The sequence below is a fragment of the Lysinibacillus sp. GW823-FHT06C08 genome (assembly GCF_058795135.1).
This window is the reverse complement of the sequence record NZ_JBXAHN010000007.1, coordinates 115,344-230,686: the sequence shown is the minus strand read 5'-3', so window position 1 is coordinate 230,686 and position 115,343 is coordinate 115,344. Positions and strand designations below refer to the sequence as shown.

At 36.1% G+C, this 115,343-nt stretch carries 101 protein-coding genes, 1 other RNA gene, 2 pseudogenes and 1 riboswitch (2 of these 105 cut by a window edge); of the genes and pseudogenes, 31 read left to right on the top strand and 73 right to left on the bottom strand.

Annotation, left to right across the window (positions count from 1 at the left end):
* From sufB to sufC, 5 genes are all read right to left on the bottom strand, one after another.
* Window positions 1–156, bottom strand: partial view of a Fe-S cluster assembly protein SufB gene (gene sufB / locus AC1Q6O_RS16920; protein ID WP_008178036.1) — the beginning only. Its footprint begins 1,242 nt before the window's first position; the window shows 156 of its 1,398 coding nt (coding positions 1–156); it begins with the start codon at window positions 154–156; its stop codon lies beyond the left edge, outside the window.
* Window positions 157–255: 99 nt separating this feature from the next.
* Window positions 256–681 (bottom strand): Fe-S cluster assembly sulfur transfer protein SufU, encoded by a 426-nt coding sequence (sufU, locus tag AC1Q6O_RS16915; protein ID WP_008178033.1) that lies wholly within the window; start codon window positions 679–681, stop codon window positions 256–258.
* Window positions 671–1,900 carry a cysteine desulfurase gene (locus AC1Q6O_RS16910; protein WP_089986185.1) on the bottom strand — a complete coding sequence of 410 codons (1,230 nt, stop codon included), beginning with the start codon at window positions 1,898–1,900 and terminating at the stop codon, window positions 671–673. The genes sufU and AC1Q6O_RS16910 overlap by 11 nt, the downstream gene beginning before the upstream one ends.
* Window positions 1,900–3,207, bottom strand: a complete 1,308-nt coding sequence (gene sufD / locus AC1Q6O_RS16905) for a Fe-S cluster assembly protein SufD (protein WP_008178028.1) — start codon at window positions 3,205–3,207, stop codon at window positions 1,900–1,902. The genes AC1Q6O_RS16910 and sufD overlap by 1 nt, the downstream gene beginning before the upstream one ends.
* Window positions 3,208–3,225: 18 nt before the next feature.
* On the bottom strand, window positions 3,226–4,005 hold the full coding sequence (sufC, locus tag AC1Q6O_RS16900; protein ID WP_043990434.1) for a Fe-S cluster assembly ATPase SufC: 780 nt from the start codon (window positions 4,003–4,005) through the stop codon (window positions 3,226–3,228).
* Window positions 4,006–4,527: 522 nt separating this feature from the next.
* Between sufC and gltC the strand changes: the two genes are divergently transcribed.
* A complete protein-coding gene (gltC, locus tag AC1Q6O_RS16895) occupies window positions 4,528–5,430 on the top strand; it encodes a glutamate biosynthesis transcriptional regulator GltC (RefSeq protein WP_090003326.1) in 903 nt (300 codons plus the stop codon).
* Between the two features lie 103 nt (window positions 5,431–5,533).
* Here gltC and AC1Q6O_RS16890 read toward each other — a convergent pair whose 3' ends face one another.
* From AC1Q6O_RS16890 to AC1Q6O_RS16820, 15 genes are all read right to left on the bottom strand, one after another.
* Entirely contained in the window at window positions 5,534–6,595 is a 1,062-nt protein-coding gene (locus AC1Q6O_RS16890; RefSeq protein WP_346037642.1) for a glycosyl hydrolase family 18 protein, read from the bottom strand.
* A gap of 22 nt (window positions 6,596–6,617) precedes the next feature.
* Window positions 6,618–8,369, bottom strand: a complete 1,752-nt coding sequence (locus AC1Q6O_RS16885) for a polysaccharide deacetylase family protein (RefSeq protein ID WP_342550525.1) — start codon at window positions 8,367–8,369, stop codon at window positions 6,618–6,620.
* Window positions 8,366–10,237: a glycosyltransferase family 2 protein gene (locus AC1Q6O_RS16880; protein WP_008178018.1), complete on the bottom strand. Its 1,872-nt coding sequence runs from the start codon at window positions 10,235–10,237 to the stop codon at window positions 8,366–8,368. The genes AC1Q6O_RS16885 and AC1Q6O_RS16880 overlap by 4 nt, the downstream gene beginning before the upstream one ends.
* The gene (locus AC1Q6O_RS16875; protein WP_225316107.1) at window positions 10,234–11,664 is read right to left on the bottom strand and encodes a polysaccharide deacetylase family protein; all 1,431 of its coding nucleotides are present in this window, start codon (window positions 11,662–11,664) and stop codon (window positions 10,234–10,236) included. The genes AC1Q6O_RS16880 and AC1Q6O_RS16875 overlap by 4 nt, the downstream gene beginning before the upstream one ends.
* 16 nt (window positions 11,665–11,680) lie before the next feature.
* Entirely contained in the window at window positions 11,681–13,006 is a 1,326-nt protein-coding gene (locus AC1Q6O_RS16870) for a nucleotide sugar dehydrogenase (protein WP_427422398.1), read from the bottom strand.
* Between the two features lie 676 nt (window positions 13,007–13,682).
* Entirely contained in the window at window positions 13,683–14,534 is an 852-nt protein-coding gene (locus tag AC1Q6O_RS16865; RefSeq protein WP_427422399.1) for a MetQ/NlpA family ABC transporter substrate-binding protein, read from the bottom strand.
* A gap of 66 nt (window positions 14,535–14,600) precedes the next feature.
* Window positions 14,601–15,269 (bottom strand): methionine ABC transporter permease, encoded by a 669-nt coding sequence (locus AC1Q6O_RS16860; RefSeq protein ID WP_107922460.1) that lies wholly within the window; start codon window positions 15,267–15,269, stop codon window positions 14,601–14,603.
* Window positions 15,259–16,287 (bottom strand): methionine ABC transporter ATP-binding protein, encoded by a 1,029-nt coding sequence (locus AC1Q6O_RS16855; RefSeq protein ID WP_036120001.1) that lies wholly within the window; start codon window positions 16,285–16,287, stop codon window positions 15,259–15,261. The genes AC1Q6O_RS16860 and AC1Q6O_RS16855 overlap by 11 nt, the downstream gene beginning before the upstream one ends.
* An 83-nt stretch (window positions 16,288–16,370) precedes the next feature.
* Window positions 16,371–16,475: riboswitch (SAM riboswitch) on the bottom strand.
* Between the two features lie 56 nt (window positions 16,476–16,531).
* Window positions 16,532–16,843, bottom strand: coding sequence for a thioredoxin family protein (locus AC1Q6O_RS16850; RefSeq protein WP_346037639.1), 312 nt, complete (start codon window positions 16,841–16,843; stop codon window positions 16,532–16,534).
* Between the two features lie 15 nt (window positions 16,844–16,858).
* A complete protein-coding gene (locus AC1Q6O_RS16845; RefSeq protein WP_025116633.1) occupies window positions 16,859–17,200 on the bottom strand; it encodes a toprim domain-containing protein in 342 nt (113 codons plus the stop codon).
* A gap of 91 nt (window positions 17,201–17,291) precedes the next feature.
* Window positions 17,292–17,672 (bottom strand): glycine cleavage system protein GcvH, encoded by a 381-nt coding sequence (gene gcvH / locus AC1Q6O_RS16840; RefSeq protein ID WP_025116632.1) that lies wholly within the window; start codon window positions 17,670–17,672, stop codon window positions 17,292–17,294.
* Window positions 17,673–17,753: 81 nt separating this feature from the next.
* Window positions 17,754–18,110 carry an arsenate reductase family protein gene (locus tag AC1Q6O_RS16835; RefSeq protein WP_008179957.1) on the bottom strand — a complete coding sequence of 119 codons (357 nt, stop codon included), beginning with the start codon at window positions 18,108–18,110 and terminating at the stop codon, window positions 17,754–17,756.
* A 182-nt stretch (window positions 18,111–18,292) separates the two neighbouring features.
* The gene (locus AC1Q6O_RS16830; protein WP_427534810.1) at window positions 18,293–20,077 is read right to left on the bottom strand and encodes an acyl-CoA dehydrogenase FadE; all 1,785 of its coding nucleotides are present in this window, start codon (window positions 20,075–20,077) and stop codon (window positions 18,293–18,295) included.
* 242 nt (window positions 20,078–20,319) lie between these two features.
* A complete protein-coding gene (locus tag AC1Q6O_RS16825) occupies window positions 20,320–21,492 on the bottom strand; it encodes an acetyl-CoA C-acetyltransferase (RefSeq protein ID WP_492401786.1) in 1,173 nt (390 codons plus the stop codon).
* A gap of 52 nt (window positions 21,493–21,544) precedes the next feature.
* Entirely contained in the window at window positions 21,545–23,929 is a 2,385-nt protein-coding gene (locus AC1Q6O_RS16820; protein WP_492401785.1) for a 3-hydroxyacyl-CoA dehydrogenase/enoyl-CoA hydratase family protein, read from the bottom strand.
* Between the two features lie 348 nt (window positions 23,930–24,277).
* On the opposite strand from AC1Q6O_RS16820, the gene AC1Q6O_RS16815 reads away from it, so the two are divergent.
* Together AC1Q6O_RS16815 and AC1Q6O_RS16810 are read left to right on the top strand one after the other, a co-directional pair.
* Window positions 24,278–24,622, top strand: coding sequence for a thioredoxin family protein (locus AC1Q6O_RS16815; protein ID WP_083244814.1), 345 nt, complete (start codon window positions 24,278–24,280; stop codon window positions 24,620–24,622).
* A 59-nt stretch (window positions 24,623–24,681) separates the two neighbouring features.
* Window positions 24,682–25,185: a C39 family peptidase gene (locus AC1Q6O_RS16810; protein WP_090003085.1), complete on the top strand. Its 504-nt coding sequence runs from the start codon at window positions 24,682–24,684 to the stop codon at window positions 25,183–25,185.
* 89 nt (window positions 25,186–25,274) lie between these two features.
* Here AC1Q6O_RS16810 and AC1Q6O_RS16805 read toward each other — a convergent pair whose 3' ends face one another.
* The 8 genes from AC1Q6O_RS16805 to AC1Q6O_RS16770 form a co-directional block, all read right to left on the bottom strand.
* On the bottom strand, window positions 25,275–26,162 hold the full coding sequence (locus tag AC1Q6O_RS16805; protein ID WP_492401782.1) for a 5'-3' exonuclease: 888 nt from the start codon (window positions 26,160–26,162) through the stop codon (window positions 25,275–25,277).
* Between the two features lie 111 nt (window positions 26,163–26,273).
* The gene (locus AC1Q6O_RS16800) at window positions 26,274–27,266 is read right to left on the bottom strand and encodes an agmatinase family protein (protein WP_008179969.1); all 993 of its coding nucleotides are present in this window, start codon (window positions 27,264–27,266) and stop codon (window positions 26,274–26,276) included.
* 224 nt (window positions 27,267–27,490) lie between these two features.
* Window positions 27,491–28,483: a polysaccharide deacetylase family protein gene (locus AC1Q6O_RS16795; protein ID WP_090003084.1), complete on the bottom strand. Its 993-nt coding sequence runs from the start codon at window positions 28,481–28,483 to the stop codon at window positions 27,491–27,493.
* A 4-nt stretch (window positions 28,484–28,487) separates the two neighbouring features.
* Entirely contained in the window at window positions 28,488–29,234 is a 747-nt protein-coding gene (locus AC1Q6O_RS16790; protein WP_008179973.1) for a GNAT family N-acetyltransferase, read from the bottom strand.
* On the bottom strand, window positions 29,215–30,888 hold the full coding sequence (locus AC1Q6O_RS16785) for a GNAT family N-acetyltransferase (protein WP_492401779.1): 1,674 nt from the start codon (window positions 30,886–30,888) through the stop codon (window positions 29,215–29,217). Before AC1Q6O_RS16785 ends, AC1Q6O_RS16790 begins: the two co-directional genes overlap by 20 nt.
* Before the next feature lies 1 nt (window position 30,889).
* The gene (locus AC1Q6O_RS16780) at window positions 30,890–32,020 is read right to left on the bottom strand and encodes a glycosyltransferase family 4 protein (protein WP_089986195.1); all 1,131 of its coding nucleotides are present in this window, start codon (window positions 32,018–32,020) and stop codon (window positions 30,890–30,892) included.
* A 10-nt stretch (window positions 32,021–32,030) separates the two neighbouring features.
* The gene (locus AC1Q6O_RS16775) at window positions 32,031–32,666 is read right to left on the bottom strand and encodes a sugar transferase (protein ID WP_008179979.1); all 636 of its coding nucleotides are present in this window, start codon (window positions 32,664–32,666) and stop codon (window positions 32,031–32,033) included.
* Between the two features lie 141 nt (window positions 32,667–32,807).
* Window positions 32,808–33,257 carry an SACOL1771 family peroxiredoxin gene (locus tag AC1Q6O_RS16770; protein ID WP_008179981.1) on the bottom strand — a complete coding sequence of 150 codons (450 nt, stop codon included), beginning with the start codon at window positions 33,255–33,257 and terminating at the stop codon, window positions 32,808–32,810.
* Window positions 33,258–33,533: 276 nt separating this feature from the next.
* On the opposite strand from AC1Q6O_RS16770, the gene AC1Q6O_RS16765 reads away from it, so the two are divergent.
* Window positions 33,534–34,184, top strand: coding sequence for a 3-ketosteroid-delta-1-dehydrogenase (locus tag AC1Q6O_RS16765; RefSeq protein WP_446936301.1), 651 nt, complete (start codon window positions 33,534–33,536; stop codon window positions 34,182–34,184).
* A 60-nt stretch (window positions 34,185–34,244) separates the two neighbouring features.
* On the opposite strand, the gene AC1Q6O_RS16760 is transcribed toward AC1Q6O_RS16765, so the two are convergent.
* Window positions 34,245–35,858 (bottom strand): GNAT family N-acetyltransferase, encoded by a 1,614-nt coding sequence (locus tag AC1Q6O_RS16760; protein ID WP_096364911.1) that lies wholly within the window; start codon window positions 35,856–35,858, stop codon window positions 34,245–34,247.
* Between the two features lie 148 nt (window positions 35,859–36,006).
* Window positions 36,007–37,695 (bottom strand): FAD-dependent oxidoreductase, encoded by a 1,689-nt coding sequence (locus tag AC1Q6O_RS16755; RefSeq protein ID WP_492401777.1) that lies wholly within the window; start codon window positions 37,693–37,695, stop codon window positions 36,007–36,009.
* A 228-nt stretch (window positions 37,696–37,923) separates the two neighbouring features.
* Here AC1Q6O_RS16755 and AC1Q6O_RS16750 point away from each other — a divergent pair, with 228 nt between their 5' ends.
* Window positions 37,924–38,610, top strand: a complete 687-nt coding sequence (locus AC1Q6O_RS16750) for a ZIP family metal transporter (RefSeq protein WP_233301568.1) — start codon at window positions 37,924–37,926, stop codon at window positions 38,608–38,610.
* A 71-nt stretch (window positions 38,611–38,681) separates the two neighbouring features.
* Here the strand turns inward: AC1Q6O_RS16750 and AC1Q6O_RS16745 are convergent, their stop codons facing one another.
* Window positions 38,682–39,743 carry an S-layer homology domain-containing protein gene (locus tag AC1Q6O_RS16745; protein WP_089986199.1) on the bottom strand — a complete coding sequence of 354 codons (1,062 nt, stop codon included), beginning with the start codon at window positions 39,741–39,743 and terminating at the stop codon, window positions 38,682–38,684.
* 334 nt (window positions 39,744–40,077) lie between these two features.
* Here AC1Q6O_RS16745 and AC1Q6O_RS16740 point away from each other — a divergent pair, with 334 nt between their 5' ends.
* Both AC1Q6O_RS16740 and AC1Q6O_RS16735 read left to right on the top strand, forming a co-directional pair.
* Entirely contained in the window at window positions 40,078–40,974 is an 897-nt protein-coding gene (locus AC1Q6O_RS16740; protein WP_492401776.1) for a multicopper oxidase domain-containing protein, read from the top strand.
* Between the two features lie 227 nt (window positions 40,975–41,201).
* Window positions 41,202–42,101, top strand: a complete 900-nt coding sequence (locus AC1Q6O_RS16735; RefSeq protein ID WP_492401775.1) for a 3-hydroxyacyl-CoA dehydrogenase — start codon at window positions 41,202–41,204, stop codon at window positions 42,099–42,101.
* Window positions 42,102–42,152: 51 nt separating this feature from the next.
* Here the strand turns inward: AC1Q6O_RS16735 and AC1Q6O_RS16730 are convergent, their stop codons facing one another.
* Window positions 42,153–42,350 carry a hypothetical protein gene (locus tag AC1Q6O_RS16730; RefSeq protein ID WP_008179990.1) on the bottom strand — a complete coding sequence of 66 codons (198 nt, stop codon included), beginning with the start codon at window positions 42,348–42,350 and terminating at the stop codon, window positions 42,153–42,155.
* Between the two features lie 3 nt (window positions 42,351–42,353).
* Window positions 42,354–42,860, bottom strand: coding sequence for a sigma-70 family RNA polymerase sigma factor (locus AC1Q6O_RS16725; RefSeq protein WP_052301748.1), 507 nt, complete (start codon window positions 42,858–42,860; stop codon window positions 42,354–42,356).
* Window positions 42,861–43,077: 217 nt separating this feature from the next.
* On the opposite strand from AC1Q6O_RS16725, the gene AC1Q6O_RS16720 reads away from it, so the two are divergent.
* Both AC1Q6O_RS16720 and AC1Q6O_RS16715 read left to right on the top strand, forming a co-directional pair.
* Window positions 43,078–43,233: a YvrJ family protein gene (locus AC1Q6O_RS16720; protein ID WP_081936992.1), complete on the top strand. Its 156-nt coding sequence runs from the start codon at window positions 43,078–43,080 to the stop codon at window positions 43,231–43,233.
* A gap of 106 nt (window positions 43,234–43,339) precedes the next feature.
* Window positions 43,340–43,603: a hypothetical protein gene (locus tag AC1Q6O_RS16715; protein WP_139150975.1), complete on the top strand. Its 264-nt coding sequence runs from the start codon at window positions 43,340–43,342 to the stop codon at window positions 43,601–43,603.
* Window positions 43,604–43,632: 29 nt separating this feature from the next.
* Here the strand turns inward: AC1Q6O_RS16715 and AC1Q6O_RS16710 are convergent, their stop codons facing one another.
* Both AC1Q6O_RS16710 and AC1Q6O_RS16705 read right to left on the bottom strand, forming a co-directional pair.
* Window positions 43,633–44,142: a GNAT family N-acetyltransferase gene (locus AC1Q6O_RS16710; RefSeq protein ID WP_008179994.1), complete on the bottom strand. Its 510-nt coding sequence runs from the start codon at window positions 44,140–44,142 to the stop codon at window positions 43,633–43,635.
* A gap of 60 nt (window positions 44,143–44,202) precedes the next feature.
* On the bottom strand, window positions 44,203–45,051 hold the full coding sequence (locus AC1Q6O_RS16705; RefSeq protein ID WP_170844120.1) for a pyridoxamine kinase: 849 nt from the start codon (window positions 45,049–45,051) through the stop codon (window positions 44,203–44,205).
* 175 nt (window positions 45,052–45,226) lie between these two features.
* Between AC1Q6O_RS16705 and AC1Q6O_RS16700 the strand changes: the two genes are divergently transcribed.
* Together AC1Q6O_RS16700 and AC1Q6O_RS16695 are read left to right on the top strand one after the other, a co-directional pair.
* Window positions 45,227–45,778: an ECF transporter S component gene (locus AC1Q6O_RS16700; protein ID WP_089986204.1), complete on the top strand. Its 552-nt coding sequence runs from the start codon at window positions 45,227–45,229 to the stop codon at window positions 45,776–45,778.
* 140 nt (window positions 45,779–45,918) lie between these two features.
* A complete protein-coding gene (locus tag AC1Q6O_RS16695; protein ID WP_025116607.1) occupies window positions 45,919–46,359 on the top strand; it encodes a cell wall hydrolase in 441 nt (146 codons plus the stop codon).
* Between the two features lie 219 nt (window positions 46,360–46,578).
* Here AC1Q6O_RS16695 and AC1Q6O_RS16690 read toward each other — a convergent pair whose 3' ends face one another.
* From AC1Q6O_RS16690 to AC1Q6O_RS16680, 3 genes are all read right to left on the bottom strand, one after another.
* Complete coding sequence (locus tag AC1Q6O_RS16690; RefSeq protein ID WP_258954743.1) at window positions 46,579–48,825, bottom strand: 5'-nucleotidase C-terminal domain-containing protein; 2,247 nt, start codon at window positions 48,823–48,825, stop codon at window positions 46,579–46,581.
* 251 nt (window positions 48,826–49,076) lie between these two features.
* Window positions 49,077–50,336 carry an MFS transporter gene (locus tag AC1Q6O_RS16685; RefSeq protein WP_090003076.1) on the bottom strand — a complete coding sequence of 420 codons (1,260 nt, stop codon included), beginning with the start codon at window positions 50,334–50,336 and terminating at the stop codon, window positions 49,077–49,079.
* Between the two features lie 152 nt (window positions 50,337–50,488).
* A complete protein-coding gene (locus AC1Q6O_RS16680; RefSeq protein WP_258954748.1) occupies window positions 50,489–50,722 on the bottom strand; it encodes an amidase family protein in 234 nt (77 codons plus the stop codon).
* Between the two features lie 300 nt (window positions 50,723–51,022).
* Here AC1Q6O_RS16680 and deoC point away from each other — a divergent pair, with 300 nt between their 5' ends.
* Window positions 51,023–51,667 (top strand): deoxyribose-phosphate aldolase, encoded by a 645-nt coding sequence (gene deoC / locus AC1Q6O_RS16675; RefSeq protein ID WP_402796485.1) that lies wholly within the window; start codon window positions 51,023–51,025, stop codon window positions 51,665–51,667.
* 129 nt (window positions 51,668–51,796) lie between these two features.
* On the opposite strand, the gene AC1Q6O_RS16670 is transcribed toward deoC, so the two are convergent.
* Both AC1Q6O_RS16670 and AC1Q6O_RS16665 read right to left on the bottom strand, forming a co-directional pair.
* Window positions 51,797–52,738 carry an alpha/beta fold hydrolase gene (locus tag AC1Q6O_RS16670; RefSeq protein WP_492401772.1) on the bottom strand — a complete coding sequence of 314 codons (942 nt, stop codon included), beginning with the start codon at window positions 52,736–52,738 and terminating at the stop codon, window positions 51,797–51,799.
* A gap of 287 nt (window positions 52,739–53,025) precedes the next feature.
* The gene (locus AC1Q6O_RS16665) at window positions 53,026–53,175 is read right to left on the bottom strand and encodes a hypothetical protein (RefSeq protein WP_025116598.1); all 150 of its coding nucleotides are present in this window, start codon (window positions 53,173–53,175) and stop codon (window positions 53,026–53,028) included.
* Between the two features lie 365 nt (window positions 53,176–53,540).
* On the opposite strand from AC1Q6O_RS16665, the gene AC1Q6O_RS16660 reads away from it, so the two are divergent.
* Window positions 53,541–55,289: a methyl-accepting chemotaxis protein gene (locus AC1Q6O_RS16660; RefSeq protein WP_089986208.1), complete on the top strand. Its 1,749-nt coding sequence runs from the start codon at window positions 53,541–53,543 to the stop codon at window positions 55,287–55,289.
* Window positions 55,290–56,018: 729 nt separating this feature from the next.
* A complete protein-coding gene (locus AC1Q6O_RS16655) occupies window positions 56,019–56,597 on the top strand; it encodes a hypothetical protein (RefSeq protein ID WP_492401769.1) in 579 nt (192 codons plus the stop codon).
* 739 nt (window positions 56,598–57,336) lie between these two features.
* On the opposite strand, the gene AC1Q6O_RS16650 is transcribed toward AC1Q6O_RS16655, so the two are convergent.
* The 5 genes and pseudogenes from AC1Q6O_RS16650 to AC1Q6O_RS16630 form a co-directional block, all read right to left on the bottom strand.
* On the bottom strand, window positions 57,337–60,420 hold the full coding sequence (locus AC1Q6O_RS16650) for a type I restriction endonuclease subunit R (protein ID WP_492401767.1): 3,084 nt from the start codon (window positions 60,418–60,420) through the stop codon (window positions 57,337–57,339).
* A gap of 15 nt (window positions 60,421–60,435) precedes the next feature.
* Window positions 60,436–61,695 carry a restriction endonuclease subunit S gene (locus AC1Q6O_RS16645; protein ID WP_480206997.1) on the bottom strand — a complete coding sequence of 420 codons (1,260 nt, stop codon included), beginning with the start codon at window positions 61,693–61,695 and terminating at the stop codon, window positions 60,436–60,438.
* Entirely contained in the window at window positions 61,692–64,256 is a 2,565-nt protein-coding gene (locus AC1Q6O_RS16640) for a type I restriction-modification system subunit M (protein ID WP_492401764.1), read from the bottom strand. Before AC1Q6O_RS16640 ends, AC1Q6O_RS16645 begins: the two co-directional genes overlap by 4 nt.
* A gap of 109 nt (window positions 64,257–64,365) precedes the next feature.
* On the bottom strand, window positions 64,366–64,878 hold the full coding sequence (locus tag AC1Q6O_RS16635; protein WP_492401762.1) for a restriction endonuclease subunit S: 513 nt from the start codon (window positions 64,876–64,878) through the stop codon (window positions 64,366–64,368).
* A 337-nt stretch (window positions 64,879–65,215) separates the two neighbouring features.
* A pseudogene (locus tag AC1Q6O_RS16630) lies at window positions 65,216–65,776 on the bottom strand (IS110 family transposase); the annotation flags it as partial.
* A gap of 236 nt (window positions 65,777–66,012) precedes the next feature.
* Here AC1Q6O_RS16630 and AC1Q6O_RS16625 point away from each other — a divergent pair.
* Window positions 66,013–67,586 (top strand): IS3 family transposase gene (locus AC1Q6O_RS16625; protein WP_492401760.1). Its coding sequence is split into 2 segments (ribosomal slippage): window positions 66,013–66,655 and window positions 66,655–67,586, totalling 1,575 coding nucleotides; the frame shifts between segments, so codons are not numbered across the junction.
* Window positions 67,587–67,658: 72 nt separating this feature from the next.
* Here AC1Q6O_RS16625 and AC1Q6O_RS16620 read toward each other — a convergent pair.
* Window positions 67,659–67,949, bottom strand: a pseudogene (locus AC1Q6O_RS16620) (transposase); the annotation flags it as partial.
* Window positions 67,950–67,993: 44 nt separating this feature from the next.
* On the opposite strand from AC1Q6O_RS16620, the gene AC1Q6O_RS16615 reads away from it, so the two are divergent.
* Both AC1Q6O_RS16615 and AC1Q6O_RS16610 read left to right on the top strand, forming a co-directional pair.
* Window positions 67,994–68,158: a tyrosine-type recombinase/integrase gene (locus AC1Q6O_RS16615; RefSeq protein ID WP_492401758.1), complete on the top strand. Its 165-nt coding sequence runs from the start codon at window positions 67,994–67,996 to the stop codon at window positions 68,156–68,158.
* Window positions 68,155–68,970 (top strand): tyrosine-type recombinase/integrase, encoded by an 816-nt coding sequence (locus AC1Q6O_RS16610; RefSeq protein WP_492401756.1) that lies wholly within the window; start codon window positions 68,155–68,157, stop codon window positions 68,968–68,970. The genes AC1Q6O_RS16615 and AC1Q6O_RS16610 overlap by 4 nt, the downstream gene beginning before the upstream one ends.
* Window positions 68,971–69,672: 702 nt before the next feature.
* Here AC1Q6O_RS16610 and AC1Q6O_RS16605 read toward each other — a convergent pair.
* From AC1Q6O_RS16605 to AC1Q6O_RS16575, 7 genes are all read right to left on the bottom strand, one after another.
* Window positions 69,673–69,834 (bottom strand): hypothetical protein, encoded by a 162-nt coding sequence (locus AC1Q6O_RS16605; protein ID WP_492401754.1) that lies wholly within the window; start codon window positions 69,832–69,834, stop codon window positions 69,673–69,675.
* Between the two features lie 328 nt (window positions 69,835–70,162).
* Window positions 70,163–71,725: a DUF2357 domain-containing protein gene (locus AC1Q6O_RS16600; protein WP_492401753.1), complete on the bottom strand. Its 1,563-nt coding sequence runs from the start codon at window positions 71,723–71,725 to the stop codon at window positions 70,163–70,165.
* A gap of 8 nt (window positions 71,726–71,733) precedes the next feature.
* A complete protein-coding gene (locus AC1Q6O_RS16595; protein ID WP_492401751.1) occupies window positions 71,734–74,490 on the bottom strand; it encodes an McrB family protein in 2,757 nt (918 codons plus the stop codon).
* A gap of 60 nt (window positions 74,491–74,550) precedes the next feature.
* Window positions 74,551–74,670, bottom strand: a complete 120-nt coding sequence (locus tag AC1Q6O_RS16590) for an HTH-like domain-containing protein (RefSeq protein ID WP_492401798.1) — start codon at window positions 74,668–74,670, stop codon at window positions 74,551–74,553.
* 586 nt (window positions 74,671–75,256) lie between these two features.
* Window positions 75,257–76,267, bottom strand: coding sequence for an Abi family protein (locus AC1Q6O_RS16585; RefSeq protein ID WP_492401749.1), 1,011 nt, complete (start codon window positions 76,265–76,267; stop codon window positions 75,257–75,259).
* Between the two features lie 290 nt (window positions 76,268–76,557).
* On the bottom strand, window positions 76,558–77,325 hold the full coding sequence (locus AC1Q6O_RS16580; RefSeq protein WP_492401747.1) for an MAE_28990/MAE_18760 family HEPN-like nuclease: 768 nt from the start codon (window positions 77,323–77,325) through the stop codon (window positions 76,558–76,560).
* On the bottom strand, window positions 77,322–78,416 hold the full coding sequence (locus AC1Q6O_RS16575) for a GmrSD restriction endonuclease domain-containing protein (RefSeq protein ID WP_492401746.1): 1,095 nt from the start codon (window positions 78,414–78,416) through the stop codon (window positions 77,322–77,324). Before AC1Q6O_RS16575 ends, AC1Q6O_RS16580 begins: the two co-directional genes overlap by 4 nt.
* Before the next feature lie 823 nt (window positions 78,417–79,239).
* Between AC1Q6O_RS16575 and AC1Q6O_RS16570 the strand changes: the two genes are divergently transcribed.
* Window positions 79,240–80,745 (top strand): Eco57I restriction-modification methylase domain-containing protein, encoded by a 1,506-nt coding sequence (locus AC1Q6O_RS16570; protein WP_492401744.1) that lies wholly within the window; start codon window positions 79,240–79,242, stop codon window positions 80,743–80,745.
* A 235-nt stretch (window positions 80,746–80,980) separates the two neighbouring features.
* Here AC1Q6O_RS16570 and AC1Q6O_RS16565 read toward each other — a convergent pair whose 3' ends face one another.
* The gene (locus AC1Q6O_RS16565; RefSeq protein WP_492401742.1) at window positions 80,981–81,922 is read right to left on the bottom strand and encodes a BsuBI/PstI family type II restriction endonuclease; all 942 of its coding nucleotides are present in this window, start codon (window positions 81,920–81,922) and stop codon (window positions 80,981–80,983) included.
* A 267-nt stretch (window positions 81,923–82,189) separates the two neighbouring features.
* On the opposite strand from AC1Q6O_RS16565, the gene AC1Q6O_RS16560 reads away from it, so the two are divergent.
* Window positions 82,190–83,113 carry a DUF5655 domain-containing protein gene (locus AC1Q6O_RS16560; RefSeq protein WP_492401740.1) on the top strand — a complete coding sequence of 308 codons (924 nt, stop codon included), beginning with the start codon at window positions 82,190–82,192 and terminating at the stop codon, window positions 83,111–83,113.
* Between the two features lie 186 nt (window positions 83,114–83,299).
* Here AC1Q6O_RS16560 and AC1Q6O_RS16555 read toward each other — a convergent pair whose 3' ends face one another.
* Together AC1Q6O_RS16555 and AC1Q6O_RS16550 are read right to left on the bottom strand one after the other, a co-directional pair.
* On the bottom strand, window positions 83,300–84,187 hold the full coding sequence (locus AC1Q6O_RS16555; RefSeq protein WP_492401739.1) for an HNH endonuclease: 888 nt from the start codon (window positions 84,185–84,187) through the stop codon (window positions 83,300–83,302).
* Window positions 84,188–84,282: 95 nt separating this feature from the next.
* Window positions 84,283–84,924 (bottom strand): HNH endonuclease, encoded by a 642-nt coding sequence (locus tag AC1Q6O_RS16550; protein ID WP_492401737.1) that lies wholly within the window; start codon window positions 84,922–84,924, stop codon window positions 84,283–84,285.
* A gap of 251 nt (window positions 84,925–85,175) precedes the next feature.
* Between AC1Q6O_RS16550 and AC1Q6O_RS16545 the strand changes: the two genes are divergently transcribed.
* Window positions 85,176–85,637 carry a JAB domain-containing protein gene (locus tag AC1Q6O_RS16545; RefSeq protein WP_492401735.1) on the top strand — a complete coding sequence of 154 codons (462 nt, stop codon included), beginning with the start codon at window positions 85,176–85,178 and terminating at the stop codon, window positions 85,635–85,637.
* Window positions 85,638–85,837: 200 nt separating this feature from the next.
* Here AC1Q6O_RS16545 and AC1Q6O_RS16540 read toward each other — a convergent pair whose 3' ends face one another.
* Window positions 85,838–87,160: a hypothetical protein gene (locus AC1Q6O_RS16540; RefSeq protein WP_492401734.1), complete on the bottom strand. Its 1,323-nt coding sequence runs from the start codon at window positions 87,158–87,160 to the stop codon at window positions 85,838–85,840.
* Window positions 87,161–87,453: 293 nt separating this feature from the next.
* Here AC1Q6O_RS16540 and AC1Q6O_RS16535 point away from each other — a divergent pair, with 293 nt between their 5' ends.
* From AC1Q6O_RS16535 to AC1Q6O_RS16520, 4 genes are all read left to right on the top strand, one after another.
* Window positions 87,454–88,068 (top strand): hypothetical protein, encoded by a 615-nt coding sequence (locus AC1Q6O_RS16535; RefSeq protein ID WP_492401732.1) that lies wholly within the window; start codon window positions 87,454–87,456, stop codon window positions 88,066–88,068.
* On the top strand, window positions 88,061–89,620 hold the full coding sequence (locus AC1Q6O_RS16530; RefSeq protein ID WP_492401730.1) for a DNA primase family protein: 1,560 nt from the start codon (window positions 88,061–88,063) through the stop codon (window positions 89,618–89,620). The genes AC1Q6O_RS16535 and AC1Q6O_RS16530 overlap by 8 nt, the downstream gene beginning before the upstream one ends.
* Window positions 89,610–89,789, top strand: a complete 180-nt coding sequence (locus AC1Q6O_RS16525; protein WP_400908973.1) for a helix-turn-helix domain-containing protein — start codon at window positions 89,610–89,612, stop codon at window positions 89,787–89,789. Before AC1Q6O_RS16530 ends, AC1Q6O_RS16525 begins: the two co-directional genes overlap by 11 nt.
* A 101-nt stretch (window positions 89,790–89,890) precedes the next feature.
* Window positions 89,891–91,057: a site-specific integrase gene (locus AC1Q6O_RS16520; RefSeq protein ID WP_492401728.1), complete on the top strand. Its 1,167-nt coding sequence runs from the start codon at window positions 89,891–89,893 to the stop codon at window positions 91,055–91,057.
* Between the two features lie 133 nt (window positions 91,058–91,190).
* Here the strand turns inward: AC1Q6O_RS16520 and ssrA are convergent.
* The 5 genes from ssrA to secG form a co-directional block, all read right to left on the bottom strand.
* Window positions 91,191–91,546, bottom strand: a transfer-messenger RNA (tmRNA) gene (gene ssrA / locus AC1Q6O_RS16515).
* Between the two features lie 490 nt (window positions 91,547–92,036).
* Window positions 92,037–92,504: an SsrA-binding protein SmpB gene (gene smpB, locus AC1Q6O_RS16510; protein ID WP_025116583.1), complete on the bottom strand. Its 468-nt coding sequence runs from the start codon at window positions 92,502–92,504 to the stop codon at window positions 92,037–92,039.
* A gap of 70 nt (window positions 92,505–92,574) precedes the next feature.
* Entirely contained in the window at window positions 92,575–95,043 is a 2,469-nt protein-coding gene (gene rnr, locus AC1Q6O_RS16505; RefSeq protein ID WP_328038464.1) for a ribonuclease R, read from the bottom strand.
* A 39-nt stretch (window positions 95,044–95,082) separates the two neighbouring features.
* Window positions 95,083–95,829, bottom strand: a complete 747-nt coding sequence (locus tag AC1Q6O_RS16500; protein WP_090003059.1) for an alpha/beta hydrolase — start codon at window positions 95,827–95,829, stop codon at window positions 95,083–95,085.
* Window positions 95,830–96,018: 189 nt separating this feature from the next.
* A complete protein-coding gene (gene secG, locus AC1Q6O_RS16495; protein ID WP_008173196.1) occupies window positions 96,019–96,246 on the bottom strand; it encodes a preprotein translocase subunit SecG in 228 nt (75 codons plus the stop codon).
* 208 nt (window positions 96,247–96,454) lie between these two features.
* Here secG and AC1Q6O_RS16490 point away from each other — a divergent pair, with 208 nt between their 5' ends.
* The 7 genes from AC1Q6O_RS16490 (at window position 96,455) to dltD (ending at window position 104,072) form a co-directional block, all read left to right on the top strand.
* Entirely contained in the window at window positions 96,455–97,714 is a 1,260-nt protein-coding gene (locus AC1Q6O_RS16490) for a transglutaminase domain-containing protein (protein ID WP_239355247.1), read from the top strand.
* A 186-nt stretch (window positions 97,715–97,900) separates the two neighbouring features.
* On the top strand, window positions 97,901–99,547 hold the full coding sequence (locus AC1Q6O_RS16485) for an alkaline phosphatase (protein WP_008173199.1): 1,647 nt from the start codon (window positions 97,901–97,903) through the stop codon (window positions 99,545–99,547).
* Between the two features lie 280 nt (window positions 99,548–99,827).
* Window positions 99,828–99,965, top strand: a complete 138-nt coding sequence (locus tag AC1Q6O_RS16480; protein ID WP_025116578.1) for a teichoic acid D-Ala incorporation-associated protein DltX — start codon at window positions 99,828–99,830, stop codon at window positions 99,963–99,965.
* A gap of 17 nt (window positions 99,966–99,982) precedes the next feature.
* Window positions 99,983–101,458, top strand: coding sequence for a D-alanine--poly(phosphoribitol) ligase subunit DltA (gene dltA / locus AC1Q6O_RS16475; RefSeq protein ID WP_089986243.1), 1,476 nt, complete (start codon window positions 99,983–99,985; stop codon window positions 101,456–101,458).
* Window positions 101,455–102,618: a D-alanyl-lipoteichoic acid biosynthesis protein DltB gene (dltB, locus tag AC1Q6O_RS16470; protein ID WP_036221103.1), complete on the top strand. Its 1,164-nt coding sequence runs from the start codon at window positions 101,455–101,457 to the stop codon at window positions 102,616–102,618. The genes dltA and dltB overlap by 4 nt, the downstream gene beginning before the upstream one ends.
* A 48-nt stretch (window positions 102,619–102,666) precedes the next feature.
* Complete coding sequence (gene dltC / locus AC1Q6O_RS16465) at window positions 102,667–102,900, top strand: D-alanine--poly(phosphoribitol) ligase subunit 2 (protein WP_008173205.1); 234 nt, start codon at window positions 102,667–102,669, stop codon at window positions 102,898–102,900.
* Window positions 102,897–104,072 carry a D-alanyl-lipoteichoic acid biosynthesis protein DltD gene (dltD, locus tag AC1Q6O_RS16460; protein WP_492401722.1) on the top strand — a complete coding sequence of 392 codons (1,176 nt, stop codon included), beginning with the start codon at window positions 102,897–102,899 and terminating at the stop codon, window positions 104,070–104,072. Before dltC ends, dltD begins: the two co-directional genes overlap by 4 nt.
* A 65-nt stretch (window positions 104,073–104,137) precedes the next feature.
* Here dltD and AC1Q6O_RS16455 read toward each other — a convergent pair whose 3' ends face one another.
* From AC1Q6O_RS16455 to AC1Q6O_RS16405, 11 genes are all read right to left on the bottom strand, one after another.
* The gene (locus tag AC1Q6O_RS16455) at window positions 104,138–104,653 is read right to left on the bottom strand and encodes a GNAT family N-acetyltransferase (protein ID WP_008173208.1); all 516 of its coding nucleotides are present in this window, start codon (window positions 104,651–104,653) and stop codon (window positions 104,138–104,140) included.
* Complete coding sequence (locus tag AC1Q6O_RS16450) at window positions 104,640–105,251, bottom strand: GNAT family N-acetyltransferase (protein WP_492401721.1); 612 nt, start codon at window positions 105,249–105,251, stop codon at window positions 104,640–104,642. Before AC1Q6O_RS16450 ends, AC1Q6O_RS16455 begins: the two co-directional genes overlap by 14 nt.
* Before the next feature lie 147 nt (window positions 105,252–105,398).
* A complete protein-coding gene (gene eno / locus AC1Q6O_RS16445; protein ID WP_008173213.1) occupies window positions 105,399–106,691 on the bottom strand; it encodes a phosphopyruvate hydratase in 1,293 nt (430 codons plus the stop codon).
* Between the two features lie 2 nt (window positions 106,692–106,693).
* The gene (gpmI, locus tag AC1Q6O_RS16440) at window positions 106,694–108,235 is read right to left on the bottom strand and encodes a 2,3-bisphosphoglycerate-independent phosphoglycerate mutase (protein ID WP_171365696.1); all 1,542 of its coding nucleotides are present in this window, start codon (window positions 108,233–108,235) and stop codon (window positions 106,694–106,696) included.
* A complete protein-coding gene (gene tpiA / locus AC1Q6O_RS16435) occupies window positions 108,228–108,989 on the bottom strand; it encodes a triose-phosphate isomerase (RefSeq protein WP_036120195.1) in 762 nt (253 codons plus the stop codon). The genes gpmI and tpiA overlap by 8 nt, the downstream gene beginning before the upstream one ends.
* Window positions 108,990–109,016: 27 nt before the next feature.
* Complete coding sequence (locus AC1Q6O_RS16430; protein WP_342530688.1) at window positions 109,017–110,201, bottom strand: phosphoglycerate kinase; 1,185 nt, start codon at window positions 110,199–110,201, stop codon at window positions 109,017–109,019.
* A 511-nt stretch (window positions 110,202–110,712) separates the two neighbouring features.
* On the bottom strand, window positions 110,713–111,729 hold the full coding sequence (gene gap / locus AC1Q6O_RS16425) for a type I glyceraldehyde-3-phosphate dehydrogenase (protein ID WP_090003053.1): 1,017 nt from the start codon (window positions 111,727–111,729) through the stop codon (window positions 110,713–110,715).
* 128 nt (window positions 111,730–111,857) lie between these two features.
* The gene (locus tag AC1Q6O_RS16420; RefSeq protein ID WP_089986249.1) at window positions 111,858–112,904 is read right to left on the bottom strand and encodes a sugar-binding transcriptional regulator; all 1,047 of its coding nucleotides are present in this window, start codon (window positions 112,902–112,904) and stop codon (window positions 111,858–111,860) included.
* Between the two features lie 175 nt (window positions 112,905–113,079).
* Complete coding sequence (locus AC1Q6O_RS16415) at window positions 113,080–113,202, bottom strand: hypothetical protein (protein WP_255250346.1); 123 nt, start codon at window positions 113,200–113,202, stop codon at window positions 113,080–113,082.
* Window positions 113,203–113,458: 256 nt separating this feature from the next.
* Window positions 113,459–113,692 carry a glutaredoxin family protein gene (locus tag AC1Q6O_RS16410; RefSeq protein WP_008173221.1) on the bottom strand — a complete coding sequence of 78 codons (234 nt, stop codon included), beginning with the start codon at window positions 113,690–113,692 and terminating at the stop codon, window positions 113,459–113,461.
* A 161-nt stretch (window positions 113,693–113,853) separates the two neighbouring features.
* Window positions 113,854–115,343: the 3' portion of a S9 family peptidase gene (locus AC1Q6O_RS16405; protein WP_342530693.1), read on the bottom strand. Its footprint extends 781 nt past the window's final position; the window shows 1,490 of its 2,271 coding nt (coding positions 782–2,271); the start codon falls outside the window, past its right edge; its stop codon occupies window positions 113,854–113,856.

Below are 115,343 nucleotides of genomic sequence, written 5' to 3'. Positions count from 1 at the left end.
TAAGCGGTACTCTAGCATCCACTCTGGCTCTTGTTTCATATTTGAAATTTCACGGACGATTTCTTCAGTTAAACCACGTTTTGAACGGAAAATTGATACGTCCTTGTCATGGAAACCGTATTTGTAATCGCCGATATCAGGCATTTTTTTAGCCATCGTTTATCCTCCGTTCATTGAGATGTATTTTTCAAGGTATTCGACCCTTGCCTTGAGTGAAAGTATGTCACTTTCACCCAGCCGACAAGGCAGTATGATTTATTTCACACCTTTTTCCATTGCTTTCCAAGCTAATGTTGCACATTTAATACGAGCAGGGAATTGTGAGACACCTTGCAGTGCTTCAACATCCTCTAGGTCATATTTATCGCTATACTCTTCACCCATCATCATTTTAGAAAAAATATCAGCAAGCTCTAAAGCTTCATCTACCTTTTTCCCTTTAATCAGTTGAGTCATCATGGAAGCAGAGGACATAGAAATTGAACAGCCTTCACCATCAAATTTGGCATCCTCTACAATACCGTCAGTCACTTTTAATGTTAAGTGAATACGGTCTCCACATGTCGGATTGTTCATATCAATCGTTACAGCTTCACCTTCTAAAGCACCCTTATTACGAGGATTTTTATAGTGATCCATAATGACTGAACGATATAGTTGATCTAAATTATTAAAAGACATCGCCAAAATACTCCTTCGCAGAACGTAACCCTGCAACAAGACGGTCAATATCCTCCTCTGTATTGTACAGATAGAAGCTTGCACGCGCTGTCGCTACTTGCTGAAGACATTTCATTAGTGGTTGTGCACAGTGATGACCAGCACGAATAGCAATACCATTCATATCAAGCACTGTTGCCACATCATGTGGATGGACATCATCTAAGTTAAATGTCACAAGTCCACAACGTTTCATTGGGTCACGTGGGCCGAAAATTTTTAAACCGTCAATGGTTTCAAGCTGATCCATTGCGTAGCCAACAAGCTTATGCTCATGCTTTGCAATATTATCTAGCCCAATCTCAGTTAAGAAATCAATAGCGGCACCTAATCCTATTGCACCTGCAATAATAGGCGTTCCACCTTCAAATTTCCACGGTAATTCCTTCCACGTTGAATCATATAACCCAACAAAATCGATCATTTCGCCACCAAATTCAATTGGCTCCATCTTTTCAAGGTGTTCCTTTTTACCATATAGTACACCTATTCCAGTAGGACCGCACATTTTATGCCCAGAGAACCCTAAGAAATCTACATCCAAATCTTGGACATCAATTTTCATATGCGGAGCAGCTTGAGCTCCATCAGCCACCATAACAGCACCATTAGCATGTGCAATTTGCGCAATTTCTTTAATTGGATTAATAGTTCCAAGTACGTTTGATGCCATTGACACCGACACGATTTTTGTTTGCGGTGTAATCGTCTCACGTACTTTTTCTAAACTAATCGTTCCATCAGCTTCTAGCTCAATGTATTTTAATGTCGCCTTTTTTTCTTTGGCTAACTGCTGCCAAGGAATAATATTGGAGTGATGTTCCATTTGAGTAATGACAATTTCATCACCCTCAGCAACATTTGCACGTCCATAGCTGGCTGCTACTGTATTTAATGCTGTCGTTGTTCCACGAGTAAAAATAATTTCTTGTGTTGATTGAGCATTAATAAACTTACGAACCTTTTCACGCGCACCTTCATATTTATCTGTAGCACGGTTTCCTAATGTATGCACACCACGGTGAACATTGGAATTATCGAATTCATAATAAGCTTTAATTGCTTCAATTACTTGAACAGGTTTTTGAGACGTCGCTGCACTATCAAGATACGCAAGTCTATGACCATTTACATCCTGATTTAAAATTGGGAAATAGCTTTTAATGTCTTTTTTCATCATTAGCGAACTTTCCTTTCAATAACCTCCGTCAGTTGCTTTTGAACGCCCTCAATTGGTAATTGCGTAACAACTGGCGCAAGGAATCCATGGATAACAAGGCGCTCTGCTTCTGCTTTCGAGATACCACGGCTCATTAAATAGTAAAGCTGTAATGGATCTACTCGACCAACAGATGCTGCGTGTCCTGCTGTTACATCATCTTCATCAATTAATAAAATTGGGTTTGCATCCCCACGAGCTTTTTCAGAAAGCATTAATACACGTGATTCTTGTTGTGCATCTGCTTTCGTTGCACCATGTTCGATATAGCCAATACCATTAAAGATAGATTGAGCTGCATCTTTCATGACACCATGTTTTAAGATATGCCCGTTTGAGTTTTTACCCCAGTGACGAACCTCTGTAGTGAAGTTAAGTTTTTGTTCTCCACGACCAACAACTACTGTTTTTGTATCTGCATGAGAACCGTCACCAATTAGATGAGTAATATTTTCTGAGATTGTATCTGAGTCATTCATTAAACCAAGAGCCCAATCTACTTTTGCGTCACGCGCTAAGCGTGCACGACGGTTTACATATGTCGTAAAGCCTTTTGCAAGCACATCCACTGCTCCATATGTTACTTGCGCATTATCTTGGACAACTACTTCCGCAATAATATTTGCTTGGCCTTTTGCTTCTTCAACCGTTGAAATATATGTTTCCACGTATGTTACAGCAGAATTTGCTTCTGCCACTACTAGTACATGGTTGTATAATGATGCATCAGCATTATCGTTTAAGAAAACAACTTGAAGTGGTTGCTCAATGACTACATTTTTTGGTACGTAAACAAATACGCCACCGTTAACAAGTGCTGTATGAAGCGCTGTTAACTTATGCTCATCCACTTTAACAGCTTCAGTCATAAAGTATTTTTGAACAAGCTCACCATGTTCACGAACTGCTGTGAAAATATCTGTAAAAATAACACCCTTATCAGCAAGCTCTTGTGATGTTTTAATGTAAGCTGGTGTATTATTGCGTTGAATATAAAGGTTTCCTTGCGCTTCAAGGTCAATTAATCCTTTTGCTTCTTCAGGTAAAGCATCCAATGATGGATATGCCTCACTATGAACTGTAAATGCTGGGAAGTTCATGAAATCCCATTTCGTAATATTAGTTCTATCTGGTTTTGGCAAATCTAAACCAGTTACTTTGTCTAGTGCTGCCGCGCGAAGCTCAGTAAACCAAGTTGGTTCACCATTTGCTTCTGAGAACGAGCGCACGTCCTGTACTGTTACAGGCAAGTTAAGTTCCACTGTCATGCTAGTTCGTCCTCCCTCTTATGCTTCTTGTTCCTCTGTTTCTTCTTCAATACCTAATTCTTTTTTGATCCAGTCATAACCTTCTGCTTCTAAGCGTTGTGCAAGCTCTGCACCACCTGATTTCACAACACGTCCTTGCATCATTACGTGTACATGGTCTGGTGTAATGTAGTTAAGAAGTCGTTGATAGTGCGTAATCATTAAGCAGCCAAAGCCTTCACCGCGCATTGCGTTGATACCTTTAGATACTACTTTAAGTGCATCAATATCAAGACCAGAGTCAATTTCGTCTAAAATAGCGATCGTTGGTTTAATCATCATTAATTGAAGAATTTCATTACGTTTTTTCTCACCGCCAGAGAAACCTTCATTTAAATAACGTTGTGCCATATCTTCGTTCATTTCTAGGAATTCCATGCTTTTATCTAATTCACGGATAAATTTCATTAATGAAATTTCATCGCCCTCTTCACGGCGAGCATTGATAGCTGAGCGTAAGAAATCAGCATTTGTAACACCAGCAATTTCAGAAGGATATTGCATAGCTAGGAATAAACCAGCTTGAGCACGCTCGTCTACTTCCATCTCAAGTACATCTTCGCCATCAAGCTCAACAGTACCTGAAGTAACTTCATATTTAGGGTGACCCATAATAGCAGAAGCTAGTGTTGATTTACCAGTCCCGTTTGGTCCCATGATTGCGTGAATTTCGTTTGTATTAATTGTAAGATTTACGCCTTTTAAAATCTCTTTCCCGTCGATAGCAACGTGAAGATCTTTAATAACTAAAGTTGACATGAAAATACCTCCATAGTGTTCAGTGAATGGGTCGACCATTCCTTAATTATCATCATTCTAATCTTAACTGAAAATCGTTCTCTATGCAAACCATTTCAATTACTTTCCTTCTCCTCAAATAAAATCTTGAAAAATAAAGGCTTTGTAAGCATTTTCAGATTATTACTATTTGGAATAGATATTGAGAATAGACTTTCTTCATTTTCAATGAATTATCCCTAATTGAGAATTGATTTCATCTAGCTACATAGTGGAAACCTCGTGAAAAGGGTTAATTGTAGAGGTTTTGTGACAAATTTGCATAAACAACCATAACTATACTATAACCTATTTCATTAAAATGGAATCAATTAAAATGAAGATATTTTCAAGGTAATCTCTTTTACACTCAATAAAATTCTATCGTACGAGATTACTGAATACTTAAACTTTTTTCTGTATTTACAGTCACTTTTTATCTTCAATACTATATAATTGAGCTATAATCAATCTTATTTTTAGATTAATAGAGGTGAAATGTTAGTGGAGTTACGTCAATTACGCTATTTTGTGGAGGTTGCTGAACGCGAGCATATTTCAGAAGCCGCTGAGCATCTTCACGTAGCCCAATCAGCCATTAGTCGGCAAATCGCAAATCTTGAAGATGAATTAGGTACTCCGTTATTTGAACGAGTAGGTCGTAATGTGAAATTAACCCCTATTGGGAAGACATTTCTTGAACATACCATTACAGCATTGAAGGCCATTGATTTTGCTGCCAAACAAGTAGAAGAATATCTTGATCCTGCTAAGGGCTCTATTAAGATTGGCTTTCCAACAAGCTTGGCTAGCTATGTACTTCCAACCGTTATCTCAGCCTTTAAACGTGAGCATCCGAATTTACAATTTCATCTACGACAAGGTTCTTACCGATTTTTAATTGATGCTGTCAAAAATCGAGAGTTAAACCTTGCCTTTTTAGGTCCGCTTCCTCCTAAAGATGAGTCTATTGAGTCGACTATATTGTTTACAGAAAATATTGCAGCTCTTCTCCCTGCCAATCATCCATTGGCGAAAAGAGAGAGTATCCAGCTTGCAGAATTGAGAAATGATCTATTTGTGTTATTCCCAGATGGCTATATATTGCATAAAGTGGCTATGGATGCCTGTCGTGCTGCAGGATTTTTGCCTAATATTATTTCAGAGGGTGAAGATTTGGATGCACTTAAAGGCTTGGTAGCAGCTGGAATAGGTGTTAGTCTGTTACCAGAAAGCTCACTTTATGATTCTGCTGCTCGCTTTACTGTAAAGGTGCCCATCGAATCACCCTCCATCCCAAGGACAGTTGGCATTATTTCTCCAGTAAATCGAGAAATCGCTCCATCAGAAACCATTTTTCTAAATTTCGTCAAAGGTTTCTTTTCACGTCTGTCCCAATTTCAATAAAAAAATCGCCTTGATGGGCGATTCAAACTGTAGACAAAAGCCATCGAGATGTTTGATATAATCTCGATGGCTTTCGTTGAAATTCTCATTATTGGTGATTTTTTTAGGGCGACGAGCGCTCTCCAGTTTCTTGCTCATTAATCCACTGTAATGTTTTGACACCTAATCCACCTGCACGCCACAACACTACATCATGATAGCTCTTCCTTTGAACATATTTGACCCATTTTTCAAGTGTTTCCTGATCAGCATACCAAACCTCATGACTACGATTACTAGAATCTGTATACGTAAAATAAACCGCTCCACTTGCTTTATCGCGTTTTTTGTTTGCGTTTGTTTCAGCTAACACTTTTTCAGCCTCAAGCTCCGTTAATGCAACCGTATTCCCTTGAGCTACCCAATCGAAACCACCCGTGGCAAAGGCGATGGCTAATTTTTGATTGGATTTCTTGATTTTTTTTATTAAATCATTGAGGAAGGTAAAAGTAGCCTTTGCACCTGGTCCACTATGATAACCATGTACATTATAGGCCATTACCGTATAGCTAGGCCCATTTGGTAGCTTCATATCAAATGGAAAGCTAGGCTCTAGCACGACATGCAGTGTAACATTCCTTTTGGCAAGCTCTCGGTAAAGCTCCTTTAAAAATTGAACATATTTTGATAGGTCCTCTTTAGCTATCTTTTCATAATCAATTTCGATGCCATCCGGTTGGTATTGTTCAACTACCTGCAAAATATTATGGATATGCTTTTTCCTTGCTGCAGAATCCTGTAATAGCCTATGCAAAAGTGTGCTATCCTTTTGAACAGATGAAGCATTATCTGTCACATAATCATTAATAAGCGTTAGGATTACACGATGTGATTCATTGTATTGCTGCTGTGTCTGTTGCAACATATCGACTGCATTATCCGTTAGCAACAATTCATCTTGATCATTAAAATACGCACCGAAAACACGTATATCTTGTAATCCTTGTTGAGAATTTTGAACATCTTCTAAGGCTAATTGATTTTGCCATTCAGGTAACCACATAGATAAACGGAGCTTTGCTTTATCTTTTAATTCTTCCTTTGCTATAGCCGGTGGTTCTTTACTATTACTACAAGCAGTGATAAAAATCAGGGCTATACAGATAAATAATATAAAATTTTTCACTTGTTTTAAATTTCACCCCAACTTAGAAGGTTTCAATAAAGAAATCCACAACATGATTAAACAATGTTGTACTTTTATACTTCACCTTCTCGAAATTCGTATATTGGTTTGTAAAAATGGTTTGATCTTTTCTATCTGTAATTAAAATATCTTCAATTAATGTATCGTATATATCATCTGCATACTGTTCATGGGACGTATCTTTATGACTAAACATCGCCCCAAATCCTATTTGTGATCCATGAAGGCTAGGATTTATTTGAATAGTTTCAGATAATATATTATCTACATCTATGTTTATTTTATCCTTATTTACTGCAATGTTAAATACTCTATTTTTTGTTAAGTTTCTTGGGTATTCTTCTTCAACAATCCGCGATCCCTTTTGGGTATCCTGATACGTATAGACGGTCGCCTTATTAAATGCATACTCCTCTTCATTCCACTTAATCTCATTCAATGGAAAACGAGCCTTTTCCACAATGTCTGAAGCTGGTAATTTTTCACTTACTACAAGCTCATTATCGATTAAGGCAATGCGTAAATAGCTATTTGTTTTATCATCATAATTGACGTAGAACGCTTGTTCACCAACAACATTCCCTTTAAATGTAAAATTCGCATTATATTGTTGTGGCATTGTTTCCTTTAAAAGAATCCTACCTTCACTAGAAGGAGCTGATGTTAATATGACTTTATTCTGATCAAATTCTGCCGCCCCATTAACTGTATGCCATTTTTGAGCTACTGCAGGATCTCCTATTTTAAACTCTACATTTTGATTGCTAGCCTGTCTGATCTTCATCATTACATGATTGGTTGACCAATAGGGGGATACTTGTAATCGATTCAAGTTATATAGATCGCTATCTTTATCATTATAGGCACTCAATTCTAAATTAAAGTGCATAAGAAACTTGTCTTTAATTTCCTTGTCATTGGCACTCTGCACCAGTGGGTCCATATTGTTATACAATGAATTAGCATGCATAATGGCATACGCTTTTGGAACTTTCCCAAACTCTTGCTGATAGATATCCTGCATAAGCTTGTAATCTTTCTTAATTCGAATTTCCATCTCTTGTCGAGTTTCACTTGGAATCATATATTGATTACGAATAAAATCCATTAAATAGTGGTTATAATATTCGATTGTTGTTTTATTTGGTATATTATTTTCATCAATCATTCCTAAGGACTGCCCTTTATCATTAAAAATATTAATATAGGTTAGTCGGTACCCATTAGAGCCTAATTCCCAATAGCCGCTTTTCTCCATCAACTTCAAATCTTTTGGCTTTAAAAATTTATGATCACGGGTATCCATTTTATTGGCATACGTAAACATCGTAGCCTTGTAATTTAATTTCTCCATAATATTTTGTGCGAAAATACTAGAATCCGTACGTCCATCCTCAAATGATAAAAACAATGCTTTTTCAGGTAATGGCTTGTTCTTTTGATAAAAATCCAATATATCCTGTTGTGTAATCGTTTGATAGCCTTGTTTTTCAAGCAATGTTAATTGTTCTTCTAAATTCTTCTTTGACACATATTTAGGGGAGTCATTTCTACTCACCCCAAAATAGGAAAGTGCTATAAATCCTTCTTTATTGTTTAATGGTACCGCCTCAGCAAATCTCTTGTCTGTCAGAAAAACGGCTTTAATTAACACGACTGCTAAAAAGACAACAACGATTAATTGTAGGATCGAACGTAGAATTTTCCTTCGATTTTTTTTAGCTGGCTGTAAAATTACATTTTTCTCTTTCATTCCTTCTCACCCATTTTTCTAATTTTCAACATTGAAAATCGGGATTTTCGTAATTTTTGCTTTTCTATTTTCTTTTCTTTTGCCAAAACGTCTTGTGGTGTTTCCCTTGTTCCCCATGTTGATTTCCAAAATGTTACCCATGCAACTGGCATTTGCCAGAGTAAAATAAATTCATAATAAAGAACGAAGATAAACCCGAATAACCATAATTTACTTTTTCTAAAGAATAGATGAGCCAAACTCATTAGCATGGCCATTAAAAGTAAGCCTAATAAAAAGGTAGTCGGAAACACGCCATACATAATCGGCACATAGATTAAGTTGTAAACGACGACAATGGGTGCTGCAATTGGCACAATTAAACCTATGATGAAGAAAAGGAACATGAAGGGTTCTTTTTTCCACATAAATAAAAATGCTCGTAAAGATTCTCTTAACCAAGAACGTTTCCATCTCATTTGCTGAGATAAAAAAACCTTTGTGTCAGAGGGGACGATCGTCGAACAAATTGCATTATCCTGATAACCTGTTCGATGAGTTTTCAAAATATAGTTTGTCATACTACGATCATCACCAAATGTAGCAGGCTGCCCAAGAAATTTTTGATTGAGCCAGGCTGTTTCATTTTTTAAAATTAGTTCTTTTCGATAACAAGCTAAAGGTCCCGATAAGCATGTCACCGTATCAAACCAAGATTCAGCCGCTTTCATAATACGGAAGGCAATATAATAACGCACTGTCTGTAGTTTTGTCAGAGCATTTGTAAATTTATTTTCTACCTCTGTCCGACCAGCTACTCCACCCATTTTAGGATCTTGGAAAGGCTGTACTAAATTGCGGATTGCATGTGGCTCCAAAAAACTATCTGAGTCCACAAAAACCACTAAATCATGTTTTGCTTGATGAACACCGGCTACCAGTGCTTCACGTTTTCCACCATTTTGAGGGAGCTTAGAAAACTTTAAGCGATCAGTCGTTTTAAAACGCCCACCCTCAAAATGAATAAGATCAATCATTTCCTTAGCTTTTTCCTCCGTCCCATCCGTAGAGCAATCATCCACGACAATCACTTCTAACTTATCTACAGGATAGTACTGATTAATACAGCTTGAAATCGTTCGATGTATCCATTCTTCCTCGTTAAACACAGGGATAATTATGGATACACCGGGCTCATAGTGAGGATTGATTGGTACATTTTTATAGAAAATACCAAATAGGTATCTACTTAATAGAAACGTTGCCGCTATAATACTATAAAGGTATAAAAATTTATTAAACCTAAAATAAATAACACTTTCTGCTCTCATCAACATGACAATAAGAGTGACCACCAGTAAAAATAAACTCGCCATAAAAACAGAAATGCCCCACCGCTTTTTTACCATATATTCATTTAGAGGTTGGAGAAATTCACAAGCAAAGTAATACAGCGTTTGACCATCCACCTCTTTGGTAAAATGTCGTACCACCTTTGCCCTTAACTTTACTTTAGCCTCATAACCCTCGGGCATTGCGCCCCCTGGAATTGTAAAATTCATTTCTAAAATTTCATCTATTAATAATTGGTGAGGCTGTTGAGAATATACAAGGATTCCCGTAACTGAAATATCTTCCGCATAGTATTTGTCTGAACTGGTTTTACGTCTTGCTCTTCTCACCATTACCTCAAAATGAGTTTCATAGCGTAAGCTAAGCTGTTGGAGACGATATATTTCATTGACATCTGTCGCATCAATTTCTTCTTTCTGATAAGATGCACCTCGACGATTGACAAGGTTCCGGACATTTTCGGGATCAGGAATATTTGATAGAATCCGACGATCCGAGCGCGGTACTGTTAAAACCTCTTTTTTCGTTTTTATCATTTATTCACATCCCCATTTGCATCTTCTTCTATCCAAGTTGACATTTTACTAAAGCTATAACCATCCTGCTGCAACTTTTCAATAATTAATGGAAGTGCTTCGACTGTTTTCGTACCATCTAAGATGTGCATGACAATGACCTTACCTGGTGCCGCTCTAGATATAACCCGATCGTAAATATCCTGAGCACTGTAATCTAAATTCCAGTCAAAGGATGCAATATCATACATGGCAATGGTTTTAATTCCAGCAGCGGTAATCACTTTGGCAGTACGTTCATCCATAATTCCCTGTGCTGGTCTAAAATAAAGTATCGGTGGTTCCTGTAGCGCATAAGTAAGAGCTTTATGGGCCTTCACTAAATCATCCTGTATTTCCTCTGGCGTCATTTTAGTTACATCTAAATGGTAATAAGAGTGACTTGCTACTTCATGACCTTCCTCTAGTATTAACTTTGCCAATTGAGGATTTTTCTCCACTCCACTACCGATTAAGAAAAATGTACTTTTAATGTTATATTTTTTTAAAACTTCTAAAACATCCTTCACTTGCTGTTCATGTGCCCAGTCATCAAAGGTAATGGCCATTTCTTTTTTAGATGTCTCTTTTCGATAATATAAATGTGGTTCGATATTTTCATAATTTAAATTAGGTTTGATGGCATCATAACCTGCTATTTCTTCTAATGACTTTGTTAAATAACGGTTATCTAACACATCACTTAAAGTAGTAATTGTATAATCATGCTCTTCTGCTAATTGTGCTAGTAAAGGGATGGTATCTATAATGGCAGGATTAATATACGTATTGAGGTGAATAATAGAGCCTCTATCAATATATTTGCCTATATAATCGACCAATTCTTGGGCACCTTGCATTTTTCGATCCAGTGGATTAATAGATAATCCTATCACTGCATTCATGTCCAAAGCAGCAGCCGCTAAGCGCATATTATCTGTAATATCACCGGAACGGCTTCGAACATATTTAGGCTTATAACCTAAATGCTCTTCAAATATTTGATTCGTTAAATAAATCTCCTCATACGTTTGATCATAGTCTAAAGCTGTGACATCTGGAAATGACAATGTACCGTTTTGCACTTCATGACCTCTTTTTAAAATGTCTCGAACAAGCTCTGGCTCCTGTGCCACACGTAGCCCCTCTAAAAAGAAGGTAGCTTTCATATTAGATTCATCTAATTTCTTCAGCAGTAGCTCCATTGTTTGATTATCCGCAAAGCCATTAAATGTTAGAGCCACTTTTGGCTTAATAATATCGGCATGGCTGATTGAATCACTCATCGTACCATCCGATTCCTTAATCTCTATAGTAGAATCAATTGGTTGAATCGTTTTTTGAGGAGTGGATTGACATCCTGCTAAGAACATCAGGAGTAGAAGCCCACATATTTTTAGCTGTTTCATGTCCCATGAACTCTCCTTATAACTTGTAATAATTTTTATTCTTAAATAAAAAATGGGTATTACGTGTATCAAAAATTAATGACGCTTGTTGATCAATTAATGAATAATCAATGTTAGAATGGTTGGTTAAAATCAATACCGCATCTGCATCTTTAATAATTTGCTCTGTTAAAGGAACTGTATTGAATAGGGATTGTTCTACAGGGAATGTTTGAATAAAAGGGTCGATAATTTGTATTGAGCACTGATTATCTAGTAATTGTTTAATGACATGTAGTGCGGGAGATTCGCGTGAATCATTTATTTCCGGCTTATACGTGACACCAATAATAACAATTTTTGCTTGGCGTAGCTCGGTATTTTGCAGACGTAAGTACTGCTCGAGTCTCTCTACAACAAAGCTAGGCATCGAATCATTAATTTTATCTGCTGCTTCTATTAATGTTGCTGAGACACCATGCTGTTGACCCGCCCACAATAAATATTTAGGGTCCACAGGGATACAATGTCCACCGACTCCTGGGCCAGGTTTAAATGGCATGAATCCATATGGCTTTGTTGAGGCGGCATCGATGACTTCCCAAATATCAATATTCATTTTATAGCAAATTTGACTTAGTTCATTGACAAGAGCGATATTGATTTGGCGAAACGTATTTTCCAGCAATTTCTCCATTTCGGCAACTTTCGGACTTGTTACTGTATATACACTAGTATGAATGACTGTTTCATAAAAAAACTTTGAAACTTCCAAGCATGTGGAAGTAACACCGCCAACAACTTTGGGTGTATTAGCAACTGAAAAATTACTATTACCAGGATCCACTCGTTCTGGTGAATAGGCTAAAAATAAATCTTGACCAACCGCAAAGCCATGTTTTTGCAAAATAGGCTGAACAATTTCCTCTGTCGTCCCAGGATAGGTCGTACTTTCAAGAATGACTAGTGCATTTGAATTAATATGGCACCCTATATCGTGAGCTGCTTCTTCTATATAGGAAATATCAGGAGTGCCATCCTCCGTTGTAGGGGTTGGCACACAAATGATGACAACATCAACAGAAGCAAGTTTGGAAAAATCATAGGTTGCTTCAAATTGATGTTCCTTTAATAGTAACTGTATATTTTCTTTCGGGATATCAGCTATATAGCTTTCACCGTTTTGCAACAGGGCGATTTTTTCTTGATTTTTATCAAAGCCTAAAACATGAAAACCTTTTTGAACAATTTCAATGGCAAATGGTAGACCTACATAGCCGAGGCCAATTACCCCAATTGTCGCTTTTTTTGTTTGAATTTTATTTAATAAAGCTGAGCTCATTGATTTCGTGTTTATCGTCATAACAATAACTCCTTTGGCTTAACTTTCATGTAATTTTTATAGCCATTTTTTTCGTTATCTATTCATCTACTTATATATGCCGAGTATTCTGCAACGTAATAGGCCATTTCTCATTGCCATTTTCACCAAACCCCTTCCATCTCCACATACTTAAGTATGATTTTTTTAGTCAAAATAGATGAATAAAATCTAAATTTCACAAAAAAACTTTTCTAACAATTATATAGTACTACTTGCAACTAAACAATTTCTAAATAATTCCTTCATTCACGATAAAACGCCTACTTTATTAGTATTTAGAACAAAAAAGTTCATTATTTATTCAGATATTTAGTAAATATATTTAGAGTCGCTTTATTAGTGTAGATGAAAAAGTTGATAAGCGACACTGAAGAATGTTAATAAATAGAAAATTAACATTTTTTCCTTTTTTGAAACTCTAAAAAAATCCCTTCAGCATTGGTTTTCACCGATACTGGAGGGATTAGGTAGAACAATCCTTTGAAGCACGTAGAATAGACATTACATAAGTTGTTGTAACTATTTTATATAGCCTTTTTATTTCCTCGGAAATCGACAACTTGTAAATAGTCACTTTCCGAAAGCTATCAAAATTCATTAAAAAAAGAAAAAGAGTACGTAAGTATTTCACTACTTACGTACTCTTTTATTTAAATTATTGAACAGGTACTACTGCACCTTTCCATTCTTCTAAAATAAAGTCTTGGATTTCTTTAGACGTTAATACTTCTAATAATGTTTTAATTTCTGGTCTTGATTCATCACCCGCACGTACTGCGATGATGTTTACGTATGGCGACTCTTTGTCTTCAAGAGAAATCGCATCTTTGATTGGGTTTAAGCCATTATCAATAGCAAAGTTAGAGTTGATCAGTACTGCGTCCCCTTCGTCGTTTTCGTACATTTGTACAAGCATTTCTGGTGCAGTATTCGCATCAAATTTAAAGTTTTTAGGATTTTCTTCTATATCCTTAATTTCTGCTGCTGTTTTATCAATACCATCTTTTAATTTAATTAAGCCCTTAGCTTCTAATAATGACAGCATACGACCGTGATCAGATACAGAATTAGAAAGTAAGATTGTTGCACCTTCAGGAAGTTCCTCTAAAGATTTATATTTTTTTGAGTAAATACCGATTGGCTCAATATGAACACCACCAGCATTGACGAAGTCATAGCCATTGTCTTTAATTTGTAACTCTAAATATGGAATATGTTGGAAGTAATTTGCATCTAATTCTTTTGATTCTAAATCTTGGTTTGGTAGCACATAGTCTGTATATGTTTCTACTTTAAGGTCAATACCTTTCTCAGCTAAAATCGGTTTTGCTTTATCCAAAATTACTGCATGCGGTGTATTAGAAGCTCCCACTGTTAAAGTAACGTTTTCTTTACTATCTGTTTTATCACCAGATGCTGAATTTGCATCCTCTTTATTATCAGTACCGCAAGCTGCTAAAGCTAGTACAAGTATTGATAAAAATAATCCTGTTAATAACTTTTTCATTTATGACACTCCCTTTATTTTGATGAAAATATGTTAGCGGCAAGAACCGGAATAACCTCAGTTTTATTAACGTTTATCAATTTTTTCTGTAATGAAATCACCAATCCATTGGATAATAAAGACGACTACTAAGATCAAAATAGTTGCCATTAATGTCACATCTTGGCGATTTCTTTGGAACCCGTCTAGGAAGGCTAAGTTCCCAAGACCTCCTGCACCGATTATCCCTGCCATTGCTGTATATCCAACAAGTGCTACAGCCGTAACCGTAATACCCGAAATTAGTGCTGGTAATGATTCAGGGATTAGAACTTTCCAAATAATTGTGGATGTTTTTGCCCCCATTGAACGAGCTGCTTCAATGACACCTTTATCAATCTCACGTAACGCAATTAATACCATACGTGCATAGAATGGAGCCGCACCGATAATTAAAGCAGGTAAAGCAGCATTAGCTCCACGGATTGTACCTAGTAAAAGCTTAGTGAATGGAATTAATAAAATAATTAACACGATAAATGGGATAGAGCGGAAAATGTTAACGAGTGACCCTGTTAAAAAGCTAACAATTTTATTAGCCCATAACTGATTGGGACTTGTTAAAAATAGGACGATTCCAATAGCTAACCCAAGAATAAATGTAATAACTGTAGAAATGGCCGTCATATATAATGTTTCATACGTAGCCTGCCACATGCTATCCCAGTCTACATTCGGAAAGAGATTAGTTAGCATCTGCAATCACCTCCGTTTGTACTTCCACTGTATTTAAATAGCTTAAGGCTTCAGTCACATTTGCTTTCGACCCATCAATTTGGACTATGAGGGTACCATATGCACCATTTTTCGTTTGTGAAATATTTCCGTGTACGATGCTTACTTCCACATCGAATTGCTTCACTAGATGTGAAATAACTGGCTGTTCTGTTTTTTCACCAACAAAAATCAATTTGACAAGTTGTCCAGTTGGATAATTTGCTTTGATTTGTTCTACTGTATCCTGTGTTTCCTTTGTATTTGTAATTTGGGCTACAAATTTCTTAGTAATGGCTGCCTGAGGTGCCTGGAAAACTTGCAATACTTCCCCACGCTCTACAATTTCGCCTGCCTCCATCACTGCTACACGATGACAAATCTTGCGAATGACATGCATTTCATGAGTAATGAGGACAATCGTTAACCCTAACCGTTCATTAATATCTACCAGTAAATCAAGAATGGCATCTGTTGTCTCTGGGTCTAGTGCAGATGTTGCCTCATCACATAGTAAAACCTCTGGATTATTTGCTAATGCACGTGCAATCCCTACTCGTTGCTTTTGTCCACCAGACAGCTGCGATGGATATGCTTGATCGCGTCCTTCTAAGCCAACAAGTGCTATCAATTCCTTCACCCGTGCCTCACGTTGAGCTTTTGATACACCTGCAATTTCTAATGGGAAGGCAATGTTTTCTGCAACTGTTCGTGACCAAAGTAGGTTAAAATGTTGAAAAATCATACTAACCTTTTGTCTAGCTGCTCTAAGCTTTTGACCCTTAATCGAAGAAAATTCTTGATTGTTCACCGTTACTGTTCCTGCTGTTGGTTTCTCTAAACCATTAAGTAAACGAATCATCGTACTTTTACCAGCGCCACTATAGCCGATAATGCCAAAAATTTCACCCTTATTAATAGTAAGGTTAACATCTTTGACTGCCGTTAATTCGCCATTTGCTGTTTTGTATTTCTTCGTTATATTTTGAAGCTGTATCATAGCGAATACTCCTTTTCTTATATAAAAAAACCCCTCCACTTATAGACAAGTAGAAGGGGTCACGTATTATACGTTGAACCGTTCTCTCATCTTTCAAAGAAAAAATCTTTGAGTGATTTGGCACCTTTTCACTATGTGATGGTTGCCGGGCTTCATAGGGCACTTCCCTCCGCCGCTCTTTATAAGAGTTCGATATATTTAATGTTTTAGTAATATATTTGTTACTTTACCACGCTAATAAAGTTCAGTCAATTGATTTTTTTAACAATTCGTACAAAAATGGTACGGATTGAAAAGCATAAATCTTTTCTGTCACTTTGCCGCCATCACACACAAGTAAACATGGGACGCTTTCAATTTGATGTTCAATAGCAATTTGCTCCAAAAAATTAATATTTGCTTTCCCTAGTTTTAGGTGAGGTAATAGTTGTTCTACAATTGACATCATTTTCGATGCCACTGCACAAGTACCACACATCGGTGTATATAAATAAAACGCAGCTTTTTCTCCCGACTGTAAAGCCCACTCCCACTGCTCTTTTGACCATTCTTCCATTTAGTTCACGCAACCTTATAAAATATATTCATTATGGATGGAGAAATGCGCACGCAGTAAAATCATTGCTAACACTTTTCTTGGTGTCGTTTCTACTTCCTTATATGTCGGCATTGTACGTAAATGCTCCGCTTCCGGATAATGTCTGTCCATTAAAGCGCGTAGCTTATCGCCTGAAGTATCAGCATCAAAAAAAGTAAATAGCTCGCAGCCCTCATAGGGGTCTATTAGCTCCTCTAATTGATGCACTCCAATTGTTCCATTCGTACATAGTATTGTAACATTCTCGTTCAAAATCGGCTCAATTTGTAGCTTATCTGAACGTCCTTCTACTATCAAGCATTTCCCATCGAACATTACGCCACCTCCATTTAGACATATCCACTTATACATTATTATATAATAAAAAACGCCGGTAGTTTCCGACGTTTTTTGATTATGGCTTGTCTTATTCTGCAGTCATCTCTTCGTATTGTTCTGCTGTCATAAGTTTATCAACTTCTGATGCATCAGCAGGCTCTACGACGATCATCCATGCTTTTTCATATGGTGATTCATTAACGAATTCTGGGCTATCTTCTAAATCTGCATTTACTTCCACTACAGTACCTGAGATTGGTGCATATAATTCAGAAACAGTTTTTACTGATTCTACGCTACCGAATGGATCATCAGTTTTGATTTCATCGCCAACTTGTGGAAGTTCAACGAAAACGATATCTCCTAATTCAGATTGTGCGAAGTGCGTAATACCAATACGTACTTTTCCATCTTCTACTTTTACCCATTCATGCTCTTCAGAGTAACGTAAGTCTTTCGGTGTGCTCATGCAAAAAACCCCTCCATAATTATGTAATATATTCACTTTCAGTGTGCCATACTTCTCCTATAAAAACAAGGATAAAAACGGTTATAACCAAGCTTGCTCAAAATCGGATTCTTTAAACCCTAAAGTTACTTTTTTTCCATCTGTTACGATGGGACGTTTTATTAACATACCATCCGTAGCAAGTAGCTTAAGCTGTTCTTCCTCAGTCATATCAGCTAGCTTGTCCTTCAAACCAAGGTCACGATACTTCATGCCAGAAGTATTAAAAAACTTCTTCAAAGGTAGTCCACTTGCTTGCCATAAAGCTGTTATTTCATCCTTTGTTGGTGGCTGCTCTACGATATGTACCTCTTCATAGGAAACGTCATGATCATTTAACCACTTTTGTGCTTTTTTACATGTTGTACATTTTGGATAATGGAAAAATTGAATCGTCATAAAAATGCTCCTCTGCTGTCTTTTTCTGTAGTATACCATCATAATCATTTAGAATGGTGGATCTTCGCTCATTTTCGTAAGTCTATCCATCGGTTCTGTATTTTTATCCGTTACTTTCATAAATTTATCTGGAATAAAAAAACTAGCTACCCATTTACGGATAGCTAGCGTTTTTCATACGATTAAACGATATATTTTTCTGCTTCAATTAATTTCACAGATGCTTCACGTTTCTTCGTAATTAGGTTGTATGGATTATTACGTGTTAATTTACGTAATGCAGATAAAGTCATACGTGCTGCATCGCCATCTGCGGAAGCAAGAATTGTATCTTTTGCTTCTTTTTCGATTTCAGCAAATGCTTCTTGGCAGAAAATTTGAGTGTATAGCAATTTTTGATGTGCTTTTTCAACGCCATCACGAGCAATCGCTTTTTCTGTACGTAATACAGCTGATTCCATTGCAAATAATTGATTAGCGATATTGGCAATATTCACTAAAACTTCTTGTTCTTGATCTAACTTCGCACCAAAGCGTTGTGCTGCTAAGCCTGCCGCTAATACAGCAATCTTCTTGGCATTTTTCACTAAGTATTTTTCCTGAGCTAGTGGCTCTGTACCGATATCCTCCGGCATTAACATCAGAAGCTCTTGCTGTAGATTTTGCGCAACTTGTAATAGTGGCAGCTCACCTTTTAGTGCCTTTTTCATAAATGTACCTGGTACAATCATGCGATTAATTTCATTTGTACCTTCAAAAATTCGATTAATACGAGAATCACGGTAAATACGCTCTACCTCATATTCAGCCATGAAGCCATAACCGCCATGTAACTGTACCGCTTCATCTGCAATATAATCTAATGTTTCTGATCCAAATACTTTAGCAATTGAGCATTCAATCGCATACTCAGCGATAGCACCTGCAATCACTTTTCCTTCCTTTTGCTCCTCTGGACTTAGCTGGCTTAAACGATCTTCAAATAAACCAACAGTACGATAGTTTAAGGATTCTGATGCATACAATTGAGAAGCCATCGTTGATAATTTTTCTTTTGTAAGGTTGAAGTCAGAAAGCTTTGTTTTAAATTGCTGACGTTGGTTTGTATATTGTACTGCTAACTCAAATGCACGTTTTGATCCACCAATTGTTCCAACCCCAAGTTTATAGCGACCGATATTTAAAATATTGAAGGCAATGACATGCCCACGACTAATTTCACCTAATAAATTTTCTACTGGCACTTCTGCATCTTCTAACACTAGTGTACGAGTAGATGAAGATTTAATTCCCATTTTCTTCTCTTCAGGACCCACAGAAACACCTTTGAATGCACGTTCAACAATAAAGGCAGTGAACTTATCGCCATCAATTTTAGCGTAAACAACAAACACATCTGCAAAGCCTGCATTTGTAATCCATTGCTTTTCACCATTTAAAATATAATGTGTGCCTGCATCGTTTAGTTTCGCAGTTGTTTTTGCCCCTAAAGCATCTGAGCCTGATCCCGGCTCTGTTAATGCATAAGCAGCAATTAATTCACCTGAGGCAAGCTTCGGTAAATATTTTTTCTTTTGATCTTCGTCACCAAATAGCACGATTGGTAATGAGCCAATTCCAACGTGTGCACCATGAGTGATGGAGAAACCACCTGCTACAGACATTTTTTCTGCAATTAATGCTGAAGAAACTTTATCTAAGCCTAGTCCTTCGTATTCTTCAGGAACATCTGCTCCTAGCAAGCCTAATTCACCAGCACTTTTAAGGAGACGTACTGAATGCTCAAATTCGTGGTGCTCTAAATTTTCAACTACAGGTAAAACTTCATTTGCTACATATTCTTCTGTTGTTTTGGCAATCATTTTATGCTCGTCAGTGAAATCTTCTGGTGTAAACACACGATCTAATTCCACATCTTCAATTAAAAATCCGCCGCCTTTAATGAAATCCGTTGTTTTTTCAGTCATATAAATTCCTCCCAATATATCTATTTTGATAGTCTAATCCCCTATTGAATGATGCCTCTTCAAAATCTGTGATATTTGCTAGAGGCTTAATCTTTATTCAGCATCTTCTCCAGTCATATTAGAGAAGGTTTCTGACGCTACAAACCTTTTGCTGAGTGAAGACAAACATATATAGAAAAGCTTGACATATACATGCTCGGAGGCAACCGGAAACAGTACACCTCAAGCTGATCTAATGAAAATTATAGAATTTCAAATACTCCAGCAGCCCCCATGCCGCCACCAATGCACATAGTTACTACACCATATTTCTTGCCTTGACGCTTTAATTCATGAATAAGTTTTAGTGTTAAAATAGCACCCGTTGCACCAAGTGGATGTCCTAATGCTATAGCTCCACCATTCACATTGACCTTATCTTGGTCAATGCCTAAATGACGAACAACCTGTAAGGATTGGGATGCAAATGCCTCATTGATTTCCCATAGATCAATAGCATCTACTGATAAACCTGCAATTTCTAATGCTTTTGGTACCGCCACAATTGGACCAATTCCCATTACTTCAGGTGGTACACCACCTACTGCAAAGCCTAGGAATTTTGCCATTGGTGTTAAACCTTGCTTGACAGCCTCTTCGCGATCCATCACCAATACAGCTGCTGCACCATCGGAAGTTTGAGAAGCGTTCCCTGCCGTCACACTCCCTTTCACATGGAAAGCTGGACGAAGCTTCGCTAAGCCTTCAACCGATGTACCAGGACGTACACCTTCATCCATACTGAAAGTGAATTTTTTCACCTGTGGCTTATTGTTTTCGTCAACATAATGTTGTTCCACTTCTATTGGTACAATCTCATCATTAAATTTACCTTCTTTGATCGCCTTTTCAGCAAGTTCATGTGAACGAACAGCAAATGCATCTTGATCTTCTCGACTTACATTGTACTGTCGAGCTACTTCCTCAGCTGTATGCCCCATTCCCATATAATATTGTGGAGCTGTTTCTGCTAAAGTTGGATTTAAGCGGGGTGTGTTCCCCACCATTGGCACCATACTCATTGACTCGACACCACCGGCAAGAATAGCCTTTGAGTGCCCTAGTATAATTCGTTCAGCTGCATAGGCAATCGCCTGTAGACCTGAAGAACAAAATCTATTAATGGTTAGAGCCGGAGTTGTATCTGGCAATCCGGCAAGTGCACCGATACTACGAGCTACATTCATCCCTTGTTCTGCTTCTGGCATAGCACAGCCTAAAATTAAATCATCTATCGGTCCCTCATAGCCTGCTCTTTTTAATGTTTCTTTGACAACGGCAGCACCAAAGTCATCTGGTCTTACTGTTGCTAAAGAACCTTTTTTTGCTTTTCCAATTGGAGTTCGTGCTCCTGCTACAATAACGGCTTCACGCATCGTATAATCCCCCTTTGTTTCATGTGCAAGTTTTGTCTATTTCGTCCGTCCATTAGTTACGAAGTGGTTTCCCTTTTAGCAGCATATGTTGCATTCTTTGCTGTGAAAGTGGATCTGCAACGAGGCTAAGGAATGCCTCACGCTCTAAGTTTAATAGATACTGTTCATCGACTAATGTGCCATATGGAACCTTACCACCCGCAATAACATATGCTAGCTTTTTAGCAATTTTCAAATCATGCTTACTGATAAAGCCAGACTCATACATACCTTGCGCACCCATGAGTAATGTACCGTAGCCTGATGCACCCACCACAGGAACTTTTGTTGGTACAGGTGGTTGATAGCCTGCTTCGTAAAGTGCTAAAGCCGCTTTCTTCGCATCATATAATTGATGATCTTGGTTAACTGAAATCCCATCTACGAAGTTTAAGAAGTTATTTTCGCGTGCTTCCTCACCAGATGTTGAAACCTTCGCCATCGCAACTGTTTCAAATACTTTATTTGCAATATGTTGATAGTCTATTTCAACACCATTTGGTAGACCCTTTAGGAATTTTTGATAAAGGGCTTTATTACCTCCGCCGCCCGGAATTAACCCAACGCCTACTTCCACTAAGCCCATATATGTTTCCATCGTTGCCTGAATATGTGCAGCAGGTAAGCAAACCTCTGCGCCGCCACCTAATGTCATGGCAAACGGTGCCGCCACAACTGGCTTACGTGAATATTTAATTTTTTGCATCGCATCTTGGAATGCCTTAATGACAAAATCTAGTTCAAAGATATTATCATCCTGTGCTTCTACTAAAATCATTCCTAGATTTGCTCCAACACAGAAGTTTTTCCCCTGGTTTCCTATAACTAAGCCCTTATAATTAGCTTCTACCTCGTCGATTGCAAAATTTATCATTTGAATAATATCTAAACCAATAGCATTCGACTGCGAATGGAATTCTAATAATGCAACTCCATCACCTAAGTCTATTAAACTAGCACCTGTATTAGATTTAATTACGCCATGTTTTTTCTTATATCGTTTTAAATCAATTTCCTTTTCATTAACAGGCACTTTGACATACTCCGAACCATTATAGTAAGCCAAGTCACCATCTATATCTGAATAGAAAGTTTCAAACCCATTTGCTAACATCTCTTTTACAAAGGCAGGTACTTCTCGACCTTCTGCCTCCATTTTTGCTACAGCTTCTTTCACGCCAATAGCATCCCAAATTTCAAATGGTCCTTGTTGCCAGCCAAAGCCCCATTTCATCGCATTATCAATAGCTACAATATCATCTGCAATTTCACCGTATAGCTGAGCAGAATAAATTAATGTAGGAGCAAATATTCCCCATAATAATTCACCTGTACGATCTTTTGCATATGTTAAAGCCTTCACTTTATTAGCCAATCCACGAGTTTGTTTCGCCATTTCAATGGAAGGTGTTTTTAATTTTTTCGCTGGACTATAGGCCAAAGTCGTTGGGTCAATTTCATGAATCTCTTTTCCTTGCTTTATGAAGAAACCTTGGCCTGATTTGGCACCGAGCCAACCGTTCGTGACCATTTTTTGCAAAAATTCTGGGACAGCAAATACCTGTTGTTCCCCACCTGTTGTTTGATCGTAGACATTTTTAGCTACATGAATAAATGTATCTAATCCAACAACATCGAGCGTACGAAACGTTGCCGATTTGGGACGACCAATTAGCGGACCTGTCACGGAATCTACTTCTCCAACTGAGTAACCGCCTTTTAGCATTTCCTGTAACGTGATGAGTAACCCATAAGTGCCGATGCGGTTAGCAATAAAGTTAGGTGTATCCTTTGCAAGCACAACGCCCTTACCAAGCACATCTTCACCAAATATTTTCATGAAGCTTACTACTTCAGGTGCAGTTGTATCAGCTGGAATCACCTCTAATAGTTTTAAATAGCGAGGCGGGTTGAAAAAGTGTGTGCCTAGAAAATGCTTTTTAAAATCATCTGAACGTCCTTCTGCCATCGCATTAATACTAATCCCAGATGTGTTTGAGCTAATAATTGTTCCAGGTGTACGAACAGCATCGATTTTTTCATACAGACTTTGTTTAATAGGTAAGTTTTCTACAACAACTTCAATAATCCAATCTACATCTTTTAGTTTCCCTAAATCATCTTCAAAATTGCCGACCGTTAGTAGTGATAAATTTTTCTTAGAAGTAAGTGGTGCTGGCTTTTGCTTTAATAACTTTTGCAAAGCTCCGTTTACAAGACGATTTCTTACAGCTGGGTGCTCTAAGGAAAGACCTTTTGCCTCTTCCTCATGCGTTAGTTCCTTCGGTGCAATATCTAATAGTAATGTTGGTATACCGATATTAGCTAAATGCGCTGCAATTCCAGAGCCCATCACCCCAGAACCTAGAACGGCAGCTTTTTTAATGTTATAAGTCACAAGCAATTCCCCCTTATTCTTCCATTGAATGAATAGCCATTCATTTTTTAGTCAAAAAAATATCAAGTGTACCTTAGTGGATTTTTGTCCCTCTGCTGAATGAATATTTACTAAATTCAACAATTACAACTAAGGTTTACCTCCATTTCAAAACATTGCTAATGAATGAAGATAAAACTACTTTTCTGTTTTTAGTGTAGATTATTTTGTCTAATTTAGCAATCTTTTTTCAAGAATTATTTTTGCAATATACATCTTTTTTTGTCGTTTACGAGCTAAAAGAAGACAATAAGTAGCGATGACTACAGCCAAACAGAAAACTTTCAGGTTACGCGAAAAATGTGTAGAATGGTAAGCAAGGAGAGTGAATACTTAATGAAAACAATTACTACTGCAGAACAATTTAATGAATTAATCAATGGCAACCAAAAAGTACTAGTGAAATTTTACGCTGGCTGGTGCCCAGACTGTACTCGTATGAACATGTTCATCGATCCAATCATTGAAGAGTATAACCAATTTGATTGGTATGAGCTAAACCGTGACGAGCTTCCAGAAATTGCAGACAAATATGATGTAATGGGCATCCCAAGTTTATTAATTTTCCAAAACGGTGAAAAGCTTGCTCACTTACACAGTGCCAATGCAAAAACACCTCAACAAGTAACTGAATTTTTATCTGCTCAACAATAACAATAATGAGAGCTGCATTTCTTCATGAAATGCAGCTCTTTTTGAAAGGAGATACCATTATGCGCCAACAATTGGGGCTACTCGGAAAATCACAATACGATGCTTCGATTGCAGCTAACTATCGTAATTCTGCTTGTGGCCCTACTACCATACACGTTATGTTAAATTATTTGAATGGAACTGCTCCTTCGATTAATGAGCTTTATAAACAGCTTGGTAGTACAAAAATTGGTTTGTTCAAATGGCGTTTGATTCGCAATTTACGCCGATTATATCCATCATGGGATGTTCGTACTTGTTCATTAAAAGAAGCTTTACAGGAAATTGATGCAGGGCGTCCTGTTGCTATGCGCTTTGATCGTTATTTTAGTTTTCGTTGGCGAGATCAAACCTCTACTTTCGCCTATCATTGGGTACCGCTAATTGGCTATGACATTAGAAATGATCAGCTAAACTTAATTTTTCATGATAACGGTACAGCAAATCGTGATAGCATCATTCTTCAGGCACTCTATCAACACAACGAAAAAGTATTGTCCTTTGTAAAAATGGCCCCTCACTAGAGCAAATATCGAATCGCCTACTATTTGCTCTCTATTCTTCTCCTTACCATAAAAAAGCAGAGCATATGACTATACTCTGCGATGATTGATTAAATAAGCGAATACAAAGAACGGGCATGCTTGGCAATAAGCGTGTAGCCACTCTCTTCGATCTCTTTAAATATGTGCGGCTCATAGTTTGGTAATATGAGACTTGTAAGGTCTGCTTCAATAGGCACATCGGTTTGAATCGTTGCGAGCTCATGCGATAATTTCAGCATATCTATATGGTCTTGGATTTTAGTTCGTTGACCAGGCTTTAATTCACCGAGCGACGCTAGTACACTATCAATCGAGCCATATGTTTGAATTAATGTGAGTGCTTGCTTAGGACCAATACCTTTAACGCCTGGATAACCATCACTTGTATCTCCCATAAAAGCCTTTACTTGTGCAAACTGCGCGGGCTCAATACTATACTCCTCTTTAAAACGTCCATGTGTATAAATATCATATTCTGTGTAGCCCTTTTTCATAAAGGCAATCTCTGTAGAGGGTCTCAAAAGTTGAAGTAAATCTTTATCTCCACTAATCACAGTAATTTCAGCCTCGTCCCGCCATTTGGTAATCATAGAGCCAATTAAATCATCAGCCTCCATGCCCTTCACACCAAAATTCTGCCAGCCCATTTGTAGGGATAAATTTTTTGCCATATCAAATTGAGGCAACATTTCCTCCGGTGGCGCTGGGCGATTTGCTTTATAGCCATCAAATAAATCATTGCGGAATGTATGCGCCCCCATATCCCAGCAAACTGCCATATGTGTTGGCTTCATTAAAGATTGCGCAGTTAGTACATGTCGTACAAAGCCTTGTGCTCCATTCGTTGGTGTCCCATCCGCCAAGCGAATAAAGTGACCCATGGCAGCCGAAGCGAAAAATGAACGGAATAACAATGCCATACCGTCAACAATCAGTAGCTTTGGTTTTGTTGTCATTATAAATTTCCTCTCCATAACCGTACAAGTTTGTATAAATTTTTGATACCTATTGAATAGTATAACAAACTTTCAACAATGAGCATTGTCAATACACGGCAATATGCTTACTTACAACGTCACTTTTCCTTTTTTTGAGATGCGATTGCGATGATCCAGCTGAATACCTGTTAGCCATTGTAAAAATGCCGTTACACCAATTTTAACGGTTTCTGGACGCAGCGTTCCTTCCTTAGGATCTGCATAAACAAAATCAATATGGCGAACCCCTTCATTTTCACCTATAAGTTTGAGGATATCAAATAATTCATAGGCTGTTAGACCACCTGGTGTGGCAGCGGGGACATCTCGTGCAAACATAATATCAAGTGCATCTAGATCCACTGAAACATAAATTCGATCAACCTCATACATAAGCTGACGTAACATTTCACGTATTGTGAGCTGAATACCATCACGTCGCATTTGCTTTAATGTAATCATATGAATGCCCTGTTCTCTTGCATAATGAATCATTTCCGGGGAATTGAAAAAACCATGCAATCCGACATTATAGATATGTCTCCCTTCCACAATCCCTGAGGCAATCAATTGATGGATCGGAGAATCTTGAGCCAGCCCAATTTCCTCTTGGTTTCTTGCATCTAAGTGTGTGTCAATTTGAATGATGCCAATACGGTCCTGCGGAAAGGCATTTTTTATTCCTTTTAATGAACATGCGGTAATGGCATGGTCTCCCCCAATCAAGCAAGTAAAGCTTTTTTGAAAAGCTATACTTAAATTTTCTGCCGCCGCCTCGATCGCAGATTCAGAAAGCATTCTATCTTGTTCATGAATCGCCACATCGCCAATATCAACGACTGATAGTGCACGTAAATTTATTTGCTCATCTAAGTTATATGATTGGAAGCTAGGCCATACTTTACGAAACGCAGTTGGATATTGCGCTTTTGCAGATGCTTCTCCTGCATACGATAACAGAGCTCCATACACAACTATATCCACATCATTTGGGTTTGGGTTTGTTTGCTGCTTAATCCATTGATGCATGGCCGATCCATTCTCTTGCTTCCATTGGCATTCCGGTTCTATAAACATATACATCTACCACCTTTATATCTTTTCTATTCAAGTTAAATTAACCTATATTTTTTCACATGTCCCTCAAATGTCCTACCCAATCTTCTCTCTATCTAATAGTACCATTCGTACATTCATCTTCGTCATTGTTTTTCTCTTTTCCTCTTTTCTTTTAAATTTTCTATGGAAAACACAAAAAAGCAAACTAGAAATCAGTTTGCTTCAAATTTCACTATGAGTTGGCGATGCTACTTTTGTTGTTTGAAGTGATTTTCACAAAGTTCAGCTACCTCATACATGGAATAGCTTTGAAAATTGTATTGACTACGTAATTCTTGAAAATAACGTAATAGCTCCTCTAGCATGGCTAAATTTTTAGCTGTATTCTTCCCAAAATTATGAGGATGCCACCATAAATGATAAAAAGCCTCGGCCTTTGCAGCCTCGAGCATACTTTCCTTTATGCGTTTTACCTTTGAGCCCTCGAATACGTGAAATGGACGAAAATAGGGTCTTAAAAAGGCACTTGAACGAATATTAATCAGTTGCTCGCCCCGCATTTCCTCCAACGTTGCCATATGATGGCCAGTAAGATTGATATAGCTATCAAGCCATTTTTTCGCTCCCAAAAGTCTACCTTTTTTCGTAAACTTTTGAGCATCATACAATGGATGATTTTCAGTTCCTCTGTAACAAACATAGCCCGCTTCTACACATGCTTTAAAATAGTCCTTATTCACTTGATTTCTTGGAAAAACCATGGACTTCATTGGCGAAATATAACCCTCGCTTATGGTCTTTGTCGCGTCTAAATCTGCATAAAAGGCAGCTTCTGTTTGACCTTTTTCCAAGCAATAATAATGAGAAAAGGTATGGCTACCTATTTCCTGATGTGGTGTACGTTTAATCTCCTCTATTAAAGATTTACCAAAATGTAAGAGGTCCTCTTGTTCGTTTTCGCCTACTTTAGCTAGCTGGCTATGTGCTGCATAGCGCATATTGTCATACTTAACAGGGATACCTCGTAAATAATGAGCCATTTCAGCCTTTGATTCTGCAAACAAGAGTCCGACTGTCGCCCAAGTTGCATGAATGTCATATTGCTCAAATAACGCAAGTATGCCGGGCAAGGCTTTTCGTACACCATATAGGTTTTTATTGTATTGTCCATATCGAAATACATCATGGACGCCCCACTTCAGCTCAAAATCTAATGAAATAACGAGACCCCCACCATTCATGTTGCTACTTCCTCCATTTTTGCACGCCTAGTAGCAGTGCGCGTATTTTTGATTGGGTAATGTAGCCTGAGTAAACATTGACAACCTGTCCACCAAAGCTTAGTTTGAATGCACGTACATTCCGATTATCGGTTAATTCACCCATATCATATAAAACAAAACCTTGCTCCTTAAAATGAAGAAGATTATGCCAGATTAAAAAACGATTGGCATAGCGGTGTGGTCTCTTTAAATGTGGAGATATGGCTGATGCCGCACAAGTTGCTTCATAATAAGACATTGCTTTATTCTCATGTACAATATCCAGTCGATAGCTTAATGTTTGTCCACAAATACTTTGAATTTCAGATAATAATAATGCTCCCTGTTTGTTGAGAAGCATGATCGTATCCATTTGAGATTTACCAATACCCTCAAGCTTTTTTCTTTTAGCAAAATGATTATAAAATTGCTGAAAAGTTCGTAAGTTTTCGACAGAAGGTTCTTTATATAAAATAACTTGATAATATTCTTTATGTGCGCGTCGTAATATTTTACGGTTTCCTTCAGAAAGTGCTAAGTACAATGACAGCTCATGCCCTTGAAGATCGATATGAATCGTTTCACTTTTAACAAGCTTTCGACTTGGGACAAGAGAATTTGTATAGCCTATTACTTTCATGGATTTTCGAACATTGGCTGGCTTTTCTAGAAAATAAAAATGCTGCATCGCAATATTCCACCGCTTACTTTTAATGGACAGAATGAACATCGCCCCCACTCTCCGTATTTTTTTGTACATGTTGTCGCTCAAAACGAGCTACTTTATAATGTTTTATTCGAGTAATAGGTTTATAGCCGAGCTGTGCTAAGCGCTTCCGTTTTCGCCATTGCCAAAAGCTTGCCGTTACCCACAGTGTTTGTCCAGGTTTGATTTTTCTGAAATAGGCCGTGATAATATCGATTTGCTTGAACATATCATAGTCTAAAAAATAAGTTTGCTTCGGTAACGCTTCTACTATTTGCAGTGAATCGACACGCCAATTTGTAGCGTGTAACGCGAATGCTGGTTTATTTGTTTCCGCAAAGGAATCCTTATAAACGATGTATCCTTTATAATAGAGAGCAATGACTTCTTCCTGATCAAGCTGCATCGCTTCCTGAATAGTCATTTCCTCAAATAAGTTGCCCACAGGTTGCTGTGGTGACACATCCTCTGCTGGAGATAATTCATAGAGCTCCACTTGCTTCAAACGAATAAACCTATCTACGAATTGTTGTCCATATTCTAGCCAATCTTTAAGCTTTCCATACTTTACTAAATAGCGGAATCGTCCAAGTTTGTTACGCTTCCAATCTACAAATCGCTGATTACTTTTTACATATTCCTTAAGCCGCTCCTTTAGTAGCAACGAACCTGTCACTAGCCTCGCACGTCTCGTACCGCCACTGGCAAGCATTCGTCTAGTAAAATCGATATTCGTACGCCAATCAAATTTGTAAGGCTCATAGCCAATACTCATATCAAATAGGCGATAATTAGCCGCGAATGTTCGCTGAATAGATTCCTGATTGACTATACGTCCCGGACCAAATACATTAAATGTCGGTTCGTGAGCAAGCGCATAGGTTACATAGCGTCCACGACAATAAAGTCCATATGTGAAAGCAATCCACTGATTTTCAAAGACAAGTGCATCGACCTCTACTTGTAGCGCCTCCCCATGAAGCATTGTTAAGCGCTCAAAAAAATCTCTTTTCTTCCCTTTTGTAAAGTCACTCGTATCCAGTTTTTTTGCCCATCGTCGATCAAATAATCGAAACATTTGCCATAGCTCGTCCTGTGCAGGGACTCTTCTTGTTAATGTGCCTAGCTTCCGGAGCTTTCTTTCCCGACGATCGACACCATGCATTTTTCGGCGTTGCTGGAAATGTTGAGGAAAGTCTACCTCGGAAAAAGCGAGATATGGAGTGACCACACGGAACATACTTATTCGTAACTGTCTTTCCACGAAATATTGTTCGATGACTTTAGTAGACTCTTTACTTTCCAATAAGCCGTGCAGTGAAAAAATGACGTGCCGATGTTTTTTAAGAAGCTCATCGAACACAAAGGTCGTTGTGTCCATTAACCATTCTTTTTTGGCAACAACCCCTGTATAATTGGCAATACTTTCACCTGCGAAGGTATACACCCTAATCCCCCATCGCCTAGTCACCGTAAAGGGGAAAAAGGCCAAAATGATTCCTTCATATTCCACAGCGAAGAGCTCTACTCGTTCTTTACGCCCTACTATTTGCCACCAATTATAAAACCAAGCAAATTCAATAAATGGGTTATCATTGTCCTCTTCCTCTAAAATGCCATCCCAAATTTCCTTGTACCACATGAGCTCATCATCTGTTCTAATACGTATTAATTGCAATTCAATCCCCTTTCTTTACGAGTTCTGAAACAGCTTGCTGATAGACCATTAATGTTTTTTGATACATCGGAGTAAACGTAAAATGCTGTAAGTAACGTCGTTCACTCGCATTACCCATTTTTTTACTTAAGGTAGCATCCATTAATAAATGGTGGAGCCTCTGCTTCAATAATTCTTTATCCTCACGCTCCACTAAAAAACCATTGTCATGATCCACCACTAACTCTTTAACACCACCCACATTTGTTGCAACTATAGGGAGACCTATACGCATCGCTTCAATAATAGAGATGGGCAAACCCTCCCAATCTGACAACAAAACAAACACATCACTTTTCTCCAAATAGCTGTGTACGTCGAATTGATCCCCCAAAAATGTTATGCGATCTGTTAAATTATGCTGTGCAACAAATTTTTCTAAAGCTGGCCGTAGAGAACCATCTCCAATCAATTGAAGCTGCCATGGAACATCTGTCAGTTCTGCTAATACCTCCAGCAATAGATCCTGTCTTTTTGGCACTTCAAAACGAGCAACCATCACTATGACTGGCTGCTCCATATAGGTCTTTTCTGTTGATGAATGACTGTCTATTGGGGCAATACCATTATGAATAGTTAGCAGTTTATGAGCTGGAGCAACCTTTTTCATGAGGGCTAGCTCCCGATCATAATCAGATACCGTTATAATTTTTGTGGTGAATCGTTGAACTGATTTTTCCATTCGATAATAAAGCACCTGTTTCTTTTGAGGAACACCTTCTGTAAAGCTCCAACTATGTGCGGTAAAAACAGTTGGGATACGCAGTAAACTTCCCACTATACGACCTATCACACCTGCTTTGGAGGAATGTGTGGCAACCACATCAGGTTGTATGCTTTTGAAGACGGTTCTTACTTGTAAAAATGCTTGGAAATCCTTTGTTAGATGAATAGCACGTTGCATAGCTGGAATAGGAATAACTGAAATTTTTTCCTCTTGTAAGCGCCAAAGGGATGGCTGATAGGAGCCTGTCACGACAGTCACTTCATGACCATCTTGCTTGAGCTGGATCGCTAAAGATTCCACATGCTTTTGCGCTCCACCGATTTTATCCATTCGTGTAATGAGCTGAACAATTTTCAGTACGGCCACTCCCCATCATTTAATAGGCACCCGTTCTTGCTACTACTACATAAAGAGTTTTCAAAACAATTTGGACATCCATCCAAAAGGAGTAATGATCCACATATTCAATGTCATATGAAATTTTTTGTCCATGGGAAATATTAGAACGGCCGTTAATCTGGGCAAGACCTGTTAAACCTGGTTTTACCTCTAGTCTCCTGGCCTGTAAATTGTTATAGGCATTTGTTATGGTTGGAACCTCCGGACGAGGCCCCACAATGCTCATTTCTCCTTTTAATACATTTAACAACTGAGGAATTTCATCAATACTTAGCTTTCGAAGGACAGCACCTACTTTGGTAATCCGTGTATCCTGTTCTACTTTAAAAAAATAGTCGTCTGGAATACCATTGGTACATATAGCTGGCATATTGACTGGAACTGCCTGTATACACATTGTGCGTAGCTTCCAAATAACAAAGCGGTGATGATCGAGGCCAGTTCGTATTTGTTTAAAAAAAATGGGGCGACCCGTTGAGATGAGTAAAATGAGGAATACAGCTAGCATTAGAGGAATTGTCATAAAAAGTAATAATAATGCCCCGATAATATCAAATATTCTTTTGCCATACTGACCATAGAATGTGAGATTCTTAGTTGTCGGAACGTGCACTTCACCATCCTTTGCATTTTTTTACTACTTAACACTATATATTCATTTTGAACATTTCTAGAACTATTTTAAGAAAAGTGCTTCTAGATGAAAAAAAGGAGTTATAACAGCGGCACTTGCTGAATAACTCCTTTTTTCTTATTATATGCACGCTCCTAAAATTTGGGCATCACATTCGATTACTACATTGCCTTTTAATGCCTTGCTAATCATACATGTTTGTTCCGCTTTTTGTGCGAAGCGAGCAATTTTCGTTTCAAGTTTTTCTGTTAAATTGTCCAATACTATTGTAGGCTTATGAACAATTTTTTCGTACGTAAAAACACCATTTACTACACTGACATACCCTTCAGACTGTAGGAATAAATCGTGTACAGCCACATCAGATCTTTCGAGAAGAGCAGCTAATGTAATTAAATAACAAGTCGCTGAAGCCCCTAATAACATTTCATCTGGATTGGTACCAATGCCTGGTCCATCCATCTCCTGAGGAATAGAAATTTGCGTTTTCAGATTGCTAGCATTGATCGTTCCCGTACCATTTCTTCCATCCGACCAAGTTAAGTCCATTGTAAATTTATGCTGAACCATTTTATATCCTCCTTTACGTACATATGACCATGAAAGAAGACGAGCCGTTATCCGTCAATAAAGATAAGCAAAACGCTAGAACGATAATAGCACATCCACTTTCGATACGGCTGTCTCTAACTCTACCACATTCTAAAGAGTATGCTCGAATAAGCGTACCGTTTTAAAATAGGAATATTTTACTTTACCAAACAAAAACTAACTATTATTTTACAAAAAACAATGTGACAAATTTTATGGTAGAATAGAATAAATAATTCTTTAGGAGATTTTAAAATGATTTTAACAAAGCAAGAAGCAATACAGGCACTTAAAAAGAACAAGTTTATCGGTTTTACTACTACAACAGGTAATATTATTATGAAAAAGATGAATAAAACCGATTATAATATTTTTGTTTTTGAAGAAGGAAAAGAGAAGCCATTACGTTATGTTGGTTCTATTATGAACGTTATGGCAACTATGAGTGATAAAGCATCGAATAAGGATTTTGTCATTGTAGAACAGCTTCCAACTCAAAACAACGTTGCCGAAACGCAAGCATCTGAAAACGAAGTGTCAGTCGAAGAGAAAGCTGTAGCATCAGAGGTAAAAGAAGTAGTCGTTGATGAGACAGAAAAAGTAGCAGTAGTCGTTGATGAAACAGAAGAGAGCCGTGCGATTGCAGGCTATGAAGATCTATATAAAATGACAGTAAGTGGTCGCATTATTACGGTACGTGAAAATCGTCCTTTAGCTCGTTGTAATGATGAATACGGCTTCCATATTGCGCGACTTACAAAGGACGGAAAAGCTTCCAGTCATAATGTCTTTGAACTGTGGAAACAAACATTCCCTGAGTTAGAGCAAACTCAATTCAAAGGTGCTTTAAAAACAAAATACGGGACAGGTTGTAAGCTAATCGATAAACCTGGTATCCATTTTTAATCTCATTCACTAAAATGTCTAAACTACAACCCTCAGTTGAAAACACTGAGGGTTTACTGTTTATAAATGAAATTCTTTTCGCCAATTGAACAACTTCACGATGTTAATTTGAGCCACTTTATGAAATCCTGCATGCTTCAGCTTTCGTCTTCTGCGCCGCTCATACCATGGAACTAACGTACAGACGGATCGCCCTTCACGCTGCACTTCCACAACTATTGCCTCTAATAGCTGAGTGTCATATTCTCGAATAAAAGACATATTGGCAGATAGCTCATACGTATAGCCACTCTCTTCTTCGCGTGCTATTTGATCGTGCCTTCTATAGACGATTTGATCTCCATCACAAAAAAATTGATTTCCCTTATAAAAATGCGCTATAAAAGCAGGCCGCTCATTCATCGTCATAATATCCTTCATTTGTAGCTCTTGAAAGGGCCTATATCCTTGATCTTGTTTTTGCTCCGCGATATAGATGTCTACTAGATGAATAGCGACGAATCGCTGAAGGGCTCCTTTTATTACACGGAACCATTGTCTTATTCGAGCATGCTTTAGAAAATACAATAATTCCCCTAACCTGTCTCTCTTCCATCTCACAAGCTGGTGATTGCCTGTTAATTTCCCTTTTACCCGATCTCGTAATACCATCCATGACCGAATAAAGCGCTCCGTTTTGCCTTTCGTACTCATAATAAATTTTCGTGTAAAATCAATATCGGTATACCATTGAAACTTATAGGGCTCATAGCCACTACCAAAATCATAGTAATGGAAGCCTAAATCTCGTGCCTTAAGCATATTTTCCTTTTCTATTAAACTGCCGGGGCCAAACCTATTGAAATCTGGCTCATGGCCCATAGCCTGACAAAAATTACGATCTCTACAGCATAAATCAATAGTAAAACCAATCCAATGCCCTTCAAATTGCAAGCTATCAACCTCGACTCTAAATGCTTCATTAGAGACATTAGCCAAACGTTCATAAAACAATCGAGTCTGTGCTTCGGTAAATCTGCTTTTGTCCAATTTCTTGCGCCATCTTCGCGTAAATAGCGTAAACATTTCATGAAAATGACTGACACCAACATCCTGAAAGTCGACGTGCCCAAGTAGTTTTAATTTCTTTTCATAACGCTTAATACTTTTAAACGTCTTACGATGCTTTTTCAAAAAATCATTAAGTGTCATCGATTGAAAATCTATAAATGATGTGACGGTTCGAAATATGGAATAAGGCATTTGGTATTCTATCGCATATTTCTCAAGCTGTTGGGAAGTATCTTTACTTTCAATTAGACCATGAAATGCGAGCAAATAACGCTTATATTTTTGCATGAACACCTTTAATATATAATGAATAGCCCGCTCCAGCCATTGCTTCTCTGCTATCACTTCCATATAAGTCGCATACCCTTGTCCTAAAAAACCAAAGTGATGAATTTTACCAAACCCCACAGAATGAACTAACGGAAAAAATGCCACTGCTTTACCTTGATGTTCGACTATAACTATTTCTACGTTGTCGTGTATACCAAGCGTTGCCCACCATGTTGTCACCCATTCGTATTCAATAAAAGGGTTATTATTTTTTTCTCGTTCGAGTATACCTGACCAAGTCCTTCGATAGGGCTCTAACGTTTCCATTGAAGTGATTATTTTATAATCTAGCAACGCACTGAATCGCTCCCTTTTCCGTTATCATCATCCCTTATTTAGTAGCCACTATATTCCTAGCAAGAAAGTATTAGAACAGGAATAGTCCATCAACGTGAAACCCTCCCCATTCAATTGAATAGGAAGGGTTTTGGTTTCGTCCACACTATACCTTTAAAAGTGGCTCCTCTATTTTGTTTACGGCATGGGCCATATGAGTCGTTGCTACATAGCTAAGTGTCATGCCAGGTCCAATCGTTGCGCCTGGTCCAGGATAGGTTTCTCCCATAATAGACGCCGAGCAATTACCTGATGCATACAAACCTTCTATTGGTTGGCCATCCTTTTTCACAACACGAGCAAATTCATCCACTACTAATCCACCCTTTGTACCAATATCTCCCGGATAAAGACGCAAAGCATAAAATGGAGCTTTCTTGAACTCTGCTAAATTAGGGTTCGGTAATGTCGGGTCTCCGTAGTAATTATCGTATGCACTATCGCCCCGATAAAAGTCATCATCATGACCATTCTGTGCAAAGGTGTTAAAACGATCTACCGTTTCTACTAAGCTTTCTACTGGCACATCCATTTGCCTCGCAAGATCGTCAATCGTTTCGGCACTTTTCACGATCCCATGGTCATACCAGCTTTTTGGAAATGCTTGTCCTGGAAACAGTCCTGTAAAAATATAACGACTTTTAGCAGCAGCATCAATAAGAATCCAGGAAGGTACAGCCTGTTTCGTCTCCTCCTGATGCTTGTACATTGTATCTACAAACTCATGATAGGGTGCTGCTTCATTGACAAAACGTTGCCCTGCACTATCTACTACCATCATATTTGGAACGCCCCGATCAGCCACAAGGAAGAATGGTTGTCCTTGTGGATCAATAACAGATGGTGCTCCCCATACCTTATCCATTAAATCGAGAGTAGCTCCAATTTTCACACTAGGTGCTATGATATCGCCTGTTTGCCCCATAGGCGAAGAAGTCCACGCAGCATTAGTAGGAGCAGGCAAATATTTTTCACGCAGTGCCTGATTATGTGAAAAGCCACCTGATGACAAAACAACGCCTCGCTTTGCCTCTATCCGCTGCTCTTGTCCATTACGTTCAACTATCACCCCAACAACTCTTCCATTATTCATGATGAAATCTTTAAAGGCCGTTGATAACCAAAGCTCTCCATTTGCTTCAGCAAGTGATAATCGTAGACGTGCCACTAATGCTTCACCTAGCGCTACGGGCTCGCTCTTGGTCACCTTGGATTTCACTAAACGCATTCCTAATTTCAACGCAGTCGTTTTCCCTTTGAATGTTCGCGTCATCATATTGACCTTATGAAACTCGTAACTATTCATCGTAAAGCCTTTGGTGGATAAAGTTGCTCGACGCATATGATCGGCCAGTGAGCCCATTTTTGTTAAATCGAAAATAAGAGGTTCAATGGAGCGTCCCTGCGACAAACCGCCCAATTTTTCAGGATAATAATCGGAATAGCCCTTGGCATATCGGAAGCGCATATGATTCGTTTTATTGTATAAAAATCGCAACATTTCTGGCCCTCTTGTAATATAAGCTTCCTTTAACGCTTCAGGCACACGATCACCTATTGTGGAATCTAAATATTGGCGTGCGAGTTCATGTGAATCTGGGACACCTTCACCTTTAATAACATGATTATTGGGAATCCATAAGGCGCCACCAGAAATTGCAGAAGCACCCCCGTAACGATCTGTTTTTTCAATCACTACTGATTTCAATCCTTGTAATTTTGCTGTTAAACCTGCTGTCAATCCCGCTGCTCCAGAGCCTACTACAATTACATCAAAACTTGCATCCCACTTCATTCAACCATTCCTCCCCTATGAGCTAAATCGATGAATATAATCTTTCTATTAAAAAGTATAGAATTAAACTAATTTTCAGTCAATTTAATATGTTCGCCATTTTCCTACATAAAGCTGGCATTCCATGTCAAGAAAGTTTGCTACAAGCATATTCAACTTTACATAGCATATATTTGGAAAAACAACTTTAAGTTTATGATGAGGCGGGGGATTTTACAGGTGAGTGCAATGATACTTGGTGGATTTCTATTTTTCAGTGTGAGCATAGGTGGCGCAATTGCCTGGATTTTCTCTAAGCTATTTCAACATACAACTCAAGGGCTGTCATTATTATGCGGAGGTTTTTTAGTAGGCTTACTCGTTCTAGATATTATTCCTTCTTCATTTCAAATCTATCAATCATTCGGAATTATACTTGGGATTTTTATTGGCTATTTCATTTTCCAACTATTAGATACTTTATTTCATGCTTCTCATGCGCAAAATCCCTCTGTCTCTCTACTAACCCTTGCTATGATTATTCATACTATACCGATTAGTCTTACTGTCGGTAATTTACTTGGCAATGCAGCACTAAGTATTTCTCTCACAGCCTCCATTATTCTTCACCATGTTCCTGAAGGTTTTGCTCTATCAACCGCACTCATTGCTCAAGGCGAAAGACTATGGAGACTTTTTATTTATTTCTTTATCTTTTCTATTTTCTTCAGTATTTTTATTTGGTTTGGGCAATATTGGGCCTTACCCGAAAAGGCACAGGGTATCTTAATGGGCATTTCTATAGGTTTGATTGCCACAGCCAGCATTTCTGAATTCATTTTACATCAACTTAAGTATGTCTCGTTCAAAGCTTTTTTTATGTATCTCATTTTAGGCTATATGCTAAGCTATATTTTCCATACACTAGTTGAATAAGCTACGAGTTGTAAGAGAAAAAAGACAAAGAACAAGCAATCCACCAGCATAAAGTGGATTGCTTGTTCTTTTTATTCCTCGTCACTTAATTTCATTAAAGTAAGTGTAAGAATTTTTGAAACCTCTGCACGAGTAAGATTTCCTTTCGGATTAAACTTACCATTCGTACCATTTAAAATGCCTAATTGCTGCAATAAGCCAATAGCCTCTACTGTTTCCTTGCGCATTTGATTTTTATCTGTAAATGTATTGTTGCTGCTTACTTGAGAAAGATCCACTTCCATGGCTTGTAAATATCTTGCTGTCACATATGCCATTTCCTCACGTGTAACAGGTTTTTTTGGCTCGAATTGACTACCATCGTAAATATCAATTAAGCCATACTCTTCTAAAATGGCTACTTCCTTCGCACCCCAAAAACCATTAAGGTCCGTATATGTAGCTGGTCCTTCATAATCTTCATTTACATTTAAGCCCGATGCTCTGAAAATAATTGCTGCCAATTCTCCACGAGTCACTTGTCCATTTGGATTAAATGTTGTGGCAGATGAGCCATTAATAATATCTGCTTGATAGAGTAATTGAATATAACTCTCCGCCCAATGTCCAATTGCATCCTTGAAGTACCCACCTGGCTTTAACTCCACATCTGCACGAGCAAATACTAGCAACATTTCATTTAAATCTGCCGCACTAATTACTTCCCATTTATTTGCTGTATAGATTTCACTCTTAAAGCCATTTCCAGTTTGCGTAATTTTAATTTGAATTGCATTACCGAATGCCTTCTTAATTTCTTCAAAGTTCTCCTTAAACTCTTTTTCTCCTTCTGGATAAAGGTTTGTACCATCTTTATAGGATTGAAGAATCGCATCTAGTGAAATTTTCACGGTTATATTTGTTTTCGTTGTAACGATTGTGACCTCATTATTTTCAAAGCCTACTTTAGATAGCAACAATATTTTATAGATATCCTGATAGGACATCGCCTGTAATTGATCAGTAGCTGCAACAGTTTGCTTTTGATGAATACTATTTGCAACACCTACTGCTTCCTGTGCATATGCCTGTCCGCCTAGTCCTCCTGTAAAACATACAATACTTAGTGCTCCCGCTAACATAATTTTTTTCATTACTATTTCCTCCTTCGATGTATAAATTCAGTGTACTAAATCAATAGTTAGCATTTCTATAAAAAAATGTAAATTCTATAATAATTATATAAAAGACCTATTTTTGTCCTATTATATTAGAACTACTCTTTTTTTCACTTACAACAAAGACCAAAGAGGAAACAAGATAAATTTTTATGGATTTAAGTATATGATGGGTCATTTACAAAACATGACTCCCCTATATATGCTACTAATGTAATAAATATGAATAATTAGGTATAAAGCAACTGGTCCTATATGTCATCACCATCCACATACAATAGTAGCAATCAAGCTTTCAGGAGGGTGCTAAATGGTTATTACCCCTGGTATTTCAGATTTGCCTTATAGGGTTCAAGTGGATGGAACAAAGTTTTTCACCTTGATTGCAGAGGAAATAACGTGGGAGCTCGTAGATGGGATATTTATTCAGGCATGGGGCTACAATGGTTCTACGCCTGGTCCGACCATTCGCGTTTTTCCTGGGGATCCTATTTGTATTCGGGTTATTAATCGGTTACCTGAAAAAACAAGTGTACATTGGCATGGCTTAATCGTGCCGAATGCTATGGATGGTGTACCACCTATTGAACCATCACCTTTTATTGAAACAGGGCATTATTTTGATTATCACTTTACGATAAAAAATCCACCTGGGACGTATATGTATCATTCTCATGTCAATGTAGCTGTGCAAGATAATGCTGGGCTATTGGGAGGATTTATTGTTGAAGATCCGAGCAAACAGAACCTACCACAGCATAAAGATTATTTATGTTTATTACAGGAATGGGCAGTTCATCAATTGCCTTGGGGAACTCTTACAAAGGGTACGTATCCTTTAAATTTTAAGAAACCAGAATTTAATTTTTTTACAATGAATGGGAAATGCTATCCATCCACCAAATCCTTCCCCGTAAATTTCGGTGATACCGTTAAAATTCGTTTTGGCAATATTCAAATGCATCACCATCCCATCCATTTACACGGCCATCAATTTCATCTTGTTGGCGCAGATGGCTTTCCGATTGATCGTCATACACAAATTGCCAAAAACACTATTCTTGTGGCATCTGGCGAAACGTGGGATATAGAATTTCTCGCCAATAATCCTGGTATTTGGCCTCTCCATTGTCATATGCCCCATCACGTTACCAATAATGGGGCTCCTGGTGTTGGGGGGATGTTTACAACAGTGAATTATGGTTAAGACATGGACAGCTTAGTTGCTGTTCTTTTTTATTTCTACAGTTATGTTTAGTCGATTTTGGGTACATACTTGAAAAGGAGCCATCCCACAAACTTTATATCATTATAATAATAGAGGCTATCATTTGATTTTTTATTATCTAAAGAAGTAGTATGTAGTTGTAACGAAGGATTTTTTACATATCCACACTATTATATTAATGTAACAATTTCAAAGGAGGAATTTCGATGAATTATCAAAACATTACGGTCGCAGGTAGCGGTGTGTTAGGAAGTCAAATTGCTTATCAATCTGCTTTTAAAGGTTTTCAAGTAACCATTTACGATATTAACGACGAGGCGTTGAAAAATGCACAGGATCGTATTACAAAATTGAAACCACTTTATCAACAAGACTTAGGAGCTACACAAGAAGAAGTAGATGCTGCCTATGCTCGACTAACATTTAAAAGCGACTTAGCACAAGCTGTTGCCGATGCTGATCTTGTAATTGAAGCAATCCCTGAAGTTGTCCAAATTAAAACAGAATTTTATACGAGCCTTGGCAAAGTAGCACCTGCAAAAACAATTTTTGCTACTAACTCATCTACTTTATTACCTAGCCAATTTGCAGAAGCAACGGGCCGTCCTGAGAAGTTTTTAGCGCTACACTTTGCCAATACTATTTGGAAAAACAACACAGCTGAAATTATGAAACACCCAGGCACAGATATGAAAGTATTCGATGAGGTTGTTGCATTTGCACGTGCAATCGGCATGGTTCCACTACCATTATATAAAGAGCAACCTGGCTATATTTTAAACTCATTGCTCGTACCATTTTTAGATGCCGCTGAATCTTTATTAGTAAAAGAAGTGGCAGATCCAGAAACAATCGATAAAACATGGATGATTGGCACAGGCGCACCACTTGGTCCATTTGCCATCTTAGACATCGTAGGTATCAACACTGCTTATAATATTGTTGAAGCAAAAGCAACGGCTACTGGTGATGAAAACATGAAAAAGCTAGCCAACCTACTGAAAACAGAGTATATCGAAAAAGGTAAGCTCGGTCGTGCAACAGGTGAAGGATTCTACACATATCCAAACCCAAGCTTTGCTGAACCGGATTTCTTAAAGGGTTAATGAAGAAAGAGCAATTGTCCGAGAACAAGGATAATTGCTCTTTTTTTTGGCTTATGTGAAGAAATCCCAAAAGCTAGGAGTATTGATAAATTCCTTCGTTGCAAGTTTTTCAATAATCTTTAATTTAATCTCCTGTTCTAAGTCTTCTCTTTCCTGATAGCTTGTCTGATGGAGACATTGTTTAATTTTAGGTGAAAAATTCTCGATGAATAGAAGTGACTCCTCATTATAGTTATTTTCCCTGTCCATCCGTTATCCCTCCTCTTTACGAAGCTTTTGTTGTAGTTTTTGTAATGCCTTGCGATGAAGATTCGATATATTTTGGGGTGTTGTTTGTAATGTTTCAGCAATCGCCTTTATCGAATAATCTTTCACATAAATCATTTCTAAAATTTGAAGCTGCTTATCCGTTAAGCCTTTCAAGGATTGAAATAGCTCTTCATTTTCAACAGCCTCTAGTAATCCTTCTTGAATGATTTCGTCCTTTCTCATCATCCCAGTCTCAAATAGTCCATCGTCTACAATTAATAAAAAACGGTCGTGCAATCTTCTCCTTTTTTTATCAAAATCCAAGCTATAGAAATAAATTAAATTACTGACATATTTTATTTTTTGAACATTTATATAATGTAATTGAAACGTCTCATCAACCCTTTTCATATTACAATCGGTTGGATATAAAATCGCTTTTTCAACTAAATAAAGATTTTTAGCATTAGCCAAAAAGCTTTTGATAATTGGATTTTTTATCTGTTCCATATTTCTGTAAAAAAACTCTTCGATCTTGTAGTTATCGTTTTTCATCATCATCACTCCTATCTATCCGCCTTCTTGCTAAATAAAGTGACTATCATCTATCTATTATAAACCAAAATAAGAACAAATGTTCTTAAAAATCAAAATCATATTGATTTTATGTCACTTAAAATCACTTTTACATACGTAAGACACAATATTGGTGAAGGAGGAAGATGTCATGCTAACACCCGAAAATATTCAAATGTGGATAAACCTAATTGGTAATTCAGGATTCCCAATTGCCATCACCATCTATCTCTTTGTGCGATTTGAAAAGAAAATGGAAAATTTAGAAGCTGTCATCATAAGAAGGTTAAATAAAAATGAGGAATAGTAAAAAAACACGGCAGCATTCTTTTAATGAATGCTGCCGTGTGATTTCGCACTACTCGTGCATACAATATATGTAAAAATAAATATTTCTGAGATGGGAGGGGATTATGATTACTCACAATACAATGGTATCAGCCGATATAGCCATGACCATTTTTTTCATGCTAGGCATTACTTATAATTACTTTTATGATTCATTCCCCATTCAAATTGAATACTTGGGCAATCTTGTATTTTGGCTGATACTCCCATTATCAATCATTATTGTTGCGCTAAGCATATGGTTACTGACAAAGAAAGTAAGCATGGTTAGCTCTTTATTAGCATTTTCTTTTGCGGTCATTACTATATTTATTTTATTGTTATATTGAAGTTCGTATAAAAGCCTTTGAAGATTTGATTACTTCAAAGGCTTTACATATAGAACCATATAATCTTCATCAAAGCATTGCTGGGCTATTTTTAAAGCTCTCTTCTCTGTCCCAAATATTTGAAAACCTAATGATGTGTATAGTCCTTTTGCCGATTCATTAGAAGATACTACGGTTAAATTAATTTGCTCTACATCTGCTAATTGTTTCCCTTGCTTGATTATTGCTTGCATTAAACGTTTACCTAAGCTAAGCCCTCGTTTTTCCGGAGACACATACACGGCAAAAATACTCGCCTTATGCTTTAGCTTCATTTTGCTTTCCTGCACCAATGTAGCAACCCCAAACAATTCATCCTGATCAAATGCTCCGAAAGTAAATGAACCTTGTGCTTCCAGTCTACTTGCAAACAACTCAAGCGCCATATCTCTTTCCTCTTCAAAACTTGAACCAAATGCCTCAGGATTTGTTTGTAATCCCTCTAATCTTAATTGACGATATGCCTCAGCATCTTGTGCTGTTAATAACCTAATTTCCATATATTTTCTCCTCCCCTTTTTACTAATCGACGAACAATGTTTGAAAACGGTAAAAACTTTCTAAACTAACAGCCGTAAAAACTGTTCAAAATGAACGCCTGCCTCACGAGGCACTTGCTCCTTGGATGTCGCCTCAATAGCAGCCGCTAAAAACGATTCTGCTAGCTTCATGGACTCCACTAAATCCTGCCCACGCATCATACCGCCCATAATAACAGATGCAAATAAATCACCCGTGCCCGAGTAGCTTTCACCATTATAGTCACGAATGCTATGGAAAGAACGGTTCGCATCGATAAACATATTCCCGACATAACGCTTGCTCTCCACTACAGGTGGATTTAAGCCAGTAATAATGACATGTGCCCCTGTGGCCTGCTGGAGCTGCTGCCCCGCCTCTTCTAGTGCCTGAATATAATCTCTTTCATGCTGATAGCTTTGCAACCTCTCAAATGACAAGCCTGTGAGCAAACAACATTCCGTCACATTAGGCGTAATAATATCTGCACACTTTACTAGCTCCTTCATCCGTTCCAGTAAGTCGCCCGTAAACATTTTATATACCTCACCGTGATCACCCATTACAGGATCAACTAGCAAGGTCGTATCCGTCGAGTGAAACACACCTAAAAAACGGAAAATATTATCGATTTGCTCTTTACCTGTGACAAAGCCCGTGTGAATACCGTCAAAGCTAGCCCCAAGTTTGCTCCACTCATCCACAAAGTAGTCCATTTTTGAGGTTAAATCCTCACAATAAAAGCTCGAATACCCTGTTTGTGCCGTTAGAATGGCAGTTGGCAATGGCACAGCCTGCACGCCCATCACAGATAATACAGGGATGGCAGCCGTTAGCGAGCACTTCCCAAAGGATGACATATCCTGAATTACAGCCACTTTTTTCATCATACATTCCACCTAACTCATCCTGTTTATACTCACCTCATCGTATCACAATTAGAAAGATGGGAAAATATCCTCCAACTGACCTCTAACTATTTTATAAAATTGACACTTTTATAACAGTCAGTCCTTTGCTAAAGTAAAAATCATCAAAATATTCATCATAGTGAGGAAGATAAAGATGCAAAATATACAAAGATCATCCTATACAAGACCACGCACGAAAACATTTGATTTAGTCATTACAGCCATTTTAGCGGCGCTTGTTTTCGTTGCTACCATGTTTATTAATCTCAAACTACCATTTGGTCAAGGTGGACTGATTCACTTAGGGACGTCCATGCTATTCATCTCAGCCATTTTATTTGGACCTAAAAAGGGGGCACTTGCTGGAGCCATCGGAATGGGCTTATTCGATATCGTAGGTGGCTGGTTAATTTGGGCACCCACTACTATTATTTCACGCGCATTACAAGGCTTTATCGTTGGTAAAATTGCTTGGTCAAAGGGATATAAAGGCGACCATATTGGTTTAAACATTTTAGGGGCTGTAGTATCCATGCCCGTAATGATTGCCGTCTATTATATCGGGCAAGCGATTATGTTCAATAGCTGGATTGCACCTTTAGCATCCATTCCAGGTGATATTATTCAAAACGTTGTTGGCCTAATTATCGCTATTCCCGTATGTGTCGTACTGAAAAAAACACCCTATTTCAAAAGGAATTTATAATAAAACACGCCATCCTGCTCTATTATTTTGCAGCACGGATGGCGTGTTTTCTTTGCTTCTACATAGAAAAATAGGTGATTTTCAGGATAAAGTGACATTCGCCTCGATCATTTTCATACTATATGGTGGAGGTGGTAAAAATGCCAAGAGTAAAATACCGCGATGCAGACGTTGCTTTAATGGCAAGGATGATGCGAGCTGAGGCTGAAGGTGAAGGACAGCAAGGCATGTTATACGTGGGCAATGTGATTGTCAATCGAGCTGTCGCATCTTGCTTGGACTTCAACGACGTGAGAACTATCGAGCAAGTCATTTATCAGGTACAAGGAGGAAACTATTCGTTCGAAGCCGTCCAAAAGGGCAATATGTTTTACCAACGTGCAAGAGAAACAGAAAAAAGATTAGCCAAACAGAACTTAGACTTCTGGCGTCAGCACCCAGCCAAATACGCCCTTTGGTACTTCAACCCATACGCCCCATGTCCCCCAACATGGTACGGCCAACCATTCACAGGTCAATTTAAAAACCATTGCTTCTATGAACCTGCACCAGATACTTGTGAAAGTGTTTATATGGGGTAGCTTTGTTTTTATTTTTAAAGGAACTGTCTAAATAACTGCTGTTACCTTTTTTTGTTCATATCTATTTCAACAGCTTATTAAAAAAAATGCTAGCACTATTCAATTCAGCCAATAACTAAAAAGGTTTCTTTATTTAATCCTACGCTATACCATTAAAATCAACCTATAATAAAGGCTGAAGAGAGTAGTAATAAAACTACTTCACTTCAGCCCCTTTCATTATTTACTTTTAACTTTTACATAGCGGCTATACACATAACCCGTTTTCTCTTTATAAGAAATTTTATACCAGCCTTGTTCTTCCCCTAGAATCGTTATTTCAGTATTTTTTGAAATTGTGCCATATACTTTACCTGCATTCGATGGTTTCGAACGAACATTTAAGTGATACGTTGTCACAATGCCTTTAGTTGGTTGTGGTTTATTAACAGAAGGCTTTGTTTTATCTGGCTCTGGTTTACTTGGATTTGTCGGTTTTTCCACTGGCTTGTCTGTTACTTTATCTTCCTCAGCTTTATGATGATTTATAGCTTTTACTAGCTTTTGATAAAATTCACCTGTCGTTTTTACTCCAGAAAATTGGCTTTCTTTGACGTTGGCCTTTGCTGCTAGCTTCCCTATTTCTTCCTTTGTTATGGCATCCTTGACATTAATAGATGCAATATTTGTATATTTTCCATCTTCCGTAGTAGGAATTGCTAAAATGTCTTGGTTAATTAATTCAACAACAGCAGCACGAGTTGGTGATTTTGTATCGACACCAATTATTTTCCAGTTATTTTGGATGACTGGCTCATAAACACCGTTCATCTCTTCTTTCAGGTATCGAATTGCTAGATTACGAATTGTTCCACCTGTTTCCCCATAAGCACTTTCATCTTTAGAGGACCAAGTCATATTGAACTTACGCCCTTCAAGCGCCTGACCTTTTGATACGAGAAAGTCCATTCTATATGCGTTCATACCAAGTTTTAAATGATCTTCCATTTTAATTGGCGTTCCATCTAATTTACGAAGATTTTTGATTCTGTTGCCTGGCTGCTCCGTTAAATCGATGTCATACTTTACATGACCAAAATAGTCATTTGTACTATATTTCGATGAACGTCTTGTTTTATCAAAACTAATCGTTACATCTCCATCTCGCGTACTATTAAAATAGCCCACAGCCCATTCCATATAATCTTTTAAATCTTTTCCTGTTACTTCATAAACAGATACTTCTCCGCCAGCAAATTGATAATTATAGGCAATATCCTTTTTCTTGATAGGACCTATGTTCAATGAAGCTTTGTCATTATCAATCTGATGCGCTACTACATCAGCCTTACTATAATGCAGCATTACCTCATGGAAAAAGTCTGATAAAGGTGTTTCTTGAATGTGTACTGTAGGAATTCCTTTAATTTCATTTTTCGGGACAAGATTTGTTCCTTTCAGCTGTGCCACTTCGATATTGGCATCTTCACGTGCAAACTCATGGTAAGGCTTTAATGTTTCTTCTAGTTCTTTATCAGATTCAACAAATGTGCCATCTTCGTTCTTTACAGGAATAGCCAAAGCGTCTTTTTCTTTTAGCAGCAATTGTTCGCCTTGGCGAGTAAATGTTAAATCAATTCGTGAAATATGTGTTCCATATTTATTAGGCTCTGTTATAAAAACGCCATTCACTTCTTCTTTATTAATCAGGACATGATTATGACCTGCAAAAATAGCTGTTAGCTCTGGAATGGCGTTTGCCATCTCCTTCACGCCAGTCCCTGGAATACCATTTTCATTTTCCAGCCCCATATGCATGAGGCCAATCATGACATCTACTTTGCCTTCTAATTCTTTGACCGCTTTTTTAGTCTCTTCAATTGGATTTTTGATCACTAGTCCATCTAGATGATCCGTGCCTTTTTCATACTCTGTAATCAGTGGAGTTACCATCCCGATAACACCGATTTTTACCCCTTCACGCTCAATAATTGTATATGCAGGTAAATAACGATCTCCATTTTCTTTATAAACATTACCAGCAAGTCTTGTACCATTAAATTGGCTAGAAACTTTATCAAGGATGTCTAAACCAAAGTTGAATTCATGATTTCCATATGTCCAAGCCTCATAGCCCATTTCATTAACAGCGACCATCATTGGTGATTGAGGCTGATTGTTGAATAATTCTGCAGAATTATCCTGTATTAAATCTCCATTTTCCAACAAGATTGTATTCGGATTATCGTTACGAATATCCTTAATAATTGTATATAATTGCGTTAAACTGCCTGTGAGATTTGGGCCATCCACCGCATAATCCCAAGGCATAGAACGGCCATGAATATCTGAAGTAGCGAGGAGTGTAATATGAATATCTTTATCTTCCTCTTGTGCATTTACAGGGGTTTGCGTAAAGAAAATCCCTGTGGCCAGTATCAATGCCACCATACTTAGTATAGATATAACTTTTCTAAATCTACTCATTTCCTAGTTTGCTCCCTTTAATTCTGAATTTTAAGATTCCTAATCAGTTTAGCATTTATGGTGATCACCATCCAGGTAAAATTAATCATAAAAGTAATAATAATGAATAATTTTAACAAATTTCAGCGTGATTAAGGGGAAAAAAGCTATAGTAAAAGGATATTTAACAAGCGCTTAATGCTCGCTTAAATACCCCTAATTTAGCAATTAAGATTGATATGACATTACCTTCGACTAGAGGTTTCGCCAAGTCATTGTAGGTCGGCTTTCATGTGCTGTTCCTTCAATAACAGTACTCCCATCAAGCCAATGGAGGAAAATACAACTGGGGTGATAAATCCATAATAGTACCCATCTCCTAAATAACCTGAAGTCGATTGAAAATAATCCAACACATAGCCAAAAATAATCGGTAGTAATGCAGCGCTTAAAAAGCCTCCTGTATTCGCAAAACCAGAAACGATACCAGATTCAGTGATAGGAAAAGTTTGACGAACAGCCGCGAACGTTAAGGCACTTGCTCCATATCCAAAGCCGATGATGAAGAATAGTATAATAAGAAGAATTAGGGACGGATGCCCCTTCCATAAGAGAAAGGATAACCAGCTCAATAAAACAGCCATTTGAACACCAATATAAGGCTTCTTAATCGTTTCTAACCGGCCAGCAAGCCAACTCGTTAAGGGAGCCCCGATAAGTGCTCCGATAAGACCAATCATAATTAGCTGACTCGCCTCTGAACGGGTCATCTCATACATATTGATTCCATAGGGGACAGCCCACGAACTGATAAAGCCTACATATCCCCCAACGACCCCGAAATGGCAAAAAAATAAAGCCCAAGCTTGTCGATTTGAAAATATTCTCCGTAATAAAACAGATGTTTTTTCACGTTGCACTACCTCAGCTTCAACTATCGCTTTTGCCGAAAAGATACGTTTCGTATTTTTAACAAGTACAAAATAAAGAAGAACACCACATACACATAATAAGAGTCCCGTTGAAAAAAATGAAATTCTCCAACCAAATAAAAGAATCAAAGTAGCAAAGGGAACCGTCGCCAATAAGAAACCTAGACTCCCAGTCATCCCTGCAAAGCCAATTAAACGCACAAATTCCTTCTTCTGAAACCATTGTGCCAAAATAAGCACCATATTCACCCAAATGGTTGCATCCCCTACACCAGTAAGTATTCTAGAAAAAAATAGGACGAATTCATGTGTCCCTAAACTATAAAGAATCGTACCTAGTCCTGTTAGGATAGCACCCATAATAAGAAAAAAGTTTGGCCCAAATCGATCAGCTAAAACCCCCATCGGAATTTGTAAACTCGTATACACAAAAAACTGGATACTCGTCAATAGCCCAATCGTCGATGCCGTCACCCCAAAATCCCTCATCAATTGGTCTGTAATTAACCCCGGAGCAGTTCGTTGACTGGCCATTACCAAATACGTAAACAATACAGCAACAAACACAACCCATCTATACCTGTGATGTTGTTTGTCCAATAATCACTACTCCTATTAGTTTTTTCTTTATGTATATGAATTGCTGGATGGGAGAAAGACCTGTTTCTTGTCGTAGTGTATACGCTGATGTAAAGGATACAGAAAACGCACCCGTCTACACTTTTGTCTCGACTGGGTGCGTTCATGCTCATCTATACTGCTGGCTGAGGCTGTGTTGTACTTACATGTACAGCAGGTTTACGACCTTTCCAAGGCATGGCTTCTTCTAATTGTCTACCGAGCTGTAATAATGTTAATTCATCGGCAAATTTACCTGTCATTTGTAGACCAATTGGTAAACCTGATTGACTTTCTGCCAAAGGCAATGATAATGAAGGCTGCCCTGTAGCATTAAATAAATTGGTAAATGGCGCATAGGTGAAAATTTGCTCCGTCCATTCAACTGCTGAAATGAACCTCTATCGAAAATTTCAAGTAACGAATCGCACCCAGCTACTAGCTAAATGTTTGAACTATATGTACCATATTTAATGTCGAGTATATGGAACTCAAAAACACCCAAAGTCCTAAACCGTATGTAGAATTTTAATGGATGGTGAAAAATCTATTAAACTGGATGGTCTAAAAAATATGAAACCCTTTAATATAGGTCATGTGGGTAGCTGAACATCCCCACAGAGCTTTTTAGTAGGGAAACATATTTTGAAGCCGGAGATGATATATATATGGACTATGCAAAATTAATAGACCACACCTTACTTTCACCTAATACGACAGAAAAAGAAATCATTCAATTATGCCAAGAAGCAAGACAATACGGCTTCGCATCTGTATGCGTGAATCCTACATGGGTAAGCTTATCTGCAGAACTATTACGTGAATCGGATGTGAATATATGCACAGTAATAGGATTTCCATTAGGTGCAAACACGACGGAAGCAAAGGTTTTTGAGACTTTAAATGCCATTGGTAACGGGGCTACAGAAATCGATGTAGTATTAAATATTGCAGAATTGAAAAATAACAAAAACAATATGCTAGTGGAAAAAGAGATTGCAATGGTGGTAAACGCTGCAAAAGGAAAAGCGCTAGTCAAAGTGATTATAGAAGCATGTCTATTAACGGATGAAGAAAAAATTCGTGCATGCGAATTATCCGTAAAAGCTGGCGCCGACTACCTTAAAACCTCCACAGGCTTTTCACTGCACGGCGCAACTGCTAAAGACGTTGCAATCATGAGACAAGCAGTCGGACCAAATGTTGGCGTAAAAGCATCAGGCGGTGTAAGTAACTTGGAAGATATTCAATTAATGATAGATGCGGGAGCCTCAAGAATAGGCACTAGCTCGGCTGTAAAAATTTTTAGTTAAAATGTGAAAAAACCGTCCAAATGGGCGGTTTTAAATCACTTTTTCCATATGCATCAAGAGAATGCCAATCAGCGATTATTTGAATGTCTCACTTAGCTGACTCGTCTCATTTACAGATGAGCTCACCATTCATCTGACCTCTTTCATAAATTCTCTTAATCCTTCAACGATTTCTTTTGCTTTAGTCCGATATAAATAATGATCCCCGTCAAATGTCACCACTTGCCCATAGACAGAATCTTTTATTTGCTTATGATGTTCAGGTACCCACCTGTCAGTGACTGGATGATCCGCTTGGATAAAGAAAATAACAGGTAGATTTTTAGGGAATGACAAACTTTCAGCTGCTTTAAAATTTTCATACATCATTTCAGCTTCATTTAACTGAGTGGAATTATACATGTTTTTATTCTTAAGCACTCTCAACTGTTCCTTTGTTTTTTCATCATACGATAGTTCGGCGTATGGGTCATCACCCAGCTTCACCTGCAATCGAGCTAAACCCGATTGTTTAAGAAACTTTATAGTTCTAATGATGGAAGAACCAATCTTTTTCTCGCTGATTGATGGAACACTGCTATCAAGCCCAACAAATGCACTCACTTCATTTGGATAGGTATTCACATAATCCAGTCCATAAAGACCCGAAATCGAGTGGCCCATTACAATATACTGTTCAATATGAAGCTGCTGTAATGCTTCATGCACTTCATTAACTATATTTTTGGTACTCCGTTCCTTCTCGGTTGAATCACTTAATCCATAACCAAAGGGCTCCACGACAACAACTTTGTAAAATGGAGATAGTTCATCTACTAAAGGTTGAAAATCAAGTCCTGGTGCCGCCGTTCCATAACCAGGTAAAAGCACGACCGTTTCCTCGCCCTCGCCCTGAATGAAAACATTCATATTTTTCCCATCTACTGTTACAGACTGACCATATGATTCTATTTTTCCTTGCTCCATTTTGTTGCAGACAATATTAACTACGAACACAATCAATAAAAAGAGTACTAGCGCTATCACTAAACCCGCTATGATTTTACCTATAATAGTTATCGTTTTTTTCATTCTATTTGCACGAGATTATAACTGCCAGTGCAGACCGCTTTAATAGCTCGTGCCACTCCTCCCTTTCATCATTAACTTCTTATCCGGCCACTTCAGCAAACCGTTTAGGATAGCTTACAAAATGAAGATGTCCTCCCTATGACAACAATATGAACGGAGTATGAACAAATTAAAAATGCTAGGGCGTGTGAAATCAATTAACGAGGAATAGATACCTGAAAAATAAACTCTACGATTAATTGAAAAAAACATAGGGAGATTTTAACCTCCCTATGTTTTCATTCATATTATTGATCTGCTTGTTCTTGCTTCTTTTTCAAATACTCTGCTCGTATTTTCTCAAGTTGCTGCTTTTTATCAAATTGCGCAGGCTTGTGTTTCTCATGATACTTCGCCACAGCCGCCTTACCTTTAGTATCCAATTGATATTTCCCCACTTTGGTTCACCTACTTTTTTTCTGTCTTTCAAAAGAAACTATTCAACAAATATAATATACCTTATTTTGCTGATGTATACATTTTTACTTTATTGGTGTGCCACCTAACCATGTATATATCACCTTCATTTGCTATAGCAATTGTATCCCCATCAAACAGATGAGATTCCAAAATCTTAAATATTATGAAAGGTGTTGGTTAAAAAATCACATCATTTTCACACTAAAATGTCAATCTATAATAGATTGATGAATGAATAGACGTTTGCAGGGCAATTAGCCTCTTATAAAAAATAATTTCGATACCATTGAATTATGAAGATTACTGTCGAAATATACCTATATATAGTTGCGGGAGGAAGCAAATGATGAAGAAAAATTTACGGTTACGAAGCATCTCAGGGAAGTTAATGCTACTAATCACAATTATTATACTTGTAACAGTTGTGATTATCGGCTCAACAAGCTATTTTGTTGCTAAAGATCAGCTCTTAGAATCAGGTCAACGAGAACTCCAAAGCATTGTCAAAGGGGCCTATACTTCAATAGAATTGATTAATGAAGAAGTGGAAAGTGGCAAAATAACGCTAGAAGAAGGAAAAGAACAAGCGAGAATTATTCTAAATGGACCCGTAAATGAAATTGGAGAGTACGATTATCAAAAATCCAATTTTACTTACAAAGAAAATGGATATATATTAGCTTTTGACGAGGATTTAGTGTTACAACTCCATCCTTCTAAAATAGGTGGAGCTCCTGCCGATGACCTTAACAGAAGTAATCGCGAAATGATCATTGCAGGCGGCAAGTCTAAAAATGAATCAGATCGCTATGTCGTTTACTCTGATAAACAGCCAGATGGTTCTTTTAAAGATAAAACAGCCTATACTGAATATTTTGAGCCTTGGGGTTGGACTATTGGAATTGCTGTCTTTCAAGATGAATTTTATGAAGGGTTAAACATTTTACAATATATTATTTTTGGTGCAACAGTCGTACTTATTATTTTAAGCTCACTGGTGTTTTATTTAGGTATTCGGAAGAAATTAAATACTTTACAAGAAGTAGCTGAAGCCGCAACAAAAATTTCTAATGGTCATATAATGGTTACCCATCTACCTGAATCAAATGACGAAATTGGACAACTTGCGACCGCTTTTAATAAAATGTCACAGCAATTACGCACACTCGTTGAAAAGACTAAAAATACAAGTGAACATTTATTGGATTCAGCAACTAACTTATCAGCCGTTTCAGAAGAAACATCTGCTAGTAGTGACGAAGTTGGTAGAGCAATTACTGAAATTGCTACGGGTACACAGGAACAAGCCAATGATTTGGACAACATAAACCAAACAGTAGAGCTATTATCAAATTCTATAGAAACCACGGAAAAACAAAGTAAAGTTATGTACGACATTACAAAACATGCAGAAAAAATATCATCCGAGGGAATTGAAATAGTACAACAATTACAACAGTCCAATACTATTTCACTAGCAGCCTCACAAGAAGTCAGTGATGAAATTAAAAAATTAAATGATCAAATAAATCAAATCACACAGGTGATGGAAACCATTGAAACAATCGCAGAGCAGACCAATCTACTAGCTTTAAATGCGAGTATTGAAGCTGCAAGAGCAGGTGAGTATGGTAGAGGATTCTCAGTGGTTGCCGATGAAATAAGAAAACTAGCAGAACAATCGAAAATGGCCACCCACCAAGTACAAGGCGTGGTTTCATCCATTGTTTCAGAAACGACTAAAACAGTTGAAACTGTAGAAGGAACAATGGAAACTGCTAAAAAGTTAAATGATGATGTAGTACTAACACAAAGTAAATTCAATCAGATGTCTGCTTCTGTAAAACAAATTGTAGAATCCATATTAGCCGTTAATAAAGAAATGGACGTGATGACATCTTATAATAAGTTGATGAGTGAAGGAATCGAAAGTGCATCCAGCGTATCAGAACAGACAGCCGCTTCCGTACAGGAAATTGCTTCTTCCATCGATGAGCACATTAAAGCAATTACTGATGTTGCTCATGCTGCTGAAAAACTAACGGAATTAAATCGTGAATTAAATTCTTTAATGGAGCGATATACAATATAAAAGCTAGCAAGCATTTGCGCTATTGCCCTTGATGATTAGCATTAATTAAAAAAAGAGAGAAAGACAACTTAACGTCTTTCCCTCTAGGGCATGAAGATATTTAAAGTGGAGTTGAAATACCATATATGAATAACTCTTAAATAGGATAGTTAATACATTCTTTAAGCAAAGAAAAGATATAAGTAGGAGAGATCTTGATCAAAAATCAGATATTTCTCAAGCATCTATTTCACGATAGAAAGCGGCATTCTGGAAGTGAATTTTACACTGTTAGCAATTTACACTAACGCATTTTCATACTCTTTTATCATCCCTCTAATATTTCAACATCATCTTGTATCATACTTAATAAGTTCCGCTAATTATGTATTTGCAATTTCCATCAATAGCCTTTCAAAGTACCCTCTATTTTTATTAATTACTTTAAATTTCCCATCTCTCGAATATACAAAAGTAGATTCCATTAAGTTGATTAGGACTTAATCTTTATCATGTATAACATTCCAAATGGTTGTAGTTTAAATCTATTTACTTATCAACAAAATCTAATTTGCCTTCAAACTATTTACATAATATGATAAGTATGGAAGGTATTTCTCTTACACTATGCTTCTATAAGCAATGCATTATAGAATTGTCAGTTGCACTTATAATGACAGCGACGATGTGTGCTGGAGGAGAAAACAAATCTTGGTTATATTTTAACGCATAATTCGGAGGTTATTGACAATGGAAAAGAATAACGTTTACAAAGTAATAATTGCAATTTTAACATCTATTATAGTGATGGGTATTATAGTTATAAGTTATCTCGTATCAAACGATAGTTATCTTACAAAGACCAAACAAAAAAGTTTGAGCGCTGAAGGTGAAAATGCAGAGGTTGTAGAAACCGACGAGGTAGAAGCAGTTGAGGTGATCCACAAGCCCGATACTGATAAATCCTGTCTGTCACCTGAAAACGCAATAGCTTTAGACGAAATGTATTCAAATTACCTAGCTTTTAAACGTGTAGCGCTTAATGAAGATGGATTACTAAATTTCGATAATGCAATTGGCGCTTACAACGGCATCACACAGAACTTAGCTACATCGGTCCTTATGGCCCATACAACGGCTTATGACAAAGAAGTATACAAAGTGGTAAACGAATGGGCTGAGGATGCTTCTAACGTCTCAGATGACATGCTAGGATTCATTCAGGGTACGGTGGAGGTGAATGACTATAATTTAAATATCTTCAAAGCTTCGTTTGATGATCTGGATAACTTCTACGGAAATAAACAGAAGTGGGAGAATTGTCAATGATTCTGTAGGACATGGAGAGAGTAATTCTAAAGATTATTTGCCAGGATGGGAGGACGGAGAATCCCCCCGTTTACTGTGAAAAAGTATGGTAACGCAGTAGCGGTATTGTAGGAAAGTAGCATGCTAACATCTTAGATCCACACTGGCAAACACAAGAGATACTTATTCTTTCAGCCGTTTCAACCATAACGTGCATAATCATATTTGTTAATGTCCATTACATACTTTTGAAATTTGATTAACTCAGCACAATTAATCATAGTTTCTTCTGATCGATTCCTTTAAGAAAACAATTAACAATAGCTTCATTCACTATCGGAAGGTCATTGTCTAGTGGATGAAGCTTTTTCACATATGCACCTTTAGCTGACATGTCTTAGACAGCCTTAAACATTTAAAGTCATTAATACCCTACAACAGAAAAAGAAGCCGTTCTCGACATGGAAAACGACTTCAAGCCTGCTCAATTTATTGAATTTGATGCTAAAGAAAAGTGAATGGTTACCGCAATTATTATCACTCTTTTCAAAAGCCTTGATACACCTGTATTTTGAGCAACTAGATGGAGACGGCGGGGGTTGGAAGGTAATTTTCCAGAACCCCGTCACATCAAGGTTTGCGGTGCGTTTTTTGTGATAAAAATGCGCGTGGCAACTTTTTAAAATGAATGTGCTTGTGGGGCGATTATTACTTCAAAATTTTATATAGTTTCTCTGTTGTACTCATTATCAGTATTACTTTAATTATATTTTTGACGAACTTCAGCAATCCATTCCGGAAGTTTTTTAGATAGCGATATATTATGTTTTAACATATTACCCGCTGTTTTATTTGTCGCTTTTCCAAAATCTACACTACGGGTAATATCTTCTCTGTATGGAATCACATCTGGCTGTGAAATAGAATACGAACGTACGGATTTTAATAATAATTCGTTATTTACTCCCCATTCACTAGCGAATATATCTACCTCTTTTTGTAGCTTATCATCTTTCCAAATTTCAAACGCCTCATCAAAATTTAAATTCCCACTTAAATGTCCGGAAACGAGTTCCATATCAACGAATTCTTTCAATAATTTAGCTTGTTCAAATTCACCCATATTACTTAATTCTTGAATTTGTTCATAAATTATACGGAGTGTTTCACTATCAACCGTTTGTACACCATTCGATGAAGTAACTTTTGAACCAATTAAACTAAGAATATGATTCGCATCAATTACTTGTGTTCCCGCTAACTTAGTTTTTCCAACAAGCGTATTAATTGGTGTTGGTGGAGATGGCGTTCCTGGCTTCCAAGTTAAGTTTTTATACGCGCCGACATACTTTAACCAAGTATGTTCATCGATTCCAAAAGCTAAATCATCCCATTTAAATTCATAATATTGTTCTACCAAATTTAGCTGTTCAGCAGTGTCTTTAAAGGCAAGAAGAAATTCCTCTTTTTTTTCTTCATCCAATTCAAGTGTCTGCCATTCCGTAGGATTTGGTAAAGTAGGAATCATCTCTGCAACTTTTAAAGCCAATTTATTTACAGCAGTTTCATAAGTATCAACAATCGCCTTGCTACTCTTACCGCCACTTCCATACAGCTTCAATGCGACTGTTACTAATTCCTCAGTTATTCGAGGATATTGGAAATTGATAATTGTCCCGAATTCTTTATTTGAACCAAATATACGATTAGTTCGTGAATAAGCTTGAATTAAATCTTGAAGTTTAAGCGACCTATCAACATATAATGTATTTAAACGCTTAGAATCATACCCTGTCAGTAATTGATTTGCTACAATCACAAGGTCTATATTTTTAGGATTTCGTTCGCTACCACCTCTCGTAGCACGTTCCACTATATCTTCAAAGTAAGCATTTTCACCATTTTTTTTATCCCCTGCAATGAATTTTATGCCCGTAAATTTAGCGTAATCTGTAAACATGCTCTTCACAATCTCCGGATCAAGCGGTGTAGTATCATTTTCGTTCCCAAAACTAAATGTCATTACCACATTTAAGTTTTTTTTACGTTCGGCTAATTGTTTTTTAAATTCATTGTAATAAGCAATGACACGAGGTTTATAGGCAACTGTCAAAATAGCATTAAACTCTCTATTTTGTGATTGTGAATCCCAATTATTCAAAATTTCTTCTACTACACGTGGGATATGTGTTTCGTCTTGATAGATTAGTAACCCACGTTTTTTAGCTTCACTTTCGACTTCAAATTCGGACATTTCTTGTACTTCACGTTCAATTTCTCTATCGGTTAAATGAGGTTTTTCGGCCTTTATATCTTCTGCTATTTGCTCTCTTAAATCTTCATAGCTTTTGAATTCCCCTGTATTGATATAATCAACATGGAAACCTAATACGTTTTTATCAGCAATTGCTTCATCGATAGTATATTTGTGTAATTCTGGTCCGAATAACTTTTCAGTTGTATTAATGACTTCACTTTTTTCATTTATTTTCCCTTTAATCTTATTTTCATCAAATAAAGGTGTACCTGTGAAGCCAAAGAAAATTCCATTTTTCTTGAAATAACGCTTAATAGTTCCCATCATCTGTCCCATTGTCGTACGATGGGCTTCATCGATGATAAAAATAAATTTCTTTTCTGATAAACTAGCATCACTTGCGTCTTCTAATTCTTTAACTAAGGTATTTAATTTGAACGTAGTTGTTACCACAATACCTTTTTTTGCAGATTTGAGTATCTTTTTTAGTTGATATGTGTGCTTTGTATCATCAACAGAAACAGGTTCATATGCAGCGTAGGCTTTAAAATTTTCACTAGTACGATTGTCGAGTTCACGTCTATCTACAAGGAAGATTACTTTATCAAAACCGGCTCTTGTAGATAAAAATAATGCGGTTTTGAAACTCGTAATCGTTTTGCCCGAACCCGTAGTATGCCAAACATAACCACCATGCGGTAATTTCTCTTTATTATCCCAACCAAATGCAGCACCTTCTACTGCCTGTAAAGCGTGAACTTGATATGGGCGCATTAACATATGTCGTCTATTTTCTTCATCACGGGCTTCATCAATAACTAAATAATCTCCAACCATTTGATGTGCCATTGGAATCATTAAGAATTGTCCAATCACTTTTTCCCAATCATTGACGACGTGATTTTCTTTATCAGACCAATGGAAAATAAAACTCGGATTAAAATCGTTAATAGATTTAGGTGTTGCAAAATATCGAGTAGCAATTTCAGATGTCATTACCATCATCTGCGAAAAAGCCATGAAGTTATTAGTATATACACCATCACGATAATAACGCATGAATTGTCCGAACGCTTCATCTAATGTTTTATCTGTGCGTTTTTGCTCGATGTTGATTAAAGGTAAACCATTAATCAACAGGACTATATCAAATCGGTTGTTATTCGGTGTTTGCACTTCTCGTGCAATTCGATAACTAGAATCCCCACCTCGTACCGCAGCCTTTTTAAAAATCGTCAACGTGATCTGTTTTCTTGTTATATCCGGATGATCGTCACGATAAATACCATCAATCTTTCCTGTGGATTCTTCGATAGCTAAAATCTTTGCAGCTTCATAGCTATTGTTAATTTGATTAACTTTCGCCATGACTTGTTTAAATTCGTTATCCGTCAATTCCACTCCTTCCAACATATCTGCGTTCATACGGTTTAATTCACTGCGCCAATGATTTATTAAATCATTAACAGTCACTTTTTGCTTATTACCATCTAAAAAATCGGGTGCTTTCCATTTATACTTTTCTAATTCTTTTACAAATTTCTCTTGAAAAATTTTTTCGGAAGCGTTTTTCGGTGCATTACTCATGACATAAACCCCCTTTTAAATAAACATTTCATTCAAATAGGCTTTTTTCAAATTTTGCAGTTTTTCTAACTTACTTTGATGGAGATCGATGATATGTTCAATTTTATTAAAAAAAGTACCTATTTTCTCTTGTTCTTCTATTGACGGGATGCTGACCAAACAATCTAATATTTTTTGTGGCGAAGAATGCTTTACAGTTGTTCCTGAAGCTGTTGAAATAATTTGTTTTCGATATTGTTCAGTACATAATAAATAAAACAAGAAATTTGTATTTCCGTCATAATTAATTAATTTTCCAATACGTTGATTATGAAGATATACATTGCCGTCATTCGGTACAAATGCTGGTGAACCAAGCGTTTGAGCTGTTGGTGTCAAATCAGTCATTGTTACAAAGATATCTCCTGATTGCATAATAAAGTTGTGTGGAAAAACTCCTGCCACGTCATAATAATGTCCCTTACCATATTGAAAACCACCTCCAATATTAACATTACCAGGTGTCAGAACAATTTCTTTAGTTGGGCTATTACTAAAATATTTACTTTTAAAAGCATAACCATTTCTTAATTCAAGTAGCTCCCCCAATTTATACTGTTTCCAATCTTGCGTAAATCCTGCAATCCTCCGTTTCGGCTCAGTCTCGCCTTCAACGGGAAATAGTTCAGACAGATAAGCAGATTTTAAGGAATTTGCCTTTTCCAACTTACGCTGTTGAAGATTGATAAGACTGTCTAGTTTTGCAAAGAACTCTCCTGTTTTTTTTTGCTCATCTACACTCGGTAACATAATCTCATGATTTTTTACTAATTCCGAATTCAAATTAACTTGACTACCTGGCTGTCCATATTGATACCATTTAGGCCGGAACATCTCTAAGTATTGAAACATGAATTCACGATCAAACTTCGGATTTTGAAAGATTAAAAATCCATCGTGTACACCTGTCTTAACATAGTTCACAACAGGCTTTCCAACTGTTGCAGCAATACTCAATAATAAATGTGGTTCAGTTAATACACGAGTTTTATCTTGACCTGCCTTTGATATACGTTGTTCAAGATAATGAATTCGTCCATCTTGTTCAGTCACATCCGCAATTCGTAACCACCCAACTTCTGATTTATCATCAAACCATTTCGGATCTTGAATAGGGCGAGGACTTGCACCACGTACAATATCTGTTAATCCCCCAAGTTTTGATTGCCCCCAAGATTGATTGTTTTGAAATTCTTTAAATCGTCTTTTAGGTACTAATTTCTTTTCTTCCGTCATGATTTCACCACCAATTCATTCATCATTGCTTCAAACGCTGATTCTAAATTGCGACTTTGTTCATCAATCACCGATAAAGTATCTGAATAACGGTCATGTAGCATTTTCAATGTATTTAACTCTTTTTTAAGTGGCATCTCTACCAAATTAACTATCATAGCTACTGTGTTACCAAACCATTTTTCGTACATTAAGCAATCAATTTCTTCATCTGTTAGAATTAAAATACGTTCTTGTACCGCTTCTTTAAGTGCTTTTTCCTCATTTTTTACAGCCTTATTAAGTGCTGATTTATTATCTAATAATTGACCGACTTTTTTTAATAGTTGATATTCTACGGTTTCTTTGCTTGCCGCTTTTAACTCTGCTTTTACAGCTTTACTCTCAAAAGCCTCTCCGACTTCGTTCAAAGTATCACCTAAAGCATTAGCTTCATCACTATCCTCTACCTTTGCAGCATCCACCAATTCGGACAATTCTGTTTCAATTTCTTGAATTTGTGTTTTCTTTGATTCAATTTCTTCTACTTCTTGACTAAATAAATGTTTCGTAATCAACTCATTTGGTACGATACTTCCTACCCAACCGTCTTGTTCTTCACGTTTTTTATTCCCTGTTCCTTTTGTAACCATATTCGGCTCACGAGTACGTCCCGCTGTATAGAAATCACTTAATTTAATAATTTCTGTATCGTGTGTCAGTGAATTTCTCCAAATTTCAGCTACAATTTGATAGCCGTCATATACATCAATAGAGTCAAATGTAGATAAAATCTCCTTAATTTCAACAAGCATTTTTTCCATCAACTGTGTTAAATTTGTTTGGTCGTCCACATTTCGTAAAGCATCCCAATATTTATCGATATAAGCGTTCGCTTTATCTTCCACTTTTTTTGATAGTTCAAGAATTCGTGCGTCATTTAAGACATCAACTGTTATTTCATTCACTGGTTTTATCAGTTCAACATAACCTTCACGGACATGTTTCAAAGATTGTTCTAAAATATCTGCCACCGTAGACTGTAAAATTTTTAAGTCAGTTATATTCTGTTGAGGAATACCTCCTAAAAGATGAGCATCTACATCTTGAGGAATTTCATCATCAATAGATTCAATATAACGAGGTAAATTCATATTGTATTGGTTTTCAAGTATTTCTTTGCGAGTAGCTAAGTGACTATAACCAGCTTCTTCTCTACGCTCTACATACGTATCCACGATTTTAGCAATATCTTTTTCTTGTAACACATTTTGCTTTCCTACTTTGATAAAGCCACTAGAAGCATCAATGAGTAGTACGGAATCATTAATTTGACGATTTTTCTTCAAAACAAGTATCGCCACAGGAATCCCAGTATTTGTGAATAGGTTACTTGGTAAGCCAATGATAGTATCAATGTAATTTTTCTCAAGTAAACGTTCGCGAATTTCACCTTCAGCTCCCCCACGGAATAGCACACCATGAGGCAATACGATAGCCATCGTTCCATTTGTACCTAAGTGGAATAATCCATGTAAAAGGAAAGCGAAATCTCCTTTAGAATCGGGTGGTAATATGCCCGCTGCTTCAAAACGAGGGTCACTTACTTTTAATTTTGATTTATTCCATTTTTTAGCAGAATAAGGGGGATTCATAACAACCGCATCAAATTGTACGCCTTCGTTTGGACGATCCGGATCTTCTGGCCAATCGTGTGAGAGTGTATCCCCATTTTTAATCGTCATTTTATCTGGACGTACACCATGAAGTAGCAAATTCATACGTGTTAAGTTATAGGTTGCTGTATTTTTTTCTTGACCATAATAATTTAAGTTTGCTTGAGCATCTTCGCTTAAATGTTTCTTAACTGTTAACAGCAACGAACCTGAACCAACAGTTGGGTCATAAATTGATTTAACTTCTGTTGTTTTTGCTACAATTTGTGCCATAACTTCACTAACTTGATGAGGTGTATAGAACTCACCCGCCTTTTTCCCCGACTCCATTGCAAACTGACCGATAAGGTATTCATAAGCATCACCAAGAATATCTCCTTTTTGTAATGCCACCATGTTTAAATCTGAAAATAGTAAAATAAGTGCTTTAATATTTTTACTACGTTCATTTAAGTTACTACCTAAAGCTGTATCTGTTAAATCCAACGTTGAACTTGAAAATAAGCCTTTAAAGTCATCTGCATCACCCGAAACGGCAATAGTACGCTCAAAATTATTCAAACTATCTGTTACTTTTTGAACTTCAAACTCACCCGAATCAATATCTCGTAACCACGTCTGATATAGATACGCAGGAGTTACATAGTAACCAAGTACGTCTTGAATCATTTTTTCTAATTCTTCTCCATACTCTTCTTGCGCTTTTTTATATTCATCAACTAATTCCGATTCCGTTAATTGCCCTAAGCCACTCGCCGTTCTAAATGTCTCTAAAGTTTTATCACTAAGAAACTTATAGAACATCAGCCCAAGCATATAATCTTTATAACGGCTTGCATCCATTGAACCGCGAAGTTCGTTTGCTCCGTCCCAAAGTCTTCTTTTTATTTCTTCTGATGTAATCATATAAACCTCCATGAATTTCCTATTTTAAAAGAAGTTAAATCCCTTAATATCTTTCATTAGGAACCCTTTTTTAAGAGGATTCCTAATATTTGATCTTAAATACTACCGTTTACATTTTAAACGCCGTAGTTAACCCTATTTTCTCATATAATTCGTAATAAATGGAACTATGTTTTTCCTTTGCCATTCGAATTGTATCTTCTAATTCATTATCAGCTTTTAAAAATTCAGCTCCTAGTGCTTGTTGTGTCTCTGTATTAACTTTCGGTAAAGGTATCGATTCGATATCTTTAACGCTTAATACCGCTACAGCTGTACCTTTTTGCTTAGAGCTAATATAATACGTGCCAATTGGGCTTTCTAAAAACGATTTAATGAAATATGAATTTACATTGTTATTAGGACGAATAACGATAAAGTTATGCGAAGCGATAAGCTTTTTATCTAACGTTGGAACGATCGCAATTTTAATTGCTGTGCCCCGGCTAGATAATAAAATATCTCCTTCTTCTACTTCGTACGCATTCACCTTATCTGATTCTAAATCAATTGCATTCAACTGTTGGAACTGAATTTTTCCATCTTGCACATCCGCTAAAATATCTTGGACAATAATATCCATTTAGATCTGAGTTACCTAATTTTAATCCAAAATCTCCACAGGACAATAATGCCCGTTCAACTAAACCATCTAATTTTAATAATTCTTTTACAACAGGAACTAATTTTGTCTTATACTTTTCAAAAGGATTTAATATTACAGCTAAGTTCCCCATAAATTGTGGTAAATCCTCTAATTCAAATAAAGCCTCTCTAACCCCTTCTTCTTCCAATAGTCCTGCTTTCTTTATTTCTTGCTCAATACTTTCTTTAGAAAAGCCCACTAGTTTTACATTCGATAGTAATGTTTGATAAGGATAAAAATTACTATCTATTATTATATCTATTGAGGATAGAATATTCGGCATAGTATCATAGAACTCTGGAAAATAGAGATCTATCCATCGGATAATTCGGTTATGAATGGTATTTAAATCTTCTTGCATTCTAGAACGGAATTTTGAACCAATTCGAAGTTCAGCTTCAATGCCTTCTAAAATGCGTGGATGACTAAATCGTCCATCACGCATTAATCTTGCAATAACAAGAGCATCTTTTTGATCATTTTTAGTTTGCAAGTTATCGTCCAATTCTTTGGTACGATTAACGTGCATCGGGTTAGCCATTACATATGGAATACCTCGTTGAGATAAAAATGCCGCAAGGTTCATCCAATAGTGCCCCGTTGGTTCAAATCCAATAAGGATTTCAGATTTTTGATGTGTTTCTAACAATACTAATAAATGTCCGTATAACCATTCGAAACCATCATGTGTTTGTGTAAAAGGAAATGATTTTTGAAGCACCCGCCCACGTTCATCGACTGCGCAAGCAAAGTGTTTTTTCTTAGCAATGTCGATTCCGATGACTAAAGTATTTTCTGTAACTTGATTAATTTTTTCATTCGTATTAAAATTCATTGGAATGAGTCCTCTCTGTAGATGTATGAGTCAATGTCCGTTGACACTCAAGCATCATACAAGAGGGCTTTTTTTATTTCAAGTCCCTGAAAATGTTTCTAACAGGAATGCTCCTATAACTTTGAGCATTCCGATAACTGTAATTAAATAATAGACCAATGTGGTTGTGTGATATGCTCCCTATTAGATAGACAGATGAAAAAATAAAATCTGTTTATCTAAGGGGAGTATTTTTTATGGGGCGAAGCAAACATCCACTCGAGTCGAAACTATATATCCTTCAATTGTTCGAAGAAGGTCACTATTCTATCAATGAATTGTGTGAAAGGTTTTCAATAGATCATCAAACTTTTCATAGATGGAAAATGAAATTTGAGGCAGGTGGACGTGAAGGATTACAAGAAGCTACTTCATGTAAGTTCTATTCAAAAGAGTTAAAATTAGCGGCTGTGGAGGACTACATTCAACGAAATTATTCACAGATGGAGGTGTTGGCGAAATACGAGATTAGCAGTACCTCCGTTTTAAAAAGCTGGGTAAAAAAGTATACTAGTCATAGTGAAATAAAAGATTCAGGTAAAGGAATGAGTCAAGCCATGACAGAAGGAAGAAAGACAACTTTTGAAGAACGTATTGAGATTGTCGAGTACTGTTTGAAGCACCAGAAAAATTATCAGTTGGCAGCGCACACCTATGGTGTTTCGTATCAACAGGTATATCAATGGACGAAGAAATTTGAAACGAACGGTGAAGAGGGATTACGTGATCGTCGTGGTCGCACAAAAGATGAAGTCGAATTAACCGTTGAGGAGAAATTGAAATTAGAGATTCAACGTATTGAACGTGAAAATGAACGTTTACGTGCAGAAAATTTATTTTTAAAAAAGTTAGAGGAAATCGAAAGGAGGCATCGTTAAGCCAAATACGTCTACAGCAACGCTATTTAGCGATTCAAGAATTACATCGAGAGGAAAAACTTTCGATTCTTTTACTATGTGAAATAGCTGATGTTTCGCGTGCGGCTTACTATAAGTGGCTAAGTCGCAAGCCTTCTAACAGAGAAGTTGAAAATGAAGCAATTTTAATGGACATTCATCTCCTTTACCAACAAGTAGATGGTATTTACGGCTATCGTCGTACAACGTTGACAATCAATCGTCAGCGAAAAGAAAATAATCAAACGATGGTTAACGAAAAGCGTATTTATCGTTTAATGCAGATTAGTGGATTGAAGTCTGTTATTCGTAGAAAGCGCAAGCCTTATCGTAAATCCCCAGCACATCATGTGGCGGAGAACGTATTAAATAGAGCATTTACATCGAAAAAGCCCAATGAAAAATGGTGTACAGATGTCACAGAGTTTAAGTATGGAAATGGGAAAAAAGCTTATTTAAGTGCAATTATCGATTTATATGATGGTTCAATTGTGAGTTATCAGTTCGGTCATTCGAATAATAATTCCCTTGTTTTCAAAACAATCAAATCAGCTATTCAATCATTACAATTAGGCGAACAGCCATTAATACATAGTGATCGAGGTTTTCAATATACATCAAAGGAATTTAAGCGAATTGTGGAAACAGCCAATATGACACAGAGTATGTCCCGTATTGGTCGATGTATTGATAACGGACCAATTGAATCATTTTGGGGCACATTGAAGTGTGAGAAATATTATTTACATAAGTACGATTCATATGAAGAGTTAAAACTAGCGATTGATGATTATATTCATTTTTATAATTACTATCGTTATCAGAAAAGATTAAGCGGCTTGAGTCCGTTAGAATTCAGGACTCAAGCCGCTTAATACATTTTTTACTATTTCCACTGTCTACTTGACGGGGTGCAGTTCAGTGACCCCTTAAAGTTAAAGTTTTATTTATGCAGCTATTTGGCTGGCTTGAGTTCGGTATTTTACCGGGCTCATGCCGGCTAATTTTTGTTTAATTCGATCGTTATTATAGTAATCAATATACTTCTCTATTTTCTTCTTTAACGCTTCATAGGAGATTAATTCTTCTCCGTAATACATTTCTTGTTTGAGTAAGCCAAAGAAGTTCTCCATGGCCGCATTGTCTGCAAAGGTTGCTTTACGAGACATGCTTTGGAAAATCTTGTTTCGCTTTAAAGTTATCACCCATAAATGATGTTGATAGTGCCAGCCCTGATCCAGAGCAAGCTTATATTTCAGCACCAACTATTCCTAATAAATCAATGACCTTTCAAGAGGTTTTTGATTTATGGAAAGAAGGCTACGAACTTAAAGTCGAGTCAACAACAGCTGATAAAACAATGGGGTATTTTAGAAATCACATTTTACCGGAGTTCGGAAAACGTCCCGTTGATTCAATCACATATTTGATTGTAAACAGTTCATGACAAAGCTCACAAAAAAGCTTAAATCGAGTCGTAAAATCCTTTTCTACTTCAGCCGTATTTTAAAAGAAGCGGTGCAGATGGATCTTATTCCGAAAAACCCGATGACTGGTATTGAGCTTCCTTCTGAAAAGAAGAATCAGTTTGAACATGAAAATGAGGTTTTTAAAGAGAACTATTACAATCGTGAGGAATTAACGGAATTTCTAGATTGTTGTAAGAAGGGTTTATCTAAATTGAAATACACTGCATTCCATTTACTAGCTCATAGTGGATTACGTAAAGGAGAGCTTTTTGCACTGACATGGGCTGATGTAAACTTTGAAGCGGCAGTGTTGAGGGTTAATAAGGCTGTGGGTTATTCTACGACTCGAGGTTTGCATATTAAGAACACAAAGACGTCAAAACCGCGAGTTGTTGATTTAGATGAAGAAACTCTTAAGTTGTTGAAAGAATGGGCTGAAATGCAGCGATTAGAGCTTTCTAAAGCGCGGCTTAAAGTTAAAGCTGAAAACAAACAGCTATTATTCTCGAATATCGATAATGAACTGATGCATCCCTCGAAAACGAGTAAGTGGATTCGTGATGTACAGAAGAAGAATAACCTTCGAGAAATTTCTACGCATGGGCTGCGCCATACGCATTGTTCATTATTATTTGAATCTGGCTTCTTTACACCCGCACAAGTAATGGAACGATTAGGGCATACCGATTTAGAAACAACGATGAAGATTTATACGCACGTAACTCGCCAATCACTCGCTAATAGTACGAATAACTATTTGAACTTTATTAAAAGTGATTCAGAAGAGTAAAAGTTGTCAAAAACCGTGACAACTTTTTGGCAACTTTTATACTGCGTATATGTAAGGTTATATGCGTGTATAAAATAAAAAACCCTTGATATACAAGGGTTTTAAACGTTCATTTGAGTCTATATGAGACTAAATGAAATCATATGTATGGAGACGGCGGGAGTCGAACCAATCGTCTCAGAATGTTATTATATCAAGGCTTGCGGGGGCATAGATTATATTTGACTACGTTTTTGACTACGAGTGCAAAAAAATACGTGGTAGGGGCAAGACTTTTTTAAGATTCTGAGTGATTACTTTTCTAAACCTTTATTAAGAGTTAAATTTTAACAACCTTTTACCATTAGTAAATAATTCATATTCAACGTTGAAAGCCTATACGAGCTCCGACAAAATGGGGATCGTAAGTTCGAACCCAGTCGAGACCTTCATTCAAAGTCCTTGAATATGTTTCAAATACTAATGCGTGCTCAAAGACGTGGTTTTATTCATTATGACATTAAGATATATAATTATCCAATAACTGTAAATAGGTATTCAAGTCATAAATATTATGAATAGTTAAATAGGTATCAATCCGATAGATACCTATTTAATTTTCTACAAGACCTTCACTTTTTTATTAATATAATTTCTGCAGTTACAGCGAGTTCATATAATTTCCACACTAAAAAAGGCATTCAATTACCTCTAACCCATCCATCATTCTTGTTCCCTCTTTTCTAATTTGCGCATATAAAGAAACGTACCCATTTCTGCAATAAACTCAACTTCCAAGGTATTTCCATCTGCTATGTCTTTTTCTAACAGTTCAGAGTCAGTTTCAGTGAGTTTGATTTCAATAATTTTAGTATTTTTTTTCATTTTATCCGTTGTTCCTTCTTTATACCACCTGTCTTACTCATCCATATTTGCATTATCACCTATTCCAAAACACAAAAAGATGACACAATGAAGCAAACCAAATTAAACTAAACTAGCTCAAAATAGAACTAATATAGTAAAAATATAATTTACTTTCATAGTTGTCACCTTCAAATTGTTTGAATAATTCGCAAGTTTTAGTTTTTACCATTATTATCAAGAAGGTTAAATTTATACTCATAAATAATTAAACTAGTAATGTACATAATTTTAATCACACTTTATTTTGAAATAGTTTTAGGGAATCTTGTATTCTCATACCAACTTATCATTCTTCAATATTAAAACATCTCTTTTTAAGAAACTTACCTAATACATCTAAATAATTACTCGGTAATAAAGGAATCGCCCCGACTCCATTATTACCTGTTCCATCTGGAAAAAATAACGGATCAGATTCATTTGGATTTGGGTATAAAATGCACGAAAACACTGAACCACTTATTGCATCCTTGTATGTATGCATTTTATAAATATCACCATTTTTAAATGTAAATGTGCTCGTTTCTTCTATATCATCTTCACTTGATTGATCCCAGGTAAGAGACTCAAGTTTAAACTTTGCATCAAAAATATATTTCTTATCTCCGATTTCTAATACAATATCTGGTCGCAATGTTAAGGAGTAAGAACCTTTGCCCTTATAAAAGGTTTTGTTATACCATATTTTAACATCTAACCCTTTATATTCATAAGAAACACATATACCTGAACCCAGTGTGGCTCGATATTCATCCGTCTTAATAACAAGTGATCTTTTTGGTGTCATATTAAATTTATACTCAAGGGTGTTGATCATTGCAATGAATGTCCAAATTTCATACAGCTGTGCCACATCTTTATTTTCAATAAGTCTTTTTAACTTTTCCTCTGGCAATTGGAATTCCAATGAGCATAGTAATCTGTTATAGAAATCATAAATTTCCTTATAGCCTTCTCTCTTTTGAAGGATCATTGAGTTATATGGAAGTTCAATCATTTCCCCTACCAAAGAAAAAAATTCATGTTGAATCCATTCTTCAAGTATTTCTTCCATATGGGTACATTGCTCAACTAACTCTGATCTATTAACCATATTTCTATTTTCATTAATAATTTTTAATTTGAATCTTTGTATAATATCCAGACATATTTGTAAAAAATATTTAATAAAACGATTCTCTGAAGTATCAAAATTTCTTATTACTTGATAATCTTCCACTACTCCAGGAATAGAGTAACTGCTTTTGTTATTATATATCTTTTTTGCTAAAGCGGTATTACTAATTGCGCTCGTTTCTTTTACTGGTAGCCAATTATGAGGACTAGTTAACATGCTATTAAAGGTACGTGTAGAGATATGCTTCACTTCCCAAATATGAACCTCCCTATATACTCGTTCCATTTTTTCAGCAGGGTTAGATACTATGTTTTCTAAACAAGTAGAAACATTATTTTCGATTTCAATTAAAAAGTGACGAGCCACTAGAAAGAGATGATACAGTATTGAAGGATCTTCCATTCCATGGTCTTGAAAATTTGTTAAAGTAGGCGTATTAAAATCAAATGGTAGTTGAGCCATTTTATCAACTATGTCTGCCATCATAAGTTGATAATTTTTTCGGGAGATTTTTTTACTGCTCACCTTAACCTGCTTACCAAGGAAATTACATTCCCCTACAAAATTTCTAAAGTTTAATATCCCTACATTGCTACTCACTTCTTTAAAAATTGAAGGATACTGCTGGCTAGCTTTAATTACTATCTCTTGACTTGAAAATTCAATCGCATAGTCTTTTAATGACTGCATTACTTGTCCATTCTTTATATCTTCAAATTTTAATTTCTCCATAGCCACACCTATTGTATATAACTAACAAATCCATTATCTTGTAATACTTTTAGCATTTCGTATATTTTTTGTGCAGTCTTTGGAAATTCAGGATCTCTATTTGCAAATATAGAAGAATGGTCTTCAATAGACTCTTTATTTTCAATCCAGTCCTCAAAATATTCTTTATCGATACTTTGTAAAGAATTATAATTCTGTAATTCCTCACCTTTAATCCCAAAACTAAAAGCTAATAATTTGAGTAATGGCTTTTCTAATTTCTTTCTATTTCCGTGAAACTTAGGTAAGATCCTTTGAAGTATTTGAAAATCCAAAGCATCATTAGCACTAAAAATCCCTAATTCTTGAGCATTTGATAGATAATATAAGATTTCATCAACCACACGATACCCAAAGTGTAGTTTATGTTTTAATAATATTTTATGGATTTCTTGGATTTTCTTATAACTAGCAGACAATTCATCATCAAATATAAATTCCTTTGTTATTAATCTATTGTGATACTGTCTCCCATCAGTAAATGATTCTATAATGGTCTCATTTGCAAATAGAGCTAAATCGTTTTCATTTGTCATCATATCTTTTAAAACAAGCTCATAAGAGTCGAGATCAACATGATTAAACTCAATAACATTAGCCCTATCTAACACTTTAGGACTAAACATATATGTTGTTTCATCAATATTTACGGTTCCTGTAAAATATACGTTTTCTGGTATCTCAAGTTTAGATGGAATATCTAATTCACTTCCATCCTCATCTAAGTAAGTGATTGTCTGTTTGTCATGAAGTTGTAAAGCTTCTCTCCTAACTATCCCATCCTGTCCAACACGTCTACTCTCAAGACAACTCAGAAAATCAGAAAAATAATACTCAACTTTTGCAAGGTTCATCTCATCAAAAATAACAAAATATGGTCTTGTTAAATCCTTACTTGCTCTTAACAAAAGTTTTAATAATTCTGTTGTTTGATATTCTTCTGTAATTGGGTTATAGAATCCTAACAGGCTATTATTATCCATCCAATCAGGGCGAACTGATAAAAATAAATAACGATTACTTCTTTCATTAGTTTCTTTAAGATTTACCAGATCTCTATTAAACGTAATAATATCTCCAGGAACTCCATCCTCTTTTTCAAAAGTTACTCGTACACTATCGCCTATCGTATAGTTATCTTTTATATAGCTACTTACATTCCCTTTAAAAAAAAGTTGAACATACTTGCCATTTATATCACTATATAGTTTGCACTTTTCAACAACATCTTCTACTCTTACTGTTATATCAGTGGTTTTACCCGCTTGAGGGAGATCTAAGTACATTTCAAAGCGCTTTGGAATAGTAAATCTGCTGTATTTTTTGTTGTATGTTTGAATCTTATATATATAACTTGCATCATCTTCATTGTTAATAACTACTTTCTTTTCATCCGGACACATATACTCTGCAAAAAATTGTGCAATTTTTGTTTTACCTGTCCCAGATATACCCGAAAGAATTACAAAAGGTTTTGATTTTAAAGACAAAATATAATTATTTAATAGGTCTTGATTAAATGAAAATCCACGAGTTTTAACAAACTCCCCAAAATCTGTAAACATATTAGTTCCTCCGTTTTTAGGTTCATCTAACGCATCTTTCAATAAATACTTAATATATAAGTATCCAGATAAATTTAATTCGAAAATTGTTGATGATCCCATTACTACCTTTTCATCTACTAATCCAATAGCACTTTTAAAACCATTCCTTCTATAATAAACAGGCTGTTCAACCACTTTAAACCAGTCGACCCCTAGCCTCTGTCTCCAATGCTCTCCATTAAGGGTTATAAATTTTTCCGGTTCAGTTTCTGTATAAAATTCTCTTGTTATTTTACCAAAACCTAAAAATCCTTTATTCCCTGTATATGCAACGATAAAGTCATTTTCTGAGATTTGATTTGCTAGATTAAGCTGACGAGTAACAGAAGCAGGGTTTTGTCTTTCTTTTTCATATTGCATTGCAGCCACTCCAATTTCTTTTGAACATTCCCAAATATATGAATTTTTGGAGTGATAAACATTAAAAAGCCAGAATCGCTTATTTTTATAAAAAGAATAGAGAAGGGTTTCCTCTAATATCCAATACAGTTCATTGATTCTAAGAGCAATAAATTCATCTATATTTTGAATATTTAAAGCTTCATTTTTAGAAATTACAGCTCCTACCCTTATCCATTCTCCTGGATTTTCCCTAATAGCCCCAAGTTTTTGATTTCTAATGTTAATGTCTTTTAAAAAAACATCTAAGCCAATATATTCATCATGATCTTTTTCAAGAGATGTCCATACCTTATACATACTAGTAGGAATATTAAAAATTGAAACCCATTGCTCAACTAAGTTAATCCATTCATTATGTTCTTTAACCGTATTTTCCGAATAGCCAACTTTATCTGCATTATGTTGATGCCACTCTAGATATATACGTAGGTTTTTCTTGTTTATCATTACCGCAATACATGAACTTGACCCATATCTCTCACGAAGCTTTATTCTAGTCCAGAATCGTTTTTTTACCCACCTACCATCTTGCCAACCTTCTGTTCCGTCCAGCCTTAGATATTTATTATTTGCTTTTCCTAACGAAGCTACTTCAATCATGTTTTTCCATTCATTCCATTTAGGCTTGTATTCTTCCATTAGCTTGGTGTTTGTTTTTCTATATGTAAAGTCTTTTCGATCAAACACAGTAAATAGATGCGTCGTTAGCTTAGCCATTTTCATCCTCCCAAAATCTTAAACGATAATAATTTTAAAATTTAACATTATTGTAACAAGTTAATATTTAGGAACAACATATTTTGATAGCTTTATCCCTTTAATAACTTCAGTTGAGTATGAACTATTTAAACCTGAAGCATTTACTATTTCTTTCACATTAAGTTTATTTGTTGTGATAATAGAAGCATACTTAATTCCAAACAGATGTATATTAGCTACCGAATAATCATAAGGTGTTATTATACATATCTTTCAATACCAGTCCTAACTCCTGTTCTGTCATAAACTGTTCCCCCTATTTTATTTATTATCCTGATTTAAACTAAAAAAAGTTTTTATAGTAATATTTTACCACATTAAAAAATAGAAATGCTAGATTATTTAAAGTAAGAGTAAAAATGTGACCACTTCTTTATTATGATCCTTTATGTTTCTTCCTCCCATGGGGACTGCTTATTACATAAAATTAGATAAATTATATATATTTTTTCCTTATTAATACTAAATATTTGTTAACATGATGTTGTTTTTTTGTGGTCTTTGAATCCCAATTAATATTAAATTGAACCATACTATTTATCCTATTTAAATATTATAGGATTTTTAAGCTATTTAAACATATAAAAAAAGGAGATGCATTTTGCATCTCCTTTTTTTAGACTATACAGTTAACCCTTTTACCGGATAACTCGCCGTCACGCTCGATATATTATATGTATACTATATCATACTTTATTCTTAAAATAAATAATAAATTTTAAAATCAAGTACCTAATTTAATCCATGCTGAAAGATTTTTTCTTCCCATTCTTTCAAATAGACGTTCCATTAAAGTTCGCTGTCTCTTTGAATTACATTTTTTATAATAACTATGAATTAAAGTTGCTACCCCTTTTATATTTTCAAATTGTGATAATACTAATAAAGAATCATATAATCTTAATTCATAATTAGTCGGGGCTCCTGAAAGGTTCAATTTAGTTTTCAAACCTAAATCTGCAATCATTCCACTATCAATTCTTAAATTATTTGGAGTTCTAAATCTATTTACTAACTGAAAATGAGCACAAGTATTTCTTAATTCAATAAAAATGCGAATTGAATTAACAAATTTCTCCTTATCTTTATTGTAATCCATGCCCATATCTGCTATTACCTTTTCAAATATATCTTTTTCAAAACCTAATAATAATTTAAATAAAACACCAAATTCTAAAACTTTAATAGTCATCCAAAAAGGTGGATCATCGTATGTAGCTAAAAAACTGTATTTATTTTTGCAAAAATCTACAAAATCTGAATACCCTCTGTAGTTAGAAGGATTAAATATCTTATGTTTATTTAAAGGCTTCGCAATATCTTTAGGTAAACTTAGGTGATTGGATCTCGGATCCGTATATTTATTAATATCAATATAGCATCTTGCGTCTGTTGGAGTTAGAAAATACTTTTCGCAAAATCTATGAGCCATAGATGTTTTTAATTTTATTTCGAATTTATCTAATAACTTCAAAATTTCCATATTCAATTTTTTATCAAAGCTATATAAGAATATAAAATCCTCAAAATAAAATTTCTCATACTCCTTATTTGAAGCCTTCGAATCTTTTAACATCAAGGTTTCGAAACCATTAACTAAATCAAAATAATTTTTTTTAAGTAAATGTTTCTTAGCGAATTCTTCATCTTTAATAATTAGACCTCTAGATTTCAATAATTCAATTTGGTCATCTAAACTAGAAAACTTTTTCGTTGTATGTATCTTATTACTCATTCTCTGTCCTCCTCTATTACTATTTTATTATATTTATTAAACTCTATCTATAAATTTATCCATTAATCCATTGAAATAAATTGCGATTTTAACTAAAATTAATTGATACTCAATGAAATTTTATGACAGGGAAAAAAAGTCAAAACCCTCTTTATAATGAGGATTTTGACTTGATTTAAAATTCCTACTTTTTTTGAAGAGGGCGGGAAGTCGAACCTACCGTCGTATAATAATATCTAAAATTGCGTGGTATTAACTATGCTTATATAATTATAAAGAAATATATTGATTCAATTATCCCTAATCTCTATGTCTTCTAACTTTCGTTTCAAAATCAAAGCCCTTTGATCATTATATGTATTTTTAAGATCCAAATTCCCCACAAGATAAAGCATATTTTCTTGGTAATACAATAACGATTCTTGAAAATAATCCAGAATGATAATTATTATTTCTTTTAATTTCATTACATCGCTTAAAATTAAATCAAAATCATGATAAGAATCTTCAGGGATTTTACTTCCATGACCAATTGCATTTCTATTATTTAATAAATTTGAATTCAAATATTGCTCTCGAGACTCTATAGGCTCACAATATTTTAGACCAATTAAATTAAAAATGTTTTTCATAACTTTTGGACTCAAATTGTGCCCTGTTTCAACTATGCAATTTTCTCTATCATCATCTGGGTTAATAGATACTTTAAACTTTTTATTTTCTACACTACTATATCTAGTAATAAAGTCTATTTCTTTTGCTAAAGATAAACTTTCTTGACCTTCTATACATGCCTTTGATAGATTTTTTAAATGTATACCTTTAAAATTTACCGTTAGATCTTTAATTTTTATATTTTTCTCAGAGACATATTTTAAATATAATTTACTTCCCTTTTTTACATAACCTTCCCAATGAGAATATAGCACTAGTATTAGAGACTTCAGCAAGATTTCTTGTTGCTCAGAACCTTGAGCTAACAATAGCAAATCTGAAATCTCCTTTTTTCTCCAACTTAAATCATCCTGTAAATATGATTCAAATTGTTCTTCTCTCATATTTTAAAATACTCCTTAGAGAACTCTGTTAAATGTTTGAATCTGTTAAGAGCTCGGATTCCTCTACCAGAGTACCTCATATAAGTTTCATTTACATACATCTCTTTTATTAACTCACAAAATTGCTCTTGGGAAAGTTCCTTAAGTTTCTCTAGATTTTCAGCTACTCCTGCAAATATTGCCTCAAAACTTACTATTGAAAGCGGCCCTTCAAATTGGCCCTTATCAGCATTATATTTTCTAAATATTTTATTGCCTAGCATTTGATTAAGAAATTCAACAGTATCTTTAAACAACTCTAACTCAGCATCAATATCGATATCTTTCTCCAGAATATATACAATTTCTGCATCAATAAAATCGTCCAAAATTGCTTTAGATAAGCTATATCTATTATAATCAACAATATTAATTTTTGAAATTAAATATCTAACTATTAACTCCATATGATATTCTTCTTCAATTTTTTCTTGATTAATATTGATTATGTTTAGGAAATCCATATTCCATTTTATTCTATCTAAATTTACAAAGAATTCCTCATCGACCATTATTAATAAACAATTTCTGATTTCTTGTGCCGACAAATGTAAACCACCTGTATTTAATCTTTGAAATAGTTCATATTGTGCCTGTACACTGTTTTCTGTAAGTATAATATTTACACCCATTTTACCTCTTCTAAGAATTCTCCTCATATCATTAGGGAGATCTTCCCAAGTATAACCTTCCATAGATGGTAAGTGCATACTTTCCGTTAATACTAATGGCTCAAAAGAATGTAATCTCCCCATTAATTGGAGAATTGTAGAAATTCGTTGTACCCCGTCAACAACATCCCATTTACCATCGCTTTTTTGAGATACAAATATTTCCGGAATTGGGATACCGATTAGTATAGATTCAATAAACTTTGTTTTTTGTTGATCATTCCATCTAAATAGTCTTTGAAATGCTGGTGTTAAATTTATATCCCCATCTTCATACAAGTTAACAATCTCACCAATTGACATACTATAACTATCAGTTTTAATATTTTGACGTTCCCTTTTCAACTCGGATAATAATTTATCTGAACTTGATTCACTCATTTCATTTACATCCTTTCTAATTTGGTCTCATAAACCTATCACCATTTAAATTATTAAATGCTCTGGATTATTTGCAATCCAACTTCAGTCTCCCATATAATCTCATGTATATATTTTTAAAAATCCATTTTTACTAGTCATAGCTAAAAACGCAGTCACATAGATGCCCCACAATTAGGTTGATTTACAATTCCGTTTAATTCTTGCATCCTTGGGATAGAATTGGCCCATACAAAAAAATATATCCAATCCTTTTCTTTCAAATAAAGTTTCCCCTTTTTTATTAAATCTTTTTTCTGTCTCACCAATATATAATACTTGTGCATCAGCTGCAAATCTCGGTGAAAATTCTTATTCAATTTTAATTCCCATTTGCAGTTTTGTACGCTTTAATTACCTCAATTAATGATAAGAACGTATATGTATCTCTTCCTCAATGATTGTTTGCTTATTTTCAGATAGGCCTAAAGAAATAAGTATCCCCTATTTCTACATCTAAAACACCCACTATGATTATTTTCAAAACTCACTTACCTAATAATTCTATCACATTCATAATACTGAAAATTATAATTTAATATAAGTAATGCCCAATTTTTTATAGTATCTAAACTTGGAAAATGAATAGCGGCTTCATTTGTAAAGTACTTACTATAATTAAATTATACCTTAGTATCTTAATTAATTTTAAATATATATTATAAAACAGAATATCAACTATCTATAAATACTTAGTTAATTTTCAACAGAATAAATTGTTAAATTAAACAAATAAAATATTAATAAAAATAAGGGTATAATATTAAGTTATGGAGGTTTAAAAATGACAATAGAATATTTACAAAAAATTGATTTAAAGAACATCCCTTCAAATGATAGTGATTCTATAAATAAGAAAGTTTTAAATAGCCAATATTTCACTCCTATGGAAATCGGGAAATATATGAGTTCAATGTTTAAAAATAATAAAAAAACAAATATAACAATCTTAGATCCTGGATGTGGAACTGGTAACCTAACATTAGCATTAATTTCAGAAATATGTGAATGGTCTATTAGGCCACAAACAATAAATATACTTCTATATGAAATAGATTATGATCTTATTCAAGAATTAAAAGTAAATATGATTTGGGCTGAAGAGTATTGTTTATCTATGGGTATTGAATTAAATTACACTATTAAGAATGAAGACTTCATTCTTAATAGTGTAAAACAACTTCAAACTCAACAAAATGAAAATTTCGATTACATTATTATGAATCCACCATATAAAAAATTAGGTACTAATTCAGAACATAATGGAAGTTTGCTTAAAATTAAAATTGATGTTCCTAATTACTATGCTGCTTTTATGGCTTTATCATGTAATTTATTAAATACTAATGGACAGTTAGTGTGCATAGTTCCCCGTAGTTTTTGTAATGGAAAATATTTTGAAAAGTTTAGAGTAAATTTAGTAAAGAATTATAAACTAGAGCAAATACATTTATTCGAGGATAGAGAAGGTTTATTTTATGATGATGTTTTACAGGAAACTTTAATTATCTCTTTATTAAACAAAAAGCCAAGTTTTTCAAATATAGTGAAGATCAGTTACTCGAAAGACGTTAATTTCAAAAATGTTTCATTAGACAATAAACGCCTAGATAATATTATATTTCCTACTGATGATGAAAAAATTATTCGAATGATTAATGAGGACGATGAGGAAGTAGTAAAAATTATTAATAACTTACCTTATACTTTGGATGATATAGGAATTCAAGTTTCAACTGGACCAATAGTAGATTTTAGAGAAAAGGGAACTATATCAGATAATCCTACCTTATTTTCATTACCTATGATTTATTCTGAAAATATTTTACAAGGTAGAGTTTTATGGCCTATAGTTGGTAAAAAACCAGGGAATATTATAATGAACAAAGAAAATCAAAATAATCTTAGACCCCCTGGTATATATGTGTTAGTGAAAAGAATGAGTGCTAAAGAAGAAGTGAGAAGAATAAATGCTGGTATTTTCAATTCCAATGAAACTGCTCGAGATAAATATGTAGGTTTTGATAATAAAGTAAATTATTATCACATCAATAAACATGGGCTTCCAAATTTAAACGTAGCAGCTGGATTAACCGCATTTTTAAATTCAACATTAGTGGATTTTTATTTTAGAACATATAGTGGAAGTACTCAAGTAAATGTCAGTGATTTAAAAAAATTAAGATATCCAACATTTGAACAACTTGAAATGTTAGGGAGGTATACCCTAGAAGAAAATTTAGAGCAAGATGAAGTGGATGAATTCATTAAAAAGATTGTTTCAGGTTAAAAAATAATATAAAAATAATATAAAAATAATAAGAGGACATCTTGAGTGATACTGACTCAAGATGTCCTCTTTATGATGAGTTTTGCTAAATATTAAGGTTTAGCGAGCACAAGGGTAGATAAAGTCCTTATGCGATATTTTTTATTATACACATCTTCTTTTATGTTTAAAAGGTATTTTATTAAATTCGTTTACTTCCCGAAATTAAACAAATTCAAAATGCTAAATTAATTACTCATTCATATTCTTCATATGTAATTTTTTTTCGTGACTCAATAATATATGCAGTAGTCCCACAGGCTATAGAAGTTGAGAAACTTTGAAATAATTTTGAAGATAGAAATGCCGTTCCAAAGATTATATTACCCGTCCAGTGTTGGAATATTTCTAACAATTCTTTTTTACGAAGGTCATCAATAGGACCCGAAGAAGCAACTGCTTCAAATAATAGAATAGTTTTAGTTGAATCATCATATCCAATAACATCAGGTATTTTAGTATGAACATCAATAGTTAAACCAATCATTTTACATATATCATGGTCAACAAATAAGTTTTTAATCTTAGTATCACCTACATATACCAACTTAAAATTTGGTGCGATTTTGGGGAAAATATCTTCAACTATAAATTTTTCTATAATGTTGTGATCCCCAGGAGATAAAATTAGTTCTTGATTCAAAGTAGGACTATTAATAATTACTGGTTTTTTCTTTAATTTTTCTATATTATCACGACGTTCAATCGTTACTGAGTCCACAAATTCATTTTTCAATATATTGTATTCTGTATTACTAGATAAATAAGCATCTAGCAGGTTTTTAAAAGAATCTGATAAAACGTAGTTATTTAAACCTGAATTTGTAACCCGATTGGGATCATCCGCATTTTGAATAACCATCCCTGAATCAACCAGGTACTTTAAACTATGTTTACGAACTGTTTCTCTAGTATTCTCAGCATAATTTTTCTCGAGATCCGTTCTTGAATAATCAAGAATATCTCTAATTCTAGCTCCTTGAGCTAAAGAAGTATAATTCTTAATGAGATTTGGACGTGGTTTTGTATCATATAGGGCAAGAACACAGATAGCTGTAATATCTGTTATATTTTTTTGCGGAAATCCAATTTCATTCAATATGTCTTTAACAGTAGAAATAGATAAAATTTTTGTCATAAAATCATCCTCCACATTTATACTCTGCAACGTTGCACTTATGATATAATGAGATGAAATTTTTGTCAAATAAATATTTAAATTTTTTTAAAAATTGTATAATCATTAAAATTCCTTTGTTCATTATTGATGGTATTAGGACACAATAATTATCAAAACACAAAAGTTTTTAAAGCATGTAAAATATATGGATTACTTGAATATTTTCCATATAATAAAGAGAGTACGTTGTTGTAAAACAAAACTATATCGACTAGGAGAAGACAAATGGGAGATATTAAATTTTTTAAAATTAATAATAATAATGTTCAAGAATTACATGGTCACTCTATTTCACTTGAGAAATCATTGCAAACATTAATCGAAAATCATCTTGAATCATTTCTTGGAATAAAATTTTTAGCCTCTGAATATTCAACTGGAAAACGTCATGGAGGTAGAATTGACACACTAGGATTAGATGAAAACTATTCCCCTGTTATTATAGAATATAAAAGATCTATGAATGAAAATGTGATTAATCAAGGTCTCTATTATTTAGATTGGCTACTTGACCATAAAGCAGAATTCGAATTAATGACTTTAAGAAAATTCGGTCAATCAACTGCAGACAATATTGATTGGAGTAGCCCTCGTCTTTTATGTATTGCAGGTAACTTTACAAAATACGATGAGCATGCCGTTCAACAAATTAATCGCAACATAGAACTTTATCAATATAAACACTACATAGATGGATTTTTAATGCTGGATTTAGTGAATTCAACAACAGCCCAAACTGTTTATATTGAAGACAACTCTATAAATAGAACACAAAAATCAAATATCAAAACATTTAAAACCGTTTCAGATTATTTAGATCAAGCAAATGAACAGTTAACAGATCGATTTGAAAATTTAAAGGCCTTTATGATTGCCCTAGGTGATGATGTACAAATGAAAACATTAAAATATTATATCGCTTTCAAGCGTATTAAGAATTTTGCCTGTGTTGAAGTACATCCACAGTCAAATTCAATCTTAGTATATTTAAAAGTAGACCCCACAACAGTAACTTTAGAACAAGGCTTTACTCGCAATGTAACTAATATCGGACATTATGGGACTGGTGATTTAGAAATAAGAATCAATAATGATGAAGACCTTGAGAGAGCTAAACATTTTATCGAAAAATCATATGATATAAGCTAAAATAAAACTACCTTTGAGTATAAATTCACACTCAATAGGTAGTTTTATAATTTATAAATCCACTTCTTTTTATATTCATAGTTTAAATTTATAATTTATTCATAACCACTTTTAAGCTTTCTTCAATACGATGACAATCTACAAACACCTTCACTTGCACACCGTCGTCACTAGTAAAGCAGATTTTCAATAAATTAAATTTTCGTAATGCCCCTCCATATAACTCAACTGCTTTTCATTTAACATAATTCGAAACGCATCATTTACATTCAAAAATACTCGAGCTGTCTCATCTAATGATTGAGATATAACAATCTTTCCATCTAAATCAAACGAAATTAAATGTTTATCAAACAATGCATCATGATTCGGGCAAAGTAATAGTCCATTATTCGCATCAAGTCGCTCCTCATTTGTAGAAGCGCTCCATGGTTTAATATGACTCGCAATTAGAACGCGTACATCTGTTACACCACATAATGCACATTTACACTCACGTTCAATCAGTAACTTTTTAAACTTTCCCTGGCCTATACGTGATTTGATCAAACGTTCTTTTTCAGTTTGTGATATGGGTAAATTTTCAACTTGCTGAATTCCTTTAAATTCTTCTTGTAGCTCTTGCTTATCATCCGTAGCTGATGGTAGTTTCGTAAACTTCGCTTTGCTATCTATTAAGCTCAGTGGGAAAATCCATACAAGGCGCTGTCTGCCCTCTTGATCCTTTTGTTGATCCTGATATGGCTCACCTGCAAGCTCTACTTGACCGCGGTATGTATATTCTCTTGGCCTTATTACCTCAAAAAAATGGATCTCCACTCCATTACCATCTGATTCCGCTAACGTCAAATTTTGACCGCTCATCTTCTGATCACCACTCTTGCCCATACCTGTGTAATGATAAATATCATCAACAACCTTGTCATCATAAAGCTTCGTCTTATCCGAAATAAGCGTTAACGTATTAGTCCGATTTGACTTACGCATTCCTCCCTGTGGCGCACATAAAAACACCTCACAAAGTTGCTGATTATTTAAAACTTCATTTATTGCTAACGAACGTGTCATCTTCATAAAATAGCCTCCTATAATACTCATTTAATTTGGATTAACTGCTTTATTTACTTTATTTTTTCCAGCTTCTTCTAGTCGTTCTGTTATTTTAATCTCTATCTTTGAAATATTGAAGGGACTAGTACAGACTGGATTTTGAATCTCTCCTCAGACTTTAATTCATCTTCATCATCATTAAATCGATATAGACCTTTATTGGCTAATTGTTTGATTACCTCTTCTTTGAAAGGAATGTCACCTTCAATACGATATAAAACTAAATTATCTAAAACAGTGTTTTCTAACATTTTAACTTCATCTTCAATCGCTTTTAGTGCTGCTTCCCTTTTTCTAAATTTGAACTCTCTTAAATACTCTTTATAATCTTCTTCCGAACAATTATTAACACTGATAAAATGTAATTTTAACTTGTTTAACTGTTCATTATTTAACTTACTAAAAGTTCTACCTATATGCATCCAAGAATGACAATTGATGCAAATTAAATCTAAATCTTTTAAAATACATAGTAATTCATCCTCTCCATATTCTTCTACTTCATGAACATGAAGTTTTTTTAATTCTTCAACAGGCGGCTGATATCCGCATATAGTACACGCATAGTTATTTTCCTCTAATACACTACTTCTGATTTTCTTCCATAAGGATTGGGTAATATTTTTTCTGACAGTACTTCCGTGATAAGCACCAGGTTTTATATCCATTTTCAGTTTAAAATTTTCAAATTCAACATTCATATATCAATCTACACCTTCCTAATATTACCAATTATAGTATATAAATTCACATCATTTGTATCAATTTAAAATGATTCACGTTACATCATTGGGCACGGCTCATTTGATGATATCAGCTTGTTCTTCAACCCCTCAGCATCTCTTTTATATACACCTATTATTAAATGCGTATTTAATAGATTTTCAAATATATATTATCAATGTGAATAATAAGTATTATTTAGTTTATATACAAAGGAGTGTATACGGATATGGAAAGTAATTCTTCCAAACATGCAAAACGTGTCCAAATTGTACAAGTCAAATTAGTCCGCGAAAAATCAATGCTTTATAAAGAACGTAAAATTAGATCGCCTCATGATGCTTATATTCTTATGAAAGAATTCATTGGAGATGCTGATCGTGAACATTTTGTAGTTTTATGCCTTGATACGAAAAATCAACCGACATGTATTCAAGTAGTTCATATTGGTAGTCTAAATGCTAGTATTGTTCACCCACGTGAAGTTCTAAAATCTGCACTATTAAGTAATACTGCTTCAATTTTAGTTGGACATAATCACCCTAGTGACAACCCTTCTCCTAGTCAAGAAGACATCGAGGTAACTGAACGATTAAAAGAAGCTGGAAAAATATTAGGTATCGACTTATTAGATCATATTATAATTTGCTCAGATTCGTTCATTTCATTAAAAGAGGAAGGACATATTTAAGGAGGACTCCATATGAAAAATGAATTGTTATCAATATTAGTAATGATTGCAAAAGAAATTTTAACTCCAAGAAATAAGTAATGTGAATTTTATTATTAGTGGGGATAGATCTGTATCTCTCAATGATGCAAAATGAATTATGGACTTACGGAAGATCTTCCGTAAGTCCGTAATTTTAGTTTTTATTAGTAAAATAAAGTTTAAAGATCTATCTCCTCATACATCTTCATATATCTCCCAACTTTACATATTACAAAATCTGAATCTTTATTAATTTTTTTTATGTAATCATAATGTTTTTTCATTTTTTTTTGATATTTAAAATCCATATTTATCTCTTCATCAACTATGTTAAAGTATGGATCAAGTAATTTTAGCTTTCTAATAATTTTAAAGTCATCTTTTTGCATAGTATTATTAATTAACTCTAATTTCTCTGATTGAATAATAAAACGCTCTAGACTCTGTACCATAGCTTCAAAAATTTGATTATAAATTTCAACTTCCCTTAATGGATTTGTGAAAATATTTAGTGTTCTTTCTTTATCTATTAAATATCTTTTAATACCCAACCCGTTAATTTTCATAAGGAATCCTACTTGAAATGAAAGTATAATATCGAAATTAAATAAACTAATTTTTTTATTTCTCTTTAATAATTTAACTTGTTTTGAAATGCTTTTTTCTAAATAAACAAAATCTACTAATCTTGAATATTTATTTAATGCATATAAATTCAACGATCCATTATAGCAATTTAATATTGTTGAAAGGTCATGTTTTTCGAAATTTATATTTTCTTCTTTCTTTTTAGATAAATTAATTTCATCAGCTATTTTCAAAAAGTATGTATACTCTTTCCTAAAATCTAATGCTATTCGACAACGCTCTTTATAAGATTTAGATTCTACAACCTTAAAAAAATTTCTTTTAGTCTCATCAAATTTTTTTATATTTATATTTTTATTTCTTCCACACCTATGAACTAAATACAAATTAAAAACGGAAAGAATTTCCGGAAACTTTTTCTGTATATGTATTGTATTATTTTGGAGTGGTTCTATATCTATAAGACCCTCATCATCTATATTTTCCAACGAACTAATGAAATTATTTAAAGTACTTTCTTCTATAAATGCTGTGGGTTCTATAATGTCTTTTTCATTTAAACCTTCTATTTTTCTTAACAAAAGTTCTAAACTTACATCGTGGGACATCCATACTAAAGCGGATGTATTCCCAAGAAACTTTTCTAAAAAATATAATATCTCAAGATTATTGATGCTATTTAATCTAATTTCTCCAGTCACTTCATCGATTTCCCATTTAAAATCTGTTTTAGAATCAATATCCAACGGTTTATTAAGAAATTTATCGTACTCTAGTTCATCAAAATAATAATCATCATAAAAATCTCCACTACTCATCAATTCAATAATTTTATTTATCAAAATTTTCTCTTTCCTAATATAATTATTTTTCCTTTGAAACCTCCTGTTGTTTTTTTCTTGATTAACTACCATCCTATTTATCACTCCAATTCTATGTTCCAAAGTTCCAATTTTATTTTTATTTAAATTTAAATAACTAGTTAAATATTTAATTTCCAGGGGTATTTGCTATTTCTTCTACTATTCCCATAAATATTTGGAACAACGGAACAACTGTCCATTTAGAATTTCAATTGTTTAAAAAGTCAATAAAACTATATCGAAATATCTTTTTCCTAATTCACTTTAGTCCCCATTTTCAAAACATCAGACAACCGCCATAATATCCTTGTATAACCAATTAAAACTTTAAAGGAGAACAGATCATGACTAAAGAAAAGAAAAAAAAAGAAAACAATCTTCAAAATAAATTAATGAAAATCTCAGAGCTATCTATGAACGGAGGACATGATCATTTCATCATTGAAATGTCAGATTCCTTTACAATTTTCGATGGCCTAGGAAAAAGAAACTTAAATCTTTCAACTTGTATTTCTATGACTGATTTAAAAAACTCAAATACTTTGCAGGGCCATATCTATAACCAAAATATTAATAAAAAAATTATGAACCATAATAATGATAAATCTAATATTATTTTATCTGCTGCGGTAAATTTAGAGAAAAAAGATAACATTGAAATTATAACTTTTTCTCATAAAAAAGAAAGTTTAGAACAGAAAATTTTTTCTTCTAAAAAGAAAGACGGGCCATCAGGGTTACTGTATTTTGAAATTGAGAATTATTCATTTTTAATTATCACTTTAAATATTTCAGTTAAAATTAAACCAATCTCTCACGTTTTCAACGGGAATACTCTAGATAAACTCTATTATAATAGAGCTTTATTACTAAATTTATTACCGATCGATTTATCAGAGAATTTACGATCATTATTTGATAAGAAAATTTCAATATCTGAGGAAACTTTAAATGAGTAATAAGTTTGATAAAAGATATTTTACTGAGGAATTCGTATCTATATCTCTTGAGGTACAGAAAGATTTACCTTTATTTTCTGAACCAGATATTCTGCAACCTCCTGATATATCAGATAACCTTCCCTTATTTAAAGAGAATCTCTGTTATTTGGATGAACTGAATTCTAATGATCAAATTAAATCAAATAAACTCAATGTAAATCCGGATTCGTTAAGATCGAAGAATATTTCGGATTCTAACACTAATAAGAAATCTGAACGAACTATTTCAAATTCAGATATAGCTGACATCTTTTTAGAGAATTTTCAATTCAAGTTATTTCAAGATGTTCTTTATTTTTGGGATCAAAGCAAGTCTTACTATATAAGATTTGAATATATTGCTGATAAATTTATTCGTCAAAATGTCCCAGCTGGTATCAAGGGTAAAATATCAAAAAATTCTATCATTGAAATTATTCAATGGATTAAATCATCTCCAAACATCGAGATTGATGAAGATAGTATTAACCGTAAACTATCCTATGTCTGCTTTAATAATTATATTTTTGATTTTCAGAACAATATCATTATTCAACACGATCCAAATATATTTTTCACTTCAAAGATCCATGCTGATTATAAAATGAATCCTACTTACGGCAATATATTTGAAAAATTTCTTAAAGATATTACTAAAGGTGATATGAAAATATATTATCGAATCCAAGAACTCTTTGGTTACGTTATTTCTGAGATTAGAAATATTAAATGTTTACCTATATTATACGGACCAAAAGATACTGGAAAATCAATTATCTTAAAACTGTTGGAAAAGTTGATTGGAGAGAAACACGTTTCTAACTATAGTTTCGAACAACTAACAAAAGATGATTTCTTATCTAACTTATTCGGTAAAAGAATGAATACATGCGGTGAAGTTTCTGATATTACACTTACTAGGTTAGATTCTTTAAAAAAGCTCACTGGAAACGATCGATTTTCTACACGTCAATTGTATGGACAACCTTTTGAAATGGTTAATGAAGCTGCAATTATATTTGCTGGAAATCAGCTACCTACAATAAAAAAATACCATGAAACAAAAGCTTTCATAGAAAGGTTAGTCATTATTCCATTTTTAAATCCCATACCTAAAGAAAAACAGGATACTGAATTAATTAACAAATTACTACTTGAACTTGATTACATTGCCCATTGGTCAATTACAGGATTAAAAAGATGGGTTAAAAATAATCATATTTTCACCAAAATTGATATAGAAGAATCAATAATAGAAACATATTATCCATCTAAAAATAGTTTTGTTAAATTTATTGAGCAAAATTGTATTCTACATCCAGATGAAAGAGTTTACAAAGGGGATTTAGAAAAATATTACGAAAAATATTGTATACAAAATCAAATTAAGCCCGTTCTTAAAAAAGATAGAGAAATTTACCTTTTAGAATTAGGTCTATTATCATCTAAATTCCGACTAAATAATGATTCTTCACCTAGACACGGTTATAAAGGTATCGTACTTAGAAAGGATGTTATTAATGCAAATTAATCCAGATAAAATGTGGTTATCACTTAAAGAAGCTGCCAAGTATGCCGGCGTTTCCTATAACACCTTCATCAAATTCCGTCACAGAGGCTTAAAAGTTAGTGAAATTGAAGGAATTAAACGAGTTTCAAAAAAAGAAATAGATCGTTTTTTAGAAGAATATAGTTTTTAAAAGTTATGAGAGGATTTTTCCACATTTAAATTATATATTATAAATGTGAGGATTAATCCTCTCCTTTATCTTGCCCCCGCAACGATCCTAGGAGGAACGCTATGACTAAAAATAATTCTTCACCCATCAAAAGTTATCAAAACAAAGATGGTAAAACGTTATATAAATTCCAAGTTTATTTAGGTGTAGACGAGCTTACAGGTAAAGCTCACAGTACTACTCGTAGAGGTTTGAAAACGAAAAAAGACGCTGAGCTTGCTTTAGCACGTATCAAACTTCAAGTCTCTGAAGGCACATACAAACAAAAAAGCGTGGAGACATATCAGGAAGTATACGATCTTTGGATCACTCAATACGAAAAAACTGTAGAAGAAAGTACGTTTGTTAAAACAGTCGGCTACTTTAAAAATCATATCTTACCTTCTATGGGCAATTACCGTATCGAGAAAATTACGATCGCCATTTGTCAAAAACATTACAATGAATGGGCCGCAAAAGTTAAAAAAGCTCGTACAATTAAATCTTATGCTAAAAAGGTATTAGATTTCGCTATTGTGCATGGCTTTATTCAAACTAATCCCTTCACTCATGTTGAAACCAAAGTAAAGAAAGCCTTTACTGAAAGTATAGAAGAAGGCAATGAAAACTTTTATACAAAAGATGAGCTCATTATATTTCTAGATAATGCGAAAGACCATCTTAATTTCAAAGCATACGCTCTACTACGTTTAATTGCATATACTGGAATGCGTAAAAGCGAAGCATTAGCACTAACGTGGAATGATGTAAATTTTATAGAAAGTGAGCTTATAGTCAATAAAGCAATCGGGCGCGGCAAACAAACCAAACTTTATTTGAAAACAACTAAAACTGGCAAGCCACGTACAATTAAACTAGATAAAACAACTTTATCGATCTTGAAAGATTGGAATAAGCTTCAAAAGCAGCAATATATTCAGTTAGGAATCAATACGCTGAAGAAATATCAGTTGATGTTTAGCAATACAAAAAATGAATATATACAACCAGTACAAGTGCAAAAGTGGATGTATAGCGTACAAAACAAATATACTTTGAAGCGCGTATCGCCACATGGATTACGCCATACCCACTGTTCTCTGCTATTTGAAGCAGGTGCAAGCATTAAAGAAGTTCAAGATCGACTTGGACATTCTGACGTAAAAACTACATTAGACATTTATACACACGTCACGAAAAAGGCGAAAGAAGGTGCTATACAGAAGTTTGTTAGCTATTTAGAAGGTTAAGTTTTTGACTTAGTTTTGACTAGAAATTGACTAGATTTGAATGAAATCAGGTGATATTGGATGAAATTAAAAAAGTGTCAAAACCCTGTATTATCAAGGGTTTTGACATCTATTGAAATCATTCGATTTCATAAAATGGAGACGGCGGGAGTCGAACCCGCGTCCAAAGACTCCAATACTTCAGCTTCTACGCGTGTAGTTTGCCTATTTACGATTCGCGTAACATTATGCCGACAAACAGGCGTCCTGCACGCTAACCTGGAAATCTCTTGCCGATGACTCAGGTGGCACCATCGACCGTATCCCACTAAAGTTGGGCCCCACGTTCTCTACATGGGCGATAGAGAGGCAGAGCGCTTACGAGCTTACGCTGCGAAAGCTAAGTTTTGTTGTTTGCCAGTTATTATATAACTGTCGTTGATGACGGAGCCGAGCCCTCCGACGCGCGACTAAAGCTTGAACCATCCCTGTCGAATCCGTAACGTCCCCTTGATATATGAATCGAAGCAGTTGAGCCTCGTTCAAACAAAGAGCTAGAATTGCTTCTAGTACGGTGGGAGCTTAAAAGTACGCTTCCATGAAATCTGGCAATCAGTAATTCATATTATAAAACATAATGAGCGATAGTTCAAGTGTCCCGCTTTAGTAGGAAACATGGGCTTGGACTTAGAGGCTATCCGTGACATTTTAACTTTTATCCGTCACTTCCTCGATTCTATCCACCACAAATTAATTTCTATCCGTCACTTTCTCGATTCTATCCACCACTTTTTAATTTCTATCCGTCACTTTCCCTGTTCTATCCGTCACTCTGTCTTACCCCCGCACTTTATCTTCTATTCATCACTTTCTCTGCTCTACCCGCCACATTCTATCCACCACACCCCCAATCCTACCCGTCCCACTCACTCCGCCCCCCACCACTCCCCAACCAAAACAAAAAGCTCACCAACAACTAGGTGAGCTTTCTGATAATCTATTAATATTGGTTTTTGGATTTGAAGGTGCGTTCCATTTCGCGTTTGGCTTCTTTTTTGCGCATGTCGTTGCGTTTGTCGTAGTCTTTTTTCCCTTTGCCGACGCCGATTAAGAGCTTGGCATAGCCGTCCTTGATGTACATTTTCAACGGGACGATTGTATAGCCGTCACGTTTAACGGCACCGACTAGCTCGCCGATTTGCTTTTTATGGAGAAGCAATTTGCGGGCACGTAATGGGTCGTGATTGAAACGGTTACCTTGATCGAAGGGGCTGACATGCATATTGCTAATCCATGCTTCGCCATTGGTAATTCGGACGTAGGAGTCTTTTAGTTGGGCCTTGCCTGCACGGATGGATTTGATTTCTGTGCCGGTTAGGACCATGCCTGCTTCGATTGTCTCTTCAATAAAGTAATCATGTCCCGCTTTTTTGTTTTGTGCTAATACTTTTCCTGAACCTTTTGCCATTTGATTCACCCTCTACTTAAAGGTTGAGCTTGAGCGAAAGTATCCGTACTTAGGACACTTTCGCTCATGCTTATTTACGTTTTGATTTTTTCTTTTTGTTTTTCTTTGCAATGCCTTCATAGAATTTTTGCTTTTGTTTCACGCGTTTTTTAGGACCTGGGCTTGAGTCATCTTTGCGGGGTCCACGTGGGTCACGGTCACCTTCACGGCGTTCTCCGCGTTTAGTACTTCGACTTCCGCTTTCCTCCTCTTGGCGACTGCTTCTACGGCTGCCACCACGCCCGCCTTTTTCGTCATCGCTACGTGTGCTTCTGCGACTGCGTTCACCTTTATTGTCGTTATAATTTTTACGTGCGTGGATAACAGTTGGTGCGGCTTTGCGTGTTCGTCCATATGAAGTTACCATTCCAACGATTTCAAAGTCAATGGATGACTCCTCAATAATGACATTGGCAACACGGACTGTTACTTCATCACCAATTCGGAATTGACGATTTGTCCGTTCACCGATCATGATCATTTGACGATCATCGAAACGGTAGTAATCATCTGTCATATTGCTAATATGGACAAGTCCTTCAATCGTGTTTGGCAGCTCCACGAAAATACCGAAGTTGGTAATGGATGACACGATTCCTTCGAATTCCTCGCCAATTTTATCAGACATATATTGTGCCTTTTTCAAAGCATCTGTATCACGTTCTGCATCAACCGCACGGCGTTCACGTTCGGATGTATGGTCAGCAATTTCATCCATTGCCATTCCCCACTGTGCGACCGTTTCTCGAGAAGTATCCTTATTAATTAAATACGTACGAATTAAACGGTGTACGATTAAGTCCGGATAACGGCGAATTGGTGATGTGAAGTGTGTATAGAAATCAGTTGATAGGCCAAAGTGACCTAGGCTTTCTGGGTAATATTTCGCCTGTTGCATCGAGCGTAGTAGCATCGTTGAAATCACAGGCTCCTCCGGCATACCTTCAATGGCTTTCAGAACATCCTGTAATGCTTTAGGATGCACGGTATTGCCTGTACCTTTAATTAAAATACCGAAGTTCGTAACAAATTCAAAGAAGCGTTGAAGCTTTTCCGGTTTTGGATCTTCGTGAATACGGTATATGAACGGAACATTCATCCAGTGGAAGTGCTCCGCTACCGTTTCATTGGCAGCTAGCATGAAATCTTCAATTAGCTTCTCCGCTACTGTACGTTCACGTATCTCAATATCAACTGGCCAACCTTCCTCATTCACGATGACTTTAGATTCTTTAAAGTCAAAGTCAATGGCACCTCGAGATTCACGTTTACGACGTAAAATGCCAGATAGCTCTGCCATATTTTTAAACATCGGAACAAGTGGCTCGTAGCGTTTGATTAACGCTTCATCTTGCTCCTCTAAAATTTTGTAGACATCCTTATACGTCATACGTTCAGTTGTTTTAATCACACTTTGGAAAATTTCATGTGAAATAACATTCCCACTCGCATCAATAATCATTTCACAGGATAGTGTTAAACGGTCAACCTGTGGATTTAATGAACAAATACCGTTTGAAAGTCGATGCGGAATCATTGGGATAACACGATCTGTTAAATAAACACTTGTTGCACGGTCATAGGCTTCAAGATCGATGACAGAGCCTTGCGTTACATAATAACTAACGTCTGCAATATGTACGCCAAGCTTATAAGTACCATCTACATTTTTTATGACGGTTACTGCGTCATCCAAGTCCTTTGCGTCAGCCCCATCGATGGTTACAATCGTTTCATGACGTAAATCACGACGACCTACTAAATCAGCCTCTGTAATATCATCTGGCACACGTTGTGCAGCAGCGATGACTTCGTCTGGGAATTCAGGTGGAATATCGTGCTTATATAAAATTGATAAAATATCCACGCCTGGATCATTTTTATGCCCTAAAATTTTTGTAATATAGCCTGTAGCCGATTTTAAATCTTCAGGCCATGTGGCTACTTCGACCACAACCTTATGGCCATCAACAGCGCCTAATGTATCTCCTTTTGCAATAAAGATATCCATTGGCAGCTTTTTATCGTCTAAGACAACAAAGCCAAAGCCACGATTAGCTTGGAATGTGCCGACAAAGCTTGTTTGACCACGTTCAACGACCTTAGTTACAGTCCCTTCACGGCGATCACCAAATGATTCTTTTAACACACGAATAAGAACGATATCTCCATTTATAGCCCCATTAATTTCATGCGGTGGAATGAACACATCATCCATGCCCTCAACATCAGGTGCTACAAAGCCGAAACCCTTCGCGTGACCGATAAATTTACCTCTTAGTAAATTCATACGTTCTGGTAGGCCATAACGATTGGAGCGAGAACGAACAACTAAGCCCTGTCCTTCCATACGGACTAATGTTTTGACAAGTTCCTTAAATTCTTCCGCATCCTCAAAGCCGAATTCATCTTCGATTTCACCGACAGTTAATGGTTTGTAATCATCTTGGCCGAAAAAAACGAGTAACCGACTTTGTAGTGTATCTTTTTGGTCTTTCATACATATTCCCTCCTTCATGAGAAAATCCTATTTATAATTTTATTGTGCCCAATTTAGGCTTTCTAAAAAGCGATAAATATCTTCATGTAATTGATCTTTTTCTTGATCTAACGTAATAACATGTTTTGAGTTTTCATACCACTTCATATGCTTATCAAGTGACTCAGTTTGATTATATATAATGTTGGCAGATTCTGTCTCTATTACCTCATCATTTGTAGCTTGAACGACAAAAATAGGGGCATAAATCATGTCGATTTCTTGACGAGTACGCGTAATAAATTCACGTAGCTCTTGGAGAGACGGCATGCCTTTTTCAGCAATGAGTGCTACTTCTGTTTCGATTTGTTCCTCCTGTTTACCTTGGAACTTTTTATAGTCTTTAGCATATTTCAAAACACCCTCAAACATGACGTCTGTTGTACGCATAGTCATAGGTGCACACATCGTAACAATTCCTTTAACAGGGCTGTTTAAGGCAACGTTTAATGCCATGACGCCGCCTAATGAAAGGCCAGCAACAGCAATTTCTTCATAGCCAGCATCCTGTAACTGTTTATAGGCGGCCACGACATCTTGCCACCAGTCTGCTGGACCTGTTGTGATTAGTTCTTCAGGTTCCACACCGTGACCTTTATAGTGAGGTGCTAAAGTAGTATACCCTTTTTTCTCTAAAAATCTACCAAGCATGCGAACGTCTGCCGAGCTACCTGTAAAGCCATGTAGTAATAAAACGGCACGTGGTCCTGTTTGAAAGAAAAATGGCTGTGATAATGATTTATTCATGGTAAGCACTCCTTTATCCTAAAACGCTCATATATACTATACCCATTATAGCCCTCTCGATGATGCCTCGAGCATAACATTTGGCTATAACATTACATTTCAATTTTTACTCCATCGAGAAAATTTTCCATTTGGTTATGATAAAAGAAAACGCCCAACCAATGTGGTTAGGCGATAGATCTTCAACTATTAGATTTTTGTAATAGCGATTGCTAAAATAAAGAATAGTATAGCTAACACAATTGTTGCACGGTGAAGGATTAAATCCATACCACGCGCTTTTTGCTTTCCAAATAGTTGCTCAGCTCCACCCGAGATGGCACCTGATAAGCCTGCACTTTTACTAGATTGAAGTAATACCACCACGATCAACGCTAATGATACGATAACTAATGAAACTAATACTACTGTATGCATTCACTGCACCTCCCGAACTTTGAAACATCACAACAGACTATATTATAACAAAAAAAGGTTGCCATGACAAACTTAGCTTTCTGTTTAGTAGGAATTTTTCCTCTTCACGTACATCTATTTGTCGGATTATCCGACTATTTGTGGATAACACATCCTCTAATTTTAGATTATAATGGAAAAAATGATATTTTATTGGAGGATTTATGTATTGAATAAAAAAATAGCACTGCTTTTATTATGCTGCACCATTCCCTTTTTTACAGCATGCTCAAAGGCAATCGACATCCTACTACAAGATGAAGAGGATGTCACAATGACAACCACCTTAACAGAAGAACCAAATGAAACAAATACTGATATAAAAATACCAGAAAGCAAAGCATTATCTGCCTCATTTACACCTACCGATTTATTTTCAACCACTTTATTTAAGGATGATCCCGCTTTACTACAATTTGCAAAAAAAGTGGAGAAGCAGGTTGCTCAATTTGAAGAGCACTTTGAGGTTTCTTATACAGGGAAGCTGGATTTTGAGGATTTTGAAGTACAGCTCAATGATTTAAATAACCTGATTACCTTCGTTGACCCTTATACAGCTGGTTATTTCTTATATTATGAATGGAGCGCTTGGGAAACCGATAATGGTTATTCAGTAGAATTGTCCATACAATATTTAACTGATGCGAAGAAGGAAAAAAAGGTAGACCAATATGTGGAGACGTTCGCGAATCAATATATTACCAAAGACATGACAGACTTTGATCGTGCGAAAGTCATTAATGATTATGTTGTACAGCTAGCCACATATACGGAACAGGGCTCTACTGAAGGTCAATCCGTTTTCGAATTAATTAATGAAGAAACTGCTGTATGTCAGGCTTATGCTTTACTTACTTACCGTCTATTAGTAGCATCTAATCTCGATGCGAAATACGTCTATGGCTATAGTGAAGATCAGCTACATGCCTGGAATTTAGTCCAGGTTAATGGCAATTGGTATCATCTCGATACAACTTGGAATGACGTTGCACCTACAGAGCCCTTTACAATTTCCTACGAATACTTTTTGGTCAATGATGAAAAACTAAGTCAAGATCATTTATGGGCCAATGAAAACTATTTTGCCGCAACTAGTAATGCTTATGATTTTATGCATGATATGTGGTATGCCAATACAGTAGATAATGTGATCTATTATAACAGCATGAGCGATAGTACCGTTTATTCCTATGACTTAACGACAAATGAACATAAACAAATTTCTGCAACTGCCTGCTATTATTTAGTGACTGACCAACAATCTATTTATTGTAGTGACTATGATAATGCTGGCTATTTAACAAAAATAAATGTCCAGGACGGTTCCGAGGAGGTATTATTCGAAGACGAGGTACTGAACTTGAACATCCAAGATGGTATTTTGTATTACGAAACACTTGACGGCTCCATGCATCAACAAAATTTGTAACCTACATAGAATCTGTGTGCGGATTTCACACAGATTCTATCTCCCTCTGCTTCAGTTGGCCAACCACACCGCTTTCCCTTCACATTTACAGTATTACCATATTTTATTAACAATTTTTTAACGGTGGCTTTACACCCTTCCTTTACACTTACAGTTGATCATTCATTCATCTAAAGGAGGAAAATCATGAAATACGCAAAAAAATGGGCTTCATTATTTTTAGCAAGTGCAGTGACTTTATCCGCAGTTAGTATTCCACAGCAAGATGTACAAGCAGCTAAAGTAAAAAAACCGACAAATGTCATCATGCTAGTGATGGATGGAAGCAGTAATAATGCTGTAACACTTTCCCGTTGGTATAAAGGGGAAAGCTTAGCAATGGATGAAATTTTATCGGGTGCAATGCGCACTTACTCTGCTGAATCAGCCATTACTGACTCTGCCCCTGCCGCTACTGCATTAGCGACGGGACATAAATCGAATGATAAATATATAGGGGTGCTCCCATCGGAGATTACTTCACCTGGATTAGCGCAAATAGATAAGAAGGAAGCCTTTAGACCCGTAGCCAATGTATTAGAAGGTGCTAAACAGCAGGGGAAAGCGACTGGCTTGATCTCTACCTCTGAAATTCAACATGCAACGCCTGCCGGTTTCTCAGCACATGCGAACAATAGGAGCCAATATGGAGATATTGCGGAACAACAGGTTTATCAAAATATTGACGTTGTCTTAGGTGGCGGTTTAGAATCGCTGACACCAGGTACGTCTAAAAATGCCCGCAAGGACGGCGAGGATTTAATGAAGGTATTGAAGGATAATCAATATGATTTAGTGCATACTCGTGATGAGTTATTAAATAGTCCATCTTCAAAAATTTGGGGAAGCTTTGCACCAAGTGCCTTGGCGTATGATTTAGATCGTGCCAAAACTAGGAAATCAGAGCCTACACTTGCTGAAATGACGAATAAAGCAATTAACACGCTTAAAAAGGATAAGGATGGCTTCTTCCTTTTTGTTGAAGGTAGTAAGGTAGACTGGGCTGCACATGCCAATGACACCATCGGTATAATAAGCGATATTTTGTCGTTTGATGATGCCGTAAAAGAAGCCGTTGATTTCGCAAAGGAAGATGGGAATACATTAGTCATCGCAGTTACAGACCATGGAAATAGCGGAATTACGATGGGGAACGCCAATACTACTAGTACCTATTCAAGCATTCCTGTTTCAGCTTATATTGATCCATTAAAAAAGGCTTCCATGACCGTTGAAGGGGCTTTAAGCCAACTAAAAGAAGACCGTTCCAACATTGTGGAGGTAGCTGCTCTGTATGGATTAGATCCATTAACGAAGGACGAGCTTTCTACATTAAAATCTGCGAAAGATGTCGGTAGCGAAATGGTAAAAATGCTAGCAAACCGTGCGAACATTGGTTATACGACGGGTGGTCATACGGGAGAAGATGTTTTTCTTTATTCATTTGGTCCTTCTAAATTAACTGGACTCGTTGAAAACACGGATTTAGCTCATTCAATGGCGCAATTTATGGGCTTCGACCTAAAGTCTTTAACAGATGATTTGTATGTGCCAGCTACAAAGGCATTTACAGAGAAAGGCTTTACAACAAAAATAGATCTATCCGATAAAGAAAACCCAACCTTCGTTGCTCAAAAGGCAGATGTGACGGTGAAAATTCCTGTTAACAAAAACGCAATGATTTATGAACACACTTCAAAAAATACAACAAAAACCCACACATTCAATACCATTAATGTTTACAATGGTTCTGAATTTTATGTTTCTAAAAAAGTTATAGAGGCCGTGAAATAAAAATAAGGGCACGAACATAAGTTGAGATTATTCCCTTATGTTCGTGCCCTTTTTACATAAAAATAGCCATCCAACAGTTTGTAATTCTTGTACATTCCCCCAGAACCTTAAATTTACCTTAAATTAATCTTATGATTTAATGAATTCACCTTAATCCAGCAACATTTTTCTCCACATTCCGTCAAATCAGTGTTAAAAACATAAGGTAAGGATTTTTAACTAGTAAATTAGTATTTTTTGAAAGTTTAATCCTATACTTTTTTTCATTGGAGGTGGACAAATGGAATCCATCAAAAATAATGAGTATCTACGCTTTATCGGATTCACGTTATTTTATTTGATCGTTTTGGTGCTGTTGTTTCTTATACATGGCTTTCATGATATGAACGCTGGACCATTTATATATACGGAATTTTAAATAAAGGAGTTTTACTGATGTTAAGTATTTTAGCAGCTATCGAACGTGTGGCCATCCAACAGCCACAAAAAACTGCTTATCAAACCCACAATGCCTCCTTAACATATGGTGAGCTTTGGCATTATTCGGATTGTATAGCCGATTATATCATGGCACATCATTTGCAGAGACAGCAGCCCATTGTCGTTTATGGACATATGTCCCCTTTACAGATTGCTGCCTTTTTGGGCGCAGTAAAGGCGGGACACCCATATGTACCCGTTGACTCGTCAACACCGTCTGAAAGATTACAGTTAATTTTGGAGGCATCGAAAGCTTGTCTAGTATTCACGACAGAACCATTACAGATGCTAACAAACATACCTGTAGTAGCAGTGAGTGAAGTGTTAGACTCATCCTCCCTCCAAGACAGTCCAGCAGCAACAAGCTGGGTGCAGCAGGAGGACATTCATTATATCATTTACACTTCTGGCTCAACTGGGCAGCCAAAGGGCGTCCAAATAACTGCCAATAATTTAGCTCATTTCGTTACTTGGATGCAGGATAATTTTCCCATACAGGAATCAGGCGTATTTTTAAATCAAGCTCCCTATTCTTTTGACTTATCCGTCATGGATCTCTATCCAGCTCTTGTAGGAGGGCATACACTTTATGCAATTACACAACAAGAAATCGCCAACCCGCGAGCTTTATTTGACTCATTAGCGTTGTCCAACACTCGTGTTTGGACGTCTACCCCTTCCTTTGCCAAGATGTGCTTAATGAACAAGGAATGGGAGCAAAGGCTCATGCCTGCATTAGATACCTTTTTATTCTGCGGTGAGGTTTTACCAATACCTGTCATTAAAGAGCTCATGCAACGTTTTCCACAGGCCACTATTTATAATTTATACGGACCTACGGAAACGACTGTCGCTGTATCCTATGTAAAAGTAACTGAAGCATTAATAGAACAATTTGAGCAATTACCGATTGCTCCTATTTCTGAGGGAAACGTTTCTTTATTAGATGATGGAGAAATTGTTATTTCGGGGCCAACTGTCAGTGCAGGCTATTTAGGAGCACCCGAGTTAACAGCTAAAGCCTTTCCAACCATAGCTGGTCATCGCATCTATCAAACAGGAGATATGGGCTATGAGCAAGATGGGTATTTGTTCTTTTTAGGTCGCAAGGATTTCCAAGTAAAATTACATGGTTATCGCTTAGAGATCGAGGAGATTGAGAAACAAATTAGTAACCTGCCACCTGTTTCAAGCTGTGTAGTTGTTCCTGTCCATAAAGATAATGAAATTGTTTCTCTAAATGCTCATATCGTTTTGCGTGAGCCTTTAGCGGACTCTGCTTTTAAAATGACTAAGCAGTTGAAGACCCTATTATCGGAGTATTTACCAGCCTATATGATACCTAGAACGTTTAAATATATGGATGCTTTACCGCTAAATCCAAATGGTAAAGTCGATCGTAAAGGATTGGCGGTTATGGAAACAGTATGACGCCTTATGGAAATATAGCATTCTTTCTCATTATTGGACTATTATTGCTACCTACTATTTTATTAGGTTTACGTGGCAAGTCTGCGAAGCATTATAATTTATTGGTATCGTTGATTGTTTTAGCTCTTATCTTTGGACACTCCTTGAACGGATCAATTTCGTTAATATTGTTTACGGTCTTTCAAATAGTGCTTATTACGGCTTATCAACGCTATCGACTGCAGCAAAATAATGGACCCGTTTTTGTCATGGCTGTGCTCCTGTCGATTTTGCCGCTTGTGCTAGTGAAGATTTTGCCTATCCTTGGTCTGCATCATTTATTCGGCTTCCTTGGTGTGTCCTACATTACATTTAAAGCAGTGCAAATGATTTTAGAAACACGCGACGGCTTAATGAAGGAAAAAGTCTCTATCGTCGAACTGGCCTATTTTTTACTGTTCTTTCCTACAGTATCGTCGGGTCCTATCGATCGTTGGCGCCGTTTTACGAAGGATTTTCATTCGGTTCCCTCTTCGGAAGACTATCAAAAGCTGTTACTAAGTGGCATTAACTATATCTTTGTGGGCTTTTTATATAAATTTATATTGGCTTATTTAATCTACAACTACACACTTATTTATTTGCCAAACCATACGTATAACTATTTGACACCTTTCCAAGGACAGTTAGCGTATATGTATATGTATAGCTTTTACTTATTCTTTGATTTTGCAGGCTATAGTGCATTCGCAGTAGGTGTAAGCCGAATAATGGGCATTCAAACACCTATTAACTTTAACCGTCCATTTGCCAGTCGCAATATTAAAGACTTTTGGAATCGTTGGCATATGAGTCTTTCCTTCTGGTTCAGAGATTATGTTTATATGCGCTTTGTTCTTTGGATGACGAAGAAAAAATGGCTGAAAAATAAATTCGCCATTTCATATATAGGGTTCTTTTTACTATTCTTTTTAATGGGCATTTGGCATGGCCTCGAATGGCATTTTGTCGTTTATGGTCTCTATCATGCCTTATTAATTATTAGCTTCGATAAATTCGAACGCTGGAATAAAAAGCATAAGCTTTGGCCAAAAAATAAATGGACGCATGCCATTGGTGTATTTATCACGTTCAATGCCGTATGTTTTGGCTTCTATATCTTTTCAGGGAAATTATTTTAACTAAAGGCTTTCTACAAATAAAGCCTGTTCAATAAAGGAGAATTATTAATGGAAAAACAACAAGTTTTAGAAATGCTAGTGGAGTTATGTGAAGATGAAATTATTGTAGAAAACCCAGATATCGATCTATTCGAGGAAGGTCTTCTTGATTCCTTTGGTACCATTAATTTATTGGTAGAAATTGAGAACCGTTTTAATATTTCTGTACCTATTACTGATTTTAATCGTGAAGAATGGAACACGCCGAATCGTATTGCAGGGAAGTTAGCTGAAAGACAATGATAAAAAAAGGCTTTCTATCACTATTTATTGCCTTAGCCCTGTTTTCCGGCTTTGTCTTCTTTCCAAATTCTTGGATCAAAGCATGGATATCAGAAGATGATGTGGAGCAAGCCAAAACAAATATGTCTCCACTCGTCTTTCAAGGCACGTATTTACAGGAGCGAATGTTACAGGAGCCTAATTCCATGCCTTTATACGGTTCCTCTGAATTAAATCGATTTGACCCGTTTCACCCTTATAATTATGCTCGAGCAACAGATGCCCCGTATACGACATTTATGATTGGTCGTGGTGGGATGCAGTCCATTACGCATTTCTTAAATTTTGCTGCGCAAGAGAAAAATTTAGAGGGCAAAAAATTAGTTTTTATTATTTCACCCCAATGGTTTACGGAAAAAGGTATGGGTGAATTCCATTTTTCACCGAATTATTCTATGTTACATGCCTATGACTTAGCGTTTAATCGTGACATGGATGCTCATCTCCGTAAACAGGCTATGGAGCGCCTGCTAGAATTTGATACCGTTGAGCGAGATCGTCTCTTAAAAACGATGTATCAATATCAAATGTCTAATGGCAAAAAACATCCTGTTACAGGACGTATGGCTATGATAGCGGGCCGCTTTCACAAGGAATTACTAGAAAAAAAGGATCTCTACTATTCGCTATTCCCTCGCAAGGGGCATTCATTAAAAAATAATGATAAGCTCGTTGCGGACCAAAGCTTTGAACAGCAAATACAGCATGCTGAAGCCTATGGGGAGAAACGTGTCTCCAATGAATATATGATTGAAAATAGAGCTTACAAGCGACTGGTTAACGCTAATTTTTCAAAATTTAAGAATATGCGAAAGCATGAAGATTATACGGAATCTCCTGAGTACAAGGATTTTCAGCTAGTTATGGATGTGTTAAAGGATGCTGGTGCTAAGCCATTATTCGTCTCTATTCCCGTTAACGGCTATTGGTATGATTATAATGGCTATTCTAAAGAACGACGACAACAATATTATGAGAAGATGGCACAACTATTAAAGGATGCCAATGTCGACTATGTTGATTTTACAGACCATGAGTACGACCCTTATTTTATAATGGATACGATTCATATTGGCTGGAAGGGCTGGGTTTATTTAGACCAGAATATGGATAAATACTGGGCACAGCAGTAATGTAATAGCAAATGGAGAGTCAGTCTGTAGTGAGCTAACACTTCAGACTGACCTTTTTATATTCATTAACTTTCATCATCTAATGAGAACAGTCTAAGTTCCTCAGAATCATTGGAAAATTGGATGACCTTTTCAAACTGCAAGCCTATTCTTTCGAGTAACTTAGCTGACGCATGATTATCTTGGGTAGTAATAGCCACAATTCGATTAAATCCTAGTGTCTCTAGACCATAGGCTAAAACGGCTGATGCTGCTTCATAGGCATATCCCTTTCCCCAATAATCAGGGAGAAACGCGAAACCAATATCTACATCCTCTAAATTATCTCTTTTGACGAAACCGCATATTCCTATCGGGGTTTGATCTTCCGTTTTTTCCACTACATATAGGCAAAATCCGAATTGCTCATACATCCGTATTGCACCATTTTCTATATAACGAGCCGCCTCCTCTACGGTCTTCACACCGCGGTCACCGATAAATTGTATCCACGAGGGATCATTCACTAGCTCAAGAATAAATGGCGCATCATCCGTTGTTTGTAAGCGCAATATTAGTCGTTCTGTTTCAAGAATGTTCATTGTCACGCTGCTCTCCTTTCGTCTGAAGCTTACAGTCAAATTTACTGCTCTCCCATTCAGACGCTAAAATAGAATATTGATATTCATCCACCCATTGTCCCTTGGACATATAGTTTTGTAAGAAATGACCTTCGCGTCTCATCCCTATACGCTCAAGTACGGCAATAGAATTGTTATTTCTCACATCCGTAAGGGCAATGACTTTATGTTTCTTTAATGAATGGAAAAGATAATTTATTAACGCGCAAACCGCTTCCTTTGCATATCCCTTCCCCTGATGTTCCGGAGAAAGGGTAAATCCAATTTCTACAATGCGTGGTTCACTTAAAGGCGTGTGAAGTGCGCAATCTCCAATAAGCTCATTCGTTTCCTTCAAAGCAATGGCGAATTGGTACCATGTCCCTGGCTGATTAGGAACATGATTTATTTGGTGATGAACGAACGTTTTTGCTTCGTGATATTGATAATTCTCCCACGATTGATATTTAGCAATTTCAGGATCAGCTCGATATGTGTAAAAACTTTCAATATCATCCGTCTGAAATTTTCTTAATAGAAGACGATCTGTTCCAGCAAATACTTCCATATTTTTCTCCATAGTATTTTCCCTTTCATAACTTTCTTCCATATATATTATTATAATCATTTTAAACGATGGATGCTTTGTTCATTTTTCATGACAACATCCATAAAAAATCGCCCCAAAAGTATGTTTAACTTTTGGGACGAAATACGTATTAGTCGCTTATTTTAAGTTATAGAATGATTTTAAACCAAGGTACTCAGCCGTTGAACCAAGTTGATCTTCGATGCGAAGAAGTTGGTTGTATTTAGCTACGCGGTCTGTACGTGATGGCGCACCCGTTTTAATTTGGCCTGCATTTGTTGCTACGGCGATATCAGCAATTGTTGCATCCTCTGATTCACCAGAACGGTGAGAGATAACTGCTGTGTAGCCTGCACGTTTCGCCATTTCGATCGCTTCAAATGTTTCTGTTAATGTACCGATTTGGTTCACTTTGATAAGGATTGAATTTCCAACTCCTTGCTCAATACCTGCAGATAATTTTTTTGTATTTGTTACAAATAAATCATCACCTACTAATTGAACACGACTACCAATACGTTCAGTTAATAGCTTGTGTCCAGCCCAGTCATTTTCATCTAAGCCGTCTTCAATTGAAATGATTGGGTATTTGTTTGTTAACTCTTCGTACCAATCAACCATCTCTTCTGAAGTTTTAACAACACCTTCACCATCTAAGTGGTATTTACCATCTTCTTTATTGAAAAGCTCTGATGAAGCTACATCCATTGCAAGCTTCACTTCTTCACCTGGTTTGTAGCCTGCTTTTTCAATTGCTTCTAAAATGACTGTAATGGCTTCTTCGTTAGAGCCAAGGTTTGGTGCGAAACCACCCTCGTCACCTACTGCTGTATTATAGCCTTTAGCTTTTAGTACTGCCTTTAAGTGGTGGAAAATTTCAGCACCAATACGTAGTGCATGACGGAAAGATTCTGCACCGACAGGCATAACCATAAATTCTTGAATGTCTACATTGTTATCTGCGTGTGCTCCACCATTTAAAATGTTCATCATTGGTACTGGTAATTGTTTAGAATTAAACCCACCAAGATATTGATAAAGAGGTACATCTAAATAATCTGCCGCAGCATGTGCAACTGCCATGGATACACCTAGAATTGCGTTAGCACCTAGCTTGCCTTTATTTTCTGTGCCATCAAGCTCTATTAAAGTTTTGTCAATGACAACTTGGTCAAGAACAGAATAGTTACCTTCTAATTCTTGTGCAATAATTGTGTTAACATTTTCAACTGCTTTTAATACACCTTTGCCTAGGTAACGAGAGTTGTCACCATCGCGTAATTCTACAGCTTCGTATTCACCTGTTGATGCACCTGATGGTACGATTGAGCGTCCGAAAGCGCCTGACTCTGTAAATACTTCAACCTCTACTGTTGGGTTCCCACGTGAATCTAAAACTTCGCGAGCATAAACTTGTGTAATAAATGGCATAATTAATTCTCCTCTTTTTCAATTAATGATTGACCTGTCATTTCAGTAGGCTGTGACACCTGTAATAATTCTAACATGGTTGGAGCCAAATCGGCTAAAATACCACCATTTCGTAAAACAACATTTGGTTTTGTCACAATTACTGGAACAGGATTTGTTGTATGAGCTGTCATAGGCTCCCCAGCTAGTGTTACCACTTCATCAGAGTTCCCATGGTCAGCTGTAATAATAGCTGCACCACCTTTTGCAAGAAGCGCATCTACTACTTTCCCTAAGCATTCATCCACTACTTCAATGGCCTTAATTGTTGGTTCAAGCATTCCACTATGACCTACCATATCAGGGTTGGCAAAGTTAAGAAGAATACCATCAAATTTTTCAGCCTCAATTTCTGCAAGTAAGGCTTCTGTCACCTCATAAGCAGACATTTCAGGTTTTAAATCGTATGTGGCAACCTTTGGGGATGCGATTAATAAACGTTCTTCACCTAAGAATTTCTCCTCACGTCCACCGCTCATAAAGAAAGTAACATGTGGATATTTTTCGGTTTCGGCAATGCGTAGCTGTGTTTTACCATTCATCGCTAACACTTCACCGATTGTATTTTTCAAGTTGTCATTTTCATAAGCAACCTGTGCATTAACTTCATCACTATAATGAGTAAAGGATACAAATTTCAAGTTTTTTGGATGCTTGGCAGATACTGCAAAACCATCAAAGCCTTCATTTGTGAATACTTTTGACAACTGTATAGCACGGTCCGGACGGAAGTTAAAGAAAATGACTGCATCGTTATCACCAATCGTTGCCACTGGCTCTCCATGCTCTTGAATGCTAAATGGGATGACAAATTCATCTGTCACTTCACGCTCATACGATGCTGCTACACCACTTTTTGCACTTTCCGCTGTTTGACCAACGCCATCTGCCAGTACATTATAAGTAAGCGCGACACGATCCCATCGTTTATCGCGGTCCATTGCATAGTAACGACCGTGAATAGATGCAAATTGACCTACTCCCATTTCAGTCATTTGTTTTTCAGTTTCTTCAATATAGTCTAAAGCTGTTGTAGGTCCAACATCTCGACCATCTAAGAAGCCATGAACGAAAACGTCCGTTACATCTTGCTGCTTTGCAAGCTTTAATAGAGCAAACATATGCTCATAATGACTATGAACACCACCATCTGATAACAGCCCCATAATATGCAATTTAGAATTATGAGCTTTCACATGTGCCACCGCATCTAAAAATGCTTGATTTGTAAAGAAGTCTCCTTCACGTATCGATTTATTTAAGCGTGTTAAGCTTTGATAAACAATACGACCAGCACCAATGTTTAAGTGACCCACCTCGGAATTACCCATTTGTCCTTCTGGTAGCCCAACGGCTTCTCCAGATGCTGTTAATGTAGCGTGTGGGAATTGGCTCCAATATCGATCGAAATTTGGCTTTTTAGCCTGTGCTACTGCATTTCCGAATGTTTCATCACGAAATGCAAAGCCATCTAAAATAATTAAAGCTACTGGCTTTTTAGGCATTTGCTGCCGCCTCCAATAATGTTAAATAAGATTCTGGTTGTAAGCTTGCTCCACCTACTAATGCTCCATCAATATGCTCTTTTGATAAAAGCTCATGAACGTTGTCAGGCTTAACGCTGCCACCGTATTGGATGCGAACTGCATTGGCCGTTTCAGCATCAAATAATTCCTCAACGACCGAACGAATCGCTCCGCAAACTTGATTGGCATCATCGGCTGTAGCCGTTTTACCTGTACCGATTGCCCAAATTGGTTCATAGGCAATGACCATATGCTCTACTTGCTGCGCTTCGAATCCAGCAAGTGCCGCTTTAATTTGGCCCGCAACCTTTTGCTCTGTCGTTCCCGCTTCTCGTTCCTCTAGCGTTTCACCACAGCAAATAATCGGTACAATATTATGTGCAAGTGCTGCTGCTACTTTTTTATTAATAGCCTCATCTGTTTCATTGTAGTACTCGCGACGTTCTGAGTGTCCTAATATAACATAGTCCACGTCCACACTTGCTAGCTGTGCAGGGCTAATTTCACCAGTAAAGGCACCTTCATTTTCATAGTGCATCGTTTGGGCACCAATAGCTAGCTCTGATTCACTAGCAACTTGCACAAGAGTAGGTAGGTAAAGTGCTGGTGCGCAAATTACAGCGTCTACTTTCTCATTAGAAGGAAGTTTATCCTGTACGGCATCTACAAATTGTATAGCTTCTTCAAATGTCTTAAACATTTTCCAGTTACCTGCAATAATTGGTTTACGCATCGTCTTGCCTCCGATTTTTTATTTGGCTTATTTATCGTTTAGTGCAACAATTCCTGGAAGCTCTTTACCTTCCATTAACTCAAGTGAAGCACCGCCACCTGTAGAAATGTGATCCATTTTAGTAGCTATTTTAAACTTTTCAACTGCCGCTGCAGAGTCACCGCCACCGATTACTGTATAACCGGATGTAGTTGCCATTGCATCAGCCACTGTTTTTGTACCATTCGCAAATTTATCCATTTCAAAGACACCCATTGGTCCGTTCCAAATAATCAATTTAGAATTTTTAATGACCTCTGCATAGTGAACTGCTGTTTTTGGCCCAATGTCTAGCCCCATCCAATCGGCAGGAATAGCATCAACATCCACAACTTTTGTTTCCGCATCTTGTGAAAATTCATTAGCCACTACCGCATCAATTGGCATATGTAATTGCACGCCTTTTGCTTTTGCCTTTTCAATAAATGATTTTGCTAGCTCAATTTTATCTTCTTCTAATAAAGATTTCCCAATATCGTAGCCTTGTGCCTTAATGAACGTGAATGATAATCCACCACCAATAATTAAGTGGTCTACTTTTTCTAATAAACTTTCAATTACACCAATTTTATCTTTAACTTTGGCACCACCGATAATCGCTGTAAATGGATGTTCAGGATTCGATAGCGCTTTACCAAGTACATCTAATTCCGTTTGCATTAGGAAACCTGATACTGCAGGAATGTGCTTGGCGATTCCTTCTGTAGAAGCATGTGCTCGGTGAGCTGCACCGAAAGCATCATTGACATAAATATCTGCTAGCTGAGCAAATTGCTGTGCTAAAGCTGGATCATTTTTTTCTTCGCCTGCATGGAAACGAACGTTTTCAAGAAGTAAAATGTCTCCATCCTGCATGCTCGCAACAGCTTCTTCCACTGCTTGCCCAATAGATTCATCTAGCTTCGTAACTGGTTTGCTCATTAGCTCCGCTAAGCGAATACCAACTGCTGTTAGACGCATATCCTCTTTTACTTCACCCTTTGGACGACCTAAATGAGAAGCTAAAATGACTTTTGCACCTTGCTCTACTAAGTATTCAATTGTTGGAATAGCTGCTCGAATACGTGTTTCATCTGTAATGGCCCCATCCGCCATTGGAACATTAAAATCAACACGTACAAAAACGCGTTTACCTTTTACATCAATATCTTTCATTGTCTTCTTATTTAACATGAAGAAACTCCCTTCAAAGCTGTTTTAGTCTTACATCATTGTGTTTTACCCATCTTGGCTCCACACCATGCTTCCTAAATCGAAAAGTCATCTTGGTACTTTTTCGGGGTCACCATCTAATGTGCATATGATTCTCCAACTTTTGATAATGAACCCTAATACTTGTTTTTATAGTAGCAAAAGTACCCTTTTATGTCTTGCAAACACCATATATGAATTACGCATTAGTGTTGGAGTCCCAACAAAATCTGTGACATCCGCTAGGCTATTATCTTGATGTAGTCGGTGTTTGGACACCCACTCCATTAAAGAGAGCCATTTGTGTATTCATCTCATTACCTATAGAGGTGGGTATTTCCTGCTGAATTTAGACAAAAAGGGAGTAAGGGTTAACCCTTACTCCCATTACCCTTGTATATTATATCTATTCGATATTATAAAGGCTATACTTTTTGTGCATAAAAAGCAGTATTATGTCACACTTTTTACTCAAAATGTTGAAATATGATACTTATTTATTGTTTAACCCTTGTTCAGCAATGTATAAAGCTAAGTCCATTAAGCGAGTAGAGTAACCAATTTCGTTATCGTACCAAGCTAGAACCTTCACCATTTTGTTTTCTAATACCATTGTTGAAAGACCATCAACAGTAGAAGAATGGTGGTTACCGTTATAATCAATAGAAACTAATGGTAGTTCGTTGTAGTCTAAAATGCCTTTTAATTCATTTTCAGATGCTTCTTTTAATACCGCATTAATTGCTTCTTTCGTTACATCTGCTTTTAATTCTACAACTAAGTCTACACATGATACGTTAGGTGTTGGTACACGCATAGAGAAGCCATCTAATTTACCTTTTAATTGTGGTAATACTTTAGAAACGGCTACCGCTGCCCCAGTTGTTGTTGGAATCATAGATACCGCTCCTGCACGTGCACGACGTGGGTCAGAGTGTGGGAAGTCTAAGATTCGTTGATCGTTTGTGTAAGAGTGGATTGTTGTCATCATACCGCGTTCAATGCCAAATTTCTCATCAAGTACTTTCGCTACAGGCGCAAGACAGTTTGTTGTACAAGAAGCATTTGAGATAACATCATCTGTTGCTGGGTTATAGTCTGTATGGTTAACACCCATCACAAATGTAGGCATTTCTCCTTTTGCTGGTGCAGAAAGGATTGCTTTTTTAGCTCCTGCTTCAATATGCTTACCTACTTCTTCCACTGAACGGAAATGACCAGTACATTCAAGAACTACGTCTACTCCTAATTCACCCCATGGTAATTGTGAAGGATCTTTTTCAGCATATACTTTTATACGTTGACCATTTACTACGAAAGAATCTTCATCTGCATTGACTTCAGCATCATAGATACCGTGGACTGAATCATATTTCAATAAGTGTGCAAGCTGACCTGCGTCTGTTAAGTCGTTTACAGCTACTACTTCAAATTCATTTTGCTTCATTGCCTCACGAAATACTAAACGTCCAATACGTCCAAATCCATTAATTGCTAATTTTAATGCCATTGTTAATTCCTCCAATAATGTGTAATGTCTGCCTCCATTGAAATAGAGACGTTAAATTGCTTTTATGCTCATTCAAAAAATGCTTAAACATTTTTTGAGATCGAGTGACATGGTAATGCTCACACCCATCAATCAAAATGGCTGTCAGTAGATAAAGTAGCGGCAATGGCTTTTGCGGCTGCTTCATCTGTAATAAAAATCGTTTGCTTTGGCGCTACTTTAAAATAAGAAAGCATCGCATTGACCTTTTGTTTTCCTGCTGCCACGGCAATAACTTGCTGGCTATTTTTTACCTGTTCAAGCTGAATACCAATCGTGCGGATACGATGTACGATTTCACCATCGGCATTAAAGTAATAACCAAATGCCTCACTTACCGCGCCCTTCTCCTCAAGAATTCGCAAATCCTCAGAAGATGAATTACGTCGAATCGCCATTTCCTCTGCCGATCCAATGCCATGGATCACGCAATCTGCTCGATCATAATACGCCATCATTTCAGTTACCATAGGCTCTGTTAGCATTGCTTGATATGCTTGCTCACTTAAATGCTCAGGTAAAAATAATGTACGGTATTGTTCCTCCATCTGCATGGCAAATGTTGCAACAAGCGTATTCGCTTGCATTTGCATTTCATGACCAATTCCACCGCGTGCGGCAACAAAGGTAATATCTTTTTGTCCCTCTAATGGATGTAAAAATTGAGCTAGAGAGGCAACTGATTTTCCACCAGTGACCGCTACAACTTGTTCATCAAAAGCAGTAGACATAAATTGCAATGCTGCTTCCTTGCCAAGCAAGGTTAGGATTGTATTGTCTTCACTATAGTCACCTGGTACAACAACAACATGTTGTATACCAAAATGATGTTCAAGCAATTTTGCAAGCTGGGTTAAACCAGACCATTCATAAACGATGGCTCTCAGTTTTTCAATGACTTCTTCACCATCATCTGTACATACCATACCCGACTTTTGCGAATCTAATAACCCTTGTTCACGTAAAATGTCAGTTTCTTTACGAATTTCTCTCTCTGTCATTTTCAATGAATCTGCGAGTGTTCGACGCCCGATAGGTTGCATAAGTTGAACGGCTTGCAAAATACGATATCTAGATTGCAGAAGCGGATACATTTCAGGAAGTAGCCTTTGCTGTGCCTCTGGAATAGTGAACATATTTATCTACTCCCTTGTTAATAGTGGTGGGTTCAATTAAGTCCCACTATATTATTTTGTGTCCCACTTATGATTTTATTATAATACGCATATTTGGAAAGTGCAAGTAATTGTATAGTTTTGGATTAAAAAAAAGCCCCATAGCTTTGCCATTAGCTACGGGACTTTGGTTTGCTTATTTTGTGAAAGATAAAATTGCGTTTTTCTTAAATCCTTCTAAAGCTTTTGTTGCTTCATTTTTATTTGTAAATTCAAAAATACGAACGTCCTTTTTTTCAAATACTGTAATAACCCACATTGTAAAATCTCCCTTCACATCGCTTTTGTAATATAACAACCACTAGAATTTGTGATACTTTTCATTATCTGTTTTATAACAACGTCTTACTTGATACCTATTCTACTCCGATTTTTATAAAATAAAAGACTAATGTGAAGGTCTTCACAAACTGTTCAAATTCAAACCGCTTTCATTGAACAATTTGTGAATTGTATGAATGACAATTAACAATAGAGCGATTTACGCCGTTATTATCTTTTTAAAGACATAGAACTTAACTGCCCAAGTACTCCATCAATGTAGCATAATCCAGATTACCGTATTGGATAACGACCCCATCCTTTTCTACTACAGGTATCATTAACATATATTTTTCGTGTATGAGATCATCCTCTTCAATATTAACTATTTCAATATCGAACGCTACATCTTCCTGTACAAGCTTTAATGTATGTAAGCCCTCTACACATAATGGACAATTAGCTCGACTAAAAAATTGAACAATCATGGATGGCACCTCCTGTTTCTATTATTTCTTCATCGTTGAACGATGACAATGCTAGCTACAACGATTGTAAACTATGTGGTGGATTCATTCAAAAGCTTACTAGAAAAATGAAAGGCATTGAGTGCGAATAACAAGCACATCAATGCCTTTTGGCTATTATGTTATTTTAAATGATGATCAAGGAATTTCAACATGGCATTATAGAATTCGATTCTGTTTTCTTCATTCGCGAAGCCATGGCCCTCATTATCCTTTAACATATACTCTACATCTACACCTCTAGCACGTAAAGCTTCGACAATTTGGTCGGATTCCGCTTTGTTGACACGTGGATCATTTGCGCCTTGTGCAACAAATAAAGGTGTTTTAATTTTATCTGCATGGAAGACCGGAGAAACCGCTGATAATAATTCTTTATCTTTCTCTGGATGACCTACTCGTTCATAAAAAATGTCTCGCATAGTTTCCCAGTATGGTGGAATTGTATCTAATAGTGTGAAAATATTAGATACACCAACATAATCAACTGCTGCCGCATATAAATCTGGTGTATACGTAATGCCAGCTAATGTAGCATAACCACCAAATGAAGCACCGTAAATACCGATACGTTTAGGATCTGCAATACCCTGGTCAATCGCCCATTGAACGCCATCCGTTATATCATCTTGAATTTTCAAGCCCCATTGCTTATTACCAGCTTGAAGGAATTCCTTCCCATATCCAGTCGAGGAACGGAAGTTTACTTGTAGCACTGCATAGCCACGATTTGCTAATAGCTGTACTTCTGGATTGAATCCCCACATATCACGAGCCCACGGTCCACCATGTGGGTTTACAATAAGAGGTAGATCTTTAGCATTTTTATTTTTCGGCAATGTTAAATAACCATTTATAATTAATCCATCACGACTCTTATAAGAGATAGGATGCATTTCTGCAAGCTCTGAAGATTTCAACCAAGGGCTCAATGTTGCTAATTCTGTTAATTCATCTGTTGTTGAATCATAGTAATAATATTTTCCATAGATGGTGTCACTCGATACACTTACAATAAATTTTGTCATCTCTTTATTGTAATCGTTTATGCCCAATTGGCTTTCTTGAACACCAAGCTTGTTTTGAATTTTACGGAATAACTTTTCAAAATTTTTATCAAAGAATTGATAATGGATTTTATCCGTAGCATACGCACCATACAATAATTTATCTTTTTCAGCATTATACAATACACCCGAAACATCCACTTCATCATTGGACATGATTACTTCTTCTTTCCCTTGTAAGTCATACTTCACCACTTCTACTTTATCCCGGCCTTTATTGGATGTAGCATAAATAAACTTATTGTCCTTCGAGAAAGCTATCGGCATCACTTCATCCCCAGCACCGATTTTAATAAATGATCTGAATTCATCCTTTTCTGAATCTCGATAAAGGACAGTACCTTCCACCCCATCAGTAGCCACAGCTACACGTACATTGCCGTTACGATCTGCTAACCAGTTCGTAATATTGCCAGGATTTTTGGCGACGTGAGTCGTTTTACCCGTCTTTACATTTAGCTTGTACACATCAAAAACAGTAGCATCCTCTTTGTTCATCATAATAAGAATTTCGTCTTTTACACCCTGTAAGCTATCCAATATTC

Excerpts from the sequence above, each read along its gene's own strand:
- sufU (WP_008178033.1), bottom strand. The coding sequence starts at position 681 with ATGTCTTTTAATAATTTAGATCAACTATATCGTTCAGTCATTATGGAT.
- AC1Q6O_RS16910 (WP_089986185.1), bottom strand. The coding sequence starts at position 1,900 with ATGATGAAAAAAGACATTAAAAGCTATTTCCCAATTTTAAATCAGGAT.
- sufD (WP_008178028.1), bottom strand. The coding sequence starts at position 3,207 with ATGACAGTGGAACTTAACTTGCCTGTAACAGTACAGGACGTGCGCTCG.
- sufC (WP_043990434.1), bottom strand. The coding sequence starts at position 4,005 with ATGTCAACTTTAGTTATTAAAGATCTTCACGTTGCTATCGACGGGAAA.
- AC1Q6O_RS16885 (WP_342550525.1), bottom strand. The coding sequence starts at position 8,369 with ATGAAAGAGAAAAATGTAATTTTACAGCCAGCTAAAAAAAATCGAAGG.
- AC1Q6O_RS16880 (WP_008178018.1), bottom strand. The coding sequence starts at position 10,237 with ATGATAAAAACGAAAAAAGAGGTTTTAACAGTACCGCGCTCGGATCGT.
- AC1Q6O_RS16875 (WP_225316107.1), bottom strand. The coding sequence starts at position 11,664 with ATGAAACAGCTAAAAATATGTGGGCTTCTACTCCTGATGTTCTTAGCA.
- AC1Q6O_RS16870 (WP_427422398.1), bottom strand. The coding sequence starts at position 13,006 with ATGACGATAAACACGAAATCAATGAGCTCAGCTTTATTAAATAAAATT.
- AC1Q6O_RS16865 (WP_427422399.1), bottom strand. The coding sequence starts at position 14,534 with ATGAAAAAGTTATTAACAGGATTATTTTTATCAATACTTGTACTAGCT.
- AC1Q6O_RS16860 (WP_107922460.1), bottom strand. The coding sequence starts at position 15,269 with ATGCTAACTAATCTCTTTCCGAATGTAGACTGGGATAGCATGTGGCAG.
- AC1Q6O_RS16855 (WP_036120001.1), bottom strand. The coding sequence starts at position 16,287 with ATGATACAGCTTCAAAATATAACGAAGAAATACAAAACAGCAAATGGC.
- AC1Q6O_RS16850 (WP_346037639.1), bottom strand. The coding sequence starts at position 16,843 with ATGGAAGAATGGTCAAAAGAGCAGTGGGAGTGGGCTTTACAGTCGGGA.
- AC1Q6O_RS16845 (WP_025116633.1), bottom strand. The coding sequence starts at position 17,200 with ATGTTCGATGGGAAATGCTTGATAGTAGAAGGACGTTCAGATAAGCTA.
- gcvH (WP_025116632.1), bottom strand. The coding sequence starts at position 17,672 with ATGAGCACACCGAAAGACTTACGTTACTCTGAAGAGCATGAATGGGTA.
- AC1Q6O_RS16835 (WP_008179957.1), bottom strand. The coding sequence starts at position 18,110 with ATGACGATTCAATTTTTCCATTATCCAAAATGTACAACATGTAAAAAA.
- AC1Q6O_RS16830 (WP_427534810.1), bottom strand. The coding sequence starts at position 20,077 with ATGACTGAAAAAACAACGGATTTCATTAAAGGCGGCGGATTTTTAATT.
- AC1Q6O_RS16825 (WP_492401786.1), bottom strand. The coding sequence starts at position 21,492 with ATGCGTGAAGCCGTTATTGTAGCAGGAGCACGAACTCCAATTGGAAAA.
- AC1Q6O_RS16815 (WP_083244814.1), top strand. The coding sequence starts at position 24,278 with ATGGTAAGCAAGGAGAGTGAATACTTAATGAAAACAATTACTACTGCA.
- AC1Q6O_RS16810 (WP_090003085.1), top strand. The coding sequence starts at position 24,682 with ATGCGCCAACAATTGGGGCTACTCGGAAAATCACAATACGATGCTTCG.
- AC1Q6O_RS16805 (WP_492401782.1), bottom strand. The coding sequence starts at position 26,162 with ATGACAACAAAACCAAAGCTACTGATTGTTGACGGTATGGCATTGTTA.
- AC1Q6O_RS16800 (WP_008179969.1), bottom strand. The coding sequence starts at position 27,266 with ATGTATATGTTTATAGAACCGGAATGCCAATGGAAGCAAGAGAATGGA.
- AC1Q6O_RS16795 (WP_090003084.1), bottom strand. The coding sequence starts at position 28,483 with ATGAATGGTGGGGGTCTCGTTATTTCATTAGATTTTGAGCTGAAGTGG.
- AC1Q6O_RS16790 (WP_008179973.1), bottom strand. The coding sequence starts at position 29,234 with ATGTTCATTCTGTCCATTAAAAGTAAGCGGTGGAATATTGCGATGCAG.
- AC1Q6O_RS16770 (WP_008179981.1), bottom strand. The coding sequence starts at position 33,257 with ATGGTTCAGCATAAATTTACAATGGACTTAACTTGGTCGGATGGAAGA.
- AC1Q6O_RS16765 (WP_446936301.1), top strand. The coding sequence starts at position 33,534 with ATGATTTTAACAAAGCAAGAAGCAATACAGGCACTTAAAAAGAACAAG.
- AC1Q6O_RS16755 (WP_492401777.1), bottom strand. The coding sequence starts at position 37,695 with ATGAAGTGGGATGCAAGTTTTGATGTAATTGTAGTAGGCTCTGGAGCA.
- AC1Q6O_RS16750 (WP_233301568.1), top strand. The coding sequence starts at position 37,924 with ATGATACTTGGTGGATTTCTATTTTTCAGTGTGAGCATAGGTGGCGCA.
- AC1Q6O_RS16745 (WP_089986199.1), bottom strand. The coding sequence starts at position 39,743 with ATGAAAAAAATTATGTTAGCGGGAGCACTAAGTATTGTATGTTTTACA.
- AC1Q6O_RS16740 (WP_492401776.1), top strand. The coding sequence starts at position 40,078 with ATGGTTATTACCCCTGGTATTTCAGATTTGCCTTATAGGGTTCAAGTG.
- AC1Q6O_RS16735 (WP_492401775.1), top strand. The coding sequence starts at position 41,202 with ATGAATTATCAAAACATTACGGTCGCAGGTAGCGGTGTGTTAGGAAGT.
- AC1Q6O_RS16730 (WP_008179990.1), bottom strand. The coding sequence starts at position 42,350 with ATGGACAGGGAAAATAACTATAATGAGGAGTCACTTCTATTCATCGAG.
- AC1Q6O_RS16725 (WP_052301748.1), bottom strand. The coding sequence starts at position 42,860 with ATGGAACAGATAAAAAATCCAATTATCAAAAGCTTTTTGGCTAATGCT.
- AC1Q6O_RS16720 (WP_081936992.1), top strand. The coding sequence starts at position 43,078 with ATGCTAACACCCGAAAATATTCAAATGTGGATAAACCTAATTGGTAAT.
- AC1Q6O_RS16715 (WP_139150975.1), top strand. The coding sequence starts at position 43,340 with ATGATTACTCACAATACAATGGTATCAGCCGATATAGCCATGACCATT.
- AC1Q6O_RS16710 (WP_008179994.1), bottom strand. The coding sequence starts at position 44,142 with ATGGAAATTAGGTTATTAACAGCACAAGATGCTGAGGCATATCGTCAA.
- AC1Q6O_RS16705 (WP_170844120.1), bottom strand. The coding sequence starts at position 45,051 with ATGATGAAAAAAGTGGCTGTAATTCAGGATATGTCATCCTTTGGGAAG.
- AC1Q6O_RS16700 (WP_089986204.1), top strand. The coding sequence starts at position 45,227 with ATGCAAAATATACAAAGATCATCCTATACAAGACCACGCACGAAAACA.
- AC1Q6O_RS16695 (WP_025116607.1), top strand. The coding sequence starts at position 45,919 with ATGCCAAGAGTAAAATACCGCGATGCAGACGTTGCTTTAATGGCAAGG.
- AC1Q6O_RS16690 (WP_258954743.1), bottom strand. The coding sequence starts at position 48,825 with ATGAGTAGATTTAGAAAAGTTATATCTATACTAAGTATGGTGGCATTG.
- deoC (WP_402796485.1), top strand. The coding sequence starts at position 51,023 with ATGGACTATGCAAAATTAATAGACCACACCTTACTTTCACCTAATACG.
- AC1Q6O_RS16670 (WP_492401772.1), bottom strand. The coding sequence starts at position 52,738 with ATGAAAAAAACGATAACTATTATAGGTAAAATCATAGCGGGTTTAGTG.
- AC1Q6O_RS16660 (WP_089986208.1), top strand. The coding sequence starts at position 53,541 with ATGATGAAGAAAAATTTACGGTTACGAAGCATCTCAGGGAAGTTAATG.
- AC1Q6O_RS16655 (WP_492401769.1), top strand. The coding sequence starts at position 56,019 with ATGGAAAAGAATAACGTTTACAAAGTAATAATTGCAATTTTAACATCT.
- AC1Q6O_RS16650 (WP_492401767.1), bottom strand. The coding sequence starts at position 60,420 with ATGAGTAATGCACCGAAAAACGCTTCCGAAAAAATTTTTCAAGAGAAA.
- AC1Q6O_RS16645 (WP_480206997.1), bottom strand. The coding sequence starts at position 61,695 with ATGACGGAAGAAAAGAAATTAGTACCTAAAAGACGATTTAAAGAATTT.
- AC1Q6O_RS16640 (WP_492401764.1), bottom strand. The coding sequence starts at position 64,256 with ATGATTACATCAGAAGAAATAAAAAGAAGACTTTGGGACGGAGCAAAC.
- AC1Q6O_RS16635 (WP_492401762.1), bottom strand. The coding sequence starts at position 64,878 with ATGGATATTATTGTCCAAGATATTTTAGCGGATGTGCAAGATGGAAAA.
- AC1Q6O_RS16615 (WP_492401758.1), top strand. The coding sequence starts at position 67,994 with ATGACCTTTCAAGAGGTTTTTGATTTATGGAAAGAAGGCTACGAACTT.
- AC1Q6O_RS16610 (WP_492401756.1), top strand. The coding sequence starts at position 68,155 with ATGACAAAGCTCACAAAAAAGCTTAAATCGAGTCGTAAAATCCTTTTC.
- AC1Q6O_RS16605 (WP_492401754.1), bottom strand. The coding sequence starts at position 69,834 with ATGAAAAAAAATACTAAAATTATTGAAATCAAACTCACTGAAACTGAC.
- AC1Q6O_RS16600 (WP_492401753.1), bottom strand. The coding sequence starts at position 71,725 with ATGGAGAAATTAAAATTTGAAGATATAAAGAATGGACAAGTAATGCAG.
- AC1Q6O_RS16595 (WP_492401751.1), bottom strand. The coding sequence starts at position 74,490 with ATGGCTAAGCTAACGACGCATCTATTTACTGTGTTTGATCGAAAAGAC.
- AC1Q6O_RS16585 (WP_492401749.1), bottom strand. The coding sequence starts at position 76,267 with ATGAGTAATAAGATACATACAACGAAAAAGTTTTCTAGTTTAGATGAC.
- AC1Q6O_RS16580 (WP_492401747.1), bottom strand. The coding sequence starts at position 77,325 with ATGAGAGAAGAACAATTTGAATCATATTTACAGGATGATTTAAGTTGG.
- AC1Q6O_RS16575 (WP_492401746.1), bottom strand. The coding sequence starts at position 78,416 with ATGAGTGAATCAAGTTCAGATAAATTATTATCCGAGTTGAAAAGGGAA.
- AC1Q6O_RS16570 (WP_492401744.1), top strand. The coding sequence starts at position 79,240 with ATGACAATAGAATATTTACAAAAAATTGATTTAAAGAACATCCCTTCA.
- AC1Q6O_RS16565 (WP_492401742.1), bottom strand. The coding sequence starts at position 81,922 with ATGACAAAAATTTTATCTATTTCTACTGTTAAAGACATATTGAATGAA.
- AC1Q6O_RS16560 (WP_492401740.1), top strand. The coding sequence starts at position 82,190 with ATGGGAGATATTAAATTTTTTAAAATTAATAATAATAATGTTCAAGAA.
- AC1Q6O_RS16555 (WP_492401739.1), bottom strand. The coding sequence starts at position 84,187 with ATGAAGATGACACGTTCGTTAGCAATAAATGAAGTTTTAAATAATCAG.
- AC1Q6O_RS16550 (WP_492401737.1), bottom strand. The coding sequence starts at position 84,924 with ATGAATGTTGAATTTGAAAATTTTAAACTGAAAATGGATATAAAACCT.
- AC1Q6O_RS16545 (WP_492401735.1), top strand. The coding sequence starts at position 85,176 with ATGGAAAGTAATTCTTCCAAACATGCAAAACGTGTCCAAATTGTACAA.
- AC1Q6O_RS16540 (WP_492401734.1), bottom strand. The coding sequence starts at position 87,160 with ATGGTAGTTAATCAAGAAAAAAACAACAGGAGGTTTCAAAGGAAAAAT.
- AC1Q6O_RS16535 (WP_492401732.1), top strand. The coding sequence starts at position 87,454 with ATGACTAAAGAAAAGAAAAAAAAAGAAAACAATCTTCAAAATAAATTA.
- AC1Q6O_RS16530 (WP_492401730.1), top strand. The coding sequence starts at position 88,061 with ATGAGTAATAAGTTTGATAAAAGATATTTTACTGAGGAATTCGTATCT.
- AC1Q6O_RS16525 (WP_400908973.1), top strand. The coding sequence starts at position 89,610 with ATGCAAATTAATCCAGATAAAATGTGGTTATCACTTAAAGAAGCTGCC.
- AC1Q6O_RS16520 (WP_492401728.1), top strand. The coding sequence starts at position 89,891 with ATGACTAAAAATAATTCTTCACCCATCAAAAGTTATCAAAACAAAGAT.
- smpB (WP_025116583.1), bottom strand. The coding sequence starts at position 92,504 with ATGGCAAAAGGTTCAGGAAAAGTATTAGCACAAAACAAAAAAGCGGGA.
- rnr (WP_328038464.1), bottom strand. The coding sequence starts at position 95,043 with ATGAAAGACCAAAAAGATACACTACAAAGTCGGTTACTCGTTTTTTTC.
- AC1Q6O_RS16500 (WP_090003059.1), bottom strand. The coding sequence starts at position 95,829 with ATGAATAAATCATTATCACAGCCATTTTTCTTTCAAACAGGACCACGT.
- secG (WP_008173196.1), bottom strand. The coding sequence starts at position 96,246 with ATGCATACAGTAGTATTAGTTTCATTAGTTATCGTATCATTAGCGTTG.
- AC1Q6O_RS16485 (WP_008173199.1), top strand. The coding sequence starts at position 97,901 with ATGAAATACGCAAAAAAATGGGCTTCATTATTTTTAGCAAGTGCAGTG.
- AC1Q6O_RS16480 (WP_025116578.1), top strand. The coding sequence starts at position 99,828 with ATGGAATCCATCAAAAATAATGAGTATCTACGCTTTATCGGATTCACG.
- dltA (WP_089986243.1), top strand. The coding sequence starts at position 99,983 with ATGTTAAGTATTTTAGCAGCTATCGAACGTGTGGCCATCCAACAGCCA.
- dltB (WP_036221103.1), top strand. The coding sequence starts at position 101,455 with ATGACGCCTTATGGAAATATAGCATTCTTTCTCATTATTGGACTATTA.
- dltC (WP_008173205.1), top strand. The coding sequence starts at position 102,667 with ATGGAAAAACAACAAGTTTTAGAAATGCTAGTGGAGTTATGTGAAGAT.
- dltD (WP_492401722.1), top strand. The coding sequence starts at position 102,897 with ATGATAAAAAAAGGCTTTCTATCACTATTTATTGCCTTAGCCCTGTTT.
- AC1Q6O_RS16455 (WP_008173208.1), bottom strand. The coding sequence starts at position 104,653 with ATGAACATTCTTGAAACAGAACGACTAATATTGCGCTTACAAACAACG.
- AC1Q6O_RS16450 (WP_492401721.1), bottom strand. The coding sequence starts at position 105,251 with ATGGAGAAAAATATGGAAGTATTTGCTGGAACAGATCGTCTTCTATTA.
- eno (WP_008173213.1), bottom strand. The coding sequence starts at position 106,691 with ATGCCATTTATTACACAAGTTTATGCTCGCGAAGTTTTAGATTCACGT.
- gpmI (WP_171365696.1), bottom strand. The coding sequence starts at position 108,235 with ATGCCTAAAAAGCCAGTAGCTTTAATTATTTTAGATGGCTTTGCATTT.
- tpiA (WP_036120195.1), bottom strand. The coding sequence starts at position 108,989 with ATGCGTAAACCAATTATTGCAGGTAACTGGAAAATGTTTAAGACATTT.
- AC1Q6O_RS16430 (WP_342530688.1), bottom strand. The coding sequence starts at position 110,201 with ATGTTAAATAAGAAGACAATGAAAGATATTGATGTAAAAGGTAAACGC.
- gap (WP_090003053.1), bottom strand. The coding sequence starts at position 111,729 with ATGGCATTAAAATTAGCAATTAATGGATTTGGACGTATTGGACGTTTA.
- AC1Q6O_RS16420 (WP_089986249.1), bottom strand. The coding sequence starts at position 112,904 with ATGTTCACTATTCCAGAGGCACAGCAAAGGCTACTTCCTGAAATGTAT.
- AC1Q6O_RS16415 (WP_255250346.1), bottom strand. The coding sequence starts at position 113,202 with ATGTGGGTTATTACAGTATTTGAAAAAAAGGACGTTCGTATTTTTGAA.
- AC1Q6O_RS16410 (WP_008173221.1), bottom strand. The coding sequence starts at position 113,692 with ATGATTGTTCAATTTTTTAGTCGAGCTAATTGTCCATTATGTGTAGAG.